Source organism: Serratia sp. NFX21, assembly GCF_048517035.1.
Taxonomy (GTDB): domain Bacteria; phylum Pseudomonadota; class Gammaproteobacteria; order Enterobacterales; family Enterobacteriaceae; genus Serratia; species Serratia quinivorans.
In genome coordinates this window covers 3,488,260-3,603,602 of record NZ_CP183196.1, presented here as the reverse complement: position 1 = coordinate 3,603,602, position 115,343 = coordinate 3,488,260, and the positions used below count along the sequence as shown (strand labels likewise).

Below are 115,343 nucleotides of genomic sequence, written 5' to 3'. Positions count from 1 at the left end.
CGTAACTCACCTCTTACAAGGCGGGGGATCCCCGCCTGAATTTTGCAGCCATTCACGACGAACCGCCGTTAATTAAAATCAATAGTGACCTTGCGCAATTGGGGGACCGGGCTTTAATTAGGCTAACTATTTTCATTTTTTGTTAAAAGCATTAACATGCTGGCCATAACGTTCCAAATGGTTCATACCCTTCGATCCCTTTAACGGCATTTTCCTGATGAAAAGCACTCATAAAAACCGGTTGGCAGTTTCAGCGCTGGTTATTCCAGCCCTACTGCCTGTTTCTGCCAGCTTTGCGCAGGACAAGGATAGCGAACAGACCATGGTGGTCACGGCCAAACGCAGCGGTCTTTCTGAACTCTCAACCCCGGCTGCCGTCAGCGTGGTCACGGGCGATCAAATCCGTGAGGCGAGGCCGCAGATCAACCTGTCGGAAAGCCTGGGCAGCGTGCCGGGTCTGCAAATTCAGAACCGCCAGAACTATGCGCAGGATTTGCAGCTCTCGGTGCGTGGTTTCGGCGCGCGCTCAATGTATGGCGTGCGCGGCGTGCGTATCTATGTCGATGGCATTCCGGCCACCATGCCGGATGGGCAGGGGCAGACCTCGAATATTGACCTTAACTCGGTCGAGAAGGTGGAAGTGTTACGTGGCCCGTTTTCCGCGCTCTACGGTAACGCCTCCGGCGGCATGGTGAATGTGGAAACCGAAACCGGCCAACAGCCGCCCCGCATTGAGGCCGGTTCGTACTTCGGCAGCTACGGCACCTGGCGTTATGGCGTCAAGGCCACCGGGGCGACCGGTGACGGTACCCACGCCGGTGATGTCAACTACACCATTTCCGGTACCCGTTTCACCACTCAGGGGTTCCGTGACCACAGTGGCGCGCGGAAAAATCTTGGTAATGCCAAGCTCGGTGTTCGCATCGACGATGTCAGTACGCTCACGCTGCTGTTCAACAGTGTTGATATCAACGCCAACGATCCGGGCGGCCTGACGAATGCCGAATGGCACGATAATCCGCGCCAGGCGCCGCGAGCCGATCAGTACAATACGCGCAAAACCACTTCACAAACTCAGGCCGGGTTGCACTACCAGCGTGAGATGGGCGTTGATGACGATCTCAGCATCATGATGTATGCCGGTGAGCGTGAAACCACTCAGTACCAGTCGATCCCGGTCGCGGTACAGCAGCGCAGTGCGCAGCATCCGGGCGGGGTGATTGATCTGACGCGCCATTATCAGGGGATTGATACCCGCTGGACGCACCGTGGCGAGCTGGGCGTGCCATATACCCTGACCGGCGGGCTGGATTATGAAACCATGACCGAACAGCGTAAAGGGTATGAAAACTTTACCCAGGTCAACGGCGTCACCGAGTTGGGCACCGAGGGGGCGCTGCGCCGTAACGAACGCAACCTGATGTGGAATGTGGATCCTTATCTGCAAACCTCATGGCAGTTGACGCAACAGCTGACGCTGGATGTTGGTATGCGTTACAGCACCGTTAATTTCGACTCTAACGATCACTACGTTACCGGTGCCAATGGCGATGACAGCGGCAGCGCCAGTTACCATCAGTGGCTGCCTGCCGGTTCCCTCAACTATGCGGTGATGAGCGGCTGGAACCTGTATCTTTCCGCCGGTCGCGGTTTTGAGACGCCGACCATTAACGAACTGTCTTACCGTTCAGGCGATCAGGCCGGGCTGAACTTCGGGCTGAATCCCTCGACCAGCGACACGGTGGAGTTGGGCAGCAAAACCCGCATTGGCAATGGCCTGCTGACCGCCGCCGTTTTCCAGACTGACACCCGCAACGAAATCGTGGTGGATGAAAGCAGCAACGGCCGCACCAGCTACAAAAACGCCGGGCAGACCCGCAGGCGTGGTCTGGAGCTGGCGCTGGATCAGCAATTCGCTTATGACTGGCGGGTACAGCTGGCCTGGACGCTGCTGGATGCACGCTATCGCGATGATGTGTGCGGCGACAGCCAGTGTTCGGCGACCAACATGGTGCCCAGTGGCAACCGCATGCCGGGCATTGCGCGCAATATGGGCTATGCCTCGCTTGCCTGGTCACCGCCGGAAGGTTGGTATGCCGGCGCAGAGGTGCGCTATATGAGTGATATTGAAGTTAACGATGCCAACACGGAGCAGGCCCCGGCTTATACCACCGTTGGTTTGAATACTGGCTACCGCTATCCGCTGGGTAATTGGATGCTTAACGTTTTCGGCCGGGTAGATAATCTGTTTGACCGACAATATGTAGGGTCGGTGATCGTTAATGAAGGTAATGGCCGTTACTACGAACCGGCACCGGGCAGAAACTGGGGCGGCGGATTGAGCGTCTCTTATACCTTCGAGTAACTTCAGGACTTGCCTGTCGGCGTAATCATTCAGCATCAGGGCGGGAGCTTTCCCGCCTTTTTTATTTATAAATTTCGACGGATTGACAGGTTCTGAGTTGGATGAAATTTAATCGGGAAACCAAAATGTCATCGACGCCATTTAATGGTAACTATTTGATATTATGCATGTTAAAAATTTTATTGAATGACGTAATCGGCGTGATATAGTGTTCTTGCGCCGCGTGAAAACAAAAAAGATTAAAATTTTTTACATTTTAGTAACGCGGCAGGGTTGAATGTCATTATACTGTAATCATCTGGCGGTAGTTTTCACAAGGTGCACAGCTCGAAGCTGTAAATAACACTGCGGGGATCGCTAATGGTAAAGTCCTTGGTTGGGCTAGAAAGAAAAAATAACAGACCTTCCCTGATTTCTCGTTGTAACGAGGGCATTCGCTCCGACTCTCTTTTCCTGGCTACTCCGCACTCTCGTCATCACAAATTCTTGTCACTTTTTAATCTGGTTTTAATTACGCAATCGCGTTATCCCGTGAAACATCGGTGTGCCGTCACGCCTGCCGTATATTCACTTTTTCAATTGGCTATTGTTGGCTCGAAAGGAAGCCGAAACCTAATCTGTGTGTGAAACATAATCGCGCGGCCAGGCCGTTGCGGTAGGTGAAACAAACTGTAAGGTGCCACTATGAGACAAAAAGCAGTGATCAAAGCACGTCGTGAAGCGAAACGCGTTATTCGTCGTGACGCTCGTAGTCATCGCCAGCTTGAAGAAGAATCCGTAACCTCGCTGGTACAAATGGGTGGTGTTGAGTCTATCGGCATGGCACGTGACAAGCGCGATAGCTCTCCCATAGAGGCACGAACCGAAGCTCAGGGTCATTACTTAATCGCCATAGATAAGAAGCAGTTGATTTTTGCCACCGGTGAAGCCGGCTGCGGCAAAACTTTCATCAGCGCTGCGAAAGCGGCAGAAGCCCTTATACATAAAGAAGTGGATCGGATTATCGTTACTCGTCCGGTTCTGCAGGCGGATGAAGACCTCGGTTTCTTACCCGGGGATATTTCTGAGAAGTTCGCCCCTTATTTCCGTCCGGTGTATGACATTCTGGTGCGCCGTTTAGGATCGTCCTTTATGCAATACTGCCTGCGTCCGGAAATCGGCAAGGTAGAGATCGCGCCTTTCGCCTACATGCGCGGGCGTACCTTCGAAAATGCGGTCGTTATCCTGGATGAAGCCCAGAACGTAACCGCCAGCCAGATGAAGATGTTCCTGACCCGTTTGGGTGAGAACGTAACGGTAATCGTTAATGGTGACGTCACCCAATGCGACTTGCCACGCGGCGTGAAGTCCGGCCTCAGCGATGCGATGGAACGCTTCGAGGAGGATGAAATGATCGGCATCATCCGCTTTGACAAACAAGACTGCGTCCGCTCCGCCCTGTGCCAGCGTACGCTCAACGCCTACAGTTAAAACCTGCCCGCTAATTGAAGGCCGCCGCTTCGGCGGCCTTTTTACTGCGCTGGAAATGGGGCCGACCGATCATCTCAAAACCAAGGATACTGGCCCATCACGCCAGAGTAAAATAGCATCCGGCCACTCACCGAGGCGCAAAGCAGGGCCAGCATCAGCACGCTGGCGGTTCCTGCTGACAACACCGGTCGGCGATAAAGATAGGTCGCCAGCCCGGTCGCGATAATCAACCCGGCAAAAATCAGCCAGACCATCAGGCCTGAGCCAAAGATGGCGATGGCACTGACCAACATTTTACCCTGTTCACTAAAGCCTGCGCTGTACCCCAGGATCACCGCCAACATCAGTGCCACCGCCAGCAAAATACCGCCCGGCAGTTGGGTGGGAAGCTGTCGTTGATGCTCATCCAGCGTGGCATTGAAGACACTGATCCTCAGACCCAAAGTAGCAAAACCCAACAGCAGCGCCGTGGTAATAAAGCTGAGATGGGTGATGGGCGAGTGCCACAGCGGGTGGCTGCTCATCTGGTAATAAACCTGCGCCGAAACCAGAATGGCGGCCAGCCCGGCCACGGAAGCCAGCAGGCTAACGCCGCGGATCAAGGCATGGTTACGGTTAAAGCGAAACAGGATGGCCGCCCAGCTAAACACCACCGCATTGAGCAAGAAGAAAGCGACGACTTCCCGGCTTAACCAGGAATGACCGATACCCAAAATGGCGCGGTAGGCACCGGTTGGCGAGCCCAGATGCAATAGCGACAGCATCGAACCGAGAATATTGACGGTTAGAATAACCACCGCCATGTTGCGCAGGGCATTAAAGCGTTTTTCTTCCGTCAGCCATATCGGCTGGGCGAGGATTAGTATTGTGATGGCCACAATCGTGCCCACCGCCCACTGACAAAATACGGTAAAAAAGACCAGGGGAAGTTCATATTCAGACATGGCATCTATTCCTTATCACCGGCGGGAATAATCACGATATTGGGATGGCTGATTTGATGGTTCGGCAGTGAGTAACGGGTTTCGATGCGCGTTAAGTCAGCGGAGTACTGCACGCGCAGCACGTCTATATCACCAAACTGCAGCACTCCGGCCGGGCAGGACTCGACACAACGGGGTTGCAACCCCTCATCCAGCCGTTCGGCACACAGGTTGCACTTGCTGGTTTTCCCTTCGACCGGGTCGAATACCGGCGCATTGTAGGGACAAGCCATAATGCACATCCGGCAACCAATGCATTTGTCGTGATCCTGCACCACGATGCCGTCCGGGCGTTTACTGTAGGTATCGGCGGGGCAGACTTCCATACACTGCGGATCGTCACAGTGATTGCAGGACATCGAGATAAACGCCATCGCGTTAGGATCGTCAAAGCTAAATTCCCTGACCCGGCGCCACAGCACGCCCGCCGGAGTGGCATTTTCGGATTTGCAGGCCATTGAGCAGGTTTTACAGCCGTAACAGCCACACATATCAACCAAGAAACCATATTGTCTGACCATGATTATGCCTCCGCTCTAACGTCAACCAGGGTGCTGTTACAACAATGGCCGGTGCCCAGAACCTCCACATGATCGTTAGTCACATGGCTGCTGCTGCCCCCTTGCTGTTCCCACCAACCGTTATCCAGACACACCACGCCGCGTTTGATTTGGCGGGTCACCACTGCCAATGCCCGGTGTTCGCCACGGTGATTGAAAGCAATGGCCCATGCGCCGTTCTGGATATTGCGGCTGGCGGCATCATCCGGGTGGATCATGATATTGGGCTGATTGCGCTGCACCTCGAGGATCCATTCATTCATGCCGTGGCTGGAATGAATACTGCGGGCCAGCTTGCGCTGCACGGCCATTAACGGATATTTTCTCGCCAGTTCGGGAGAGCCTTTGGGCGATTCTTTAACCTGCATATAGGTGACAATCGGCGGGAAGTCCTTCTTCTGCCAGGCTTCAATAAACAGGTGGGCTTTTTTAGTCGGCGTGCGGAAGATGCCATCTTTGAACGGGATCCACGGCACTGGAACCGGCTTGACTGGCCCCTGGCGCAGTTGTTCAATCGTGATGCCGGTACCGGCCAGGCAGTTTTCGATATAGTGTTCAATCGGTTGATTAAACACTTCGCCAAAGCCGAAACGTTCGGCCAGCCGGGCAAAAATCCAGTAATCCGCTTTTGCTTCGCCCACCGGTTCTACCGCTTTTTCCATCAGTTGCACGTAATGGCTGCGAACGCTGGCCATCAGGCTGAGATCTTCAAAGATGGTGGTCACCGGCAGCACCAGGTCTGCATACAAGGCGGTGGAGCTCATCAGGTTATCGGCCACCACCACAAAGGGCACTTTCTTCAATGCCTTCTTGACCATATTGGTATTGGGTAGCTGGGTCAGGGCCCCCAGAGTCATAATCCACCAGAAGTTAATTGGGTGAGGGCGATCGTTGACGATCCATTCACCGGTTTTGGACACCGGTATCGGCGGGATTTTTTCTACCTTGGGTGCCGCTGGCACTGGCGGATTGAACTTCATCATCTGTCTTGCGCCGCCGGCATCACAGACACCGCCACCGGCTTTGCCCATATTGCCGGTCAGCAGCGCCAGATAGAACTGGCTGGCGGCCACATAGGTGCCAAACTCGGTGCGCTGAGCGCCGGACATATTCTGTACGATCATTGAAGGCTTATTGCTGGCATATTCCCGCGCCAAACGCAGCAGCGTGGCCTGCGGAACATCGGTCTCCGCCGTTACTTTTTCAGGACTCCAGGGGGCTGCTTGCTGGCGGATCAATTCAAACACCGTGGTAAAAGTGGCATCAGCAGGCAGTTCTGCCTGTGTCAGTGCAGCAACAATGGCGGGCGTATCGTGACGCACCAGGCGCCGGCTCAGGATGTCGTAGACCAGATAGCTTTCTTGATCCTGTGGGTTTTCCCTAAGTTGTTTTTGCTGGGTATCGACCAGATAAACCGCCCCGGTATGTTGACGCAGAAAGTCGGCATCATAGCGCCGCTCATCGATAATGATTTTAATCATCCCCAGCGCCAACGCGGTGTCCGTGCCAGGCACAATCGGGATCCATTCATCGGCTTTGGCTGCAGTTTCGTTAAATCGAGGATCGATCACTATCAGACGTGCCCCCCGATTCTGCGCCTTAATATATTCTTTAAAATAGGCCTGCATGGTCACCGCCGGGTTATTGCCCCAGCACAGGATATAGCGGCTATCGCTAATGGTGTCGCGCATATCCGCATAGCGCAGGCCAAGCATCGGTATCATGGCGGCGGTGACCGCAGAGCAACACAAAGAGCCTGCACGTTGGGTGGCCCCACCGAGGTAATCAAAAAAGGCCTTGGCCATATCGTTTTTAATCGAATCCATATTGCCGGAGCTGGTTGAAATCAACAGGCCTTTATTCCCGTGGCTGGCAATGGTGTTACGGATATTTAGCTCAATCAGATCCAACGCTTCATCCCAGGATATGGGGTTGAATTTCCCTTCGCCCTTTTCCCCGACCCGAAGCAAAGGCGTTTTAACCCGCAGTGGGTGAGATACCCATTTGGTCCGGCTAATACCGCGCAAGCAGCACTTGACGTTAAAGCCTTTGCTGGCCTCTATTTTCTTGAGTTCACCCTGATAGACGTAAGCCGTCAAATTACAGTGCAGACATTCCATCGCACAGGTTGACTTAAAGGTTTGATAGTCGGTTAGTTTAAGCCGCACTCGGGGTAAGGGTTTGCCATTATCCAGGGCCATGGAAAATATGCAGGGTGAGATGCTGGCCAAGCCAATAACTCCCAGTCCTTTTAACAAGGTTCTGCGATTCAGTCTGATATCTGATATGTTTTTCATGATGTTTCCCGCACGTATTATTTGTTTTTATTATTGTTCGTGGTGTTGTTATTTATTTTAAATAACACCCTGAGTTAAACATGGGGGGATTATGATGCACTGATCGAAATCAAATTATTAATTTATTGTTTTACCGTGACTTACACGTTCCACTTATAGCTTAACGGCAAAGTTAATTTTCGTTTATTGCCTTTGGCGGGCCGCTTTGGTTGGCCTGGTTGGACAGCGCTGAACCGTCAATCTCCGCTTGTTTACCTCTTGTGTAAACTATTGTGGTTTTTTGTATAGATTTTAGTTGGGTTAGCGTTAATGCTTAGTGGTGTTCCAGACGGGCGAAGGGGTTCATCCGCCAAAAGGAAATATCTGGGAGTATGCTGGGTTGGCGTACTGGGCATTGGGATTTTCAAAGCGGTTCAATCATGAAATATATTATTTTATTGCTATTTATTTTGTGCGTTGTGTATGTCCATTACCGTGGCAGGGTGCGTTACACCTTCTGGCGGCAACTTTCCGATCATTCGACCTTCACTGCGCCATTGAACGTTTTTATGTATTTATTCTCACGCGTGCCGACCACGCCTTATCTGCAACCGGAGCAATTTCCAGAACTGCAGGTGCTGCGGGAGAATTGGCAAACCATTCGCGATGAAGGGCAGCAGCTGATGGCGATCCAACAGATCAAAGCCTCGGATCAATTTAATGACGCCGGATTCAATTCGTTTTTCAAAACCGGCTGGAAGCGCTTTTATTTAAAATGGTATGAAGACAGCCACCCGTCGGCGATGAGCCTGTGTCCGCAGACCACGGCTTTGTTACGTAGCCTGCCTTCGGTCAAGGCGGCGATGTTTGCCGAACTGCCGGACGGCAGCCGCCTGCCGCGCCACCGCGACCCTTACGCCGGTTCGCTGCGTTATCACCTGGGGCTGATTACCCCGAATGACGACCGCTGCTTTATCGAAGTGGATGGCGAGCGTTATAGCTGGCGTGATGGTGAGGGGGTGATGTTTGATGAGACCTATCTGCATTTCGCCGAAAACCAAAGTGGGCAAAACCGGCTGATCCTGTTTTGTGATATCGAAAGGCCGATGCGTTTCCGCTGGGCGCAGGGCATCAACCACTGGTTGGGGCGTAACCTGATGAGCGCGGCTACCGCACCCAATGAAGAGGGCGATCGCACCGGTGGCGTCAACAAGCTGTTCAAGTACATTTATGCGGTGCGTAAAGTGGGCAAGCGGCTGAAGGCGTGGAACCGTACCGGGTATTACATCATTAAATGGATTTTGTTTGGTGGCATTGCGGCGGGCATTTTCTTCGCGATTTAAACTTTCGCGCTATAAAGGCGATGGGCGCCAACAGGGCGCCCATCGGTTAATCAGGCAAAGATAGTCATCATATAGGCGGCGAACAGCGCCAGGTGCGCAGTCCCGTTCAGCACGTTGGTTCTGCCGGTAGAGAACGAAAGCTGGCACAGCAGCAACACCGTCAGCATTACCACGATATGTGGCGTCTGCAAACCGAAGATCAACGTCTGACCGGTCAGCGTGGCGATGACGGTGACCGCCGGTACCGTCAGGGAAATGGTCGCCAGCACCGAGCCGAAGAACAGGTTCATGGCGCGCTGTACCTGATTATTCAATACCGCACGCAGTGCCCCCAGACCTTCAGGCGACAGGATCAGCAGAGCGACCAGGAAGCCGGTAAATTGCGCCGGGGCATTTACCTTGGTCAACAAACCTTCCAGCGGATTGGCGTTAAACTTGGTTACCGCGATCACCGCAACCAGATGCACGATCAGCCAAACGGCATGCCAGGCACTGCTGTGCGAGGAAGGCTTGCCATGGTGCGGATCGCCATCGTCATCTTCGTGCTCATAGACGAACAGGCTCTGGTGAGTTTTGGTCTGGATCACCAGGAACACGCCGTACATGGCGGCAGATATCACCGAAACCAGCAGTGCCTGACCGGTAGTGAAGTTACCGCCGGGCAGCGCACTCGGGAACACCAGCACAATCACCGCCAGTGGGAAAATCGCCATCAGATACTGTTTTATGCCGCCCAGGTTTACGTACTGGGTAGCGAATTTACGGCCGCCAAGCAGCAGCGCAACGCCGACCAGCCCCGCGCTGACAATCATAATGATCGAGTAAAGCGTATCGCGCATCAGCGCCGGCGCGGCGTCGCCGGTGGCCATCAGCGCTGAAATCAGGCTGACTTCCAGGATCACCACCGACAGGCTGAGGATCAGCGAGCCATAGGGTTCACCCAGGCGGTGGGCCAGAACGTCGGCGTGGCGCACTACGCTGAACGCGCTGCTGAGAATACCGATCAAGGCAACGATGTTAATGCCGACGATCAGCGGAAAGTTGCTGGTAGTGCCCCACAGATTCAGCACCACCAGGGCGGCGATAGGGAGCAACAGGGAATACTCAGTGTGGCGGGATTTGGATCGGCCAGGATCGTTTTGCGACTTCATTTTGATGGTACTCCTTCTCAAACAGCGTGGTCCCGTCATCGCTGACTGCCGTTAAAGGCAACTCTGCGCATCCAGAATGTAATTATATTTAATAATAATAGGATACACCCGGTGGTGCGTGCCGGGGAATGATGTGATGTTGTTTTACTTGCAAAAGCAAATGCTTGCTTTATGTGACTAGGTTAACAAAAAAACCGCACGGAATGCGGTTTTCTTTACTTTCTTTTACGCAGTAACATGAAATTACTTCATTAACGGCACATAAATTGCAGTTTGAGCGTGTATGACACCGTTAATAAAGGAAAAAATCCACATCAGTCATCAATATTGTCCATAATTTCATGCCGTTTATTATGATAACCCTCTTCGTTTAACCCCTCACGCCAGTAAGGTACGGCATAAAGCCGATTACGCTCACATTGACGATCGCGGCGCAGGAAGCGGCGCAGTTCAACCACCAGACGATCTTCACCGGCCAGCCAGTATTGGGTCGCGGCCTGTGGCTGCGGCAAGGCGCAAAACTGGGTGATCAGCTCGGCGGTTTTCTCGGTGCCGCCAATAATCCAGCTTAGCTCAAGGCCTGCAGGTTTTTTCAGCTCGATCACGTCGGCCGAGCTATCTACACGGATAAAGGCATTGCCTTCGCTGTGTGCCGGTAGCCCTTCCAGCAAAGCAGCCAATGCGGGTAAGGAAGAAGGATCGCCGGCCAGGCAGTAGAAATCGGCCTCTGGCAGCATGGGTTTCGGGCCACCGGGGTTACTTATGCCAATTTTATCGCCGGCTTTTGCCGCGCGCGCAAAGTCAACGGCCGGGCCGCTATGGTCATGAATGGCGAATTCAATGTCGACCTCTGCCAGTTCTGGACGCACCGCACGGATGGAATAGGTGCGAACAATGGGGCGTACCGCGTCAGCTGCCCAGCGCGGGCCATTTTCGGTCAGTGTCGGCAGATCCGGTTGTGTCTGGCCTGCAAGCGGCAGGAAAACCTTAATGTGTGCGGCGGCGGCGTTGGCCGGGTAATAGCGCAGGTCCGGTGCGGTGAAGGTGATACGACGCAGGTGCGGGGTAATATCGCGAATGGCACTGACTGCAATCAGGTAGGGTGCGCGTGAGCGTGGGGCTTCGGTAGTCACGGGTTTCTCCTTATGTTCGTTTGGCGCAGAGTATATCACGCCATTTGATAATGAGAATTGTTTGCTGATGAGGCTGGTGACAACGGCAGCTGCGCAAAAGCAGGCATTCTTTCCGAAGGGATAACCTAATTGGGAGGCATCATCTGGTTATGCTTAGGTGTGGCATTTTACCTTTTGATATTATTGCTGCTGAGTACAAATACTTTTTCACTTTAAATCCCGCGTGAAACTTGATTGCTCCACGAGAAAAGAATAAGGTCATTATTATCGCGGGAAGGGTTATAGAATTAATAAAATTCCGCAGCTAATAAATATACCCTATAGCTTTCAAGTTGCAGCTAGGCGACCCGCTCGCTCATCCCCAGGCGCTTACAAAAGTTAAGTAACTGGGGTGAGCGACAAATCTGTCGGGAACAGATTTGAACGCTGCTTGCAGCGGCCCTGAAAGGGCAAGGCCCATGGATGGGCCTTGTAAGCAGATAACAACGCTGCAACTTGAAAGATGACGGGTATAAGATGAACAGTGGCTAGGGAGTATGAGCAATCTTATTCCCGGGAGGTTGTTAAGGTGTTAACGCGAGATTTTCTGCAAAATGCGGATTGCAAAACAGCATTCGGCACCATTGAGGAGTCGCTGTTACTGACATCAGAGCAGCGTGCGGCCTCACTGGATTGTACTTTATCCCGCCGGCCGGATAACAGCCCGGTGTGGGTTTTCGGCTACGGTTCATTGATGTGGAACCCGGTGTTTGAATCCGAAGAGGTGCGACCGGCCACGCTGCAAGGTTGGCACCGTGCCTTCTGTTTGCGGTTGACTGCCGGACGTGGCACCTTGCATCAGCCGGGGCGTATGCTGGCGCTGAAAGAGGGCGGCCATACCACCGGCCTGGCGTTCCGCCTGCCGGAAGCAAAACTGCGCGAAGAGCTGGAATTGCTGTGGAAACGTGAAATGCTGACCGGCTGCTATTTGCCGACCTGGTGTGACCTCACCCTGGCCGATGGCCAAGTGGTGACCGCGTTGGTGTTTGTGATGAACCCCCAGCACCCGCTGTTTGAAGAAGATACCAGCCACCAGGTGATCGCGCCGTTGATCGCCAGCGCCAGCGGGCCATTGGGCACCAACGCTCAGTACCTGTTCTCACTGGATAACGAGCTGAGAAACCATGGTATGAAAGACGACTGCATCGGTGATTTGGTCAGCTATGTGCAGCAGTGGTTGCAGCAAAATACCTCCGGCCCTGTTGGTGGAGAGGCGACGGCATAATCCCCGCACCGCGCTTTCATAAGGCTCAGCATGCTGAGCCTTTTTTATTTGATATATCTAATACCTATATTTAATAACTTTATTCTGCATGAGTATTTAGTCCATACTTAAATGATGGGTATTTATCTCATTAATATTAAAGGAATTGATTATTTCCTGGCTTATAAACAGTTAATTCACCGCGGTGAAAAAATTCACTTAGCATGAAAATGCATAACTAAAGGTTATTTCTTATTTGTCCCCTTACCCCAGACTCCGTATCACTGTGTTTAACAATATTGTTCGACCGGGGGGAGTGGATGAACTTTCAACAATTAAAAATTATTCGGGAATCGGCGCGCTGCAACTACAACCTGACCGAGGTAGCCAACACTTTATTTACCTCACAATCTGGGGTCAGTCGTCATATTCGGGAACTGGAAGAAGAACTGGGTATTGAGATATTTATCCGCCGTGGCAAACGTTTATTAGGCATGACCGAGCCGGGCAAAGAGCTGCTGGTGGTGGCAGAACGCATCCTGAATGATGCCAATAATATCCGCCGTCTGGCAGACGTATTCAGCAGCAACGACGCCGGTCAGTTGCACATTGCCACTACCCATACCCAGGCGCGCTATAGCCTGCCGGGGGTGATCAAAGAGTTCCGCGCGCTGTATCCACGGGTGAGAGTGGTGCTGAATCAGGGCAGCCCCGAGGAAATCGTTGGCATGCTGGCCTCTGGCGAAGCCGATATCGGCATTGCCAGTGAAAGGCTGATGAGTGATGAGTCTCTGGCGGCCTTTCCCTACTACCGCTGGCACCACACCATACTGGTACCGGAAGGGCATGAACTGACCCGTCAGCCGCAGGTGACGCTGGAAATGCTCAGCACCTTGCCGCTGATCACCTATCGACAGGGTATTACCGGCCGTTCACGGCTGGATAGCGCTTTCAAAGCCGCCGGGCTAACGCCGGATATCGCCTTAAGCGCGCAGGATTCAGATGTGATTAAGACCTATGTCGAACTGGGGTTGGGAGTGGGGGTGTTGGCGGATATGTCTTACGAGAAGGAGCGCGACCATGGGTTGGTCAGCCTTAATGCCGAACATCTGTTCGAACCCAATACCGTTTGGTTAGGTTTGAAACGCAGTCAGTTACAACGTAACTATGCCTGGCGATTTATCCAGCTGTGTAACCCTACGTTGTCGCTGACTGAAATCAAAGACAAAGTATTTTCCTCACAGCTCGATACGGTGATCGATTACCAGATTTAGTTCAGAGGGCGGCGAAAACGCGCCGGGCATAGCGCCCGGCGATAGATAAAGCTAAAGCTGTTTTCTCAACAGTTTTCTCACCAAACGGCGTTTGCTTTTTTGCACTGGACCAATGAGCTCTAATATGGGGACTCCTTCATGAGGCGGTGGATTCTCCATATGCCAGCGAAGATGTTGCTGCAAAATTTCGATTGCGATTTCTTTTTGTTCTTGAATGGTTAGCGTTGGGTCGGTTAGATCCTTCTGTTTCATAGCCTCTTCCTTTTGAGCGTTATTTGTACACATCCTATCATGTGCTGATATTCAATCCTGCGGTCTTTTCAGATCCTCGATGTATTTACTCAATGTAAGAAAGTCAGTTTTGCAGTTCATGGTGCCGGGTATCACGGTGAATGATGCCTGGCGGGTATAGAGCTCGAGCAGACGATTGTTGAGGACGTTACTGATCAGTATGTCGGGAAGCGCTGTAGATATCAGCCCTTGCGTGTGCAGATTCACGCCATAAAAATAGAGGGTGTGCAGGCAGTGTTGCAGCATTTTGCCTCTTAGCGGATGTTTAGCCGCACGTCTGGTAAAGCTCTCCAGTGCGACCAGTTCGATGACGTTATCCACTCGGTGGTAGTAACACAGGCAAAAGCCAACACGAGTCAACGGCGCAGTAATCCACCTGAAAACAAAAGCAAAGCTTCCTGGCCTGAGCGCTGTGCTGTTATAAAATTTCAATAGCGAGCGCCAGTTAAGCGAATGACCATTTTTTCTGCCTTTTTGCCAGCGGCGATCTTGTTCAGTCAATGGGCTAATGAACAGCCCCGATTGGGCCAGCACGGTGTTCATATCTTCAATTGTTTGTTGAACCGCCCGATTATGTGAATCTTTGCCGCCATCCGTTGGCGTGTTTGCTTCCATTCGATAGCCCCCTGTAGCATCAAGTCGCACACTAATTGCTGCTAAGGGATTGCACAAAACGTTGTTTTCTCTAATGCGCAGCGGTACGCAAAAGATGTCACTGGTACTCAGAATTTCCACGGCGATTACGCCGCTGCCCGCAAAACCCCGCCTGCTTAATAATCAAAATCGCAGCTATAGACATAAAAAGAATATCTATAGTTATTTAAGTACCTTCGCCTGCCGATGGCTCTCACATACACTCGCGAAATTACTATAAATTCCATCCGCTTGGAGAGTTTTGATGAAAGCGTTCGTCCCTTCTTTGGTGTTTTTGGCCGTGGCGGCCAGTTTCAGCACGCAGGCAGCAACTCCGGCGAATACGTTGGTCATTGCCCAGTCAATCGATGACGTAGTCAGTTTTGACCCGGCTCAGGGTTTTGAATTAACCACGGTGCAGTCGTTTAACAGCCTGTATCAGCGGCTGATCCAGTCCGATCCAAAAAATCCGATTGAGCTTAAACCGACGTTGGCCAGCGAATGGCAGGCGGGCAGCGATAACCGCAGCCTGACTTTTACCCTGCGACCGGACGCCAAATTTGCCAGCGGCAACCCGCTGCGCCCGGAGGACGTGATCTTCTCGCTGTCGCGGGTGGTGAAGCTGAATCTGGAGCCGTCGTTTATCCTCACCCAACTGGGCTGGAACGCTAAAAATGTCGACCAGTACCTGACCAAGGTTGATGACCATCGGGTAAAAATCAGCTGGAGCGAAAACGTCAGCCCGGCGTTTGTGCTTAGCCTGCTTTCGGCACCGGTGTCTTCCATTGTCGATGCCAAAGAAGCGTTGGCGCATCAGCATGGTGATGACTTTGGCCATCAGTGGCTGAACAGCCATTCCGCAGGTAGCGGCCCGTATAAAATTCGCACCTATGTGCCGCATGAAGTGGTGGTGCTTGACGCCAACCCAGGCTCGCCAGAGGGCGCACCCACGCTGAAAACCATCCTGATCAAGAACGTGCCGGATCCGGCCGCCCGCCGCTTGCTGATCGAACAGGGGGACGCCGATATTGCGCGAAACCTTGGTGCAGACCAGATGGCAGCGCTGAAAGGCAAGCCGGGCGTCAAGCCGCTGGCGATCCCGTATGCCTCACTCTATTTCCTGCAGTTCAACGCCAAGGCGTCACCGGCACTGGGTAACCCGGCATTTTGGGAGGCGGCGCGCTGGCTGTTCGACTATAAAGGCATTGCCGACGATCTGCTGAAAGGGCAATTCCAGACCCATCAGGCGTTCCTGCCGGAGGGTTACCTAGGGGCGTTGAAGGACAAGCCTTACAGCTTTAATCCGACCAAGGCCAAGGAGATTCTGGCCAAGGCCGGTTTGAAAGACGTCAGCTTTAAGCTGGAGGTCAACAACCAGCCGCCGTATCTGGATATCGCACAGGCATTACAGGCCAGTTTCGCGCAGGGCGGGGTGAAGGTGAGTCTGGTGCCGGGCCTCAGTGCGCAGGTCTCCACCAAGGTCAAATCCCTCAACTACGACGCGACCCTGACCTCCTGGGGGCCGGATTATTTTGACCCAAATACCAACGCCGCCGCTTTCGCCTATAACCCGGAAGACGGCAGCAAAACGTTGGCCTGGCGTGCCAACTGGCAGATCCCTGCGTTGAACAAGCTGACGCTGGCGGCCACGGCGGAAAATGACACCGCCAAACGGGTGGCGGATTACCAACAGTTGCAGCAAGCCGTTCAGAAAAGTTCGCCGTTTGTGATAGGTCTGCAGGCACGCAGCCTGATTGCGGTGCGCGACAACCTGAAAGGCTATGAGCAGGGCATCAACCCTGACATGGTGTTCTACAGCAAGGTCAGCAAGTAATGATCAGCCGTTCCTCTTCGGCCGGGTTCGCCCGGCACGGTTGGCGCTGGGGTCGCAGGCTGTTTACCGGCTTGCTGTCGCTGGCGCTGACGCTGCTTGGCCTGCTGCTGTTCACCTTTATGCTCTCGCACCTGGCGCCGATCGATCCTACGTTGCAAATTGCCGGCGATCACGCCAGCGAAGCGACCTATGCTCAGGTGCGCCATGATTTGGGGCTGGATCAGCCGTTGCCGGTGCAGTTCTGGCGTTACCTGGTGCATCTGGCGCACGGGGATATGGGCATCTCGCGCATTACTTCGCAGCCGGTGCTGAGCGATTTGCTTCGTACCTTCCCGGCAACGGTCGAGCTGGCGACCTGCGCGATCATCCTCGGCGCCGTCGGCGGCATTACGCTGGCGTTTCTGGCGGTGATCAAACCGGGCGGCTGGCTGGACAACGTGGCGCGACTACTGTCACTGATCGGCTATTCGGTGCCGATCTTCTGGCTTAGCCTGCTGGGGCTGCTGCTGTTTTACGCCACATTGCATTGGTCGGCGGGGCCGGGGCGGCTGGACGATATCTATCTGTACAGCATGGAGCCGCGCAGCGGATTTATCCTGGTTGACAGTTGGCTGTCCGGCGATCGCGAAATGTTCTACAACGCCATCAGCCACCTGTGGCTGCCGGTGGTGGCGCTGGCGCTGCTGTCGATGGCGGGCATCACCCGTTTACTGCGCGCCGCGATGCTGGAAGAGTGCAATAAAGAGTACGTTACCCTGGCGCGTTCCAAAGGGGCCAGCCGCGCGCGCATTCTGGTGCGTCACGTATTCCCCAACGTGTTGGGCACGTTGATCACCGTACTGTCGCTGTCCTACGCCAGCCTGCTGGAGGGCGCGGTATTGACCGAAACGGTATTTGCCTGGCCCGGTGTTGGGCGTTATCTGACCACCGCGCTGTTTGCCGCCGATACGCCGGCCATTCTGGGTGCCACCTTGCTGATTGGCACCTGTTTTGTGGTGCTTAATGCGCTGGCCGACGCGCTGACCTATTTAGTGGACCCGCGAACCCGATGAGCCAATATCTTTCTGAACATGAACCCCAGAGCGCACCGGCCGCCGTCCACCGCCCACGCGGCCGACTGACCACGCTAACGATTGGCGCAACGCTGGTGGCTATTTTAATCCTCACTGCGCTGTTGGCCCCCTGGCTGGCGCCGTTCGATCCCAATTTGCAACACATCGAGCTGCGGCTGTTGCCGCCTTCTTCCGGCCATTGGCTGGGCACCGACGGCTTTGGTCGTGACCTGTTGTCACGGGTGATTTACGGGGCCAGGCCAACGCTGATCCTGGTGTCATTGATCCTGCTGCTGACCATTCCGATTGGCCTGCTGGTGGGCATTAGCGCCGGTTATCTCGGTGGCTGGGTCGAGCGTATTCTGATGCGCATAACCGATATTTTTCTGTCGTTGCCCAGCCTGGTGATCGCACTGGCGTTTGTTGCTGTGCTGGGGCCGGGGTTGATGAACGGCGCGCTGGCGTTGGCGTTAACCAGTTGGCCTTCTTTCGCCCGGCAGGCGCGGGCAGAAACGCTGGCGCTGCGTCGCAGTGATTATTTGGCGGCGGCGCGGATGCAGGGCATTGGTGGTCTGCGGTTGATGATTGGGCACATTTTGCCGTTATGCCTGCCGAGTGCGGTGGTGCGTGCGGCGCTGAGTCTGGGCGGGATTATCCTGTCTGCCGCCGGTTTGGGCTTTCTCGGCATGGGCGTGGCCCCACCGACTGCCGAATGGGGGTCAATGGTAGCCGAGGGCAGCAAAGTGATTTTTGACCAATGGTGGGTCGCCGCGGTACCGGGCGGGGCGATCCTGTTTGCCAGCCTGGCCTTTAACCTGTTGGGCGACGGCCTGCGCGATAAAATGGATCCTCGTCATGGGCACTGATAACAATTTATTGACCGTTGAACGGCTATCGGTAGCGCTGCCGGGCGCGCAGCCGCTGGTCAAAGGCATTTCTTTCAGCATGGGACAGGAGCGGCTGGCGCTGGTCGGTGAGTCCGGTTCCGGCAAATCCCTGACTGCGCGAGCCTTGATGGGGCTGCTGCCACCGCCGTTACAGCTACAGGCGCAGCGTTTAACCTTGGGTGGGGACGATCTGGCACGCCTGAGCGAGCGTCAGTGGAACCGTCTGCGCGGCAACAAAGTGGCGATGGTGATGCAGGATCCCAAGCATGCGCTGAACCCGACCCAGCCGATTGGCCGTCAGGTGGAGGAGCCGTTGCTGCTGCATACCCGCCTGGGCCGCGCCGAACGGCGAGAGAAGGTGCTGGATATGCTGGCGGCGGTTGGCTTGCCCGACCCTGCCGCGCTGCGTCAACGCTACCCGCACCAGCTGTCTGGCGGCATGGGACAACGGGTGATGCTGGCAATCGCGTTGATTAACGATCCGCAATTACTGATTGCCGACGAACCCACGTCCGCTTTGGATCACCAGATGCGCGATCAGGTATTGCAACTGATTGAGAACCTGGTGGAGCAGCGCAATATGGGGCTGATTTTGATCAGCCACGATTTACAACAGGTGGCGCACTACTGCGAACGGGTGTTGGTGATGTACAAAGGCGAACTGCTGGATCAGTTACCCGCCGATCGTCTGGCCTCGGCCACTCACCCCTATACCCGCACGCTGTGGTCGTGTCGGCCAAGTAAGGAAACCCATGGCAAATCCTTGCCGGTGTTGGATCGCGCGTTGCTGGAGTCGCTGAAATGAGCCTGATAACACTGGACAATCTCAGCGTCAGCCATCGTCAGGGCTATGACGTGCGTACCGTGGTGCATGAGGTCAACCTGTATATTGAAGCGGGCGAATGTTTTGGTTTGGTCGGCCCTTCCGGCTGCGGAAAATCGTCGCTGCTGTGGGTGTTGGCCGGGCTGAATGAAAACTGGAGCGGCGGTTTCCAACTGCTGGGCCGCGATTTGCAGCCGGGTCGCCCGTTCACCGGTACGTTGCGGCGCGAGGTGCAGATGGTGTTTCAGGATCCTTATGCCTCGCTGCACCCCAAACATCGCTTGCTGCGCACGCTGGCGGAGCCGCTGAAATTGCTCAAAGAGAGCGGTATCGAACAAAAGATCAGCGCCGGTTTTCGTCAGGTAGGCTTGGATCCGCGCTTGTTGGACCGTTATCCGCACCAACTTTCCGGCGGTCAACGTCAACGGGTAGCGATAGTGCGCGCACTGCTGTTAAAACCCAAACTGCTGTTGCTCGATGAGCCAACCTCGGCGCTGGATATGTCGGTGCAGGCGGAGATCCTCAACCTGCTCAACGAGCTGAAACAGGCGGGTGACCTGACGATGATCCTGGTCAGTCACGACGCCGATGTGATCGACCACATGTGCGATCGCTCGGTGGCGATGGCGCACGGCCGTCTGGTCAGCTGAATTCTGCCCGCCGTTAGCCCGGCGGGTATTATTTGGAATCAATAGACATCTGCGTAATAAATAAAGCAATTTATAGTCGTTCTTCATCTAAGCCACTGCCCCTACACTCGAAAAATAACGCATCCGCGTAATTCTGGAGAGTGCATCTAATGAAACGGTTAATCCCCACCTTATTGTTCAGCGCCCTGGCGGCGAGCTTTGGCGCACAGGCGGCTACCCCGAAAGACCAGCTAGTAGTGGTCAGTTCGCTGGAAGGCATCATCAGCCTGGATCCGGCGGAAAGTTTCGAAACCGTCAGCTCGGCCAACCTGGTCAATCTGTATCAGCGGTTGCTCACGCCGGACCGTACCACGCCGGAAAAACTGGCGCCGGAGTTGGCCAGCGGTTGGCAGGCGGGGGCAGACGGTCGCAGCCTGATTTTTACCCTGAAGGCAAACCAGCGTTTTGCTTCCGGTAATCCAGTGCGGCCGGAGGATGTGATCTTCTCACTGGTGAGAGCGGTGAAACTGAACAAGGCGCCGTCGTTTATTCTCGGCGAATTTGGCTGGACGCCGGAAAACGTCGAGAGTCAGTTGAAGAAGCTGGGCGATAACCAGGTGCAGTTAAGCTGGTCGGCCAATATCGGCAGTGGGCTGGCATTGCGGCTGTTGACCGCGCCGGTCGCCTCGATCGTCGATGAAAAACTGTTGAGTGAGCACAGCCAACAGGGAGATTTCGGCAACGCCTGGCTGCGTTCCAATTCCGCCGGTGCAGGGCCTTATCGCGTCAGTAACTATGTGCCGCATGAGGCACTGTTATTCAGTCGCAACGACTACGCTCAACCGCAGGCGAAGATAAAAACGGTGCTGCTGAAGAACGTCAGCGATGCCGGAACCCGGCGCCTGTTGCTGCTGAAAGGAGACGCCGACGTGGCTTACGACCTGGGTGCCGATCAGTTCAATTCGCTGCGTAAAGAGCCGGGTGTCAGGATAGAGCAGCAGGACTCGTCCAAAGTCTATTATCTCGGCTTCAACACCGGCAGCAAACAGACGCCGGCGTTGAGCAACCCAGCCCTGTGGCAGGCGGCGCGCTGGCTGGTGGACTATCAATCCATTGCCGACAACCTGTTGAAGGGGCAGTACCGTGTTCACCAGGCGTTTCTGCCGCTGGGGCTGGATGGCGCGATCGACGACCAACCGTTCAAGCTCGACGTAGCCAGGGCCAAACAGATTTTGCATGACGCCGGGATTGCCGAAGGCACGCGCATTGATCTGATCGTCATCAACCAGCCGCCGTATACCGATATTGCCCAGGTGCTGCAGGCCAGCTTTGCCAAGGCCGGTTTGCAACTGGATATCCATCCGGTGGTGGAAAGCGATCTGTGGGGCAAGATGCGCAGTCGTGATTTCCAGGCCATTTTCACCTATTGGGGTGCCGATTATCTGGATCCGAACACTAACGCCAGCGCCTTCGCTTACAATGTGCCCGGCGGGCCGAAAACCCTGGCATGGCGTACCCAGTGGAACATCCCGGCGCTGAGTGCGGAAACCCGCGCAGCGGCGGCGGAAGGTGACGGGGCAAAACGCGCCGCGCACTACGCCAGCTTGCAGCGTGAATTACAGACCAGCTCACCTTACGTGGTGGCATTGCAGGGGCAAACGCTGGTGGCGCTGCGCGACAACGTTAAAGACGCCAAAGTGGATATCGCCAACAGCATGCTGTATCTGGATCGCGTGAGTAAGTAGCCCGCCACGGCACGGCTTTTGCAGGATCGGTTTATTTAGCGAATCGGGGATCCTGTCATGAGCCGCAATCACGTTTTCCCACCCAGCGCCGGCGACTTTTTGCTGGCCTCCAGGCGCTGTGAAATCACCGTATTGCAGCAACTGTTGCAGATGGGGCAACTGGTCGGCCGGGTCAGCCAGTTGATCCACGTGCTCCAACGGGAACGCGGTACCGTCAATATTTACCTGTGTTCACAGGGAGCATTGTTCGGTGAACGCTTGGCCGGAAGGGCGCAGGAAGTGGAACAGGCTGAACTGGCGGTGCAGCGCCAGTTGATGCAGTTGGATGACAACACCGCCCCCCTGGCCAGCGCCAGCCGTCTTTTCAGCCGCATTGCCTGTGCATTGCATAATCTTGCCGGCCTGCCCGCGTTGCGCTGCCAGGTGCAGCAACGTCAAATTTTGCAGCCTGCCGCCATGGGCATCTTTAATGAAGTTATTCATAGCCTGCTGGCGCTGGTGTTCGAAGCGGCGGATGCCTGCGCGGAACCCACCACGGCACGTGCGTTGATCGCCATGTTCAGCTTTATGCAGGGCAAGGAGCTGGCTGGGCAGGAACGGGCGATCGGCGCGGCCGGTTTTGCCTCCATGCATTTCGATGAGTCGGCGCACCAGCAGCTACTGGTGCTTATCGAAGGGCAAGAGCGCTGTTTTGCCACCTTCAGCGAGTTTGCCGATGAGTCTTCGCTGGCCCAGTGGCGGCGAATGCAGCAACAAGATGACCGCGAGTTTGAGCGCCTGCGCCGTATTGCCTGCACCCAATGGCAACTGAGTAACAAAGCCGACACCAGTCTGCGCTGGTTTGAGATCACCAGTGCGCGTATCGATCTGATGAAACAGATTGAGGATCGGCTGGAGGAGGCGCTGATGGCCAGTTGCCGCCACAATCTGACGCAGGCCCGGCACGCAATGGCGGAAGACTGCGCAGATTACTCGCCACAGCCGATGCGAGAAAGTTACGCGGTTTTCGTGGCTGCGCCTTTGGGGGATGCATCGCCGCTGGTGGGGGATGGTATCCACCCGCGCCTGGGGCGCTCGATGCTGGAATTGATTCAGCAGCAGTCACAACGTCTGCATGCGCTGTCGGAAGAACTGGCCACGGCGCGTGCGACCTTGAGTGAGCGCAAGCAGATAGAACGCGCCAAAGCGTTGCTGATCCAGCATCGCGGATTGACCGAGGCGGCGGCCCATCGGCTGTTGTTGAAGATGGCGATGAACCAGAACCAACGGCTGATTGATATCGCCAATGCCATGCTGGCGGTGGCGGATATTCTGCCGCCCAGCGGGAATACTCCCTAAGGGGTATATGCACACAGTCAGTGCAGTTACTGCCTTGCGATCGTGCAAATACCCGTCGCCTTTCAAGTTGCAGCGTTGTTACCTGCACTCAGTTATGTGGCCCGTCCATGGGCCACACCCCTTTGGGGCCGCTGCTGGCAGCGTTCAAATCTGCTCCCGGCAGATTTGTCACCCCAGTTACTTAACTTTTGTAAGCGCCTGGGGATGAGCAAGCTGGGCGCCTAGCCGTGCTGTACAGGGATGTACAAATGCCGCGAGCGCATGGACGCGCTAGAGCGGCCAACTTGAAATTCATAGGGTATAAATTACATAACTATAAATTGGGGTATGTAAAATGACAGATCTGGCACGCAAGCTGCATTACTAAAACGTAGCCCGGCCAATGGCGGTCGGGTTGCCAACAAGATTATGGATAAAGGCGTCCTTTCAGCATGTTCACCCCAACGGTGGAATGTGCTGATGGGACGCCTTTTTTATTTTATCGCCTGATTGAAGGAATTGCCGATGACGCACACCAAACCCTCCGGACTTAGCCTGACGCGCCGCCGTTTTTTGGCCGGTAGTGCGGCGTTGGGCGGCAGCATGATGTTGCCCGGCCTGATGAACGCCGCCTGGGCGGCAGGCTCTGACGCCCCGGAGAAAAAAGAGATCCGCGTGGGCTTTATTCCACTTACCGATTGCGCTTCGGTGGTGATGGCGGCGGTGAAACAGTTCGATCAGAAGTACGGCATCAAAATTATCCCCAGCAAGGAGGCCAGTTGGGCGGCAGTACGCGACAAACTTTTGTCCGGTGAACTGGATGCGGCGCACGTACTGTACGGCATGGTGTATGGCCTGCAGCTTGGCGTCGCCGGACCGCAGCAGGATATGGCGGTGTTGATGACGCTCAACAACAACGGTCAGGCGATTACGCTCTCCAACCAGTTAAAGCAGGCCGGTGTCACCGATGCTGCGAGCTTGAAAAAAACCGTCGATGCCAGCGCCAAAGGCACCTATACCTTCGCCCAAACCTTCCCGACCGGCACCCACGCCATGTGGCTGTATTACTGGCTGGCTAACGCCGGAATTCACCCGTTTGACGACGTACGCAATGTGGTGGTGCCGCCGCCGCAGATGGTGATGAACATGAAAATCGGCAACATGAGCGGCTTTTGCGTGGGTGAGCCGTGGAACCAACGTGCAATTGCGGAAGACATTGGTTTTACCGCCGTGACCAGCCAGGAGATTTGGCCCGATCACCCGGAAAAGGTGCTGGGTACCACCGGCAACTGGGTGACGGCCAACCCCAATAGCGCCCGCGCGCTGACCGCTGCGGTACTGGACGCCGCACGCTGGATCGACAGTTCGGACGCCAACCGACAGGAAACCGCTCAGGTGGTGGCGGGGCGCGCCTATATCAACACCAGGCCGGAAATCATTACCGGCCGCATGCTCGGCCAATACCAGAACGGTCTGGGCAAGTCGTGGCAGGACTCACATGCGATGCGTTTTTTCCACGATGGCGAGGTGAGCTACCCCTACCTGTCCGACGGCATGTGGTTCCTGACCCAGCATCGCCGCTGGGGCTTGTTGAATGCCGAACCGGACTATCTGGCCGTCGCGAAGAAAATCAACCGTATCGAAATCTATAAGCAGGCGGCCAGCGCGGTGGGTGGAGTAAACCTGCCCGGCAGCGATATGCGTACCAGCACGCTGTTAGACGGCAAGCGCTGGGACGGCAGCAATCCGGCGGAATACGCCAACAGTTTCACTTTAAAGCGTTGAGGTCACCAATGAAAAATCTTGCTGAACGGATCGAGATTCCTGCGTCATCGCGGGCAGAAGTCAGTGCGGAAATCGTGCCGCTAAAGCGCCCGGTAATGCCACTGCCGCAGCGCAAAGCCCGCTGGGGTTTGCTGTTACAGCAGAGTTTCCGCCGTGGCGTGCCCGCCGCGTTGGGATTTGTGCTGACCCTGGTGGTCTGGCAGGTTGCGGCGCTTAACAGCAAGGGTTTCCCTACGCCATGGGCCACCTGGCAGGCGGCACTGGTGCTGTTTGCCGACCCATTTTATTCCGCCGGGCCGAACGATCAGGGCATTGGCTGGAACGTACTGGCTTCGCTGCAGCGTGTGGCGACCGGTTTTGGGCTGGCGGCGCTGGTCGGTATTCCGGCCGGTTTTCTGCTGGGGCGCTTTGCGTTTTTGGCCAACATGCTCAACCCGATCATTTCACTGCTGCGCCCGGTCAGTCCGCTGGCCTGGTTGCCGATTGGTCTGCTGCTGTTCCAGCGGGCGGAGCCTGCTTCAACCTGGACCATTTTCATCTGTTCCATCTGGCCGATGATCCTCAACACCGCCGAGGGTGTCACGCGTATTCCGCAGGATTACCTCAACGTGGCGCGGGTGCTCAAGCTGTCGGAGTGGACGGTAATGCGCAAAATCCTGTTCCCGGCAGTGCTGCCTTATGTGCTGACCGGTGTTCGCCTGTCTATCGGCATCGCCTGGCTGGTGATTGTGGCGGCGGAAATGCTGACCGGTGGCGTTGGCATCGGTTTTTGGATCTGGAATGAGTGGAACAACCTCAACGTCGAAAACATCATTATTGCCATCATCGTGATCGGTGTGGTCGGGCTGCTGCTCGAACAGGGACTGATGTTACTGGCAAAACGTTTTAGTTATCCGAACCGCTAGGAGTACGCCATGAAACCGATTATTCAGGTCCAGAACGTCAGCCAGCGTTTTGCCACCCCGCAGGGGGAGTTTATTGCGCTGGAACGGGTGAGTTTTGATATTCAGGCCGGGGAAACGCTCAGCCTGATCGGCCACTCCGGCTGCGGTAAATCAACGCTGCTGAATTTGATCGCCGGGCTGACCTTGCCCAGCGACGGCGTGTTGCTGTGTGACAACCGGCAAATCACCGGGCCTGGCCCGGAGCGCGGGGTGGTGTTCCAGAACCATTCGCTGCTGCCGTGGCTGACAACCTACGAGAATGTGGCGCTGGCGGTGCATCAGGTGTTTCGCCATGAGATGACGCGCAGCGAAATGCGCGACTGGATTGAACACAACCTGGCGCTGGTGCATATGAGCCATGCGCTGGACAAACGGCCGCATGAAATCTCCGGTGGTATGAAGCAGCGCGTTGGCATAGCTCGCGCACTGGCGATGAAACCTAAAGTGCTGTTGATGGATGAACCCTTTGGCGCACTGGATGCGTTAACTCGTGCACATCTGCAAGACGCGGTGATGGAAATTCAGCAGCGGCTGCACACCACCATAGTGCTGATTACCCACGACGTCGACGAAGCGGTGCTGCTGTCTGACCGGGTGTTAATGATGACCAACGGCCCGTCGGCCACCGTCGGCGAAATCCTGCCGGTGGCGCTGCCACGCCCGCGTTCACGAGTCGCGCTGGCGGATGATCCGCAATATCACCATTACCGTCGGCAGGTGCTGAAATTCCTTTACGAGAAGCACGCGAAAGCGGCATGAGAGCCGGACGATGGATAAACCCAGACTGGTGGTGATTGGTAACGGCATGGCCGGTATGCGGCTGGTGGAAACCCTGTGTCGGCTGGCGCCAGAGCGTTATGCCATCACGGTGATTGGCGAAGAGCCGCGGGGCAACTACAACCGCATTCTGCTTTCGCCGGTGTTGGCGGGGGATAAGGCCTTCAGCGACACCCTGCTGCATGACTATGACTGGTATCGGCAGCAGGGAGTGCAACTGCTGGCCGGAGACCCGGTGCTGGCGGTGGATCGGCAGCAAAAGTGGGTGAGTACTGCCCGGCATCGGTTGCATTATGACCTGCTGGTGTTGGCTACCGGTTCGCGCCCCTTGCTGCCACTGCTGCCGGGTGGGGCATTGAACGGTATTTATGGCTTCCGCACTCTGGATGATGTTGAAGCGATGATCGCTCGCTGTCGTCCAGGCCGACCGGCGCTGGTGATGGGCGGCGGCGTTTTGGGGATTGAGGCGGCGGCGGCACTGGCGCAGCGCGGCATGAGCGTCACCGTGGTGCACCGGGGCGAGCACCTGATGGAACGTCAGTTGGATGCCCGTGCGGGGCGGATGCTGCAACATAACCTGTTGCAGCGCGTAATCGAATGCCGGCTGAACTGCGAAGTCAGCCGGTTTCAGGGAAGCGAGCGGGTCAGTTCGGCCAGCCTGAGTAACGGCGAGATAGTGGCCTGCGAACTGGTGGTGATCGCCGTCGGGGTGCAGCCGGAAATTAGCCTGGCGCACTCCGCCGGCCTGGCCTGCCGACGCGGCATCGTGATCGACGACCAGATGCAAACGGCAGATCCGGCGGTGTTCGCCATCGGCGAATGTGCTCAGTTTGGCGAGATCACTTTGGGCCTGGTGGCCCCCTGTTGGCAGCAGGCTGAACTGTTGGCGCGGCGGCTGAGTGGGGAGCCGGTGGCGGGCTACCGGCCAACGCCGTTGCATACCCGCCTGAAGGTCAGCGGCGTCGAGGTGTTCAGTGCCGGTGAGATGGCCACAGACGGGCTCACCGAGGTCCATCACGCCGAAGACCCGCAGGCGCAGCATTACCGCCGCCTGCTGGTGTGCGACGGAAAATTACAGGGCGTGGTGTTGTATGGCGATGCTCAGGACAGCCCTTTTTATCTGCAGCAGCTTGGCCTGCCGGTGCAACACCCGGACGACTTGCTGTTTGGCAGCAGCGAACCCGTGACGCCTGCGGCGTCTGACGAGAGGATATCTGATATGCACAAGCCCGTTTTGGTGGTTGCCGGTCACGGCATGGTCGGCCATCACTTCCTGGAACAACTGGTTACGCGCGAGCTGCATTTGCAGTACCACATTGTGGTGTTTGGTGAAGAGCCGGTGGCGGCTTACGACCGGGTACACCTGTCCGAGTTTTTCTCCGGCCGCAATGCGGACTCGCTGTCGATGGTTGAGGCGGGGTTTTTCGAGCGTAGTGGCATAGAACTGCGGTTGGGGCAGGAGGTGTGCGCTATCGACAGACAACGCAAATGCGTGATTGATGCCGAGGGCCGTGAGACGGCCTATGACCAGTTGGTGCTGGCGACCGGCTCCTATCCGTTTGTACCGCCGATCCCCGGCAACGATCGCCCTGGCTGCCTGGTTTACCGCACGCTCGACGATCTGGCCGCGATCGCAGACTGCGCCAAAACCGCGCGCGTCGGGGTGGTGGTCGGTGGCGGCTTGCTGGGACTGGAGGCTGCCAATGCGTTGCGTCAGCTTGGGCTGAACACCCATGTCGTGGAGTTTGCGCCGCGCCTGATGGGGGTACAGTTGGATGACGGCGGCGCGACCATGTTGCGCAGTAAAATTGAGGCATTGGGCGTCAGTGTGCATACCGGCAAGCAAACTCAGGCGATTATTGAAGGTTCGTTACACTGTCACTGCATGAATTTTGCCGATGGGGAGCAGTTAGAGGCTGATTTAATTCTGTTTTCCGCCGGTATCCGTCCTCGTGATCAGCTTGCCCGTGCTGCCGAACTGGAGGTGGGGGCACGCGGCGGTATTGTGATTGATAGCCAGTGCCGCACCAGCGACGAGGCGATTTATGCCATCGGTGAATGCGCCTTGTGGAACGGGCAAATTTTCGGCCTGGTGGCACCGGGCTACCAAATGGCGCGTATCCTGGCCGATCGACTGGCTGGAGGCGAAAACGTGTTCTGTGGCGCGGACATGAGCACCAAACTGAAACTGTTGGGCGTGGAAGTGGCGTCGATCGGTGATGCCCATGGTCACACCCCCGGCAGCCAGAGCTACACCTGGGTCGACGGCCCGCAGCAAGTGTATAAAAAAGTGGTGATTGACGCGGATGGCAAGCGATTGCTGGGGGCGGTGCTGGTGGGCGACAGTGCTGAATACAGCACGCTGCAACAGATGATGCTTAACTGTCTGCCGTTACCCACCACCCCGGAAAGCCTGATTTTACCCGCAACGGCGGGGGCTGCGCCGAAAGCGCTGGGCGTTTCCGCCTTGCCGGCCACGGCGCAGATCTGTTCTTGCCATAACGTCAGCAAGGGCGATATCAGTGACGCGGTGGAGCAGGGTTGCGGTGATTTGACGGCGGTAAAAGCCTGCACCAAAGCGGGCACCGGCTGTGGCGGCTGTTCGGCGCTGGTAAAGCAGCTGATGGAGCACGAATTGCAGCAGCGTGGCGTGGTGGTGAAGAAAGACATTTGCGAGCATTTCGCCCATTCACGCCAGGAGCTGTATCACCTGGTCCGCGTTGGCAACATCCGCACCTTTGACGAGTTGCTGGCCCGACATGGTCATGGGTATGGCTGTGAGGTGTGCAAACCGCTGGCGGGGTCGATTCTGGCTTCGTGCTGGAACGAATATCTGCTAAAGCCGCAGCATCTGCCGTTGCAGGATACCAACGATCGCTTTTTTGCCAATATCCAGAAAGATGGCACCTATTCGGTGGTACCGCGGGTACCGGCCGGGGAAATTACTCCGCAAGGATTGATCGCCATCGGCCAAATCGCTCTGCGCTATCAGCTCTACACCAAGATTACCGGCGGCCAGCGGGTTGACCTGTTCGGCGCCCGGCTGGAGCAATTGCCGGAGATTTGGCAGCAGCTGGTCGACGCCGGATTTGAAACCGGGCATGCCTACGGCAAGTCACTGCGCACGGTGAAATCTTGCGTCGGCTCCAGTTGGTGTCGCTATGGCGTGCAGGATTCCACCGCGCTGGCTATCGAGCTGGAGCATCGCTACAAGGGGTTGCGGTCGCCGCACAAAATCAAGATGGCGGTTTCCGGCTGCACGCGAGAGTGTGCGGAGGCGCAGAGCAAAGACGTCGGGGTCATTGCCACCGAGAAAGGCTGGAACCTGTACCTGTGCGGCAACGGCGGCATGAAACCGCGCCATGCCGATTTATTTGCCAGCGATCTTGATACCGCCACGCTGATCCGCACGGTCGACCGTTTCCTGATGTTCTACATTCGTACCGCCGATCGCCTGCAGCGCACCAGCACCTGGATGGACAACCTGGAAGGTGGGCTGGACTACCTGCGTGAAGTGGTTTTGCAGGACAGCCTGGGGATCGGTAGCGAATTGGATGCCGAAATGGAAACTGTGGTCAGCCATTACCAATGTGAATGGCAAACCACGCTCGCCAGCCCGGATCGCCTCAAGCTGTTCCGTCCGTTTGTGAACAGCGAACAGCCGGATGAGGCCATAGTCTGGCAGGCGGAGCGCGGACAACGTCGCCCGGCGGCAGGGGTGGAACGTGGGCAGGTGATTGAGGTGCAACCGGCGGTGGCCGCCCGGGAACAGTGGCTGGATGTCTGTGCGCTGGCGGAAATCCCGGTCAACGCCGGCATTGCTGCCCGGCTGGGGCAGCGGCAGATTGCGCTATTCCATCTGGCGGACAAGGGCGTTTATGCGTTGGCCAATCAGGAGCCGGACTGTGACGCCAACGTGCTGGCACGCGGGCTGTTGGGGGACGTAGCCGGTGAGCCGGTGGTGATCTCTCCGCTATACAAACAGCGTTTTCGTTTGAGTGACGGTATCTGTGCAGATAATGCCGGGCGTGCCGTCACCGCCTGGCCGGTGCGGGTAGAAGCAGGCCGTGTGTGGGTATGCAGTACGCCGCTGTCGATACAGGCCAAACTGCCAGAAACGGCGGAAGTGACGTCATGAACGCCGTACATTGCACCACCTGCCCCTACTGTGGCGTGGGCTGCGGGGTCGCCATTGAACAGCGCAGCAACGGTGAACTGACGGTCGGCGGCGACGTTACGCATCCGGCCAATCAGGGACGGCTGTGTGTCAAAGGCAGCGCGCTGGGCGAGACGCTGAGCCTGACGGGCCGCCTGTTACAGCCGCAGGTCGATGGCCTGCCGGTTAGCTGGGATCAGGCGCTTGAGCAGGTGGCACAGCGTTTTAGCCAGATTATTGAGCAATATGGCCCGCAGGCGGTGGCGTTTTATGCTTCCGGTCAGCTGCTGACCGAAGATTATTACGTGGCAAACAAACTGATGAAGGGATTTATTGGTGCGGCCAATATCGACACCAATTCCCGGCTGTGCATGGCGTCGGCGGTAGTCGGCTACAAGCGGGCATTCGGCGCGGATGTGGTGCCTTGTTGTTATGAAGATATCGAACAGGCGGATCTGGTGATATTGACCGGTTCCAACACCGCCTGGGCGCATCCGGTGGTCTATCAACGGTTGGTGAAGGCCCGTAAGCTGCGCCCGCAAATGCGGGTGGTGGTGATTGACCCGCGTGAGACGGCGACCTGCGATATTGCCGACTTGCATTTGCCGCTGCGGCCCGGCAGCGATGCGGCTTTGTTTACCGGAGGGCTGCACTGGCTGGCTGAACAGCAGGCTCTGGATACCGCCTTTTTGCAACGGCATGCCAGCGGCACAGAGGCTACGCTGGCAGCGGCGGCGGATTGGACACCACAGCGGGTGGCCGATTTTTGCGAACTGCCACTGAGTGCCGTGCTGGCGTTTTTCCACCTGCTGACCGCGTCCCGCAACTGGGTCACGCTCTATTCGATGGGCATTAACCAGTCTGCCAGTGGCGCGGATAAATGCAATGCGATTATCAATCTGCACCTGGCGGGAGGGCGCATTGGCCGCGCTGGCAGCGGCCCGTTTTCGATCACCGGTCAACCCAATGCCATGGGCGGGCGGGAAGTTGGTGGATTAGCCAATCAGTTGGCGGCGCATATGACGTTCAACCCCGAAGACACCGACCGGGTACAGCGTTTTTGGCAGTCGCCACGCATCGCCCAACAACCGGGGCTGAATGCGGTGGATTTATTTCAGGCGATCGCCGCCGGGCAGGTAAAGGCGGTGTGGATTATGGGCACCAACCCGGTGGTTTCCCTGCCGGATGCCGATGCAGTCAGGCAGGCGCTAAAAAATTGCCCGCTGGTGGTGGTGTCCGAAGTGATGGCGATGACCGATACCGCCGAACTGGCACATATCCGCCTGCCGGCATTGGCCTGGGGAGAAAAGGAGGGCAGCGTGACCAATTCCGAACGCTGTATTTCACGCCAACGTGCATTTTTGCCGGCGCCGGGGCAAGCCCGTGCCGACTGGTGGATCCTTAGCCAGGTTGCGCAGCGTATGGGGTATGGTACGGCCTTTGGCTATCAACATCCTTCGGAGATATTCAGTGAGCACGCGGCGCTGTCAGGATTTGAAAATAACGGCACGCGCGCGTTCGATATCAGTCAACTGGCGGGATGGGATCTACAGCAATGGTTGCAGATGGCACCGGTACAGTGGCCGGTCAATGCACGGCATCCTGTGGGTTGTCGACGAATGTTTGACGACGGGCGTTTTTTCCATGCCGATGGCAAGGCGCGACTGCTGCCGGTGACGCCACGCTTGCCGCAGAATGCGCTATCACCCGGTTATCCACTGGTGCTGAACACCGGCCGCATCCGCGATCAGTGGCACACTATGACGCGCACCGGCAAGGCCGCGCGGCTGATGCGCCATTTGAGCGAACCCTTCTGCGAAATACACCCGCAGGATGCGGTCGAACTGGGAATTGCCGATAGCAGTCTGGTTCGCCTGAGCTCGCCCCACGGCTGGATGCTGGCGCGTGCACAGTACCATCCGGGGCAGCGGCGCGGTAGCCTGTTTGCGCCGATGCACTGGAACGGTCAATTCACCGCACAGGGTCGGGTCGACAGCCTGATCCCACCGATAGTGGATGCCGACTCCGGCCAGCCGGAAAGCAAGCATGCGCCAGTGCGGGTCAGCCATTGGCCCACGAGCTGGCAGGCGGAGATTTTTATTCGTGCCGAGGTTGCCGCCCCCAAGGGTATCTACTGGAGCCGGGTCGCGCAGGACGGTTTGACTCACTACATTATGGCCGGCCAGCGGCCGGTTGAAGACTGGCAAGCCTGGTTACGGCGCCATTTCTCGCTGGAGGGCATGACGCCGCAAACGGCACAGTTGGCCCAGCGCGGTCTGCACCTGATTGGCTGGCGGCAGGGCGAGGTGCAATTGGCGTTTTATGTTCGCCAGCAGGCCCCGCAGCTGGATCGCCCGGCGATCCTCCGTGCCTTTGAACAGGCTCCCACCGCAGGGGCTGAACGGCTGGCACTGCTGGCGGGGCGTGGTGCGCCAGGCCAGTCAGCGGCTGGTGCCACGATTTGTAGCTGTTTCGGCGTGGGCGAGAATCGCGTCATTGCGGCCATCCAGGCAGGTTGCCACAGCGCAGAGGCATTGGGTGCCCGTCTGCAATGCGGCACCAACTGTGGCTCCTGCCTGCCGGAGCTAAAAAAACTGATTCAACAGCATGCATCCCAACGGGTGGCCTAACGGAGGTGGTGAGATGAGCGCGATTGAGAAACTGATGTTGGCCGGAGATCTGCGCCAGCCGGTACGTAACGGTGAAGTGTGGCTGGTGGGCGCCGGGCCGGGGGATGCGGAGTTACTGACGTTAAAGGCATTACGGGTCATCCGGCAGGCGGACGTGGTGGTGTTCGATCGTCTGGTTTCCCCGGCGGTAATGGCCTTGCTGCCGCCGGAGGCGCTGCGCATTGACGTAGGTAAGTCCATGGGCTGCCACACGCTGTCGCAAAAGCAGATCGATCACCTGTTGGTCGAATTGGCCCTGTCCGGTAATCGGGTGGTACGCCTGAAGGGTGGGGATCCGTTTATTTTTGGTCGCGGCGGGGAAGAGATGGTTGAATTGCAGCGCCATGGCGTGGTCTGCCATGTGGTGCCGGGTATCACTGCCGCCAGCGGTTGTGCGGCGGCGAGTGGTATCCCGCTGACACACCGCGATTACGCGCAATCAGTGCGTTTTGTCACCGGCCATTGCCGTAACGGTGAGGTGAGTCTGGACTGGCACGGCCTGGTCTCTGCGGGGCAGACGCTGGTGTTTTATATGGGGCTGACATTAAGCGAAACCATTGCCACGCAACTGATGCGCCATGGCATGGCCGCACAGACGCCGTTGGCCATTATTGAACGCGGTACATTGCCTCAGCAGCGGGTATTAACCGGTACGCTGTCAGAATTACCGACGTTAATTGCCCGTCAGCGGCCGGTTTCACCCAGCCTGCTGGTGATTGGTGAGGTGGTCAGCCTGTACCGCGCGCCGGCTATTGTCGCTGAGATGCCGACAGAGGCGTTGACCGCCTGAGCCGCTATTGGCCGAAGCGACCGATAATGCCCGCACCGCCCTTGGCGTGGCCCTGTAATTTCTCCAGTAGCTGTTCGCGGGTAAGCCCCGGCCCGAGCGCGTGGGGGGGCAGATCGGTGGCGATCAACACAAAGGTATAGTGGTGAAACCCGGACCCCGCTGGAGGACAGGGACCATGATAAACCGAGGTGCCCGGTGAGTTTTTACCACCGACAAAGCCTTTGCCCTGGGTGAGATCGCCCTCGGCGAAGCCGCTGGCGTTGGCAGGTATGCCATAGGCCACTAAATGGCTAACGCCCAGACCTGCCTTGCCCTCGGGATCGGACAGTAACAGGGCGAAGCTTTTGGTGTCTGCCGGTGGGTTGGCCCAGCTTAGCGGCGGCGAAACATTGTCGCCGGTGCAGCTGGCGTTGCCCGGTGTGGCCCCGGCATATTTCTGCGCCAGCGAGCCACCATCCTGGAATGCCGGTGAGCTGAGGGTAAAGGTGCCGGCGGCCTGTGCCGCGAACGACAGCGAACCGCTGGCTAATGCCGCGCTGAGCGCGATTGCAGATAAACCACGACCTGACATACAACCTCCTGTGTTGATTTGGGTAAACCTCGTTTTGCCTTGGGCAAAGCATAGTGCTGCAGGCGGAGGGGCGCCATAACAGCTACGCCAACAGTAGGCTATAACAGCGACATAACGGCCGGGCCAGTCTGGCATCAGGGTGAAATAAGGTGAAATGCTGTGATTTCTCCGCTGAAAGATGAAGGGCCGCTATCGGCGGTCGCCAACAGAACCAACCAGCCGGAAAGCGCCAGATAAAGGCCAAAGGGCAGCGTATCCTGCCTGCCGGCTTTGCGCAGTAAACGGGCTATTGCCGTAGCGCACAACCCGGCCGCTGCGGCGCCGCTGACCAGTATCGGCAGGGCGGCCCAGCCGGTCCAGGCACCCAGTGCCGCCAACAGTTTAAAATCCCCCTGACCGATACCGTCCGTTTTCCGCCTGCGGCGATAGGCCATATTGAGCAACCACAGCGAAAGATAACCGATGCAGGCCCCGGTCACCGCTTCGGTCAGCGAAACAAAATAGCCTTGCTGATTGACCAACAGCCCGGCCCATAGCAGCGGTTGGGTCAGGCGATCCGGTAATAGTCGCTGTTGCCAGTCAATGAGAGCCAGCGCCAGTAATATTGCCGCTACCGGCAGCAGCAATAGCCGTTGTAGCAGTGGAATATTGAAAGGCAGGGCCGCCAGCCCGGCACTGACGGCAATCAACATTAGCGTGCGTTCCCTCGGTAGCGGGTGTTGCGTCAAGCCTGGTGAGAGGATGCCGATCAGTCTGGTGGCGAGCGCTGCGGGCAGTAACATGGCCGGGATAAACAGGCCGCGAAACCAGAAATCGAGCTGAGGATTATCGAACATAAAAGCTTCCTTACCGGTCTGAAATTAGCGTTCAAAATAGCGGCAAAAAGGGTTTCATGCAGAGCGATTGTTTTATCGATTACCGGTATTGCGCAGGGGGCCGCAATCCACGGTTAAGTGCCAGGTGAAATACACTGAAATTGCGAATTGCTACGCATAATCAATAGATTAATTTCTTGGTGAATTTAAATTTGCGGTTTTTTTCGGCAAAATCAGCGATGAAATAAAGTGAATTCTCGTTTTCAGCCGCAAGAGTTTCAGCGTTTTTCTGGCACTCCATCACCGACTGAAATAATTGAAGGCCATGTGACGTTGTCACTAAATTAAATGAGGTTTATCCGATTGTTTCTGATGATAAAGCCATTAGACTTTAGGGTTCATGATGCAGTTTGGCTCGCAACTGCCCGTTAGGGGCAAAATGCCAGACTGCGCAAAGTTTGGGTGGTCTGTCGTCTGGAGTGATGGCAGCAAGAAAGGGTTTATTTGCCAACCCTCTGGATCAAGGGGTGGCGACTGTGCAATGACAGACGTTATTCATAAAGCGCGTTACCGATTGAAAAAAGTTGTGCCTTTTGCCACGGGGTGTTTACCGGCGATGGGGTTGGCGTGGCTATGCGGCGCGTTGCCCGCCTACGCCGAATCGCCACCCGCACCGGACTCGGTTGTTCAGCAACCGGCCAACGATTTGCCGGAACTGGGCGGCAATGCTTCCAATGACGCCGAGCGTGAAAAAGAGTGGGCCACCATGGCCAAACAGCTGGGCGAACGTAACCTGAATAACGTTTCGAGCCAACAGGTGCGTACCCGTGCCGAGAGTTATGCGGTCGGTCAGGCCAGCAGCGTGCTGCAACAGCAGGCCCAGGAACTGCTTTCACCGTTGGGTAACGCCAAACTGTCGCTGGTGATGTCCGACCAGGGGGATTTTTCCGGCAGTAGCGGCCAGTTGTTCAGCCCGCTGTATGACGTTAACGGCTTGCTGACCTATAGCCAACTCGGCCTGCTGCAGCAAACCGAGGGTTCGCTGGGTAATTTTGGCCTCGGCCAGCGTTGGGTCGCCGGCGATTGGCTGTTGGGGTATAACACGGTGCTCGACAGCGATTTCGAGCGCCATCATAACCGTGCCAGCCTGGGGGCCGAAGCCTGGGGAGATTTCCTGCGTTTTTCCGCCAACTATTACTATCCGCTGTCGGCGCTGGCGCAACAGAGGGATAACGCCCAGTTCCTCAGCCGTCCGGCGAGCGGATATGACATCACCACTCAGGGCTATCTGCCGTTTTACCGCCAGATTGGCGGCTCGCTCAGCTATGAACAGTACTGGGGTGAGAACGTCGATCTGTTTGGCAGCGGCAAAAAGCAAAATGACCCGCGTGCCATGCAACTGGGGGTGAATTATACCCCGGTCCCCCTGGTGACGGTGAAAGCGTTGCACAAGATGGGGGAAGGTGGGGTAAGTCAGGATCAGGTCGAGCTGGCGTTAAATTATCGGCTTGGTGTACCGCTGGTGAAGCAGATTTCGCCGGAATATGTTGCTCAGGCCAAGTCGCTGCGTGGCAGTCGTTATGACAACATCGAACGGAAAAATGTGCCGGTGATGGCGTTTAAACAGCGTAAAACGCTGCAAGTGTTCCTGGCCACGCCGCCCTGGCGCCTGCAACCGGGAGAAACCTTGCCGCTGGTGCTGGAAATCAAAACCACCAACAAAATTACCCGGGTCAGTTGGCAGGGAGATACGCAGGCACTAAGCCTGACGCCGTCGCAAAACGGTAACGATCCACATGGCTGGAGCCTGATTGTGCCGCAATGGGATGACTCACCGGATGCCGCCAACCGCTACCACCTGTCGGTGACGCTGGAAGATGACAAACAGCAATTGGTGACCTCTAACTGGATCCAACTGCAGGTGACGCCGCCTTTGACAGTTTCATCTGAAATAGAGCAGGGGCTGCCACCGGCAAAAGTACTGCAACCACCGACTATCCCGGCAGAAACCGGGCCGTTGAACGGCAGTGATTAACCGTTTTTTCCCTGCAGTACCCAGACGGCGGCTTCAACGCGCGATTTCAGCTTCATTTTTTTCAACAGGTGTTTGACGTGCACCTTGACGGTGCTTTCGGTGATGGTCAGCTTACGGGCGATCATCTTGTTCGGCAGACCCTGGGCGATCAGTTTGAGAATGTCACGCTCACGTGGCGTCAACTGCTGGATATCGCGTTCGGCGCTGGGGCGGTTCTCACGCAGGCTGGCCGCCAGGATCGGCGTCAACGCCTCGCTTAACACCATCTGACCGGCCGCAGCCTGATGCAGGGCTTTCAGCAACTCCTCTGGCTCCATATCCTTCAGCAGATAGCCGTCGGCACCGCGTTTTAGCGCGCTGACTACGTCATCCTCATGATTCGACACGCTAAACACCACAATGCGCCCAGAGAGCGCAGTCATGCGCAGGCGATCCAGCGTCTCCAGGCCATTGATGCCCGGCATGTTCAGGTCGAGCAGGATCAGATCCGGATCATGCTCTTCGGCTAGTGTGACACCCTGTTCGCCGTTGCCGGCTTCAGCGATCACCTGCAGGCGGGAGTCCATGCCGATGAGCTGTTTTACGCCATTGCGCAGCATCGGGTGGTCATCAATCAATAAAATAGTGGCGGCAGTTTCGGTGGTCATGGTTTCTCCCATTAGTCGATGGCGTGGTTGTCCGGTTTAAATACCACCCGGACCTCAGTGCCGCCGCCGCTGCGGGGTAAAATCTCGCAGCGGCCGTGCAGGCTTTTGGCGCGATCGCGCATAATTATCAGGCCGTAGTGATCGGGGCGATCGGTATCTGGCGGCAATCCGCAGCCGTTATCGCAGACGCTCAGTGTGACCTCGCCTCGTTGATTGACTACCTGAATGCTCACCTGGCTGGCCTGAGCATGTTTGTTGATGTTGCTCAACGCTTCGCGGGCAATTTGCAGCAGGTGGATAGCCTGATAAGCGGGCACCGTACGCGGCGTTAACTGATAGTCGAGCTGGATGGAAATGCCGAGCCGTTGGCTAAACTCCTGCACCGTCGACTGCAAGGCCGCCAGCAGTCCTGGCTCTGTCAGCCGCAGGCGGAAGGTGGTCAAGAGTTCACGCAACTGGCGGTAGGCGATGTTTAACTCTTCGCGCATCTGTTGTACCAGCGCCAGGTTGGCGGGTGAAAGTTCGGCCCCCTGCATTTGCAGGCAACTGGTTTGCATCTTCAGGCACGATAATGATTGGGCAATAGAGTCATGCAACTCACGGGCTATCGCCGCGCGTTCTTCCATCAGCATCAACTGCTGTTGATGATCCACCTGGCGTTCAATCGCCAGCACGCTGGTCAACTGTTCGACCAGGGTACTCATCAACTGCCGATCTTCGTCATTCAGCGGGCGTTGTGGCGCATGTTGCGCAACGATCACCCCGTAATCTCCCAGTTTGTCACTCAGGCTCCAGCTCAGCGAAGGATGATCGGCATGTTGCTGATTGTCGTCGCTCAGGCAGGCGCTGCACACCGGATTATTGCAATATTCCGGCCGCAACGGCTGGTTGCCGCACAGCTGTACAAACTGTTCCTGACTGTTGTTTTCGTACAGGCGTACCTGGATGGCGCGCAGTGGCGTCAGGGTTTGCAACTGATTGAGGATCGGTGTCAGGCGGCTGCACAATGGTTCGTTGGCATGCAACTGACGGCTGGCGTGATACAAAAAGCCCAGCACCTGATTCTTTTGCTGCAGATCGGCGGTTTTTTCTGCCACCCGCTGCTCCAGCCCGTTGTACATGGTAGCCAATTCGTCGGACATGGTGTTCAACGCGCCGCCGAGTGAGGCCATTTCATCCTGATGGCCACGCTGGGCAAAACGGCGGCTGAAATCGCCGCGACCCGCTGACAGCGCCATCGCCACCAATTGACGCCACGGATGCAGCAGACGACGGCGCAGGTAACAGATAGTCCCCACCAGCAGCAGCAGCGTCAGCGCGATAAACACCCCCTGTACCAGCGTCACCGTCAGCAGGCGCCGCTCGGTATGGTGGTCAATATCCGAGACCAGCGTATCGAGCAGGGAAACGAAATGTACCACCTGCGGGGTTGCCTCCGCCGGTTGCCGGGCTGCCCGCAACCTTGGCTGCAGGGTTTCTTGCCAGTAATTATTCAGCGCCTGAAACTGTTCGGTCAGTTGCTCTTGCGTCACTGAACGCTGAAGATCGGGACTGTTGGCGTCCTGATCCAGCTCACGGATCAGTGCTTCGCTGTGTGAATTCAGCGGCACCTGAGCCAGCAGACGATAACTTTGCATTCGCAGCGAACCGGCTTTGTTGATGGCATGCGCGTTGCCCTGAATGCTTTGCGACATCCAGGCTGAAATGCTCATACCGGCCACGCCCAGTATCCCCAGCAGCAACATCAGGACGGCCACCTGATTCACGATGGAAAGTGGTGCTAACAGGCGTTTCATAGGTTTTGGGCCCCCGAAGGCAGAGCAAGATACGGCTGGTAACCAGAGGACAAGCGCAGGTGGCATCAGCGGGTGTGGTAACGATTCCGCGTTATTTTTCATCATACCCGGCGATAACCCCATACCTCTAACGAAGTACCCACTAGTTTCCCGTCTGCCTTGCCAGCCGCTGCCAATGGCGTTGAGTAATAGCCAATAGATTGATTTTAAATGTTTTAAATCTATGCGGAGAGTTACTCATAAAGGGATGGCGGGGCTTTTCGGGCGGTTGGCTACCTGCATCCGGGTTGATTTACATCAACTTTGCCGTAGGGGCCGCCGCCTAGGGTGGGCGAAGTTATCATCCTGTGTCTGAGGTTTTTATGTCGCAATCTGCAACGTCATTATCAAAACAAACAGGCGCGGTTATTCAGGACTGGCAGCCTGAGGATGCCGCATTCTGGCAACAACGCGGCCAACGTATCGCCAACCGCAACCTGTGGATTTCCATTCCTTGCCTGTTATTGGCTTTCTGCGTCTGGATGCTGTTTAGCGCGGTGGCGGTCAATTTGAATAAGGTTGGCTTTAATTTCACCACCGATCAGCTGTTTATGCTCACCGCGTTACCTTCCGTTTCTGGCGCTATCCTGCGTGTGCCTTATTCCTTTGTGATCCCGATGTTCGGCGGCCGTCGCTGGACGGCGATCAGCACCTGCCTGCTGCTGGTACCCTGCCTGTGGCTGGGGTTTGCGGTGCAGGACGCGACCACGCCATATAGCGTGTTTGTGATTATCTCTTTACTGTGCGGTTTTGCCGGGGCCAACTTTGCCTCCAGCATGGCCAATATCAGCTTCTTCTTTCCAAAGGCCAGACAGGGCGGCGCACTGGGCCTGAATGGCGGCCTGGGCAACCTGGGCGTTAGCGTGATGCAGTTGGTGGCTCCACTGGCCATCTCTGTTGCCATATTTGGCGCCTTTGGTGGTACCGGTCAGGTACAGGCTGATGGCAGCTCACTGTGGCTGGAGAACGCCGCCTGGATTTGGGTACCTTTCCTGCTGGTCGGTACGCTGGCGGCCTGGTTCGGTATGAACGATCTGGCGGCCTCCAAAGCGTCGCTGCGTCAGCAACTGCCGGTACTCAAACGCGGTCACCTGTGGGTGTTGAGCCTGCTGTACCTCGCCACCTTTGGTTCCTTTATCGGTTTTTCCGCCGGTTTTGCCATGCTGTCCAAAACTCAGTTCCCGGACGTGGTGATTTTGCATTATGCCTTCTTCGGTCCGTTCCTCGGCGCTCTGGCACGGCCGGTGGGCGGGGCGCTGTCGGATCGCTTCGGCGGCATTCGCGTCACGCTGATTAACTTTGTGCTGATGGCCGTGTTTGCTGCCTTGCTGTTCCTGACTTTACCGGGAGCAGGGCATACTGGCTCGTTTATCGCATTTTATAGCGTCTTTATGCTGCTGTTCCTCACTGCGGGATTGGGCAGTGGTTCCACCTTCCAGATGATTGCCGTGATCTTCCGTAAAATTACCGTAGATCGGGTTAAGGCCAGCGGCGGCAGTGACGAAAGCGCTCAACGCGAAGCGGTTACCGATTCCGCGGCCGCCCTGGGCTTCATCTCGGCGATCGGGGCCGCAGGCGGCTTCTTTATCCCAAAAGCCTTTGGCACTTCCCTGGCGTTGACCGGCTCACCGGCAGGGGCGATGAAAATCTTCCTGGTGTTCTACGTGGTCTGTGTGCTGGTCACCTGGGTCGTCTACGGCCGTAAAAAATAGTTCACATATCCCCAGTTCCTCCCCGGCAGGGGAGGAGCTATTTCCCTTCTTTGCCATGTGAAGTTTTACTCCCTCAGTGAAATCCCTGTCGCTCTAGGTAATATTCTTATTACCGCTCACCATTTTTCCCTTTGTTTATAGGCATATCTCTCAAATTGCGTTTTTCACTTTAGATAGACGGTTTTTTTTCTGTTGGTTATTTTTCATTTCCCAGTCGAATTTCTTACTAAAATAAAACACTGTGAATGACCCATAGCATGGTAATAATTTTGTTTTTTTCCGTTATTCGAGAATCATCCCATCAAGTTAACAATAGTCCTTTGTAATTTGGTGCTATATTTTAACCTGGTGCCCTGTGAAGGATTAAATCAGACAACTCTCATTCTGTTTTGACAGGCTTTTTGTAGGCTATCTGGCAATCGGATTAGGTGGAAAAACAGGTGATATTCTTCAAGAGCAGGGTGGGATTTCACAATTTCACTTAGCTAACAAACTGATAACATAATTATATTTTGATTTAAAAACAGCGTGTTGGCTGTATTTTATTGCCGGTAAGCATGATGAGAAACCATGTTGCCAACAGGGAAATAATGACATTCAAACAATCATAACCTCCATTTGAGGAGGGATGTAAAAAATGAAATCAGCAAATTTTTATAAAAATAAATATCTGATGAATGCAACCTGTTGAGTTTACATTTAATTTCTTGAACATTTTTTCATATTTCTATACAAAGTGTGCAGGACAGGCACGCTAAGGAAATTAAAAGTGAATCTTGATAAAAGAATAAAGATTAGGAATCTAGATGTTCTGACACCGTCCAGGGAAAAGTTTCGCCTACGTTGGAAGGAGTATCAGATACTTTCACTTCTTGTCGCCAGATCCCCAGAACTGGTTAGCCGTACGGAAATTATAGAAAACATATGGAAAGGAACTTATTGTTCAGATTCAACGATAAATCAAACAATTAAATCTATTCGTCAAAAAATAGGTGATGCTGAGCATACACTTATCAGAACCATTCCTCGCCTGGGCTATAAGGTGGAAAACAAGGCGGTTTTTCACTTTATTTCTGAGGAGGATGAATACGTCGCCGATGAAATATGGAATATCGAAATCGATGCCAATAAAGATATTCAAGCGGAACTTTCTGAAAGTGACAATAAAGATGATGAAATTCTTACTGAAGAAATAGAACGGCCGGAGGAAGTGGTTGCTCCGGTTTCTTCGTCTGTCACGCCCGCGGCGCTTAAAAATACGGCAATAAGAAACAAAGCTTCGGCCTCAGCGGGTTTTTTCTCAGTTCCTGCCATTCGCGTGGTGAAATACCTGTCGGTATTCGTGTCATTGCTGGTCATTTCACATTTTTCATATGTACTGGGGAACCAAACTCGTCCGCCAATTATCAATGATATTCAAAACAATACCCGCGTGGTACTCACTCTGACGCTGAATAATCCTTTGGCCAAGGGGCCGCAAAGCCTGCTTTGTCTGTATCAGGGTGAAAACCTGGAGCAGGCGACCATTGAGTGCGTTGACCCCAAGCAGGGGAAGTTTAAACAGCCGGTGAAATACGATACTTCAGACGCACAGGGGGTGGGTAAGATTAATCTTATATTGCCGGGTAAAACCATGGAATATCAAGTTGCTTACGATGTTAAAAATTAGCACCAGATGATATTTCACCTTTGTCGATAATTTTACATTCGGCTAATATTTTTATTTCATTATTTGTTATTTGAAAGCCCGCTCTGTTTTGTCCAGTCTGGTTTCCATGTTCTAACGCCAATTAGCGTCCTGCCTCATGGTGCGGTAGGGAATAATGGGAAACCGGATTGAGTGACAAATTATGGATAAGCGTAAAGTAGCTATCATCGGGGGTTCCGGCTTTATCGGGACGCGTTTGGTTAAACGTCTGAGTGCGCGTAACGACCTGCTGTTGACCATCGTGGATAAAAAGCAGAGTGAGCATTTTCCTGAACTCTATCAGTTTGGCGATGTAACCCAGCCCGAAACCCTGCGGCAGGCGCTGGCGGGTTGTGACGCCGTGATTAATCTTGCGGCCGAGCACCAGGATAACGTCGATCCTGTCTCACTGTATTATCAGGTTAACGTTGATGGTGCGCGCAATGTTTGCATGACGGCCTCGGCGCTGAATATCCAACAAATTATCTTTACTTCCTCAGTGGCGGTATACGGCTTCGTGACTCAGGAAACCGGTGAGGAAGGGCTTTTTGAACCCTTTAACCATTACGGCAAATCCAAGCTGGAGGCCGAGTATGTTTACGAAGCCTGGCGCAAAGCCGATGCTGGCAACAAATTAACCATCATCCGCCCAACGGTGGTGTTTGGTGAAAATAATCGTGGCAACGTCTATAACCTGTTCCGGCAAATCGCCAGCGGCCGATTCGTGATGATTGGCAGCGGTAATAATATGAAGTCTATGGCTTACGTGGAAAATATTGCCGCCAGACTGGAGCATGCGCTGGATCAGCAGGCAACCTACCAGGTCAGCAATTATGTTGATAAGCCCGACTTCACCATGAATCAACTGGTCGACGTTATTTCTTCTTCATTAGGAAAAAGTAATAAGACTATTCGCATTCCCTATTTATTTGGTCTCTGTGGCGCAACGGCATTGGATGTGGTGAGCAAAATAAGTCACCGTAAATTCCCAATTAGCCGCGTGCGAGTGCAAAAATTCTGCGCCAGAACGCAATTTAAAAGCAATGTGCAAAATGATTTCGTGGCGCCGGTCGATCTTAATTTGGCAATCGAAAAAACAATTAAACACGAGTTTTCCTAGAGATAACTTTTTCTAAAACCAGGGCTGTTTATTTTTCGTCGATGACAACCGGATAAATCTGTAATTAACAGGATTAACTCATGCTGACTTATATCCTGGCAATATCAATTTTGTTTTTGTTAATAGCGCATTGGGAGCTGTAACTCAAGGGCGGTAGCGTGCTTATTCGCTGGAGGAACCATGTTATATCAACTGAGTGTGATATTTATTTTGGCGCTGATGCTGGTAGTTATTGCCCGCCGCGCTGCGCTGGCGGTGGGGTTAGTGGATAAACCCAATGCCCGTAAGCGCCATCAGGGGCATGTACCGCTGGTCGGTGGCATTGCTATCTACCTGATCATGACGCTGGTGACTTTCTGGCAACCGGACTGGTTGCCGCACAGTACCACCTATTTGTTGTGCGTCACCGCATTAGTGATGCTGGGGGTGCTTGATGACCGTTTTGATCTGCCGGTGGCGCCGCGCGTCATTGTGCAGGGAGGGATCGCGCTGGCGATGATGCTGGCGGCAGGGATGCAACTCTCTTCATTGGGGTTCCTGTGGGGCCACCAGGAGCTGTTGCTGGGTTATGCGGCGTTGCTGATCACCCCGTTGGCGGTATGGGGGGCGATCAACGCCTATAACATGGTTGACGGGATCGACGGCCAGCTTGGCGCACTGTCCTGTGTCACCTTTATGGCGTTGGCCATTTTGTTCGGGCTGGCCGGGCATGAGGCTCAGGCCTTGTGGTGCCTGAGCCTGATAGCGGCCCTGGTGGCCTACCTGCTGTTCAACCTCAGCGTATTCGGTGCGCGCAACAAGATTTTCATGGGTGATGCCGGCAGCATGGTGATTGGTTTCAGCGTGTTGTGGTTGCTGATTGTCGCCACCCAGGGGGCGGACGCGGTCATACGACCGGTGACCGCACTGTGGTTAATCGCCATCCCGCTGATGGATATGGTGACCGTGATGGTACGCCGTTTAATGCGTCGCCAGAGCCCTTTCAAGGCAGGACGCGATCACCTGCATCACATTCTGATGCGCCGCGGCCTCAATGCGCGCCAGGCGCTGGGGATGAGCTGCATGTTGGCGGTCACTCTGGCCTGTGTCGGCATCTGTAGTGAAGTGCTGCAGACACCGGACCACCTGATGCTGCTGGCCTTTGTATTTTGTTTCTTCGGTTATTTTGCCCTGTTGCGCGAACCGCGCCAGGCAAGCATTTTTACTGATAATCCTACCGCCGATCGTTAACCCCCAACGTGGCTCTGACCAAGCCCGTTATTAGGGAGAGCGTGCCGAAGGGGTCGTAGCGGCTTGTCCGCCGGAGCGCCCCTCGGTGCGCTAGGCCCGGGTATCTCAGTTCTTAAAGACAACTTTGTCATTCATCTGACGGGCCGCAATGGTGGCCCGTTTTCTCACGGTACCGTTATGAACCTTCATTTGCCTCATTGGATGCCACTGGTGCTGTCCAGCGTTTTGCTCAGCGGTTGCACTGCCTTTCCGGGGGCGCACCTGCCGACCCATGGCAAAGACGTCGTGACTCAGCAGGACGAAGACTTCGATTTGAACAAGCAGGTCCAGGTGTATCGCGTTACGCCGCTGCTACTGCAGAAAATGCGCCGGGTAGAGCCGGTGGCGCGGCCAAATCTGGCTCTGGACCAGCGTCTGCAAGGTTATCAGTACCGTATTGGTATCGGCGATGTGCTTAACGTTACCGTCTGGGATCACCCCGAATTGACCACCCCGGCGGGGCAGTACCGCAGCGCCAGCGACACCGGCAACTGGGTGCATGCCGACGGTTCAATCTTCTACCCCTATATTGGCCGGGTGAAGGTAGCAGGTAAAACCGTCAGCGAAGTGCGCAACCAGATCGCCGGCCGGTTGGCGACCTATGTGGAAAGTCCACAGGTCGACGTCAGCATTGCCGCCTTCCGCTCGCAGAAAGTCTATGTGACCGGCGAAGTGAAAACCTCCGGGCAGCAGGCGGTGACCAACGTGCCGCTGACCATTCTTGATGCGATCAATGCCGCCGGCGGGCTGACCGATAACGCCGACTGGCGCAACGTGGTGCTGACGCATCAGGGCAAAGAGCAGCCGATTTCCCTGCAGGCGCTGATGCAGCGCGGCGATATCAGCCAGAACCACCTGCTGGAGCCGGGTGACATCCTGTATGTGCCGCGCAACGACGAACTGAAAGTCTTTGTGATGGGTGAGGTCGGCAAGCAGTCGACGCTGAAAATGGACCGCAGTGGAATGACGCTGACCGAGGCACTGGGCAGCTCCGAAGGGATCAGCCAAACGGTGGCCGACGCCACCGGCGTATTCGTGATCCGCCCGAATGGCGGCAAACAGCCGCAGCGGCTGGCGTCGCTGTACCAGTTTGACCTGTCTGATGCCTCCGCGCTGGCGATGGGCACTGAATTCCAGTTGGAACCTTACGACGTGGTGTACGTCACTGCGGCGCCGATCGCGCGCTGGAACCGTTTGATCAGCCAGTTGGCACCGACCATTTCCAGCTTTAACGACCTTAGCGAGGCCACGTTGCGGGTCCGTAATTGGTAAACCCGTAACGGTGACTTAAGGAATACTGATGATGAAGAACAACGCATTGCCGATTGTGATGGCTGAACAGGACGACAAACTGGAGTGGGAGCGCCTGATTGGCCCGCTGTGGGATAACCGCTGGCGCATTCTGCTGGTGACCGGCGTCGCCGGTATTCTGGGCTGCGCTTATGCACTGATGGCGACGCCAATCTATCAGGCCACGGCCCTGGTACAGGTGGAAAAGCAGCTCTCGGGCGATTCATTGCTGCGTGAAACGCTGGACAGCTCTATTGGCGGCTCCATCGGGCAGAACTCGGCGACTCAGGACGAGGTTTCGCTGGCGAAATCGCGCTACGTGATTGGCAAAACCGTCGACGATCTTGGTCTGACTGTGCGTATCAGTCCGGATTACTTCCCGCTGCTTGGCAAGGGCATTGCCCGCCTGAGCGGTGAAACGCCGCCGCTGTTGAACATCTCCGGCATGAAGGTGCCGGCGGTCATGCAGGGCCAGGAACTGACCCTGACCGCAGAAGATCAACAGCGTTATAGCCTGAGCCATGACGGCAAAAAATTGTTCAGCGGCAGCGTGGGGCAAGCCCTGCAGCAGGGCGGTTGGGCAATGAATGTGACCGCACTGGAGGCCTTGCCGGGCACGACTTTCACTATAGTTAACGTGCCGCGCCAGAAAGCGGTGGATGACCTGCGCAATATGCTTGACGTTGCCCCCGGCGGCAAGGAAAGCGGCATCATGACCTTCAGCCTGGCGGGGGAGGATCCGCAGCGTGCAGAGGCGGTGCTCAAAAGCATCACCGACAACTATTTGCAACAGAACGTGGATCGCAAAACCGAGGAGGCGCAGCGCATGCTGGCCTTCCTGCACGAGCAGTTACCTCGTACTCAGAGCTCGCTCAACAACGCCGAAAATCAACTTAATCAGTTCCGTCAGCAAAACGACTCGGTAGATTTGTCACTCGAGGCCAAATCGGTGCTGGATACCCAGGTTCAGCTTGAAGGCCAGTTGAATGAGCTGACCTTCAAAGAGGCGGAAATCTCCAAGCTTTATACCCGCGTGCATCCGGCCTATCGGGCGCTGTTGGAAAAACGCGCCACGCTGGAAGCGGAAAAAGCCCGCCTTGGCAAGCAGGTACAAAGCCTGCCGAAAACCCAGCAGGAAATTCTGCGCTTAACCCGCGACGTGCAGGTGGACCAGCAGGTCTATATGCAACTGATGAACAAACAGCAGGAGTTGAGCATCAGCAAGGCCGGCACGGTGGGCAACATTCGCATTATCGATGAGGCGGAAACCGGTCTGCGCCCGGTGCAACCGCAAAAAGCGATGATCGTTTTGTTCGCTCTGTTGATGGGGGGCGTGCTGTCAGCCTCGGTGGTGGTGTTGCGCGCCGCGCTTCATCGCGGCATTGGTGACACCGATACGCTGGAAAAACGCGGTATCAGCGTGTACGCCACGGTGCCGCTGTCGCCATGGCAGCAAAAGCGCAACCGCGCTCAGCAGCAACTGTTGACTAAACACGGCAGCGGCAAACTGCCGATATTGGCGCAGGAGGAACCGGAAGATTTATCCGTTGAGGCGATCCGCAGCCTGCGCACCAGCCTGCACTTCGCCATGATGGAGGCCAAAAACAACATTCTGATGGTCTCGGGCGCCAGCCCCGCCAGCGGCAAAAGCTTTACCAGTACCAACCTGGCGGTGGTGATCGCTCAGGCCGGTCAGCGGGTGTTGTTGATCGACGCCGATATGCGCAAAGGCTTTTTGCACCGCTGGTTGAACAACAGCGCCAAGGCCGGTCTTTCAGACATGCTTTCCGGGCTGATCGCACCCGACCAGGCGGTGAAGAAAACCGATATCGCCAATCTGGACTTTGTGCCGCGCGGCCAGGTGCCACCGAACCCGTCCGAATTGCTGATGCATCAGCGCTTTGCCGACTTCCTGCGCTGGGCGGGGCAAAATTACGATCTGGTACTGATCGACACGCCGCCGGTACTGGCGGTAACCGACGCCGCCATCGTTGGCCATCATGCCGGTACGGCGCTGATGGTGGTGCGTTTTGAGGTCAACACCGTCAGACAGATTGAAACCAGTATCCGTCGCTTCGAGCAGAACGGCGTGACGATTAAAGGGGTGATCCTCAACGGCATGGTGAAAAAAACCGCCACCGATGCCGGTTACTATGCTTTTGCTTACCCCAGCCACCAGGAAAAGGTTCAGTAACCGCATGAAAGCGATGCTGATGAACTCCCTGTGGTTGATGTTGGAACGGGTATCGCTGAGCCTGTCAGGCATTTTTGTTTCGGTGTACGTGGCGCGCTACCTGGGGCCGGCGCAATACGGGCTGATTAACTACCTGCTGTCGGTGATCGCCATTGCCGTACCGTTGGTGCAGCTCGGGGCCGACGCGGTGTTGTTTAACCGTGTCGCCCGGCACCGGCACAGCGGCATCCGGCTGATGCTGGCCTCGATGCGCCTGCGGCGGCAACTGTTCGCATTGATCGCCATACCGCTGATGGCCTGGGCGTTGCTGACGCAGGATCGTACCAGTCAGATCATGATGGCGTTGATGCTGTTCAGCGCCTATTTCTCGGTGCAGGACGTTTATAAGATTTATTACGACGCCCTGCTGAAATCTAAGTTGAACACGCTGATCAACAATTTGGCGCTGTTACTGTCGATCGTGGTTCGGCTGGCGTTGGTGCATGCCAAACTGCCGCTGGAGTGGTTTGCCGTGCCCTATGTGCTGAGCAGCCTGATCCCCTACGCGGTGCGCTGGCTGCTGTTTCGCCGTGAGCAAGTGGGCATGCGGCCGATCGCCAGGCGTCATCAACGGCGTTACGGCCGTTACCTGCTGAAAGTAGGGTTGCCACTGGCGGTTTCGGGCCTGTCGATTGTCATCTACACCCGTATCGATCAAATCATGATCGGTAACTATCTGGGGGAACATAGCGTCGGGTTGTACAGCGCCGCCATCACCCTGAGTCAGGGCTGGATCTTTGTGCCGATTGCGCTGATCACCTCAATGATGCCCGGGGTGGCGAATGCCCGCACTCTGCTCGAACAGGAAGGGCGTATCCGGCTGCTGTATCTGGTGGTGCTGCTGCTTTCGATGCCGGTGATTTTGCTGCTTTCGCTGTTTCCCGGGCCAATAGTGGCGCTGATGTTTGGCGACAGCTACCGTGAAACCGCCACTATCCTGGCGCTGTGTTCGGTGACTTCGTTGTTCTCGGTGATGGGCACCGTCTCTTATCGGGCGATTGTGCTGTTCGGCGGCTACCGATTTATCGCGATAAAAATGCCGCTGGCCGCCCTGGCCAATGTATTGATGAATCTGGTGTTGATCCCGCGTTACGGCATTGCGGGCGCGGCGGTTGCAACGCTGATCACCGAGTTTATTTCATTTTTTGTACTTAATGGTTTTTTCAGAAGAGGACAAATTACCCGGCTGCAGGTGACCTGCTACCGTTGTTTACCTCAACTAATAGGGAAGGTGCGAGAACTTTATGCTAAATAATCTGGTGGAGGGTTTTTACCGTAATATACCCGATGCACTATATCATCAGTTAAAGTACGCATTATTTTTCCGCAAGATGCCGCATTTGGCCAGACCGGTGGGGTATAGCGAAAAACTGATGCGTAGAAAAGTCTATCCCCTGGCAATGTACACGCAATTATCCGATAAATATCAGGTGCGGGAGTATATTAAAAAACTGTGGGGGGAAGAGTACCTGATTGAACTTTACGCACAGGGAAAAGAACTGACTGAGGAAATGTATGAGGCATTGCCTGATGCATTCGTTATTAAAGCCAACCATGGCAGTGGCTATAACAAACTGGTTTTTGATAAGAGCCAGACCAGTTTTAATGAGCTAAGAGTCCTGACCAATAGTTGGCTGCGGCAGAATTTTTATCAGGTTTACCGCGAGCGCCATTATAAGGATATTCCGCCCTGTGTAATGGTGGAAAAAATGTTGCTGGAAGACGGCAAAACGCCGAATGACATCAAGGTCCACTGCTTTAATCGCGGCGGTGAAGTGCGGTTTTTCATCCAGATTGATTATCAGCGTTTTATTGATCACCGGCGTGACTTTTTTGACGCCGACTGGAACCGTACCGAAATCCGCCTGGGCGTGCCCAACAGCGAAGTGCCGATGGACAAGCCCTGCCGGCTGGAGCTGATGCTGGCGTTGGCACACCAGGTCGCCGAGCAATTCTCTTATGTACGTGTTGATTTTTATCAGGTGCAGCAACGTATCTATTTTGGCGAGCTGACATTCACCCCGGGGGCCGGCCTGCAAAGGCTGACGCCAGAAACCATTGAACAGGAGTGGGGAGGTTATTTCCAGGAGTAGTTGAATAACCGGTAGGCTGCGCGGATTTTACCCGCGTCAGGACGGGGGGTAATAACCGGACAAGGATATTCTGGGATAACAAACTATTCCGTTGGCAATAATGCTGTTTTGCCAAATGATAATATATTGTTGAGGTAATAAATGGACTTATCGATTGTCATGCCCGTTTTTAACAACTCAGCCAGTTTGGCCGCCACATTAGTCAGGATGACTAATGCCTGTCTGGGGTTCGATTATGAAATTATCGTGGTTGATAATGCTTCCGACCAACCAGAGCTGGATAATATGCGCGGCTTATTGGCTGCCAATCGCCGGGCACGGTTACATGAAAATAAAGTTCGCAGTAATACGGCGGTTTCCTGTAATACCGGTTTTCGTCTGGCGCGTGCGGAAGTGGTTTTCTTTCTGGAACCGGAGGACTCCTTTAGTACCAACTATATTATCCGCCGCCTGGAACGCCATCAGGACACCCGGCTGGACATTATTTTTGGTAATTACGCCACGGTGAGTGACAAAAATATTCGCAGCTATCGATTTGATTACAAGGAGGGGGCGGCAGGGGCGGATTTTTTATTTCTCGACATGGGGGATATTCGCACCTCCACCATCAGTCTGCGTAAAAAAGATGACCGACGGTTTTTATTCCCGGAGTTCCTCTACAAGTACCAGGACTGGGGGTTTTTGGTCAATGCCACCAATCTGGGGGCCAAAGTGGCCTTTGACGAAGGGCTAGGGGTGTTCATCCGCTGCGGTGATGCCGATACGGATCGTTGCCGGATGAACCTCGACGACAGCGAACAGTTTATTGATGCCTACCTGAATGCCAGTGGCCGTTACATCAGCGGGTTTGCCTGCAAACACCTGCTGGCCTCGCTGTACAGCGAGAACCTGCAGGCTTTCAACTATTACTCATCGCGCACGGAACGCCAGGCTCTGAGCAGCAAGTTCAGAGCGATCAAACTGTACGGCGACTGCCTGGCCAGGCTAGGGCTGTTTCCGTTGGGGGGGCGTCTGTTACGCAGCGCCCGTGAGGGATTTCGGAGATGACATGCAGCAACGAAAAGTAGCAATCGTGATTGAGAACATCGCCGAAAAAGGCGGTACCGAACGGGTCGCCAGCAGCCTGGCCAATGCGTTGGCTACGCGTTTGGGGCATCAGGTGGAACTGGTGTCGATCAGCGGTGACCGGGCATTTTACCCGCTGGACGCCGCGGTGACCCTGCGCTTTATGCCCGGCAGAACGCTGCTGTGGCCCTGGCGGCTGGCGTGGTTTCTGCGGCGCGGTCGTTATGACGTGATTATCACCGTTTCGATGGGAAAACTCTCGTCGCTGATGGTGCCGTACCTGCGTTTACTGTGTCCGCACAGTCGCCTGTTGCTGAGTGAGCACGTCAGTTTCCATCAATACGCCTGGCCGATGAAATGGCTGAAGGTGCTGGTTTATCGGTTGGGCGACCGCACGGTACTGCTGACGAAAAAAGATCTGGCCACCATCAGCCGCTGGGTGCCTGAACGCAAATGTTTGGTGATCGAAAACGTTTCACCTTTCCCGGTGCAATCGCCGCAGCCGAAGTTGCAACAGCCGGTGGCGCTGGCGGTCGGTCGGCTATGCCATCAGAAAGGGTTTGATCGCCTGATAGCCGCCTGGCAACGGGTGGCACGGCAAACGGCGGGCTGGCAACTGCATATCGTCGGTGATGGCCCGGATCGGGCGGCGTTACAGCAGCAGATTGACGCCGCCGGGTTGGCTGAACAGGTGAAGTTGCTGCCGGCGACCGCGGACATTGCCGGCCACTATCGCCAGGCGGCAATGCTGTTAATGACCTCGCGTTACGAGGGGCTGCCGATGGTGTTGATTGAAGCCATGAGCTTCGGCCTGCCGCTGGTGGCGTTTGACTGCCAGACCGGGCCAGCCGAGCTGATCGATGACGAGGGCAATGGCTATCTGGTGGCGGAGGGCGATATCGAGGCCTTCAGCCGACGCACGCTGGCGCTGATCGACGACGGCCAATTGCGTCAACGTTTTTCCCTGCGCTCGCTGGAGCGGGCGCAACAGTTCATCCCTGAGCGGATTTATCCCCAATGGCAACAGCTTATCGCTGGAGGTTAAGATGGAAAAAGTTTCAGTTATCATGCCGGCTTACAACGCCGCAGGCTTTATCAAACAGTCGATCCTCGGGGTGCTGAACCAGACCTATCAGGATTATCACCTGTATGTGATCGACGATGCCTCCACCGATCAAACCGCTGAGGTGGTGAAACCCTTTATTCACGATCGCCTGACTTACATTCGCAACAACACCAACCAGGGCGTGGCCGAAACCCGCAATATCGCGATAGAAGCGGCGCGTGGCGATTATATTGCCTTCTGCGACAGCGATGATGTCTGGCACCCGAACAAGCTGGCACGCCAGGTCGGCATTCTGAAAACCGACCGCTATGACGTGGTGTGCTCGCACTATTACACCTTTGAAGATGACCCGGCGCGGGTGAAAAACTACCGCGGTTCCGGGGAGATCATCGCCTACCGTGACATGCTGAAAAGCAACTGGATCGGCAATTTGACCGGGATGTATAACCAGCGCCAGGTCGGCAAGGTGTACCAAAGCAAGGTCGGGCACGAGGACTACGTGATGTGGCTGTCGGTGCTGGAAAAAGCGCGTAACCACCTGGCGTATTGCATACCCGAGCCGCTGGCCTTTTATCGCCTTTCTGCACAGTCGTTATCCGGCAATAAAATTCAGGCGGCCGACTGGCAATGGCAGATTTATCGCCGTCATTTGGGGCTTTCCTACCAGAAGTCTTGCTATCTGTTCTTCTCTTATCTGTACAACGCGGTGATGAAACGCCAATGAAACTCAGCAAGCTAACCACCGCCTGCCTGCTGGTAGGCTCCGGGCTGGCCAGTGCCGCCCCCTGCGGTAATAACCTGCTGCAGGATCCCGGGTTCGAGCAGGGGGGCGCGGGCTGGTCACTGGCCTCGGCACAGGTGGTGGCGGGCGGCCACGGTGGCCGGAGCAGCCTGTTCTATCAAAATCACAACCCCGCCAACTACCACAATATGCTGCAGACGCTGGCGGTTAAACCGGGTCAGCAGCTGGTTTTTGGCACCTGGGTGCGCGGTGAGAACCTGAAGGGCAAGGGCGAAAATCAGGGCGCTGGGGTGTTTATCGAAAGTTATGACAGCCAGGGGCGCTTTTTGTCCGGCAGCTATCCGCAGGGCCTGCTGGGCACCAGCGGTTGGCAGCCGGTCACGGGGGATTTTCGGGTGCCGCCGCGCGCGGTGAAGGTAGTACTGGGCGTTTACCTGCGCCAGGGTACCACCGGCAGCGCCTGGTTTGATGACGTCTACGCCTGTCAGCAGCCGGTCGCGCCGGAGCTCTACCAGATGCGCAGTAGCCAGGGGACGGCATCGAGCCTGATCGAAGTGGTTGACCCGCAGCAGGTGCAGGTGGACAGCACGCTGGTTGACGACAAAAACACCGCCGTGAAACACGACAGCCGCCGTTACCGCATTAACGGAAAGCAGCAGGTGGAGTTCCCGCTGCCTGCCGGTCTTGCTGCCGGGGAATATCGCCTGCAGCAGCAGGTGACGGACGTGGCTTCACAGCGCAGCCAGAGTAGCGAAATGCCGATCAGTGTCGGCCGTGAACAGCCCAAAGTGGCGTTGGATGCACAGGGTTATACCCTGAAACAGGGCAAGCGTTTCTTCCCGCTCGGGATTTATATGTACGGCGAGATGGTGACGGATGAGCATCTGGCACGCATCCGCGATGCCGGTTTCAACACCTTACTCAATTATAACTACGGTACCGGACGTGACCCTGATAACTATTTCCGCAAAACCCAGCAGTACGGTTTGCAGGTGATTTTCTCGCTCAAGGACATGTATGCCGGCACCCGCTTCGCGCCGGAAACCAAAATGAGCTATCCGCAACTGACGGCGAGCTATGTGGAAAGGTTTAAACACCAGCCGAACCTGCTGGCCTGGTATATCAACGATGAATTGGGGCCGGAATACGTGCCGCAGATTGAGCAAAAGCATCTGCAGGTAAAACGTCTGGATCCGGATCACCTGACGTTCCAGGTGCTGGACAAGACCGGCACGCTCAACGCCTATTTCAACAGTTCGGACGTGCTGGCCAGCGATCCTTACCCGGTCGGCAGAGACGCCGATCTGACGCGGACGCTGGAGTACAGCCGCATTACCAGCCAGGTCGCGCGGCAGGTCAAAGGGGCCTGGCTGGTGATGCAGATTATGGATCACGCCGCTTATGCGCCGGGGCGTAAACCGCGCCAACCGACGGAGGCGGAGATGCGTAATCAGGCCTGGCTGGGGCTGATTGGCGGCGCTAAAGGCATTCTGTTTTATTCCTATACCGACTTGTTCTACAAGCGCCAACGCGGCGGCTTTAGCCAGCAGGAGTTTGATGCTATCTGGCGGGGTGTGGCCAGCGTGGCGCAGCAGATTGTCAGCTTTAACCCTTACCTGCTTTCCGGCGAAAGCACCCTGCTGCAGGGCAACAATACCGCCATCCCGGCAAGGTTGTTTATCGACGGTGATAAGGGCCTGGTGCTGATCGCCAATCCTTACTACCGGCCGATGTCGGCGCGCTTTGATTTGCCAACGGGCTGGCAGACGCAAGGGCAACGGCAGATTGAGGCTGAGTTGCCGTCGATGGGCAGCCGGGCAGTTTGGGTGCAACTTCAAAAAGAAAAGAAAGGATAACCGATCATGAATATCACTCTGAGCCTGATTATTCCGGTGTATAAGGTCGAGGCTTATATTGAGGCTTGCCTGTGCTCAGTGCTGCAACAACTGCCGGACTGGGCGGAAGTGATCATCGTGGATGACGGCAGCCCGGATGGCGCTATCGGCATTGCCGAAGAGGTGCTGTGCCGCTTTCCGCAGCACAAACTGCGGGTCAGTATTCTGCGTCAGCAAAACCAGGGGCTGAGCGAGGCACGCAACAGCGGCATTGCCCATGCCGAAGGACGCTATATCGGCTTCCTCGATTCCGATGATGTGCTGCTGGAAGGCTATTTCAGCATTTTGGGGCGCCTGCTGGCGGATAACCCTTTGGCAGACATCGTCGCCTTCAATGCCCAGCGTTTTTCGGTTTTCAACAACGGCAAGATCCAGCCGGACGGCACCCTGGCCATCGTACCGGGCAATGCCGCCCCCCAGCAGCGTGATGCCCATATGGCGCTGCTGGCGGACAGCTTCAACCGCAGCCTGTGGTACGCCTGGGCGCGTATTTACCGCAAAACGCTGTTCGAGCAGGCCCGCTTCCCGGCGGGGCGCAATTTCGAAGATATTCAGCTGATCCCGCAACTGTACCTGAAAGCGGAACGTATCGTGTTGTGCGACACGCCGCTGGTGGGTTACCGCGTCAACCCGAATGGCATTACGCGTGCGCCTAAGCGCCGCGATCTGGACGATCTGGATTATGCGCTCGGCGGTGCCGACACGGGACGCCGGGAGGGAGTGGGCCATGGGCTGTACTCGGTACTCTTCGTTACCACGCTGAAGGCGCGTTTGCTGGTCGGGCTGGATTTTTTCGGGCTGCGTGACGCGCTGCGCGAAACCCGCGAGCTGAAACGCCGCTACTCCGGCCTGGGGGCAGAGGAGCGCAAAATGCTGAGCCGCAAGAATCGGCTGTTTTACCGCAGCCCGCTGGCTTACTACCTGATGGCCCGGCTGTATAACCTACGGGTGAAATAAAACTATGAGTATTACCGTCAGCGTCATCATACCCACCTATGGCCGCAGTGAACTGTTGGCACGCGCCATCGACAGCGTGCTGGCGCAAACCCATCGCCCGCTGGAAATTATCGTGGTGGATGACAACCCGCAGGGCGATGCGCATCGCCTGGCGACCCGCGAACGCCTGGCCGACTATATTGAGCGGGGAGAAATTATCTATTACCCGCGTCGCCACAACGGCGGTGGCGCACAGGCACGTAACAGCGGGATCCTGCGTTCGCGCGGCGAGTACATTACCTTTCTGGATGATGACGACTACTACCATCCGCAAAAAATCGCCCGTCAGTTGGCGTTTATGCAGCAGGGCAATTACGACGTCAGCCTGTGCGACATGGATATTCTCAAGGACGGGCAGATCAGCGCCGAGCATTATTACCGGGCGCGTTGCGCAGGGCTGGAAGATTTTATGCTGGCCGGCGTGGCCTACACGCCGATGATCATGATGCGGCGCAGCATGGCGATTGCGGTGCGCGGTTTCTTTAATACCCCGCGCTATCAGGATCATATCTTCCTGTACCGGCTGTTGGCGGCCGGAGCGAACATCGGCACGCTGCATGAACGCCTGGCAGTGCACAACGATCATGATGGTGAACGCATCACCTCCAGCCCGAAAGGCATCCTGGGTTACCGCAATAAAATGCAGTTTGAAAAGCGCTTGATGCCGCAGATCTCGCCCCGGGCGCGCAACATCATGCGTTTGCGCCACACCTGCATTAACTCGCGCATCATTACCGACGGCAAGAGCCGTCTGGCTGGGGTGTTATACGGGCTAAGGGGCATTGTCTACGTCAATAGCGGCCTGATGGCTGGGGTCTATATGAAGAATATCATCCGCAATGTGTTTTTCCGTGGCGTGCCTTTCTGATATTACGAAATTAGTCAGGTAAACGTCACCCTCTCCCAAAGGAGAGGGGACAGTATCGCCTTAACGGATGAGCAATACTCCCAATGAGAGGGAATTATTTAGCCAGAGGATGATTATGCGCTTTGAACGTTCTACGCTGATTGGCAGCGTGCTGCTGCTGACGGTACCGCTGTTTGCCTTGCTGCACAGCATTGGCACCCTGCGGGCGGGAAAGAAAAATACGGTGGCCTATCTGCTGATTGCGCTGTGTTTTTTCTTCTTCTTTATCAAGATCCCGCCATTGGCCGATCTCTACCGCCACTTTGCCAACTATGATGCGATTAACTCGGCCACCAGCCTGGGTGATGTCGTTGAGGGCAAGGTGGACGTGGTGCTGTACGCCAACTTTTATATTTTCAAAACCCTGGGTATCCCTTTTTACGTCATTCCGGGGCTGTACGTTGGCCTGTCGGTTTACTGCTATCTCGCCGCGCTCAATATTGTCATGCTGCACTCCGGCAAGGTGTTTTCAGCCAGGCAGTTTGTATTGCTGCATCTGGCGGTGCTGTTTCTGATCAACCCGTTTATCATCGGCATGGGGCTGCGTTTTGGCTTCTCGATGGCGGTGATGACGCTGGCGATGGTGCTGTTTTGCCATAAACAGAATCGGCCGCTGGCCGCCGGCCTGATGTTATTCGCCATGCTGACCCACTTTTCCAGCATGCTGCTGGTCGGGGTGTTTCTGTGCAGCCGGGTAATGCGGCTAAACCGCCTGCTGACGGTGGTGTTTAGCGCCATTGCGTTGCTGACCGCCAAGTTCGCACTGCCGTTTATTCTTTCTCACATTACGATTTCTGGCATTAACAGTTATTCCGACGTCTATACCTCCGGCATGTATGCCAGCGATTATCTGACCTCCGGCAATGCCAATGGGATGATTAACTTCCTGATTGTGCTGTTCCCGGCGCTGTTTCTCGGGGTTTTCATGCTGGCGAATCCGATGCGTAACCAGGCGGGGGACATCAAAAACACCGCGGCCTGGCTAGTGGTGTTTGTGTTCCTGTGTTCCAGTTCGCTGCAGGCGGCCAGCCGCTATGCCAGCGTGGCGTCGGTATTCCTGCTGTTTTACTACGTGGCTCATCATCGCTCGTTCATGCGCGGCAGGTTTAACTACTTCTTCCTGTGCTTCATGCTGATGGCCACCGGTTATAACCTGATCGAGAATATCTATGTTCCGCGTCGGCCAATCATGCTGGGGCAGATGTGGCAGTCATTTTATAAAACGCCGTTGCTGAACCTGTTCTACGGTGAACAGGAGTATGAGCAGTATCTGCGGGTTATCAACCGTGACAGCGGCGAGTGGATCGGCCATGAGATGGATGCAGGTTAATCAGTTAGCAGACACACAAAGCCTGTTATTAGGGAGAGCGTGCCGTAGGGGTCGTAGCGGCTTGTCCGCCGACCAATTTGCCGGGAGCAAATTGGAACGACGCCCAGTCGGCCCGCAGGGTGGGACACACGGATGTGTCCCATAATGGCCCCTCGGTGCGCTAGGCCCGGGTATCTCAGACGCCCGCCCGCATCCTACCCCCAAATACCCCAACTCACTTCGCAGTACATCCCGCCTAATATCTAAATCATGATTTTTATTCTATTTTCAATTAATTAGCGCCACTGCCTGCCCTGATACTTTAGGGGTAGGCACGCCGTTGCCGCCGTTATTCTCCCTCCGTTCTCTTGATCGCAATCAATTTGCCGCTGCAACCGCATTAGTAGGCTGGCGGCAGATTGAGCAATGTCACTTCATATAACAATGAAAGCCTTCAGGAGAATTCCGGATGAGCAAGTTTCTAGACCGATTCCGCTATTTTAAGCAGTTGGCGGAACCCTTTTCTGGCGAACATGGCCAGACGCTAAACACCAACCGCGACTGGGAAGACGGCTATCGCAGCCGCTGGCAGCACGACAAGATTGTGCGATCCACCCATGGGGTTAACTGCACCGGCTCCTGTAGCTGGAAAATATATGTAAAAAACGGCCTGGTGACTTGGGAAACCCAGCAAACCGATTACCCGCGTACCCGCCCGGACTTGCCCAACCATGAACCTCGCGGTTGCCCACGTGGCGCCAGCTACTCCTGGTATCTGTACAGCGCCAACCGACTGAAATACCCATTGATGCGCAAACGCCTGATCAAACTGTGGCGTGAGGCCAAGGCGCTGCACAGTGACCCGGTCGATGCCTGGGGCTCGATCGTCAGCGATGCCGAAAAATCCAAAAGCTACAAAGTCGCGCGCGGACGCGGTGGTTTTGTCCGCTCCAGCTGGCAGGAAGTGAACGAACTGATCGCCGCTTCCAACGTCTACACCGCCAAAACCTTCGGCCCGGATCGCATTATCGGCTTCTCACCGATCCCGGCGATGTCGATGGTGTCCTACGCCGCCGGCGCCCGCTATCTGTCACTGATTGGCGGCACCTGCCTGAGCTTCTACGACTGGTACTGCGATTTACCCCCGGCCTCGCCAATGACCTGGGGCGAGCAGACCGACGTGCCGGAGTCGGCCGACTGGTACAACTCCTCCTACATCATCGCCTGGGGCTCTAACGTGCCGCAGACGCGTACCCCGGACGCCCACTTCTTCACCGAAGTGCGCTACAAAGGCACCAAAACCGTGGCGGTGACGCCGGACTATGCCGAAGTCGCCAAACTGTGCGACCAGTGGCTCAATCCGAAGCAGGGCACCGACAGCGCCATGGCGCTGGCAATGGGCCACGTGATGCTCAAAGAGTTCCACCTGGATCGTGAGGTGGGCTACTTCCGTGACTACGTGCGTCGCTACACCGATATGCCGATGCTGGTGATGCTCGAGCCGCGCGAAGCAGGCTATTACGCCGCCGGTCGCCTGCTGCGAGCCGCCGATCTGGTGGATGGCCTGGGGCAGGAAAACAACCCAGAGTGGAAAACCGTCGCCATAGATCAGCGCAACGGTGAGCTGGTGGCACCACAGGGGTCGATTGGCTTCCGCTGGGGCGAGCAGGGCAAATGGAACCTGGAACAGCGCGCCGGTGAAGACGGGCAGGAAGTCGAGTTGCAACTCAGCCTGCTGGGCGCACATGACGAAGTGGCCGACGTCGGGTTCCCTTACTTTGGCAGTACCGAAAGTGAACATTTCAACAGCGTGGCGCTGGACGAGATCCTGCTGCACAAACTGCCGGTCAAACGCCTGCGTCTGGCGGACGGCAGCGAAGCCCTGGTGACCAGCGTTTACGATTTGACCCTGGCCAACTACGGCCTCGATCGTGGTCTGAACGACGCCAACTGCGCCACCGACTATGACGACGTCAAAGCCTACACTCCGGCCTGGGCCGAGCAGATCACCGGCGTCTCACGTCACAATATTATCCGCATTGCCCGTGAGTTTGCCGACAACGCCGAGAAAACCCATGGCCGTTCGATGATTATCGTCGGTGCCGGGGTTAACCACTGGTACCACATGGACATGACCTACCGCGGCCTGATCAATATGCTGATCTTCTGCGGCTGCGTTGGCCAGAGCGGCGGCGGCTGGGCGCACTACGTCGGCCAGGAAAAACTGCGACCGCAGACCGGTTGGCTGCCGCTGGCGTTTGGCCTCGACTGGCAACGTCCGCCGCGCCATATGAACAGCACCTCGTTCTTCTATAACCATTCCAGCCAGTGGCGCTATGAAACCGTCGGCACCGAAGAGCTGCTGTCGCCGTTGGCGGACAAGACCCGCTTTGGCGGTAGCCTGATCGACCTAAACGTGCGCGCCGAGCGCATGGGCTGGCTACCGTCGGCACCCCAGTTGGGCACCAACCCGTTGCATCTGGCAGCGCAGGCGAAAGCCGCCGGTCAATCGCCGCTGGACTATACCGTCGAAGGGTTGAAAAAAGGCAGCCTGAACTTTGCCGCCGAACAGCCGGACAACCCGCAGAACTTCCCGCGGAACCTGTTTGTTTGGCGTTCCAACCTGCTGGGCTCATCCGGCAAGGGCCACGAGTACATGCTCAAGTATTTACTGGGCACCGAAAACGGCATTCAGGGCAAGGATCTGGGCCAGCAAGGCGGCGCCAAGCCCGAGGAAGTGGAATGGCTGGATAACGGCGGTGAAGGCAAGCTGGATCTGGTGGTGACGCTTGATTTCCGCATGTCCAGCACCTGTCTCTACTCCGATATCGTGTTGCCGACCGCTACCTGGTACGAAAAAGACGACATGAATACCTCGGATATGCATCCGTTTATTCACCCGCTGTCGGCAGCGGTCGATCCGGCCTGGGATTCGAAAAGCGACTGGGAGATTTATAAGGGCATCGCCAAAGCCTTCTCCGAAGTGTGTGTCGGGCATTTGGGCCAGGAAACCGACGTGGTGACGCTGCCTATTCAGCATGACTCGGCCGCCGAGCTGGCGCAGCCTTATGGCGTCAAAGACTGGAAAAAGGGCGAATGCGATCTGATCCCGGGTATTACCGCGCCGCATATCATGGTGGTAGAGCGTGATTACCCGGCCACCTACGAGCGTTTCACTTCGCTGGGCCCCTTGCTGGATAAGCTGGGCAACGGCGGCAAAGGGATTAGCTGGAATACCCAGACCGAAGTCGACTTCCTGAAAAAACTCAACTACGTGAAGGCCGATGGCCCGGCGGCCGGTCGGCCGAAGATTGAAACCGCCATCGATGCCGCCGAGGTGATCCTGGCGCTGGCACCGGAAACCAACGGACAGGTCGCGGTCAAGGCGTGGGACGCGTTGGGCAAGATGACCGGCCGCGATCACCGCCATCTGGCACTGAACAAAGAAGATGAAAAAATCCGCTTCCGCGATATTCAGGCCCAACCGCGCAAAATCATTTCCAGCCCGACCTGGTCAGGTTTGGAAGACGAACATGTGTCTTACAACGCCTGCTATACCAACGTGCATGAGCTGATCCCATGGCGCACCATCAGCGGCCGTCAGCAGCTGTATCAGGACCATGAGTGGATGCGTGCCTTTGGCGAAAGCCTGCTGGTGTATCGCCCGCCGATCGACACCCGTGCCGCGCAGCCGTTGCTGAACCAGAAGCCGAACGGCAACAAGGAGAAGGCGCTGAACTTCCTAACGCCGCACCAGAAATGGGGCATTCACTCCACCTACAGCGACAACCTGCTGATGCTGACCCTGTCGCGCGGTGGGCCGATCGTCTGGATGAGTGAGGAAGATGCCAAAGATCTGGGGATTGAGGATAACGACTGGATCGAAGCCTTTAACGCCAACGGTGCGCTCACTGCGCGGGCGGTGGTCAGCCAGCGCGTCCCGGCCGGCATGACCATGATGTACCACGCGCAGGAACGCATCGTGAATATTCCCGGTTCGGAAATCACCAGTCAGCGCGGTGGTATTCATAACTCGGTGACCCGCGTCTGCCCGAAACCGACCCATATGATCGGGGGTTATGCGCAGTTGGCCTACGGCTTCAACTATTACGGCACCGTCGGCTCCAACCGCGATGAGTTTGTGGTGGTACGCAAGATGAACCGCATCGACTGGTTAGATGGTGAAGGCAACGACGACTCGCAGGGTAGCCAGCAGGAGAAAGCAAAATGAAAATTCGTTCGCAAGTTGGCATGGTGCTGAACCTGGACAAATGCATCGGTTGCCACACCTGTTCGGTGACCTGTAAAAACGTCTGGACCAGCCGCGAGGGCATGGAATACGCCTGGTTCAATAACGTGGAAAGCAAACCCGGCGTCGGTTATCCGCACGCCTGGGAAGATCAGGAAAAGTGGAAGGGCGGTTGGATCCGTAAAATCAACGGCAAGCTGGAACCACGCATGGGCGGCCGCGTCGGCCTGTTGTCGAAGATATTCGCCAACCCGGACGTTCCGGCGCTGGACGACTATTACGAGCCGTTCGATTACGACTACCAGAACCTGCATACCGCGCCGCAGGGCAAGCATCAACCGATCGCCCGGCCGCGCTCGTTGATCACCGGCCAGCGCATGAAGAAGATTGAAAATGGCCCGAACTGGGAAGAGATCCTCGGTGGTGAATTCTCCAAGCGTTCGAAGGATAAAAACTTCGACAATATGCAAAAGGAGATGTACGGCCAGTTCGAAAACACCTTCATGATGTACCTGCCGCGCCTGTGCGAACACTGCCTTAACCCGGCCTGTGTCGCGACCTGCCCGAGTGGCGCTATCTACAAGCGTGGCGAAGACGGCATTGTGCTGATCGATCAGGATAAATGCCGCGGCTGGCGCATGTGCCTGACCGGCTGCCCGTACAAAAAGATCTATTTCAACTGGAAAAGCGGCAAGTCCGAGAAGTGCATCTTCTGCTATCCGCGTATCGAGTCCGGCCAGCCGACGGTGTGTTCGGAAACCTGCGTGGGTCGTATCCGTTATCTGGGCGTGCTGCTGTATGACGCCGACCGCATCGAACAGGCGGCAGCGGTCGAAAACGACAAGGATCTGTACCAGAGCCAGTTGGATATCTTCCTCGACCCGCACGATCCGGCGGTAATTGCCCAGGCGTTGGCCGACGGCATTCCACAAGGGGTGATCGAATCTGCCCAGCAGTCGCCGGTATACAAAATGGCGATGGACTGGAAGCTGGCGCTGCCACTGCATCCGGAATACCGCACGCTGCCGATGGTGTGGTACGTACCGCCATTGTCACCGATTCAATCCGCAGCCGATGCCGGTGAGCTGGCGCACAGCGGCGTACTGCCGGACGTGGAAAGCCTGCGTATCCCGGTGCAATACCTGGCCAACCTGCTGACCGCCGGCGATACCGCTCCGGTGCTGTTGGCGCTCAAACGCATGCTGGCGATGCGCCACTACAAACGTGCGGAAACCGTTGACGGCGTGCTGGACACCAGCGCACTGGAACAGGTGGGGCTGAGCGAAGCGCAGGCGCAGGAGATGTACCGCTATCTGGCGATCGCCAACTACGAAGACCGCTTCGTGATCCCATCCAGCCATCGTGAACTGGCGCGTGAGGCCTTCCCGGAAAGCAAAGGCTGCGGCTTTAGTTTTGGTGACGGCTGCCACGGTAGCGACGGTAAATTCAACCTGTTCAACAGCCGACGCATTGACGCTATTGATGTAACGAAAAAAACGCCGCGCCAGGAGGATGCCTCATGATCAGCCTGAAAGTGATTGCTCGCCTGCTGGACTACCCGGAGCAGGCGCTGTTTGACCATCAACAGGCGCTGGTGGAGGCGCTGGAACCGGCCAGCGAACTGGATTTGCACCACAGCGCGAAGTTGATCCTGTTTATTCGCCGTTTCTGCGCCCGTCCGTTGCTGGATGTGCAGGCTGAATACTGCGAGCTGTTCGATCGGGGCCGCGCCACCTCGTTGCTGTTGTTTGAGCATGTACATGGCGAGTCGCGCGATCGTGGTCAGGCCATGGTCGATCTGATGGCGCAATACCGCGAAGCCGGGCTGGAGATCGACAGCCGCGAGCTGCCGGACTTCCTGCCGCTGTATCTGGAGTATCTTGCCAGCCGCAGCAAGGAGCAGGCCGCGGAGGGGTTGCAGGACATCGCACCGATCCTGGCGCTGTTGGGCGCCCGGTTACTACAGCGGGAAAGCCCGTATGCGGTGCTGTTTGATCTGCTGCTGGTGCTATCTGGCAGTGACGTTCAGGCACAGGCGCTGACGTCTCAGGTAGCAAAAGAAACCCGCGATGACACGCCGCAGGCGCTGGATGCGGTATGGGAAGAGGAGCAGGTTAAGTTTCTAGGTGAGGAAGGTTGTGCTTCGGCACAGCAGGCGGCGCACCAACGGCGCTTTGCCGGTGCGGTAGCCCCGCAATACCTGGACCTGACGGATGCGCTAACCGGAACCAAAGGACGCTAATCATGCAATTTTTAAATCAGTTCTTCTTCGATATTTACCCCTATCTGGCGGGGGCGATTTTCCTGATCGGCAGTTGGCTGCGTTACGATTACGGCCAATACAGCTGGCGCGCTGGATCCAGCCAGATGCTGGATAAAAAAGGAATGCGTCTGGCCTCCAACCTGTTCCACATCGGCATTTTGGGCATCTTCGCCGGGCACTTCCTCGGTATGCTGACGCCGCACTGGATGTATGAATCCTTCCTGCCGATCGACGTGAAGCAGAAACTGGCGATGATCGCCGGTGGTGCCTGCGGTGTAATGACGTTGATTGGCGGGGCGCTGCTGCTGAAACGCCGGTTGACCAACCCGCGGGTGCGGGCGACCAGCAGTTTTGCCGATATCATGATCCTGACGCTGTTGGTGGTGCAGGTGTGCCTGGGGCTGCTGACCATTCCGTTCTCCGCCCAGCATATGGACGGCAGCGAGATGATGAAGCTGGTGGCCTGGGCACAGGCGGTGGTGACCTTCCACGCCGGGGCGTCACAGCATCTGGTGGGCGTTGCGCCGATTTTTAAACTGCATATGGTGCTGGGCATGACGCTGTTCGTGCTGTTCCCGTTCTGTCGCCTGGTGCATATCTGGAGCGTACCGGTGGAATACCTGACCCGCCGTTACCAACTGGTGCGTAATCGCCGCTAAAGACATTTCCCCCTCTATTACCCTCCATCTGGCGAAACGCGATCCGTCAGATGGGGGCTGTTCGTGATACAAACTTTTTCTTCCCTCAGCCCCAGTTCCGTCGACGCTGGCCAGTTTGCCAGCAAGGCTCTCGCTTGCTGCGGTGCCAGAGCAAATAACTCCACCTCGCTGTGCAACCCCAACTTCTGCATTAAGTGGCGCTTCTGGAAACTGACCGTTTTAACGCTGCGTGCCTGCTGGTGTGCGATGTCCGACACGCTATGGCCATTGAGCAGGGCATTTAGCACCTGTTGCTCGCGCGGCGCCAGTAACTGACGGCGGGCGGTAATATCCACAGATAACGGCGGATTGAGCAACGCCCCCAGCGCATGCAGCATGGCATTGCTGGTCAGGCCGAGCTTGCCCATCGCCCGTTGCTTGTGGCTGCTGATGGTGCGGATATCGCGCTGCAGCTTCCAGGCAATCGCCGTCAAGTCCTGGCCGCTGAGCAGCGCCTGTACAATATGGCGTTCCGTGGGGGTCAACCGTGCAGTCAGATAGGCAGGCAGCAGAGCCTGGCGAGCAGGCTCACCGTCGTGCTGGAGGGGCTGCGGACCAGCGTGCGCGCAACGCGATGCCGCAAAGGGATGAACCGGCGTGAGCTTCAATTGTTGTACCAAATGGTAAAGGTGGCGCTGGCATTGGCACTGCCAGCGGTCACCGTGTCGCTGGTGGCGATGTAGCGTGCGCTGAAGGTCAGAGCATTCACGGTACTATTACCCCCGATGATTGACATCAACGGTGAGCGCGTCCCCGGTGCCAACACTTTTTTTGCACCGTCCAGCAGTTGCACACCGACCCCTTTAGCCACGCTGCTGCCGGTCAGGGCTAATGCACTGTTATCTCCGGTTGCGGCGACGCCATCAAACTGAACCTGTACCTGGCTGACCTCTGCCGGGCAGCTCTTTAGGCGCAATGTGAAGTCTGTATGGGAACCTGTCACGCCCTTGCTGCTTAATATGCTGCGCGACAGGGTGCCCAAGTCCACTGCCAGCGGGTCAACCGTCGGCTCACAAGCTGCCGACAGCACGCGTCCGGTAATATTGACACTGGCATCGTCGGCCCAGACAGCACCACTGCAAAGCATTAGCGTCAGTAGCGCCCGAGCAGTCTTTAAAGCTACCATGTGCATGACAGATTCCTTGTCGTCGCAATGAGTTATTGATAGGTAAAGGACACCACGATATTGCCAATTACCGTGCCGGCGGTGGCAGAGCCTTTCGAATAAATCTGCACCTTCTGGCTAAACACCGCTGTTTTGGAAGTGCTGTTCACGTCTACCTGGCGGGTGGTGTTGGGGGTAATTGTCTTGCTTGCATCATCCTGAACATACAGCGCCAACTGCCCTGCGGTGCCGGTATTGATAAAACTGTCGCTATAGTGAGGGGATACTGTGCCAGTGTAGCTGGCCGTGACCTTGGTGGTCGCAGCCGGACAGTCCTTCAGCTTTAACTCAAAGCTTTTAAACGGGCTGGTATCGCCGGCTTTTTGCAATTTGCTGACCACGATATCGTCCAGTTTAATATCCAGAGAGCTGGCACCATCAATGACACAAGGGGCGGCAATTACATTACCGGTGATATTGAGCGTTACCGCGTCGGCCTGAGCCAAACCGTTGGCGCCTAAACCACTGCACAATATCCATAACGCCGGGTGGCGCATAATCCTCAGCATATTCCTTCTCCTGTTGTGTTTTCCATAAATGACATATTGAGTTACTGATAGGTGATATTCAGCGTGGCGGCAGTATTGGTTTTGCCTATGAGTTATTGATAGGTAAAAGACACCACGATATTGCCAATTACCGTGCCGGCAGTGGCCAAACCTTTCGCATAAATCTGCACCTTTTGACTAAATACCGCTGTTTTGGAAGTGCTGTTCACGTCTACCTGGCGGGTGGTATTAGGAGCGATTTCTTTACTGGCGCTATCTTGAAGGTACAGAACCAGTTGACTTGCCGTACCCGTATTTATAAAGCTGTTTGCGGATAAAGGGGATGCCGTGCCAGTGTAGCTGGCCGTGACCTTGGTGGTCGCAGCTGGGCAGTCCTTCAGCTTTAAATCGAAACTTTTGAAAGGGCCAGTATCGCCGGACTTTTGCAATTTGCTGACCACGATATCATCCAGTTTAATATCCAGAGAGCCGGCACCATCAATGACACAAGGGGCGGCGATCACATTGCTGGTGATATTGACCGTGACTGCGTCGGCCTGAGCCAAACCGTTGGCGCCTAAACCACTGCACAATATCCATAACGCCGGGTGGCGCATAATCCTCAGCATATTCCTTCTCCTGTTGTGTTTTCCATAAATGACATATTGAGTTACTGATAGGTGAAATTCAGCGTGGCGGCAGTATTGGCTTTGCCAACGGTGACGTCCTTTTTGGTTTGGTAGTAACGAGCACTGAACTGCAGGGATTCTTTACCGCCAGCCACCGTTTTAACCAGTAGGTTGGTACCCCGCTTGAGCAATGTCCCATCAGACAATATCTGTACCCCCAGCCCGCTAACCACGCCACTTTGCCCGGCACCGGTCAGCGCCAGGACGCTGGTATCTGTGGTTTCGGTGCTTTGGGTTCCACTCAGGGAAACGCTGACTTTAAGCCCTGGCTCACAGGTTATCCCCACTTTGAAACTCTGTTCACCAAAGGTGGTGCCACTAGCGGTGAGTTTTGTCGCAGATATACTGCCCAAAGGGACATCAATAGCGGTATCGGTCAGGGTGCAGGTGGTTTGAGAAAATGACGCAGGGGTACCGACACGTAGCCTGCCCAATTCCCAGGTACCTCCCCCGGTGGACGGCGTTCTGATATCTATCAAGGTAAATATTGCCAGCGTGGTTCCCGTCGGCAGGTTGCCTTTGTTAAATGGCCCGATTTTTATCAGTTCAAGCTTCCAGGTGTAAGTCGGGATGTTGAGAAGTAAGCCCCCCACGGGGGCCTTCCACTCATCACCGATATACTTTGAATCATAAATCGAAACCCGCACCCCCAGCCCCGGCACCGAAGTACTGGAAATATTATTTGTGACAACCCAACCATTTGCCGCTGAAAGCGCATGTTTAATAGAGTATTGCAACACCCCCAGGCACAATCGTTGGAACCCACCGCTACCCGAGTTATATAGCAATAACTGACTTTCTGGTCCTGCCAGTTGATAGGTAGCCAGTACAGTGCCCGTCGGTGTACTGGACGACAGTTTTATATCCCCAAGGTTAATATCTTGTATTTTGCTGGTTATTTTAGACGCAAGCTGGCACGAAGCGGACATTGCAGGAGCCGATAGACAGAGCAGTCCACCCATTACACATAGCGTTAAAATATAGTGACCGCGCCGCGTACAAGATTTGTCGACCTCATCCGGCCGTGATTTTTTCATGACTGCGATTTTCCTTGTCATTGACATACTCCGTCCATTTGCAGTATTTCTTCCTGCCCGGCAGCCTTGGGCAATTGGTATTCCACCCAGCACTGACCGGCATTGCCGTTCCCCCATAGCACCCTCAGTTTCCCTTGCTCAGCGAGGCCACTCAGGTAGACCTGTCCGGCATCACCGACGATGCTGCCTTGTGCCGCGTTTTGATCGGCTTCGCTCACCGTGGCGCCAAAGGGCACCGGCTTGCCATTGCCTTGCGTTAGTGTCATCAGCACCCTCGCACCCACTTTGGCGCTGAACGTCGCCCTCACCAGCGCTCCGCGCGTGGGTACCACACGGTGGCTGGTTTGCGCCACGTCGGTATCTGCCGATAAGGTTTCTGTCGCCAGCGTGACGTCGGTACTGCGATAGGGGGTCAGGTACGGCACCAACGCATAACCACGCCAGTCAGTGCGCACACCGGTCTGGTTATTGACGCTCACACCGGCTGCGCCGGGCATGGCCACCAGCGCTGCCGTCTCGCCCAGGGGTTGCCCCAGGGTCACGCCACTGGCATGCGCCACCACGCTGCCTTGCAGACCATAATTCAGCCGCTGGCTGTTGCGGTCATAACCGTAGCCCGAGCTAAGCTCGCCGTAAGTCCCCTTATAGTCCAGATTAAGGTTGCCGCCGTAACCTTGCCCTCGGCTGCCATAATTCTGCTGCGCCGCCCAGCTCAGGCTGTTATCCCGTAGCGCCATCCCGCTCAGTCCCAGAGACTGGCTGGTCGCACCGCCCTTGGTATTGTTCAGGTTGTAGTTCACCCAACTGCTGTTGTTGTCCCACAGGTTTAGCGGCATGTTGAGGTTGAAGACGATTTGCTGGTCGTTACTGCGCTGCGGCCCGAAACTATTACGGTTATAACTCCAGTTCACCCCGTAGCTGATCCCTTGCCAACTGTTGCTGTAGCCCAGTCCCAACGAGGCCATGCTGCGATCGCTGTTCCAGTAATCTTCGCGTATCGCACTGAGCGAGAGCGAACCGCCGTCCTGCCATAACTGCTGGCTCATGCTCAGTTCCGCCCGGTTGCGTCGCCGCTCATACGCCCAGTAGGCCATCTCTCCGCTACGCCAGGTGTCCAACACCTCCGACAGGGCATAAAACCCCGCCGTCGAATAGCGATAACCGGCAATGGCGAAGTTGGTGCCGGTCTGCACCATATTTTTGCTGTAACGCATACGCCACGACTGCCCGGTCTGTCTGTCCAGCCCTTTTTGCTGGCCCCGCGACTGGGTCACATCCACCGAGAATGCCCCCCAGTCACCAAGGTTGTTGCCCAACCCCAGTGCGGCAGACTGGTAGCGCTGTGCCATCTGCACGCCACCATACAAGGTACTGTTCCACGGCAGACCATAAATGGCCGTTCCCTGCATCAGGGCGCTTTTATCCACGCTGTGGTCATAACTGCGGTATTGGCCCGCCGTCAGGCTGTATTTGAGCCGTCCTTCACGTTGCAACACGGGCAGGGAGGCGAAGGGCACCACTAGCTGTTGTTCGCTGCCATCGGCTTCTTTGATGGTGACATGCAGGTCGCCGCTGCCGCCGGTGGGGTACATATCGTCAATAACAAATGCCCCCGGCGCTACATAGGTACGGTAAATCTCATAGCCGTTTTGGCGCACCACCACCTGGGCATTGGTTCGGGCAATGCCGCGGACTATCGGCGCATAACCTCGCAGGCTATCCGGTAGCATGTCGTCATCCGAAGCCAGTTGTCCGCCACGGAAGGGCACTGCGTCAAACACCTCACTGGGCGCGTTGCTGTCACCCAATGTCATCTGGCTCTGTAACCCAATCAGGTTACGCTGGGCGTAGGTATAAACCGTATTCCACTTGTCTTGTCCGTCACTGTCGCGACCCCAGGTGGTGTAGTTACGCAACCGCCATGGCCCGAGGTTCGCTCCTGGGCGCAGGTTGGCATACTGATTGTTGCCATTGCTCCCATTCTCATTTCTGGCATAGGTGTTGGCCCCGCTCAGGCTATAGTTAAGTAATAGCGCTGGAACGCCTTCGTCCCATTGTGCCGGGGAAACATAACCGCGCGGCTGCTGTTTAATCGCCGCCTGTGGAATGCTCAGCAGCAACCGCTGCTGGTTAAACTGCAAACGTGATGAAGCCTGCGGTATTGCCGTCAGATCGACACAGGTGCTGTCTGCGGCCCCCAGAGTTGGAAAACGACTCACCTGAACGCCGTAATCGCCCAGTTCCGCCATGCTCAGGCAGGGTTGTAGCCCATCCCCCTTGGGGTCGGCATGAAAAGTCACCGAGCGTGTCGCCACCATTTGCTGATTAAGAAAAATATCGACCCGATAAACGCCGGGTATTTGCCCACCGGCGTTCTCAAATGCCGATAAGTCCACGCCATCCTGTTGGGGTGTCCCAATAGTCAGCAATGCCGGGTTAAAATAATCACGACTATGTGCTGTCGGCTGTAACACCAGTTGCAAGACTATTAGCCCCGCCAGAGGCACTTGGCGATATCGTCGGTCTGTTTCCGTGCTCATTGCCACACTCCCTTGTTTGCCTTTTCACCTCACTGTGAAGAGCCAACATCACCCTGCTAATCTGCCTTGCTGGGTGGCACCGCTACCGCCAAAATCGTTGATAACGATCCAACTCACCGCATTGCCTGCTTTCACTTCTTGCAAAGCAAAATCCGCACTGCTGAATGGCGCTACATAGGTTGCATCCCGCACCTCTTGCCCCTCGATCTTCACACTCTGAAAGTTCATGTAATACGGCGTAGGGTTGTTGACCCGCAATTTTCCGCCTTGCCGTGACCAGCTCAATTGCCCGGCAACCGCCTCCGGCGATTTGTCCTTCAACTGTTCTGGGCGATATATCAGTTTGATGCGGGTGTTCACCGCTATTTGGAGGGTATTGTCTTTATTCTCAGACGAAGGGATGGCTTTCACATTCAACCAGTACAGCGCTTCACGGTCTTTTGGCAAATTACCGCCCAGGCGCACTATTCGCAGTACGTTCTTGTCCCCACCTTCTAAGCGAAACAGCGGGGGGGTCAGGATAAACGGGGCTTTCTCGCTGCCAGCGGTTTGTGGATCAACCCAGGACTGGATCAGGTAAGGGACTTTATCCGGGTTACTGACGCTTAATGAGGATTCCCGCAATCCACCGTCGTACACCACTCGGGTTGCCCCAATTACCACACCAGCCTGTACCAGACTGCTGCTCAATATCAACCCAAGGTACAGCGCGACCTGCCATGCTTTCATGCCCAGTTTCTCCCTGAAAAGGGACGACCCGGCGGGCAGTCCCTGCAAAGTCAAACAGCCTCAAAGAGGCCGCATTCGCGTTTAGTTGTACTTGACGTTGAAAGTAGCGCTGGAGTTAGCTACGCCGGAAGTCACTGTCGCTGACGTGGCAATATAGCGTGCGGTAAAGTCCAGTTTGTTAACGTCTGTCGCACCGGTCTTCAAGTCATAGCTGGCAGAAGGAGTTTTTAATGCCAAAACGGTGTCGCTTTTATCGCTGATTTGGATCCCAACCCCGGTAGCAGCAGGTGCGGCAGTGGTGCCCGCGGTCAGAGCCAGTACTTTTTTGTCGTTGTCTGCCGCAGTGCCGTCAAATTCGACGTTGGCTTTGGTATAGGCCGCCGGGCAATTTTTCAGATTGATGGTGAATTTGCTGGAGGTACCGGTAGAGCCGGCCCCTGAGAAGGCCGTTTTATTCAGCGTTCCCATAGGGACACTGATCGCCGTTGCTCCCGCAGCCAAATCGACCTCACAGGTTGCATCTTTGATATCACCCGTGAAGTTGATGTTACCGTCAGCAGCAAATGCCGAAGCGGTCGAAAATAATGCGATCGTAGCCAATGAAGTGACCAGAAGTGTTTTTTTCATAGATAGGATTCCTTGAGGAGTGCATTCTTGCACAATGTCCATTTAACTCATTGATTGAGTTGTCCTTTTTTTAGCTGACGCTCGTGTTGCCATAGCGATGCAAACGCAACATTTTGAGTCAAACTGTCACATTAGGCAGATAGTTCTACTGGTTGATTGGTTTGGAGTGATGTATGGGATATAACACCATGGATGGTGTTTAAATTGGTGAGTGATGCTGCTTAATTATTCAGTAATGATTCAGGGAGATAAAAGAAATCGGCTGACCGTGTCGAAAAACCTGGAATTGATCGGAATGGTCATGTGAAGACGTTAGTGAGGGATGAATTTATTTTGTTGATATTAATAGAGTTATAGGTAAGGATAAAAAAACCACAAAACAAACATTGACTTTTTTTCAGGATATTCCTAGTTTAGTTGTCAGTTTGACTCAAATTGTTACATTTTCCTCCTCTTTTTCCTCCTTCCACAGGTGTTTAAATCGTCCGGCATTGGCCGCGGTGTACAGCACCGTATGCTGAATATTACGGTGTCCCAGATAGTCCTGGATCACCCGGGTATCGGCGCCATTATCCGCCAGCGCATAGCCACAGGCATGGCGCAACATGTGCGGATGGGCGTCCACATCAAGTCCGGCCTGCTTACCGTAAGCCTGCAACATGCGATAAATGCGCTGGCGCGACAGCCGGTAGCCTTTCTGCGACAGAAACAGCCACTCTTCATCCTCCAGATTGCGACAGGACCGGCGTTTTTCCAGCCAGCGGGTCAGTAGATTTTTCTCGGTGGTTTCCAGCGGATGGATGGTGGATAGCCCGTTTTTAAGGCGGTTCATATAGACGCAACCGCTTTCCATATCCAGGTCCGCCATGCGCAGGCCGTTAAGCTCACTAACGCGGCAGCCGTGAATGAAACCCATCCAGATCAGGCAGCTGTCTCGCTCGGGCGCTCGTCCGGCGGCGGCCTGTTGCAGCAGGCGGGTGACCTCGGTACGGGTCAGGTGCTTGCGGTGGTTGTGAGATTTTTGCATTGCTTCTCCTCGAAAAAAACAAAGGCCGGCAACAGGCCGGCCATTGGCGTCGTCCGTCAATCATTGACGATGCAAGGGGCAGTATAGTGCAGGTTGGGTGCAAAAGTTCGAAAGTCTGTGGGCTGTAAAATCCGATCTTCTTTAATATCTGGCAGCAATAGGCTGACTTTTCATATTTGCCAGTTCGATGAGACGTTTATTTCGCGCAAGTTGCTGAATTTGCGAAGCGTTACGCAGTTCACTAATTGAACAATGATCGCTGGTGAAGTAAGCTTTTCTCCACTAACTGACAGCCACAGGAGGTGGGGTATGCGTAGTTTGCCAATTCGGTTATCAAACGAAATTGATGATAATCTGAACGATATTGCACAGCGGCATGGAATGAAAAAAACGGATGTGATCCGCTTGGCTTTTGCGCTAATCAGCATTGCTGACAAGCAGTGGGTGAAACAAGACGGTTCCTCTCTTGGTATTGTGCGCGAGAACGGTGAGGTGTTGGAGGCGGTAGGTCAGGTGGTGGGGGTTTTCCCATGAGCATCCAAAATCAGAGTGTGAAGGTGGATGTGGAAACACTGTATTTGGATCCGGCATTGGTGTTTGACGAAATGGAGCGATTGCGGCTAGCGCGTCAGGTATTGTGCGGCATCTTCGTTATCAGCGTGGGCGTTTTTGTTGCCCACGCGTATTGGGATCAAAATGAATCCATCAGGCAGGTGTTTGAACTGTTGAAGATTGGCGCACTGCCGTTGGTCACATTGGTGATCTCCTTTTATTTCCCCCATCGTACCGCCAGATAATGCCTGCCGATTTGCGCATTTTTGCTTCCTTGCCGTAAACTTGCTATCTCAGTATTGTTACAATTAATTGTCGGCGGCCGCCGGCTGTTTGCAGTGCATAACAACAATCAATAGCCCAGTTTTGCGGGCACTTTGGGATTTAAAACCGGGGATGGCTCGGTGCTGTCACAGGATAGCGCCGGGAGATCGCTTTATGGATATGCAGGTTAGTTAACAATAATAATGACAACACAAACTTGTTCACCCACGTTGCTGCCGTTGAAAGTCATCGCCACGGGGGCAGCACTGCCACCCAACCGAGTCGACTCCTCCGCGCTCGATAGCCTGCTGTGCAAGCCGACAGGCTACGTCGAGAAACGTTCCGGTATCAGCTACCGTTTTCACGCCAGCGATGATGCCAGCCAGGCTGAACTGGCCGTCGCCGCATTGCAGGATGCCTTAAACCGTTACGGGATCGACGCGCAGTCGATAGATCTGCTGATTTCCGCGTCGGCGATTTCAGTACAGGCCCTGCCATGCACGGCGGCGCATATTCTTAAGGTGGCCGGACTGGCACCGGGCACTGCCGGTTTCGATATCAACAGCAGCTGTGTCAGTTTTATCTCCGCCCTGCAGGTGGCCGCCGGGCTGCTGAATGCCGGTACCTACCGGCGCATTGCTATTGTCTCAGCCGATTTGGCTTCTCGCGGTATTGACTGGGAGCATGAAGAGTCCTCGCTGATTTTTGGCGACGGCGCGGCCTGCGCCATCGTCGAGCGCGGCGACGGCAGCAGCGGTATATTGGCCAGCCTGGTGGAGACCTATCCTGAAGGTAGCGAGCTGTGCGAGATACGTGCCGGGGGGACGCGGCGCAACCCGCGCGCCGGCATGACTAACAGCGATTTCCTGTTCCATATGCAGGGCAAACAGCTGTTCCGCCAGGCGTCGGCACTGATCGAAGATTATCTTGCTCGTTTGCTGGCAGCCAGTGGACTGACACTGGCGCAGATCGCTACGGTGGTGCCGCATCAGGCAAGTCACCTGTCGCTCGAACATATGCGCAAGCGGCTGCATGTTCCCCCTGAAGTACTGGTGGATATTTATCGCTATCACGGCAATCAGGTGGCGGCATCTATCCCCACGGCGTTACACGCTGCGGTTACCGGCGGGCGATTTAACCCAGGTAAGCCGGTGATGCTGATTGGCACCGCCGCCGGGCTGTCGCTGGCCGGCATGGTGCTGCTGCCATGAGGGTGTTGGTCACCGGAGCCACCAGCGGACTGGGGCGTAATGCGGCGCAGTGGCTGTTGGAAGCGGGCCATCAGGTCCATGCCACCGGGCGCGATAGCCGCGCCGGGCAGGAGCTGCGTGAGTTGGGTGCCGAGTTCAGTCCGCTTGATTTGGCGCAGGCCACGGCAGAACAGTGCCGTCAACTAATGACCGGCTGCGATTGGGTCTGGCACTGCGCGGCCAAATCCTCGCCCTGGGGCAGCAAAAGCGAATTCTATCAGGCTAACGAGGCCGCGACCGAAAAACTGGCGCAGGCGGCAGGGGACTGTGGCGTCCGGCGTTTTGTTCACATCTCCACGCCGGCAATCTATTTCGATTTTCGGCCGCACCAGAATATTGACGAAGGCTATCGCGCCAGGCGTTTCGCCAACCATTACGCCGCCAGCAAATATGCCGCCGAGCAGCGGTTGCAGGCACTGGTACCGCGTTACCCGCAAACGACCTATATTATTCTACGGCCCAGAGGGCTGTTCGGCCCACACGACCGGGTGATTGTACCGCGGGTGCTGCAACAGTTGGATCGCGATCGCGGGGTGCTACGGTTGCCTGGCGGTGGCAAAGCGGTATTGGATCTGACCTTTGTACTTAACGTGGTGCATGCGATGGATCTGGCCAGCCGCCAGCACGGGTTGCCATCCGGCGCGGCCTACAACATCACTAATCACCAGCCGCAGCGGCTGGCGGAGATGCTGGATTCGCTGCTGCGTCAGCAATTGGGGCTGCGCTACCGGTTGCAGGCGGTGCCTTATTCCTTGCTGTATGCTCTGGCGGGCGGGCTGGAGTTACTGGCCCGTTTTACCGGCAAAGAACCCATGCTGACGCGCTATAGCGTGGCGGCGGTGCATTTCGATATGACGCTGAGCCAAACCCTTGCCGTGGAACAGTTGGGCTATCGGCCACGCTATTCGATGGAAGAGGGGATCCGCATCACCGGCGAGTGGCTTAAACGGCAAGGAGAGCAGCCCCATGGCTAAGGTCACTGTTTTTGAGGTGGGGTACTGTACCCATATCGGCTGTATGGCGCTGCGCGGTGCGGGATTCCGGGTGTGCAAGTTCCCGGCCCGCGCTTATTTGCTTGAAGTAGGGAACCGTCGTTGGCTGTGGGATACCGGCTATGCGCACTATTTCCAGCAGCAGACGCAGTCCGGCATTTTCCGCATTTACCGCCAAATGACGCCGGTGTATTTCGACCCCCGTGAGTCACTGAGCCAGCAGTTGCTGTCTGCCGGTTACGCCGCTAATGATATTCAGGCGCTGATTATTTCGCACTTTCACGCCGACCATATTGCCGGGCTGCGTGATTTCAAACATCTCGATTTTATCTGCTCTGGCGAAGGCTGGCGGCAAACTCGTACCTTACGGGGCTTCGCGGCATTAAAACGCGCCTTTATCCCCGGTTTGATCCCTGATGATTTTGAGAGTGGCCTGCAGTTTATCGAGGGTTTCCAACAGGTCAGCCTGCCTGCGCTGCTGGCACCCTTTGATCGCGGCTATGCGCTGCCGGGCAGTGAAGGGCAGATCCTGCTGGTCGATCTGCCGGGGCATGCGGCCGGTCATATTGGCGCGTTTATTCTCACCGACGGTGGCTGGACGCTGCTGGCCAGCGACGCGGCCTGGTCACCGCTGAACTATCAGCAATTGCGCGGGCCTTCACGCTTGGCCAATCTGGTGATGGACGACGCCAAGGCTTACTACCGCACGCTGGAGCGACTGAATCAGCTATGGGCGAGCGGCAACGCGAATATTTTACTCTGTCATGAGGGGGATTTATGATCCCACTGATGACGCTGTGGCATTACTTTCGCACCCGACGCTTAACTTTTGCCGACCGCCAGGCGCTGGAGGCATACCAGGCCAAACGGTTAAAGAGTTTTGCGCGCCGGGTGCTGGCGAAGAGTCCTTATTTCAGGCGTTTCAACCGGCAAGATATTGCCACCTGGCCGCTGATGGACAAGGCGCTGATGATGGCGCAGTTTGATCAAATGAACACCGCCGGGCTGCAGCGCGATCAACTGCTGGCCTGCGCGCGGCGCAGCGAGCAGCAGCGAGATTTCAGCCCGAAAATCGGTAAATACAGCGTGGGCCTGTCGTCGGGGACTTCCGGACAGCGCGGTATTTTTGTCGTCAGCCCGGATGAACAAAGCCTTTGGGCCGGTGGCATGCTGGCGAAAATGCTGCCGGACGGCCTGTTTGCCGGCGAGCGCGTGGCGCTGTTTCTGCGGGCGGACAATAACCTGTATCACAGCGTCAACAACCGCTGGCTGAGCCTGGAGTTTTACGATCTTTTCGCCCCCTTTACCGCGCAGTTGGCACGGCTGGAGCAACAGGCGCCCACCATTATTGTCGCGCCGGCTCAGGTACTGCGTGCGCTGGCGCTGGCGGTGCTGGCCAACCAGATTCGGCTCGAGGTCAAAAAGGTGATTTCGGTCGCCGAAGTGTTGGAAGAGCAAGACCGACGGCTGTTGGCGCAGGTGTTCCCGGCGGTGGGTGAGGTCTATCAGGCCACCGAAGGCTTCCTGGCGGCCACTTGCGCGCATGGGACTCTGCACCTGAACGAAGAGTTTTTGCATATAGAACCCCAATGGATTGATGATCAGCGCTTTACGCCGTTAATCACCGACTTCACCCGCAGCACCCAACCGATAGTGCGCTATCGGCTGGATGACGTGCTGGTCAGGCAGACGGAGCCATGCCCCTGTGGACAGGCGTCGATGGCGATTGCCCGTATTGAAGGGCGACGGGACGATCAACTGATGTTGCCGGATGCCCTTGGCCAGCCTCAACTGGTGTTTGCCGATTTATGCAGCCGGGCGATCGCCAATGCGCTGCCGCTGACCAGCGATTACCGGCTAATCCAGAGCGGCGAGCGGCAGTTGCAACTGATTGCCGACTGTAGCGAAGCAGAACTGGCGCACTGCCGGCTGCAGCTGTCTGCCTTGTTTGAACGCCATGGCATCGACAGCGCTGGGCTGGAATGGCAACTGAGCGTGCAGGCGGTGATGCCGCAGTTTGACCGCAAGAGAAGACGGATTACCCGGCAGGTGGCGGCATGATGAAAACGCTACCGTACCGGCTGTGGCAAATGCTGTTGGGTTGGGGATTCGTTGGGGTGATTTATAGCAGTACCGATCGCCTGCAGGGAGTGGGCACGCTGCTTCCCCCTTCGGCGATTGACCGTTGGGTCCCCTTTAGTCCGACGGCCATTTGGCTGTACCTGTCTTTCTTTATCATTATTCCGTTGGGCTACTTGTTGGCACCGATCCCGCGGGTTCGATGGTTGCGTGCCGCGATGCAGCTGACGGCGTTGGGGGCCGGGGCGGTTTACCTGTTGTGGCCGACCACTATGGCTTACCCGCCGGACAGCGGGGTCGGCGTAAGTTCAAAACTGCTGGCGGCGCTAACCCAGGTGGATTCGCTGCAAAACTGCCTGCCCTCACTCCATATGGCGCTGACGGTGCTGGCGGTATGGGCACTGAGCTGCCGGCAGCGTAAAGTGAGAACCGCGCTGTTGATACTGTGGGCGCTGGCGATTGCCTTTTCCATTTTGCAACTGCGCCGCCATCTGCTGGTCGATCTGGTCAGTGGGGCGTTGCTGGCATTTTTGGCCGGCTGGTTGGTTCAGCGCAAACAAAGCTGGCGGCGTAATGCCACCAAAGGAGAGATAGGATGAGCGAACTGGCGATGCCGATCCTGTTCATGCTGTTTGTGGTGATTGGCGAGGCGCTGGTGCTGCAGTATGCACAGCGCCAGCAGGTCAACTGGCACGATCTGGTGTTCAATCTCAACTCCGGCCATATCATGCTGTGGTTGTTCCGCGGGCTGGAAATCACCTGTTACGGCTATGTGGCGGCGCACTTCAGCCTGGATCTGCTGAGTAGTTGGCCACCGGTGCTGATGTGGCTGTTTGCCCTGCTGGCGTGGGACTTCGGCTTTTACTGGTTGCATCGCTTGCATCATCACCTGCGCGTGCTGTGGGCGGTACATGTGGTGCATCATCAGGGTGAGCATTTCAATCTGTCGCTGGGGGTGCGCAATTCCTGGTATTCGTCGTTGACCTCGATCCCGTTTTTTCTGCTGTTGGCGCTGTTGGGCGTGCCGCTGTCGGTGTTTGTCACGGTTTCTATCCTGCACTACAGCATTCAATTGTTTAACCATAATGCGCTGACCCCCAAACTCGGCTGGCTGGAACACATTCTGGTCACTCCGGCGCACCATCGGGTGCATCACGTTAAAGATATGGCCTATTCAAACCAGAACTTTGGCGGCAGTTTTATTTTTTGGGACAAGCTGTTTGGCACTTTTTGCCCGAGCCTGCCGGAAACGCCGTTTGTGTATGGCGTTAGCGGCGATAAACCTTCCGCCAATCCGTTCTGGGCCAGCAATCTGCCATTCTTGCGTTACTTTCGCCTGCGTTGGCGGCCCAGGGCGAGCAACGGCCGATTCCGCTACTCGGCGCTTAGCGTGTTCAGCGGTGCGATGCTGCTGTTTACCCTGGTGATTGGCTATGTTTACCAGTACGGCTATGGCTACAGCGATATCAGTTGGTCGCAGATGGCGCTGCTGGTGTTGCTGGCGTTGGGCTCGATGGCGCTGGGCGGCATGACCGAAGGGCGTCGCTGGGCGGTTGTCGCCTGGTTGATGATTACGCTGAGCCTTCCGCTGCTGTTTATTGGTTACCTCGGATGGTCGCAGCGTTATTGGCATCTCGCGATGGCCTTGATCACATTGCACGGGGTTTGCGTGGCGCTGGGCTGGGGCCGCGTGCGCGCTCTTAAGCCAGTGGAGGAACCCCATGGCTGACACACTGGCACCACTGAAGTTTCCCGCCGACGGTGAGCAGGCGTTTCATCGTGATCTTAAAAGGGCGGCTCATGCCTATCTGGCCGGTGACCATCGCTATGCCGACGGTTGGCGGCTGGCAAAGGCGGCGCTGTTGTTGGCGCTGTGCGTGGGCTTTTATGCGCTGAGTCTGATGCAGCAGCAGGTTTGGGCATTTTTGGCCTGCTATTTTTTGTTCGTGATGATGGGCATGTTACTCAACGTGAATGTGAACCACGATGCCTCGCATAATGCTTTTCTACGCGCCCCCTGGGCCAACCGACTGGCGGGGCGGCTGGTGACGCTGCCGCTGGGGGTAGACCCGGATTATTGGCGGGTGCGGCATGTGGAATATCACCACTTTTATGCCAACGTCGAACACTACGATCTGGATACCGAAGAGAATGGTTTTTTCCGCCAGACGCCGTTCCAGCGCTGGCGCAAACATATGCGTTATCAGCACCTGTACTGGCCGTTGATTGCCGCACTCTCCTTGCCCTATATCGCCTGGATATTTGACTGGTCGGATCGCCTGGGGAAAACCCCGTTGCATGAAAAGAACATTTTACCGGGCCGCAGCGGCTGGGCGGTGTTTATCCTGTGCAAGATTGGCCATCTGTTGTTGGTGCTGGCAATCCCCCTGGTGCTGTGCCAGCAGAACGGTATCGGCTGGCCGTGGGTGCTGCTGGCCTATGCGCTCAGCCAGATGTGCGCCTCGTTGTTGGTGGTGTTTCTATTGTTGGGAACCCATTGGGCGCAGGCCGAATTTTACCCGGTGCCGGAGGGTGAAAGCATGCCACATGGCTGGTATCGCCATAATTTCGCGACCGCCTGTGACTGGCAGACTTCGCCGCGTGGGTTGCAACACTTGACCGGCGGGCTGAATTATCATCTGACCCATCATCTGTTTCCCGGCTGGAATCATCGTCATTATCCGGCGCTGGCCGCCATAGTGGCGCAGTTGGCGGCGCAACACGGTATGGAATACCGCTGCATTGGTTACCGCGAACTGCTGGCGCAGCAACAGCATTTCTTACGTCGGATGGGGCAGCCATGAAGCCGTTACGGCCGTTGGCCTTCAAGCCGGATGATAGCGGGCTGCATCGTGCGCTGATGCAGGCCGCGCAGGGTTATCTGGCCGACAATCGCGACCATCGTTTTGCCGATGGCGGCATGCTGGCGAAGGTGCTTTTCCTGCTGGCGCTATGCGCGCTTTGTTATGGTTTGAGCCTGCAGCAGCAGAGTCTCTGGGCATTTTTTGCCTGCTACTTCGGTTTTATCTTCATCGGCATGTTCCTCACGGTCAACGTGGTGCACGACGCGTCGCACAACGCGTTTTTCAGACGACCCTGGGCCAACCGCTGGCTGAATTGCCTGGTGAGTATCCCGCTCGGGTTAGATCCCGATTGCTGGCGGGTGCGGCACGTTATTTTTCACCACGCCCACAACAACGTCGAACATTACGATCCCGATATCGACGCCAATGGGGTGCTGCGGCAGACGCCGTTCCAGCGTTGGCGGCCCTTTATGCGCGCGCAGCGCTTTTACTGGCCGCTGGTGGCGGCGATGACATTTCCGTATTACATCTGGCTGTTTGACTGGCTGGACCGGGCAGGGCGAACCCGGGTCAGGGCGCGGATGGCGCAACAGGGCCTACGTGGTTGGAGTATTTTTCTGGCGGGCAAAGCGGCGCACTTGCTGTTGGCGCTGGCGATCCCGTGTTATCTGCTGCCGCCGGCAATCGGTGTCGGGCAGATCCTGCTGGTTTATCTGCTAAGCCAGATGTTGTCGTCACTGCTGTTCGTAATGTTGATTATCGGCACCCACTGGGCCAAGGCGCAATTTTATCAGGCACCGACGCAGGGGCCGTTAGCGCACGGCTGGTACCACCATGTGTTTGCCACCACCTTTGACTGGTTCCCGCGGCCGCGCTGGCTGGGCTATTGGTTGGGCGGGGCAAATCTGCACCTGACCCACCACCTGTTCCCGCACTGGAGCCACCGCCATTACCCGGCATTAAGCCGTATCATTGCCGAGGTGGCACCGCGCTTTGGCATCGACTATCGGGTATTGGAACTGGGGGAGTTGCTGCGGCTGCAGCAGCGCTTTCTCAGCGCGATGGGGCGCAAACCGGTTTAGTTATTAGCGTGGGCATTTTACTGCCCACGCTTGCCAGACAGCGCCTGGATTAATGCGATCTCATGCCCGCGGCATTCATCAACAGGCGGAACAGCGAAGCGACCGCGAACAGCCCCAGCACGCTGGCGCTCCAGATCACGACCAGCCAGCCGACGCGTTTCCACCAGGGGGCCGGTACAGGTGCGGTTTTATCCTGCATAGTTTCTTCCCTCATCAGTGATAACCCTGTTCATGGCTGACCTTGCCGCGGAACACGTAGTAGCTCCAGAAGGTGTAAACCAAAATAATTGGAATGATAAACAGCGCGCCAACCAGCATAAAGCCCAGGCTTTGTGGCGGCGCAGCGGCTTGCCACAGCGTGATGGAAGGGGGGATCAACAGCGGCCAAATGCTGATGCCCAACCCGCTCAGGCCGAGGAACACCAGCAGCAGGGTGAGCAAGAACGGCGAGTAGTGCGCCGCATTTTTCACCCCATGCCCAATGCCCCAGGCGCTGAGCAGCACCAGGATCGGCACCGGCAGCAGCACAAATAGATTCGGCAGTGAGAACCAGCGGTTGGCGATCTCCGGGTGAGCAATCGGCGTCCAGATACTGACTACCGCCAACACCAGCAGCAGGGTAGCCAACAGTGGCATTGCCAGCCGGTACATCCGCGCCTGCAGGTCACCGGCGGTTTTCATCACCAGCCAGGTGCAGCCGAGCAACGCATAGGTCACCACCAGCCCCAACCCGCAAAACAGCGCGAACGGGGTCAGCCAGTCGAGGGCGCCACCGGCATAGGTGCGGCCGTTGACCGGGAAACCCTTGATGATGGCACCCACCACCACCCCCTGGCTGAAGGTGGCGAACACTGATCCCCAGATAAACGCCTTATCCCAGATGTGACGTTTTTCCGCGGTGGCCTTAAAGCGAAACTCAAAGGCCACACCGCGGAAGATCAGGCCAAACAACATCAGGGTCAACGGAATGGCCAGCGCGTCGAGGATCACTGCGTAAGCCAGCGGGAAGGCGCCAAACAGTGCCGCTCCGCCCAGAACCAGCCAGGTTTCATTGCCGTCCCACACCGGGGCGACGGTGTTCATCATCACATCACGGTCACCACTGTCCTTAACCCAGGGGAACAGGATGCCGATACCCAAATCAAAGCCGTCCATTACCACGTACATCATGGTGCTGAACACGATGATCACAAACCAAATCAGCGGAAGATCAATGCCCATGCTCAGCTCCTGTCATCCAGAGTTTCTTTCACCGCAGACAGCGGACGTGCCGGTCGGCCTTCGGTGTCATCTTCATGCACTTCATGCTGCTGCGGCCCTTTGCGGATCAGCCGCATCATGTAGGAGTAGCCCACGCCGAACACCGAACAGTAGACGATGATAAACGCCAGCAGGCTGATGCTCATGTGCAGGTCGCCGTGCGCGGAGACCGCATCCCTGGTGCGCAGCAGGCCATACACCACCCACGGCTGACGCCCAATCTCGGTAGTGAACCAACCCGCCAGCAGGGCCAGCAACCCGGAAGGCCCCATCCACAAAATGAAGTAGAGGAACGGCCGGGACTGATATAACCCGCCGCGCCAGCGCAGCCACAGGCTCCAGACCCCGGCGAGGATCATCAGCATGCCCAGCGCCACCATGATGCGGAACGACCAGAACACCACGGTGGAGTTCGGGCGGTCCTCCGGCGGGAAGGATTTCAGCGCCGGTACCTGCTCGGTCAGGCTGTGGGTCAGGATCAGGCTGCCCAGGTAAGGCACTTCAAGCTTGAAGCGGGTTTCCTCGCGTTGCATATCCGGCCAGCCGAACAGGATCAGCGGGGTGGCTTCACCCGGCGGGTTTTCCCAGTGGCCTTCGATGGCTGCGATTTTTGCCGGTTGATACTTCAGCGTATTCAGGCCGTGCGCATCGCCGATCATCGCCTGTATCGGCGCGACAATCAGCGCCATCCACATTGCCATCGACAGCATTTTGCGCATCGCCGGAGTGTCACGCCCGCGCAGCAAATGCCAGGCGGCGGAGGCACTGACAAAGAACGCCGAGGACAGGAAGGCCGCGGTGGACATGTGCAACAGCCGGTACGGGAATGACGGGTTGAAAATCACTTTGAGCCAGTCGACCGGCACCACCTGGCCGTTAATGATTTCGTGGCCCTGTGGGGTCTGCATCCAACTGTTGGACGCCAGGATCCAGAAGGTGGAAATCAGCGTCCCCAGCGCCACCATGCAGGTAGCGAAGAAGTGCAGCCCAGGGCCGACGCGGTTCCAGCCGAACAGCATTACCCCGAGGAAACCGGCCTCCAGGAAGAAGGCGGTCAGCACTTCATAGGTCAGCAACGGACCGGTGATACTGCCGGCAAACTCGGAGAAAAAGCTCCAGTTGGTGCCGAATTGATAGGCCATCACCAGGCCGGACACCACGCCCATGCCGAAGTTGACGGCGAAAATTTTTGACCAGAAATGATAGAGATCGCGGTAGGTTTCATTCCGCGTTTTCAGCCACAACCCTTCCAGCACCGCCAGATAACTGGCCAGACCGATGGTAATTGCAGGGAAAATAATATGGAAAGAAACGGTGAAGGCGAACTGTATTCTGGCAAGTTCCAGTGCATCAAGACCCAGCATGGCGCCTCCTTGGGTTGTACATAAAATGGCCTCTTCAGTATAGCGGTAATTTTTCTATCGAAAGCTTGGCGCCAAGTTAAGCACGGAGTACAGTAACTATAATAGTGACAGTTATTTCACTTTTTCATATAACAGTTAGGGCCTATGACCAGATACGAACAGCTTGCACAACAGATTCGTGAACAGATCCAGAACCGGGTATGGCGGGCGGGGGACAAGCTGCCGTCGCTGCGAGAGAGCGGTAAACGTGCCGGGCTGAGCCTGATGACGGTGGTGCAGTCGTATCAATTGCTGGAGAGTCAGGGTTGGATCGTCGCACGGCCGCAATCCGGTTATTACGTGGCGGCGCGTCCGCAGCCATTGCCGCAGCCGGCGCACGGCGCAAAGCTGTTGCTGAGCGAGCAGGTGGATATCAATACCTTCATTTTTGATGTGCTGCAGGCGTGCCAGGATCCGGATATTGTGCCCTTTGGTTCGGCGTTTCCCGACGCCACCTTATTTGCCCAACCGAAGCTGGCGCGGGCGCTGAGCAGCGTGGCACGCAAGTTTACGCCGCACAGCTCACTGGCCAATCTGCCGCCCGGCAATGAAGCACTGCGCCGCCACATCGCCCAGCGTTATGCGCTGAGCGGCATGCAGGTGGCGCCGGACGAAATCGTGATTACCGCCGGGGCGATGGAATCATTAAGCCTCAGCCTGCAGGCGGTGACCCAGCCGGGGGACTACGTGGCGATTGAATCACCGGCGTTTTATGGCGCGTTGCAGGCACTGGAGCGGCTGCGTCTGAAGGCGGTGGCGATTGCCACTCACCCGCAGGACGGTATTGATCTCGATGCGCTCGAGCAGGCGCTGGAGCAGTATCCGATCAAGGCCTGTTGGCTGATGACCCACTTCCAGAACCCGCTGGGGGCCAGCCTGTCGGACGACAACAAGCAGCGGCTGGTGAGTTTGCTGCGTGAGCGGCAGATTTCCCTGATTGAGGACGACGTTTATGGCGAGCTTTATTTCAGCGCCGAGCGGCCGCAGCCAGCCAAGGCGTGGGACAGCGGCGGGCAAGTCCTGCACTGTTCGTCGTTCTCCAAATGTCTGGCCCCGGGTTTCCGCGTCGGTTGGGTGGCGGCGGGGCGCTACGCGCAGCAGATCCAGCGTTTGCAGCTGATGAGCACGGTGTCCACCAGCGTGCCGACCCAGTTGGCGATAGCCGACTATCTGCTGCACGGCGGCTACGATACTCACCTGCGGCGCCTGCGCCGTTTGCTGGCGCAGCGCCAAAGCATGATGCGCCAGGCGATTGCCCATCATTTTCCGCCTACCGTCAAAGTCAGCCAGCCGGACGGCGGCTATTTCCTGTGGCTGGAACTGGATCCGGCGCTGTCGTCGATGGAACTCTACCAGCGAGCGCTGGCATTGGGAGTGAGTATCGCACCGGGCAGGATGTTCACCACCGGTAACCATTTCAACCACTGCTTCCGCCTGAACGCCTCTTTTGACTGGAACGACAAGCATGAGGCGGCAATCAAAACCTTAGCCAAACTTATCCGGCAGCTCGAACCGGCAGGCTGAACAGCGCCAACGGCGGGGCATCGCAATAGAAAAATTCATAATGCTTTTTTTGGCAATGGAATGCCGGTTTCGTTGTTAGACAGCCCTCCGGCCGCCCATTACTCTGCGATAAATTTTGTCACATTTTATCAACGGGTAGACAAGGGGCAGTGGGTGAGAAAAATAAAAAATAATATAAACAGACTGTTGCAAAAACGACTGGTGCCCCTGGCGCTGGCTGGTGCGATAGGCATTTCATTGGGTGCGCAGGCGGAAACGCTGACGGAAGGGATCACTCCGGCCACCGATGCCAGCCTGGTACCGAATGCCGCCAAGCTGCGTAAAGACACCGTGGTGGCCGGTATTCTCGAGCCACAGGGCAACTTTAACCCTTATCTGTTCACCAACGGTTGGGATGAGAACGTCACCGACGTGATCTTCACCCGGCTGATTGGCCTGGACAGCCAGGGTAAACCCGTCGCACGGCTGGCGGAGTCCTGGCAGGTCAGCCCTGATAACCGGGTGTATACCATCAAGCTGCGCCCGAACCTGCTCTACAGCGACGGCTCGCCAATCAAGGCCGAAGACATCGCCTTTACCCTGACGCTGCTGCATGACCCGGCCTATGATGGGGATACCGACATTGCCCCGGCGCATATTCAGGGTGGTGCGGAATACAAAAACGGCACCGCCCCCAGCATCAGCGGGTTGAAGGTGATTGACGATCGCACCCTGCAGATCACCACCACCCAGCCGGGTGCGACCACGCTGCAACTGATCGGCGGACCGGTATTGTCGAAAGCCTACTATGGCAAGGATTATCAACGCGGCAAGCTGGAAAGCGTGCGCGCGTTGAATGGTAAGCCGTTGGGCAACGGCCCCTATATTTACGACAAATACATTCCGGGGCAGGAAATCCGCTTCCACGCCAACCCGAATTTCTACCTCGGCCAGCCGGCGGTGGCGCGCTTTATTTACCGCGTGACCAACCCGGCCACCAACTTCCAGCTGTTCCAGACCGGTGAAACCGACTATGACGCCTTCACCTCCAAGCCCGATGACATTGAACAGTTGAAACTGTTGGGCTTTGCCAACATCAATTTGTACAGCTCAAGCGACTACAGCCGGGTGGATTTCAACTTTAAGCGCCCGGCGTTGCAGGACGTGCGTGTCCGTCAGGCATTGATCTACGGTTTGGATCGCCAAAAACTGATTACCGTGGTGTATCAGGGATATGGCTCAGTGGCTAACCAGCCGATCTCACCCGTTTCCTGGGCCTATGATCCGCAAGGCATCAATCCATACGCTTATGACGTCAACAAAGCCAAGCAACTGCTCGATCAGGCCGGGTGGAAACCGGGTGCGGACGGCATTCGCCAGAAAGACGGCAAGAAACTGGAGCTGACGCTGCTGGTGACCAAAAAGCTGCTTAACGATGCGCTGGTGCCGATCGCCAAAGACAACTATCGGCAGATAGGCGTGCTGCTCAAACCGCAGGTGTTGGATTTCAACGCGTTGCTGGCGCAGCGCAAGGCCGGGAATTATGACCTGGCGTCGCTCAGCACCAGCGGGTTGAATGACCCGCATGATGGGGTGCGCGATTTCATCAGCCAGGTGAGTGAAACCGGCTATCACAACCCGCAGGCCGACCAACTGATCGGTCAGGCTAACGCCACGCTGGATATCGGGCAGCGCAAACCGCTGTATCACCGGCTGTATCAGGTGCTGGCGGAAGACCCACCGGTGATCCTGCTGGGTAACCGCAAAGTGCTCAGCGCCAGCAGCGCCCGCGTCACCGGCTTTAAACCGGATGTCTACAATGGCCTGACCGGCAGCCTGCCAGACGTCAAACTGGCTCAGTAACGGCAAGGTACCGCCGCGCTCCTCCGTGCGGCGGTAATGGAAAACACCATGAGAAATTTTATCCTGCGCCGCCTGCTGCAAACCCTGCCGATGCTGCTGCTGGCATCACTGCTGATTTTCTTTATCTTCGCGCTGACGCCCGGCGATTTTATTGACGGCAACATTAACCTGACGCCGCAGCGCGCCGCCGAATTACGCGCGCTGTACGGGCTGGACCAGCCACTGCTGATCCGCTATTGGCACTGGCTCGGCCAACTGCTGCAAGGCAATCTCGGTTTTTCGCTGCAGTACCAGATCCCGGTCAGCACCTTGTTGAACCAGTACATCTGGAATTCGTTCCTGCTGGCTTCGGTCGCCCTGGTGCTGTACTGGGGCATTGCGCTGGCGGTTGGCGTGGCTTCGGCGATGAAACCCTATTCGCTGTTCGACCATCTGGTCACGGTGGCGGTGTTCGGCGCCATGTCATTTCCGACCTTTTTCCTTTGCCTGCTGCTGATCAAATGGTTTGCCGTCGATCTGCATTGGCTGCCGGCGGGGGGCATGCTGCGCACCGGCAGCGAAGCGACCGGGCTGGCCTGGGTGGCAGAGGTGGCGGCGCACCTGCTGTTGCCGGTGCTGGCGCTGGTGATGCTGCAGGCTGGTACCCTGACGCGCTATTTCCGCGCCAGCATGCTGGATGTGATCCGCATGGACTACATCCGCACCGCTCGCGCCAAAGGCCTGAAGGAGAAAACGGTGATCGTCAAACACGCGCTGCGTAATGCCTTGCTGCCGATCATCACGCTGCTGGGGTTTGAATTACCGGCGCTGTTTTCCGGCGCGCTGATCACCGAAAAAATCTTCAATTGGCCAGGGGCGGGGCACATCCACATCGACTCGCTGGCCGCCCGTGACTATCCGGTGCTGATGGGCTTCACGCTGTTTCTGGCGGTGCTGACCATTTTGGGCAATCTGCTGGCGGACATTCTGTACGCCTATGCCGACCCACGAATTCGTTTGAGGTGAAGATGTTGTCAACGCTGTTTTTTGGACGCCGTCGCCGCTGGCGGCAGGCGCAACTTCCGGCGCTGGCGCAGCTGTCGCCACCCCCAACCGCACAGGCCTGGCAACGGCTGCGGCGTCACCGGCTGGCGATGGCCTCGCTGCTGTTGCTGCTGATACTGGCGGTGCTGTGCATCTTCGGGCCGATGCTGTCGCCCTGGCAGGACGATGCCGGTGATGCGCTAAACATCAACCAGGCACCCAATGCGGCACACTGGCTCGGCACCGATTTTCTCGGCCGTGATATTTATACGCGCCTGCTGCTGGCGGGGCGTATCTCACTGACCATCGGCCTGGTGTCGATGCTGCTGTCCGTCACGCTCGGCTACCTGCTGGGAGCACTGTCCGGCTATCTGGGCGGCATGGTGGACAAGCTGATCATGCGCTTTGCCGATCTGCTGATGACCATCCCCAGCCTGCCGCTGCTGATCATTATGGGGGCGATGCTGTCCGAGCTGGACGTCTCGCCGGACTACCGTATCTACATGGTGATGATCATGCTCAGCCTGCTGGGCTGGCCGTCATTGGCGCGGCTGGTACGCGGCCAGATCCTGTCGCTGCGCGAGCGCGATTTTATGCTGGCGACCGAAGTGCTCGGGCTGTCTACCCGGCGGCGTTTGTTTGGTCATCTGTTGCCGAACACCATTCCCATCCTGGTGGTGGTGGCGACCATGGGCGTTGCCAACGCCATTCTCAGTGAGTCGGCACTTAGCTACCTGGGGCTGGGCGTGGTACCGCCGACACCGTCGTGGGGCAACATGATGGACGCCGCCAACAGCCTGATCGATTTTCAACGTCGTCCCTGGTTGTGGATGCCACCCGGCCTGGCGATTTTTATCACCGTGGTAGCGATTAATATTCTGGGTGACGGCCTGCGGGACGCGCTCGATCCGAAAATGAACGGAGCAAGACCATGAACCGACCCCTGCTGGCTTTTAATCAACTGTCGGTGGCCTTCAATGGCGAGCAGGGCCGGGTGCAGGCGGTGCAGCAACTGAGTTTTGAACTGCATGCCGGACAGACGCTGGGGGTGGTCGGCGAGTCCGGCTGTGGTAAAAGCGTCACCGCCATGGGGCTGATGGGGCTGTTGCCGCAGCCGCTGGCGCAGATTGACGGCGGCGAAATCCATTTTGACGGGCAAGATTTATTGAAACTGCGACCGCAGCAGATGGCCGATCTGCGCGGTAACCGGCTGGCGATGATTTTCCAGGAACCGATGAGCGCCCTGAACCCGGTGCTGACCATCGGCGAACAGCTGGTGGAACCGCTGATCCGTCATCGCGGTACTTCGCCGAAGGCGGCCTGGCACGAGGCGACGGCGCTGATTACCGAGGTGGGGTTGGCGCGTGCGGAGCAGTTGATGACCAGCTACCCGCACCAGCTCTCCGGCGGCATGTTGCAGCGTATTATGATTGCCATGGCCATCAGCTGCCGTCCGGCCCTGTTGATTGCCGATGAGCCGACCACCGCGCTGGACGTCACCGTACAGGCGCAGATCCTGGCACTGCTGCGTGAACAGACCCGCAAAAATAATATGGCGATGATGCTGATCACCCACGACCTTGGCGTGATTGCCCAGATGGCCGACCGGCTGGTGGTGATGTACGCCGGACGGATAGTTGAGCAGGGGGCAACGCGTGAAGTGCTGGCTAACCCGCTGCACCCTTATACTCAGGGGCTGATGGCTTCGCGACCGGTGGCCGGGCAGCGGCGACGCAGATTGTATTCGATCCCCGGTCAGGTACCTGATTTGGCTAAACTGCCCGACCATTGCGCCTTCGCCGATCGTTGCGCTCAGGCCAGTACGCGCTGTCGCGACGGCATCCCGCCGTTGTATGGCCCATTGCAGCGCCAATCGGCCTGTTTTCTGAATGCCGGAGGGCGCATTCATGTCGGCTGAGTGGTTAGTGGAAGTCAAAGGTTTGAAGAAGCATTTTCCGCTGCGGGAAGGCCTGTTCGGCCGGACTTCCGGGCAGTTGCGAGCGGTGGATGACGTCAGTTTCGGCATTCGAAAAGGCACGATTTTCGGCCTGGTGGGCGAGTCCGGCAGTGGGAAAACCACCGTCGGCCGCACGCTGCTGGGGCTGCATGACAAAACCGCCGGTGAGGTGCTGTTCAAGGGACAGGCGCTGGATGCGCTCAGCCCACGACGGCTGCGTGAGATGCGCCCGAAGATGCAGTTGGTGTTTCAGGATCCCTACAGTTCGCTGAACCCGAGGATGCGCATTGGCGATGCGATTGGTGAAGCCCTATTGCAACATGGGCTGGCGCAGAGAAACGAGCTGCGTGATCGGGTGATCGACACCATGGAGATCTGCGGGCTGTCGGCGCAGCACTACGGCCGTTTTCCGCATGAGTTTTCCGGTGGTCAGCGGCAGCGTATCGGTATTGCCCGCGCGCTGATCCTGCAGCCGGAATTTATTGTCGCGGACGAGCCGATTTCGGCGCTTGACGTCTCAATACAGGCGCAAATCATCAACCTGTTTTCCGATCTTCAGGAGCAGCAGGGGGTGACCTTCCTGTTTATTTCGCACGATCTCGGGGTGGTGGAACACCTGTGTCAGGACGTGGCGGTGATGTATCTCGGCCAGATTGTCGAAAGCGCAGACCGCGACAGCCTGTTTGGCCAACCGCGCCATCCCTATACCCAGGCGTTGCTGGCGGCGGTGCCCAGTCTGGATCCGCAACGCCAGCCGCAGGCGATGGCGCGGGGCGAACTGCCTAACCCGGCGCAACCGCCGCACGGCTGTCGTTTTCACACCCGTTGTCCGCAGGCCACCGCGCAGTGCCGGGAACAGGCCCCGGCATTACGGACGGTGTCAGCAGGGCATCGGGTAGCCTGCCATTATGCCGATTAGCCTAGGCCAGATAATGTTTGAGCGCCCGCCCGGCCTGATGGATGGCGGAATGCACCGCCGGCACATGGGCGATAGGGTTTAGCAGCCCGTAATCGTGGATCAGTCCATTGTAGCGAGTGGAAGTGACCTCTACCCCGGCGGCATTCAGCAGCCGGGCATAGGCTTCACCCTCGTCACGCAGCACGTCCAGTTCGGCGGTCTGCACCAGTGCCGGCGGCAGGCCTTTTAGCTGTTCCAGCGTGGCATTGAGCGGTGAGGCGTAGATCTCCTTACGCTGCGCTTTATCGGTGGTGTAGTTGTCCCAGAACCATTTCATCATGTTGCGGGTCAGGAAGTGGCCTTCGGCGAACTGGTGGTAAGAGTCGGTATCAAAGCTGGCGTGCGTTACCGGCCACAGCAGGATCTGCGTGCGCAGCGCCGGGGTGCCTTTTTCTTTGGCCATCAGGCTGACCACCGCCGCCATATTACCGCCGACGCTGTTGCCGACCACTGCCAGCCGCGAGCCGTCAACGTTGATTTTCTCGCCGTATTCGGCCACCCATTCGGTGGCGGCATAGGCCTGATTGATGGCGGTTGGGTAATGAGCCTCCGGTGACGGGGTATAGTTGACGAACACCGCTGCCGCACCTGAGCTGTAAACCAAATCACGCACCAGCCGCTCATGGGTAGGGAAATCTCCCAGCACCCAGCCGCCGCCGTGGAAGAACATAAATACCGGAAGTGTTTCCTTGACCTTGGCCGGTCGCACAATGTGCAGCAGGATATCCTGCCCCTCGATATGAATGGTTTTCTCGCTGATTTCGACCTCGCGCAGTGGCACTTCGACGCTACGCTGCGCGCCCTCCAGCACTTTGCGCGCCTCTTTCGGTTTCATTTGTTCCATCGGCTTGCCACCGCCGGCATTCAACGCATCCAGAAAGGTGCGGATATCATGCTGTGCGGCCGGTTGGGTGGGATCTACAGTTTTCTTGGACATCAGGGCTCCTCAAGCGTTTTTCGGTCGAGATCACAGTGTAGTTGAATGGCTGCCGTTTGCTGGCCCGACAGCACGTTGAGAAAAGGCGGGCCAAGCCACGCTTTCGGCCACCTGAGTTTGACTTTTCTACGGGGCGAAGATACTTTTTAAACACCAATGGAACACGTGTTCCATTGGTGCCGAACACCGGATAATCCGGTGCCTCTTTTGGGCGCTTAACGCCGTGCGGGAAACTGAACCCTATGATTGTGATTGCAAACTCTGAAGGACATCCGGGCATCGGTCTGTCGGCCGAACGGCTGCAGCAGGGGCACAACGGCCTGCGCGCCATCGTTGAGGGCATCAAGCTGGTGGAGTTGGATCCGAGCGTACGCACCGTGGGTTATGGCGGCTGGCCCAACGTATTGGGTGAGATGGAGCTGGATGCCTCGGTGATGGACGGCGACAGTTTGCGCACCGGCGCGGTAGGGGCATTGCAAGGGTACCTGCATCCGGTGGAGGTGGCGTACCGGGTGATGGAAGACCTTAACCACGAGATCCTGGTTGGTGCCGGGGCGGCACGTTTTGCCGCTGAAATTGGCGCACTGGCCGGTGACAATCTGATTGCCGACTCCAAACGCGTCTGGTGGGAAAAGCTCGAGCAGGCGATGAGTGCCGAACAGCGTCGTGACTGGCCGAATATTCCGCTGGCCGGGCTGTCGAACAACGCTACCGATCCGGAGCGAGTGCGCGATACCACGGTATTTTTAGCGCAAGATAGCGGGGGCACCCTCAGCGCCGCTACCTCTACCTCGGGCTGGGCGTGGAAATACCCTGGGCGGTTGGGAGACAGTCCGATCATCGGCAGCGGCTCCTATGCCGACAGCCGCTATGGCGCCTGCGCCTGCACCCACACCGGGGAAATGACCATCCGCTGCGGCACCAGCCGCGCCGTAGTGCTGTACATGAAAATGGGCATGACGCTGGATCAGGCGGTGTATGAAGCGATCGAGGATTTGAACTACCTGAAGGACGGTTATACCGAAGGGGTGACGATCCATGCCGTCGATAAGCAGGGCAACCACAAGGTGGTCAGCCTCAATTGCCCCGGCCCGATCCAATACTGGCTGTGGCAAACCGGCATGGCAGCACCGGAATTACGCGATGCCGAGATTATCAATACCCGCTGAAAGGCGGGGTTAGCAGGAGGCGCGCACCACCAGTTCGGTGGGGATGGTCACCTGCTGCGGCGCGGCCTGCGGGCTGCTGCTGCGCAGTTCGATCAGTTGCACGATGGCGGCGATCATCGCACTGATATCCCGCCGCACCGAGGTCAATTGGTAGCTCGGCCAGGCGGCCATCGGAATATCGTCGAAGCCGTAGACCGCGACGTCCTGCGGGATGCGCAGCGGCGTATGCAAACGAATATAATCCATCACCCCCATCGCCATGGAATCTGCGGTGCAGAAGATCGCCTGCGGGGCCGGTCGTGCCGCCAGCAGTTGCGGTGCCAGTTTGAAACCGCTCAGGTAGCTGTAGTCACCGCTGAGCTGGGCCACGATCTGCAACTGCTGCTGCGCCGCCTGGGCTAAAAAGGTCTGTTGGCGCAGCTGTTCCCCTTTGGCGCTGCTGCGTCCGCCCAGCACCGCCACCCGTTGTTGCCCCTTTTGCGCCATCAGCGCCGCCAATTGTTGCAGGCTGGGGGCCTCATCGGCGTTGAGCGCATCGCACAGGGCATCGCCTGCCAGGCCGTTGAGCATAATCGGCGTGGCGACGCGAAACAGATCTTTCGCGGCGCGGGCGCTGATATGGTCGGCGAACACCACGGCAGAATCGACGTGATAGGAAATGGTTTGTTTCAGGTAGCCGGCCGGATCTTCGATGCCTTCCAGCCGAATCATCACCGCCTGCCGGTTGCTGTTTTGCAACTGCTCCACCAGACGGTCGAAAAACTCCAGGTCGGACAGGTCATGAAAGTGGTTTACCACCACCGCGACAAAGCCGGTTTTGCCGGTGTGCAGACTCTGGGCGATGGCGTCCGGGGCGTAGCCCAGTTGGCTGGCGACGCGCATCACCAGCTCACGGTTTTTCTGCGATACCCGGCCCTGATTGGAAAAGGCGCGGGAAACCACGGTGCGTGAAACGCCGGCCACGCGGGCGACATCGTGAGAGGTGACTTTTTTAATCGGCATGGTGCGCATACTCAACGGAAAACAGGGCGCTGCGGTAGGGTCGCGCAGCGGGCATAGGGTCTCACAGAATGCCGCTCGGTAACACCGTTTCCCCCTGCGGTGCCAGTCGTTCGCCGGTTTGTGAGTCAAAAAAGTGCAGTGCGCTGGTATCCAGCGTCACCGCCAGCGGTTGCCCCTGTGACTGCTGCAACTGAGAATGCTGTTTCACGATGTATTGCGCGCCGTTGTCGCCTTGCACGAACAGATTGCTTTCGGCCCCCAGATTTTCACTGTATACCAGCGTCCCGGTCAGATGCGGTTCTGCCAGCGGTTCGCTGATACGGCAGGCTTCCGGACGGCAGCCCAGCGTCAGCCAGGCCCCCTGTTGCTGAGCCAACGCCGGGAAATCCGCGGTGGCCAGCGGCAGCACCAGGCCCGAATCGCCCTGCAGCACAATCCTCTCTCCCTGAACCTGGACCTGTACCTCAAACAGATTCATTTGCGGTGAGCCGATAAACTCGGCGACAAAACGATTAACCGGACGGTGGTAGAGATCCAGCGGCGTGCCGATTTGCTGTACTTTGCCCTGGTTCATGATCACCACTTTGTCCGCCATGGTCATTGCTTCCACCTGATCGTGGGTGACGTAGATAATGGTGGCACCAATCGCCTTGTGCAGCGCCGACAGTTCCTGACGCATGCGGTTGCGCAGCTTGGCGTCGAGGTTGGACAGCGGTTCATCAAACAGAAACACCTTCGGCCGCCGGACGATCGCCCGGCCGAGCGCCACCCGTTGGCGTTGGCCACCGGAGAGCTGCCCGGGTTTAACCTGTAGAAACTCGCTCAGGTGCAGCATTTCGGCGACGGCGGCAATCTGGCCGGCGATCTCCGCTTTGGCCATGCCTTTGATTTTCAGCGACAGCGCCATGTTGTCGTACACCGTCATGTGCGGATACAGCGCATAGCTCTGGAACACCATGGCGATATCACGGTATTTGGGCAGTACTTCGTTCATGCGTTCGCCGTCGATGCGTAATTCGCCGGAAGACAGGGTTTCCAGCCCGGCGATCATCCGCAGGGTGGTGGATTTGCCGCAGCCCGATGGGCCGAGCAGCACCACAAATTCGCCTTTTTCCACCTGCAGATTAACGTTGCTGGCGGCCTGATAGCCGTTGTCATAGCGTTTGTTGATATCAAGCAATTCTACGTAAGCCATTAGTGCTCCGTTTCGGCAAGCAGGGAACTCAGCCGTGCCAGCAGCAGCACGCCGAATGAGGACGCGCCGTTGGCATACAGTTTGCGGTGCGGCATATCGGTCGACATGGCGGCGATGTCCAGATGCACCCAGCGTTGACCCGGTTGTACGAATTCGCTGATAAAGGTCGCCGCCACGCACGGGCTGCCGTGTGGATCTTCACCGCCGTGGCGGTAGTCGGCAAATTCAGACTTCAGCACGCCGCGATACCAGCCGCCGTGCGGCATCGGCCACACCGGTTCTGCGCTGACCTGGCCCGCCTGGGTGACCTGCGCCAGAAAAGCTTCGTCGTTGCCCATCATGGCGGCATATTCCTTGCCCAGCGCCACGCCGGCGCCGCCGGTCAGGGTCGCGATATCCAGCAGATAATCCGGCTGGAACCGTTGCTGGGCATAGCTGATCACGTCCGCCAGCACCATGCGGCCTTCGGCGTCGGTGGAAATGATCTCCACCGATTTACCGTTGTGCATAGTGACAACGTCACCGGGGCGTTGGGCGCGGGAGGAGGGCATGTTTTCCACCAGCCCGCACAGGCCAATGACGCGGATGGGTAATTGCAGTGCGTCGATAATGCGCATGGCGCCTACCACCGCGGCGGCACCGCCCATATCGAACTTCATGGTGCTCATGCGTGCCGCGCCTTTGATACTGATGCCGCCGCTGTCGAAGGTAACGCCTTTGCCGACCAGTGCCAGCGTGTGGCGGGCATTGGCCGGGTGGTGATCGAGGATCAGCAACTGCGACGCACGGGCGCTGCCCTGGCCGACCCCGAGCAGGCCGCCAAAGCCCAGCTCCGCCATTTGTTCATCCCCCAATACCTCCTGGCGAAGATGACGGAAGGGCAACTGTGCTACCGCTTCTACAAAGCTCTCCGGATAGAGAATATTGGCCGGTTTATTCATCAGTTCGCGACCGGCGATCACGCCTTCGGCATGCAGATTGGCCCAGTCGCACAGGGCCTGGGTGGCCGCGTCCTGGCTAGCCAGTGGCAGGGTGGGATCGGTGAGCGTCGCGCTGGCGTGATGCTGATAGCGGTAAGCCCCTAAACGCAGGCCGAACAGTAACCAGCGCCAATTCTCGGCATCAGCCGGCAATTCCGGGGCCAGCGTCAGGCGGAGCTGTTGCAGCCCGTAGTCTTTTTGCCCGGCGGCGATCGCCGCACCGGCATCCTGAAGCGCGGCAGGGGTCAGCGGCGTGCCGATGTTGAACGCAAAACGGCTGTCACCCAGTGGATAAAGTACGCCGACGGCCGCCCGTTGCAGACCGGCATTTTGCAATGTGGCAGGCAGTTGGTCTTCTGCGGCGGCAAACAGGATCACTTGTTGACGCTCGCTCGCGCCGTTAGCGCGGTAAATATCGATTGATTGCATAAGTTACCCTTTGACCGCCCCACGGGTGAGGCTTTCCATCATTTGTTTGGACGAGAAGATAAAGGCGATCAACAGCGGCACGATCGCCAGGAAACTGCCGGTCATCACCAGGTTCCACGGCGTGGCAGTGGCGCCGCTCAGGCTGCGCAGCACCAACTGGAGAATTTGTTTGTCCGGCGACTGCAACGCCACCAGCGGCAGCATAAAGTTGTTCCAGGTATCGACCACCACCACGATCGCCACCGTTAGCAGCGCCGGACGCATTAGCGGCAGGCCGATACGCAGGAAGATTTGCAGTTCGTTCAGGCCATCCATGCGCGCACTGTCGAGAATTTCACTGGGCAGTGAGGAGCTGACGTACTGACGTACCAGGAAAATGCCGAAGATGTTGACCCCGGCGGGCAGCCAGACGGCGGCGAACTGATCCAGCAGGCCGACGCTTTTGATCACGAAGAAATAGGGCACCAGGTTGACCACGCTGGGCACCATCATGGTCAGCATCAGGGTAGTGAACAGGACCTTTTTGCCTTTGAACTGATAAACGCTGAAGGCGTAGCCCGCAGCGGCGGAAACCAGCACGCTGGTCAGCGTGGCCATGGCGGTGACATACAGGGTATTGAGCAGCGCATGGGTGAAGGGGACTTGCTGTTCCAGCCCTTGGTAGTTTTCCAGCAGGTGGCTACCGAAGCGCAGCGACATGCCCATGATGCTGCGGGTGTCCTGCGTCGCCAGCAAGGCCGACCAATAGAACGGGAATAATGACAGCGAAGCAAACAGTGAGACCAGCAGGTAAATCACCAGCTTGCCGGTGTCAAAACGGCGGCCGTTAGCGTTCATTATTCAATCCTCCACGCTTGCCAAAGCCCCAGAACACCAGGGCGCTGACCACGGCAATCAACAGGAACAGGATCCAGGAGATCGCCGAAGCGGTACCCATGTCCAGATAGGACCAACCGGTTTTGTACACGTACATCGATACCGTCAGGCCGCTGTTGTCGACGCCGCCGGTGCCTTGCGTGAGGATCATCGGTTCATTGAACAATTGCATATTGCCGATCAGCGTCATCAAGGTGGCGAAGAAGATAAAGGGCGCCAACAGCGGCAGGGCGATATAACGAAATTTTTGCCAGCGGCCGGCACCGTCCAGTTCGATCGCTTCGTACAGGTCCGGTGAGATCGACGCCAGACCGGTCATGTAGATCACCGTATTGATGCCGGTAAACTTCCAGGTCACCTGATTGGCGATGGTGAAGCGGATCCAGTCACTGTCAAAGAAGTTGATGGGCAACGCCGCTGCCAAGGTCGCGAGGTGCAGTTTGGTGGCTAGCCCGCTGAGCAGTTCGTTAACCATGCCGACCGGGGAGAACAGGTTAAACACAATCAGGCTGACGGCGACGGACGAGGTGATGTAGGGCAGGAAGATCGCCGCCTTCAAAAAGCGTCTGCCGCGCACGATGATGTGCAGCAATGAGTAGGCCAGGGTGATGGCGAACAGGTGCTGGCACAGGCCGGACACCAGCGTAATTTTGATGGTGTTGACCAGCGACACCCAGAAGGCATCGTCGGTGAAGGCATAGTAAAAGTTATCCAGTCCGACAAACTTCATCGAACTGAGCCCTTTGACCGGGTTCCACGACTGAAATGACAAAAACGCCGAGAAGAAGATCGGGAAGGCGTTGAACACCGCGAACAGCAGCATAAACGGCAGCAGCAGCAGGTAGGCGGTGCGGTGATCGTGCAGCAGCCCTTTGAAAAATCGCTTACGCATAGACTCCCCGAACCGACGGAAAACGAAACATGGGTGGCCGAAAGGCCTGACTGAATATCGCCTCTTTCTGGAGGAGAGGGGGAAGGTTATTAGTGTTTCCCCCTCACCCTAGCCCTCTCCCAGGGGAGAGGGGATTATAGTGCGCGCATCCGCCGCTCGAGCAGCTTGTTGGCATCGCGCAGGGTGCTGTCGATGTCCTGATGCTGCACCAGGATTTTCTTCGCCGCTTCGTTAAGAATTTCGTTGGCGATATTGTCTTCCGGCGATGAGGCGACCGGTTTCAGATCTGGCACCAGGCTGGCGTAGTAGCGCATCGAATGCTGACCGCCGAGAATGCTGCTCGGTGTGTCAAAGTAGGGCGCGTTATACACGTCGAGACGGGCAGGCAGGGTACCGGCGGTTTTCGCCGCATCGATCACTACGTCACGCTGCATAAAGTACTGAATGAACTGCCAGGCCGCCTGGGCGTTTTTGCTCTGTTTCGGGATCACCAGCGTGGTGCCGCCGGCATTGACCTTGATATTGCCCGGCACGCCGGTCACGCGCCACAGGCCGGCCTTGGCGCCGTCCGGATCCAATTCCTGTTCAATACGGCCTTCGTCCCACGGGCCGTCGATATCGGCGAACAGTTTCCCCTGGCGGTAGAGCTTGATGTATTCCTGCGAGTTGGTTGAGCCGTCGAGTGAGGCCGCCAGCCCTTTGTCATACAGCGTTTTAATCACCGTCATTAGCTGTTTGATCTGCGGTGAATCAAGATTGGGTTTGCCGTCTTTGGTGTATACCGGCTTGCCCGGTTCACTGTTCATGCCCACCACCAGCGGGTTGATCAAACTGGTGGCGGCCGGGAGCAGGTAGGCGCCTTGCTCTTTTTTCAGTTTTTCCCCGAAGGCGATAAAGCTGTCCCAGCTTTGGGTGATGTCTTCAATCTTCATCCCCGCCTTCTGCACCATGTCGTTACGGTAGATCATGACCACCGGCCCGGTGTCGTAGGGCACACCATAGATATTGCCGTCGTTGCCCTTCGCCAGGCTGATCATCGAAGGATCAAACTGCCAGCCCTGGCTATCGATGCTGAACGGTGGGGCGCTCAGGTTGTTCAGGCCACCGGAATTGGCAAAACTGCCCAGCTTGATGGTGCTGACGCTGAAAATATCGGCGGCCCCCTGGCCGACGGCCAGCGCGGTCGTCAGCTTTTGATGGCAGTCGGCGAAGCCGCATTTGATCGACTGCACCTGGATGTCCGGATGTGCCGCCTCAAAGTCTTTAATCACCTTGTTGATGTAATCATTCGGCAAATAGTTGGCGAAGGTAATGCTGGTGTTGGCGCTGGCGGAAACGGGCAGGGCCAACAGCACGGCCAGTGCGGCCCCGGTGATCCTATGGTTAGTACGCAAGCAGAAATGAGCCATGATAACCCCGATGCTGTGCAGTCGATGTGGTGTGTGTTTTTTCATCATGGAACACGTGTTCCATTGAAATTAACCTATTATCGTGTCCCCAGACTGTCAACAAATTGTTCGGTAAGTTAACAAATATGAGATCTGGCGCGGAAGTTGCCCGCAGAGACGCCCGATGATGGTTCACCTGGCGTCACGCAGAGCCTGATCTGACGCGGGTTTGCCCGTGTTTGGTGCGTTCATTGCACCGAAGTGGGGCGAAAGTGTGATCGGGCGCAGATCGGGCCAAATTATTTTTGCGAGCGCGATCAGAATTATTGAAGTTTTTTGTAATTGAATAGGATTTCGCGGCCAACGATGATTTTTAGCCTTATTTTTCCAATTATTCATTACCAATGCATATTTATTGAATAAGTATGCATTGTAAGCCGTTGTTTTAGCGTAAAAAAACGCAAAATCCGCCAAAAATCCCAGTTTGGCACGATAGCTGCTCTACACTCTTTATCAAACGGCATGTATTTTAACTGCTCGTTAACATTTATTCCCCGTTACAGGACCCGATACCCGGCATAAATAGCGAAAAACGCGTTTGATGTAACAGATTTGTTTCTGAATAGACGGTGAAAGGCAGAGTTATCACCGGTCGAAAAGTCGAACCCACGGCGCAGTTTTTGTTGTTTTGTTACGGAACATTCGGGCTGGAGCGGCCCTTACAGTCAAAATTCAGTCTTTGCTGAAGTTATGAGGTCATTATGGAACAGCCAATCGCAGTTACCCGCCAGTCTTTCGACGACTGGATGGTCCCGGTTTACGCCCCCGCTGATTTTATTCTGGTACGGGGAGAAGGTTCGCAGGTCTGGGATCAACAGGGTAAGTCTTACATCGATTTTGCCGGCGGTATCGCGGTCAACGCGTTGGGCCATGCTCACCCGGTGGTGACGGCAGCATTGGTGGAGCAGGCGGGCAAACTGTGGCATCTGGGCAACGGCTACACCAATGAGCCGGTACTGCGTTTGGCCAAACAGCTGATTGACGCCACCTTTGCCGACAAGGTGTTTTTCTGTAACTCCGGGGCGGAAGCCAACGAAGCGGCACTGAAGCTGGCACGTAAACGTGCGCTGGACCAGGGCAACAGCAGCAAGAATCAGATTGTGGCATTTAACAACGCCTTCCACGGCCGCACGCTGTTTACCGTCTCTGCCGGCGGCCAGCCGAAGTACTCCAAAGATTTCGCCCCGTTGCCGGGCGGTATCACCCACACGCCGTTTAACGATCTGGCGGCCGCCGCCGAAGTGATCAACGACCACACCTGCGCAGTGATCGTCGAGCCGATTCAGGGCGAAGGCGGCGTGTTGCCGGCCGATCCGGCCTTCTTGCAGGGGCTGCGTGAGTTGTGTGACCGCCACGACGCCGTGCTGATTTTCGATGAAGTGCAAACCGGCATGGGCCGTACCGGCGAGCTGTACGCCTATACGCAATACGGCGTGGTGCCTGACGTGCTGACTACGGCGAAAGCGCTGGGTTGCGGCTTCCCAATCGGCGCCATGCTGACCACTGACGAACTGGCTAAAACCCTGGGCGTGGGTACCCACGGCACCACCTACGGCGGCAACCCGCTGGCGACGGCGGTAGCGGGGGCGGTGTTCTCAATCATCAACACGCCGGAAGTGCTGGATGGGGTTAAACAACGTCACCAGTGGTTCCTCGACGGCCTGAACAAGATTAACCAGCAATACCCGATTTTCTCTGAAATCCGCGGTGGTGGCCTGTTGATTGGCTGTCAGTTGACCCAGGATTATGCCGGTAAAGCGAAACAGATCACCCAACTGGCCAACGAAGAGGGCGTGATTGCCCTGATCGCCGGCCCGGATGTGGTGCGTTTCACTCCTTCGCTGATCATTCCTGAGCAGGATGTGAAAGAGGGGCTGGCGCGATTCGCGCGAGCCGTGGCGCGGATTTGCAGCTAACACACGGGCTGCGCCTTCACCTGCGCAGCCTGCTTAAGAAGAGGTTCGCATTATGATGATTATTCGCCCTATAGAGCGTCGCGATTTGGCTGATTTACTGACGCTCGCCGGTAAATCCGGCATCGGTCTCACTTCCCTGCCGCAAGACGAAGATACCTTGCTGGCACGCATTGAGCGGGCGTTAAAAACCTGGCAAGGCGAACTTCCGCGTGGTGAGCAGTGTTATCTGTTTGTGCTGGAAGACACGGAGCGCCAACAGGCGGTCGGGGTTTGCGCTATTGAAGTGGCCGTGGGCCTGACCGAACCCTGGTATAGCTTCCGCGTTGGCACCCAGGTGCATGCCTCCAAGCAGTTGAATGTGTATAAATCGGTGCCGACGCTGTTCCTCAGCAACGATCACACCGGCCATTCCGAACTGTGCACGCTGTTCCTCGATCCGGACTACCGTCACGGCGAAAACGGTAAGCTGCTGTCGAAGGTGCGTTTTCTGTTTATTGCCGCTTTCCGTGAGCGTTTCTCTGAGCGTCTGATTGCCGAAATGCGTGGCTTCTCCGATGAAGAGGGTCGTTCCCCATTCTGGGAGAGCGTTGGCAATCATTTCTTTTCCATCGAGTTCGCCAAGGCGGACTACCTGAGCGGCACCGGTCAGAAGGCGTTTATTGCCGAACTGATGCCAAAGCACCCGCTGTATGTCGATTTCCTGGCCGAAGACGCGCAAAAAGTGATTGGCGAAGTGCATCCGCAGACGGTACCGGCGCGCCGGGTACTGGAGTCGGAAGGCCTGCGTTATCAGGGCTATGTCGATATCTTCGACGGTGGCCCGACGCTGGAAGCGGAAATCGATCATATCCGTGCGGTCAAGCAGAGCCGCCTGGTGAAAGTGGTGCTGGATGAAACGCCGATGCGCGCCGATGCGCCGGTTCATCTGGTGGCTAACGATCATTATCAAAATTACCGCGCACTGCTGGTCAATGCCGATCTGTATGACGATCGTCTGCACCTCAATGCGGCCACCGCTGCGGCGCTGGGCGTTGAGCAAGGCAGCCCGGTGCGGGTTATCCCCCTTATTGCACAGGAGAAAGCGTAATGTCACATCCTGCACTGTTTATTAATGGCGCCTGGCAGCAGGGCCGTGGTGCTGAATTCAGCAAAACCGATCCGGTCGACAATCAGCCGCTGTGGCAGGCTAACGCCGCCGACGGCAGCGATGTGGCCGCCGCTTGTGAAGCCGCTCGTGCCGCATTCCCGGCCTGGGCGCGCACGCCGTTTGAACAACGCGAACAGTTGGTAAAACGTTTTGCTGCGCTGTTGGAAGAGCACAAGTCGCATTTGGCGGCCACCATCAGCCGTGAAACCAGCAAACCCCGTTGGGAAACGCTGACCGAAGTCCAGGCGATGATCGGCAAAGTGGCGATTTCCCTGCAGGCTTATCAGGTGCGTACCGGCGTTAGCCAGACCGCGATGGCAGACGGGGCTTCGGTGCTGCGCCACCGGCCACACGGCGTGCTGGCGGTGTTTGGGCCTTACAACTTCCCCGGCCATTTACCCAATGGGCACATCGTACCTGCCTTGCTGGCGGGTAACACGGTGGTATTCAAGCCGAGTGAGCTGACGCCGCAGACTGCCGAGGAAACCCTGAAACTATGGCAGCAGGCCGGTTTGCCTGACGGGGTGATTAATATGGTGCAGGGCGGACGTGAAACCGGCGAGGCGCTGGCCGCCAGCACCGATATCGACGGTCTGCTGTTTACCGGCAGCGCTGGCACCGGTTATCACCTGCATCGTCAGTTGGCGGGGCAGCCTGAGAAAATTCTGGCCTTGGAAATGGGCGGCAACAACGCGCTGATTGTTGACCAGATTGAAGACTGCGATGCGGCGGTCAACCTGGCGATCCAGTCGGCGTTTATTTCCGCCGGGCAGCGCTGCACCTGTTCGCGCCGTATTCTGGTGAAACGCGGCAGCGAGGGCGATGCCTTTATCGAGCGTTTGGTGCAGGTAGCCAGTGCGTTGCGTATTGGGCGTTGGGACGCTGAACCCCAGCCGTTTATGGGCGGGGTGATCTCTTCCGCGGCGGCAGAAAAAATGCTGGCGGCACAACATCACCTGCTGTCGCTGGGCGGCAAAGCCTTGCTGACCATGCAGCGCCTGGAAAGTGGCAGCGCGTTGCTCAGCCCCGGCATTATTGACGTGACTGGCGTGCGTGACGTGCCGGACGAAGAGTACTTTGGCCCACTGACGACCATCATTCGCTATAACGACTTTGATGAAGCCGTGCGTATCGCCAACCAGACGCGCTATGGCCTGTCGGTCGGTCTGGTATCGCCGCAGCGTGAGCGCTTTGACCACCTGTTGCTGGAAGCGCGCGCCGGTATCGTCAACTGGAACAAGCCGTTGACCGGGGCTTCCAGTGCGGCACCGTTCGGCGGTGTGGGGGCCTCCGGCAACCATCGTCCAAGCGCCTACTACGCGGCGGATTATTGCGCCTGGCCAATGGCGTCGCTGGAAAGCGAAAGTTTGACGTTGCCGGCCAGCCTGTCACCAGGACTGTCATTTAATTAAGTTTTAGCCGCCGCTTTTCAAGCCACAGCGTTGTTACTGTAGGGGCGCAGCATGCAGCGCCCCTACAAGATCAGGAGAACAGCATGTCAGGATATGAAGTCAATTTCGATGGTCTGGTGGGCCTGACGCATCACTACGCCGGATTGTCATTTGGTAATGAGGCTTCGACCCAGCACCAAAATAGCGTGTCGAACCCGAAACTGGCGGCCAAGCAAGGCTTGCTGAAGATGAAGGCGTTGGCCGATCTCGGTTTCCAGCAGGGGGTTTTACCGCCGCAGGAACGCCCGCATGTGCCGATGTTACGTAAACTGGGCTTCAGCGGCAGCGATGAAACCGTGTTGGCGCAGGCGATGCAGCAATCCCCGCGCCTGCTGTCCGCGCTCAGTTCGGCTTCCTGCATGTGGACCGCCAATGCGGCCACGGTATCGCCTTCCGCGGACAGTGCTGATGGCAAGGTGCATTTTACTGCCGCCAATCTGAACAATAAATTCCATCGTGCGATTGAGGCTGAAACCACCTCTGGCGTACTGCGAGCGATGTTTAACGATCCCCGCCATTTCGCCCATCATGAGGCTTTGCCGCAGGTGGCGCTGTTTGGTGACGAAGGTGCGGCTAACCACAACCGCCTGGGTGGCGACTACGGCAAGCGCAGCGTACAGATGTTTGTTTACGGCCGTCAGGAGTTTGGTGGCAAAATTGCCCCAACGCGTTATCCGGCGCGCCAGACGCGTGAAGCCGGGGAGGCCATTGCCCGTCTGCACCAGTTGGATGAGCAGCACACGGTGTTTGTGCAGCAGAATCCGGAGGTGATCGATCAGGGCGTGTTCCATAACGACGTAATTGCCGTCAGCAACCAGAACGTGCTGTTCCATCATCAGCAGGCTTTTTATCGGCAGCAACAGGCGCTGGATGAAGTGCGTGGCAAGATGGCGACGCTGGACAGCGAACTGGTGGCGATTGAGGTGCCGACGACGCGGGTTTCCGTGGCGGATGCGGTGGCAACCTACCTGTTTAACAGCCAGATCCTGACCAAGCCAAACGGCAAGATGATGATCGTGGTACCCGAAGAGTCGCGCCAGCACAGCGGCGTCTGGAGTTACCTGAGCGAGATGGTGGCCAGCGGCGGGCCTATTGATGAAATCAAGGTATTCGATCTGCGTGAGAGCATGCGCAACGGTGGCGGGCCTGCCTGTTTGCGGCTGCGTGTGGCACTGAATGAGCAGGAGCTGCGGGCGGTTAATCCGCGCGTGATGATGAACGATAGCCTGTTCGTCACGCTCAATGAATGGGTCGATCGCTATTACCGCGATCGCCTGACGCAAAATGACCTGGCCGACCCGCAACTGTTGCGTGAAGGGCGTGAAGCGCTGGACTCCCTGACAACCATCCTCGGGTTGGGTTCGGTTTATCCTTTCCAACAATAGACGGAGCCACCATGTTTGATTTGTTGGCCCTGACGCTGGCGGGGCAGGTTCCCGCTGAGCAACAGGGCGAAAATGCGAATTTGCACTGGCGTTGGCTGACGGAAGGCCTGCTGGAAATGACCCCGAAGCCAGGTTACCGTCAGGCGGTGGTACTTTCTGCGGGTATCCACGGCAATGAAACCGCCCCTATTGAGCTGTTGAATCAGTTGGTCAAAGACCTGCTCAACGGCGATCGTCCCTTGGCGGTTCGGCTGCTGGTGGTGCTGGGTAATCCGGCGGCGATGCGTGCCGGAAAGCGTTATCTGCACAGTGACATGAACCGGATGTTTGGCGGACGCTACCGCGATTTTGACCACAGCGGTGAAACCGCGCGGGCGCAGCAGCTGGAGCAGGTTATCGCGGAGTTTTTCGCCGATGAGGGCGCTGCACGTTTCCATTATGATCTGCATACGGCAATCCGTGATTCGCGTCTGCCGCGCTTTGGTATTCTGCCTTTCCAGACGCGACCTTACAGTGCAGAGATGCTGGCCTTGCTGGACGCAGCCGATTTGGATGCATTGGTGATCCACAGCGCACCGGGCGGTACCTTCAGCCATTTCACCAGCGAACATGCCGGCGCCGCCAGCTGCACGCTGGAGCTGGGTAAGGCGCGACCGTTCGGCGCGAACGATCTGCAGCAGTTTGCCGCCATTAACCGTGCATTGCAGGCGGCGGTGAGCGGGGAGACTTTGCCGTTGCGGTCAGGAAGTGAACTGCGAATATTCCGCGTTGAACGTTCGCTGATTAAGCGTAGTGAAGAGTTCAGGTTGCATCTCAGTGATGATACCGCCAACTTTACCGAGCTGAAGCAGGGAACGCTGCTGTGTGACCAACCTGGCGAAGAGTACCGGGTTCAGCATGTCAGCGAATGGATATTGTTCCCTAACCCAGGGGTAGCGCTTGGGTTGCGTGCCGGCATGGTGCTGGTTGAAGCGCCGCGCAGCACGCTATATTGAAAGAACGCCTCATAAGGCGGTTTTATTCTTATGCTATTTAAGGTTGTAGCGATGTTGGCTGCAACCTCAAATAACCTCGGTATATAATGCTACTTATTTCTCTTATTTCCTCTGGGTTATATTCTGCGATTTGTTTTTTCCTTTTTTATCCTTGCCTCTCTCCCATTGTAATTTTTGGTGATTTGAATCGAATTAATTATTCGAATCGGTAAAAGCTTGCCTTAAATCGGGGTAACAGCCCTAAATCAGCTCAATGACTTTACTCAGATAAAAATGTGAAATAAGTAACGTTATTCATAACCCTGCTAAGTTTCATGGTATTTATGAATCGAATGGAAAGCATACAAAAAAGAAACCAAGCTGCACCAAATTAGTGCATTGCACCAAATTGGTTATAACTTATGTAGTAAATTTCAATGATAATCAATGGTTTGATTGGCGCGCTGATTGTAATATTTACTTACAAATAAACATGCTTTATCCACGGTGTTTTATGAACTTTTTTATTTGAAGTTGGGATTCATGATGCTAATGTCACATGGCTCCTTAATTAGGGGCGCTCATAAAACACTAAATGATAAAGATCACAGCCCAAACCATAAATTGGGCGTGATGGGCAGGAATTAAAAATTATAATATCTAGGAAAATAAATGATGAAACGCAGTGTATTAGCCTTAGCTATTGCCCTCGGGGCAATCACCTCCTTTGCCAACGCGGCTGAAATTTATAATAAAGATGGCAATAAACTCGACCTCTATGGTCGTGTAGCGGCCAAACATGTTTTCAGCGATGATAAATCCGAAGACGGCGACAAGACTTATGTCCGTTTGGGTTTTAAAGGCGAAACGCAAATCAATGATCAACTGACCGGGTACGGCCAGTGGGAATACAACGTCCAGGCCAACCACGACGAAGGACAGGGTACCGCGGGCACCAAAACCCGTCTGGGCTTTGCCGGTCTGAAGTTTGCTGACTACGGTTCATTCGATTACGGTCGTAACTACGGCGTAGTGTACGACGCAGAAGCTTACACCGACATGCTGCCGGAATTCGGCGGTGACTCCTACAGCTACACCGATAACTACATGACCGCACGTTCCAACGGTCTGGCAACCTACCGTAACCGTGATTTCTTCGGTCTGGTGGAAGGCCTGAACCTGGCGTTGCAGTACCAGGGTAAAAACGATGGTGACGGTCGTGCCGTGAGCAAGCAAAACGGCGACGGTTACGGCATGTCCCTGGATTATCAGGACATCGGCGGTTCCGGCATCGGCGTAGCGGCGGCATTCTCTGACTCCAACCGCACCAGCAAGCAGAAAGAATCCGAGTACGGTAAAGGCGACAGCGCAACAGCCTGGACCACGGCAATTAAGTATGACGCCAACCAGGTTTACCTGGCCGCCATGTACGCCGATACGCGTAACATGACGCCAATCAGCGGCAACGGCATTTCCGGCTTCGCCAACAAAACGCAGAACTTCGAAGTTGTGGCTCAGTACCAGTTTGAAAACGGTCTGCGTCCATCTCTGGCCTACGTGCAGTCCAAAGGCAAGGATATCGAAGGGATTGGCGACGTCGATCTGGTGAAATACGTGGAAGTGGGTGCGACTTACTACTTCAACAAAAACATGTACACCTATGTTGACTATAAAATCAACCAGTTGAACGACGATAACAAGCTGAAACTGAGCACCGACGATATCGTGGCAGTGAACCTGACCTATCGTTTCTAAGTTTCAACGCTATTACCTTCTCCTGTGTCGGGATCAAAGGGTAATGAGGCAGAGCGCTAGCTCTGCCTTTTCTTTTATGGGAGCCACTATCCTCTGGGGGCTTGCCCCATCACTTCAATGGCCGAGCGCAATGTGGCAGAGCGCTGTTGATTGGTCTCATGCTCAATCTCGTTCACCAAATGGGCCAGAATATTATTACCGGAAATTTTTTTATTGAGATTGATCAGCTGGATCACTGCGCCGCCGACCACCAGGCTGACGTCGCGTAGCAGGGCTTCATAATGTTCGTTTGAGAGGGTAGATACGGGCATGACACCGTCTCCATATCGTTCGGGTGAGGCAATTTAGCAAACTGGCGGCATAAAACATCGTCGGTATACCGATTTTCCGATGAATTAGGAAATTCCTCAAAGGAGAATAGCGGAAAAGTTGTCCGACCTCTTACATCGGGGCATATTCGTTGGCAGGTAACCAGAAACCATCGATAAAATCTTCAAACGGAAAACAACCGGCATGGCGCAGGTTCTGTTCTTTCATGCTGATCAGGCACTGGCGTTCATCGCGCAGTACGTCAACCACGATATCGGCGCAGCCACCATCCAGATAACAGACAAACATCACCAAGGCGTACATCGCGTCTCATGTCCTTCATCGACTCTTCCATAACCTTATTGTAGGTAAAGTCGGCGATTGTTTCATCTCGGGCTTGCTGCAACCGGGCCGATTGGCAACCCAGGATGGCACTTTCGGATTACTCTAACCGCTTAATACCTCAGGGCCAATGGAATATCCCTCTTGCAGTGCTAAGCTTAACTAGCCTTAAGTCAATGCAACATTGTAACCATCGAAAGGAGTGAATATGGGTTTGTTTAACTTCGTCAAAGAAGCGGGCGAAAAACTGTGGGACACAGTGACCGGCAATGCCACTGCTGAAGACCAAAGCGCCAAGCTGAAGGATCACCTCAATAAAACCGGTTTGCCGGGTATCGACAAGGTTGATGTGCAGGTGGTTGACGGTAAAGCGGTGGTGACCGGGGACGCAGTCAGCCAGGAGCTGAAAGAGAAAATCCTGGTGGCCGTAGGGAATGTCGCCGGCATCAGCGGTGTGGAAGACAAGGTGTCGGTTGAACAGGCTGCTGCAGAAAGCCGCTTCTATACCGTGAAAAAGGGCGACACCCTGAGCGCAGTTTCGAAAGAAGTGTATGGCAACGCCAATCTGTACAACAAGATTTTCGAAGCGAACAAGCCAATGTTGTCCAGCCCGGACAAAATCTATCCGGGGCAGGTACTGCGTATCCCTGAGTAACAACGACAGCCTATGCCTGGCCCGATCTTTGGTCGGGCTTTTTTATTTTATTTAGTATAACTTAGGCTAATTATCTTCTAGTAGTAATAAGATTTTCGAATGCTATAGGTTCTACGCTATCTCAGTTCTGAGCCAATGTTGACCCTCGGCAGGAAAATTGATAGCGTCTTGCCACTCTTGAGGTCTGAGCGGTATTGGCGCGGAATCTGATAAACCCGCAATGACGGGCTTTTATCAATCACCCCTCACAAAAACGTTAACGCGTGATGAGTTAAGATAGATTCTGTGAAACAACAACGTAATACCTCACAAGATAAAAACTACCGTGAAACTTTGGGAGATGCGCAATTTGCTGTCATTGTGCTGGCGATAGCGTCTTGCTCCCTGATCATCTTTACGCTGTCAGTCACGCTGTGGCTGACATGACGTCTTTCAATACAGGGGATAAAATGGAGCACAATCTCCACGATGAAACCAAACTGTTGGCCGTTATCGGCTTGCTGGTTTCCGTGTTGTTAGTGGTATCAATACTCTTTGGTGTGACTTACTTCTCCGATCTGAAGCATGCGCGCGATGAGGTCGATATAAAGGGTTGCTATATCAAGTCGTCCTAGCGCCAGGGCCTCACAGGTTGCGTTCTGGATGCCGGCTCATGCTAAGCTGGCATCCGGCTACTCACTCACCTGTGTGACGTTCTGGAGGCGTTTTATCATGAGCAATTCCCGCCCAACTCATTCTTCATCTTCCCGTGATTGTCCCGTGGTTGACGGTGTCCGTCAGATCCAACGTATTGCCGTACGCAATGCCGAAGTCGGCGGCATAGGGATTAATCGTGCCTTGCCTACCCGTGAGCGGCGCACCGTGGGTGCCTGGTGCTTTCTCGACCATGCCGGACCCTCGGTTTTCAGCGGTTCTTCGCAGGGGATGGATGTTGGCCCGCACCCGCATATTGGTCTGCAGACCTTTACCTGGATGATTGAAGGGGAAGTGCTGCACCGTGACAGCCTGGGCAGTGAGCAGATTATACGGCCCGGCCAGGTCAATCTAATGACCGCAGGGCAGGGTATCACGCATACCGAGCAATCAACCGGAGAACAGCGGCGTTTGCATGCCGCGCAATTATGGATCGCCTTGCCTGCCGAACATGCCGATTTGGCGCCGCGTTTTGATCATTATCCTGATTTGCCATGTTGGGTCAGTGATGGGGTCAAACAGACTTTGTTGGTGGGGGAGTTTGAACAATATCGCTCTCCGGTGTTTACTCTTTCACCATTAATCGCCATTGATCTGGAATGGCAGGCCGACGGCTATTTGCAGTTGCCCCTGCGTGAAGATTTTGAAATAGGCTTTTTGCCCCTTATTGGTGCATTTGAGCTTAATGATGAAAATTTTTCACCCAATGAGTTTGCCTATTTAGGTAAGAATCTTAACCGTATCGGGTTACATGCCAAGAAAGGAAGCCGGGGGTTATTAATCGGCGGAGTTCCATTAAGCGAAGAGATTCTCATTTGGTGGAATTTTGTTGGGCACAACAAGCAGGAGATTGCCCGTGCGCAGCATGACTGGGAGCAGGGGAATAGGCGTTTTCCCGATGTTGTAGGCTATTCCGGCCCGCGCATGGCCGCGCCCCGCCTGCCCTGGAGCGATGTTTGATATCATCAGGCTATAACAAACTAATGGTTTTATTCATTTCGCTCTATTAACGTTAAAATAATGTGATCGAAATTCCATGTTTGGGCGTAAATATAGTTTATCTGGTAAATAGTGATCTGGCGCAAATAAAAGGTCGGAGCAGTGGATTAAGATAAATCTCAAGAAGTGATGTTGTCCACCGCTAGTCTGAAGCCTGTGAGGTCATTATGAGCCAAGTACTCTATCGTGCAAGATTATCCCATGTTGTTATTGCAACGGCGGCTTTTTGGATCTCGATCGCAGCGATGCTGGTTGTTGTTCTTAACTAACTCTGAATGATTATGCAATAAACCCGCCTTGGCGGGTTTTTTTATGTCTGAATATTCGCAATATTCAGAGTGTGGTTATACTTGTTAAACCTAATACCTGATTAACCCTGCAAAATAAAATGATAATTATTTCTAATATAATAGTGCTGCTAATTGCCGCGATTCATCTGTATATCCTGATCCTGGAAATGTTCCTTTGGCAGAAGCCCACCGGCAGACGAGTGTTCGCCACTACCGCCGAGTTTGCTGCGGCAACGCGGGTGTTGGCGGCCAATCAGGGGCTGTATAACGGCTTTCTGGCGGCAGGACTGGCATGGGGCGTCTGGCGAGACGAGCCTGCGATACAGCTATTTTTCCTTGGTTGTGTGCTGGTGGCGGGTGTGTTTGGCGGGTTGACGGCTAGCCGTAAAATTCTCAGGGTACAGGCGTTGCCCGCGTTGATTGGCCTGGTGGCGGTACTGTGGACGCATTAACCCGCCGCTAGCGGCGGCGGGAAAGTCGGTCAGGCGGTCTTTTGATGAATGACGTGCAGCGGTGGAGCGATATGCAGATCCACGCTTAAATCCTGACGAAAATCATAAGGCGTGATATCGAAGCGCTT

General features: G+C 56.3%; 100 protein-coding genes (2 of these 100 only partly in view). 67 read left to right on the top strand and 33 right to left on the bottom strand.

Annotation, left to right across the window (positions count from 1 at the left end; genetic code table 11):
• From efeB to phoH, 3 genes are all read left to right on the top strand, one after another.
• A protein-coding gene (gene efeB / locus ACNT1W_RS16940; RefSeq protein ID WP_261408796.1) for an iron uptake transporter deferrochelatase/peroxidase subunit crosses the window boundary here: on the top strand, positions 1–5 show its end. The gene continues 1,288 nt to the left of window position 1, outside the view; the window shows 5 of its 1,293 coding nt (coding positions 1,289–1,293); its start codon lies off the left edge, out of view; the stop codon is at positions 3–5.
• Between the two features lie 212 nt (positions 6–217).
• Positions 218–2,365, top strand: a complete 2,148-nt coding sequence (gene pqqU / locus ACNT1W_RS16935; protein WP_012145648.1) for a TonB-dependent receptor PqqU — start codon at positions 218–220, stop codon at positions 2,363–2,365.
• A 684-nt stretch (positions 2,366–3,049) separates the two neighbouring features.
• Positions 3,050–3,835 (top strand): phosphate starvation-inducible protein PhoH, encoded by a 786-nt coding sequence (phoH, locus tag ACNT1W_RS16930; protein WP_004945903.1) that lies wholly within the window; start codon positions 3,050–3,052, stop codon positions 3,833–3,835.
• A gap of 74 nt (positions 3,836–3,909) precedes the next feature.
• On the opposite strand, the gene ACNT1W_RS16925 is transcribed toward phoH, so the two are convergent.
• From ACNT1W_RS16925 to ACNT1W_RS16915, 3 genes are read right to left on the bottom strand one after another with little or no spacing between them, the layout of a single operon-like run.
• Positions 3,910–4,779 carry a dimethyl sulfoxide reductase anchor subunit family protein gene (locus tag ACNT1W_RS16925; RefSeq protein ID WP_419245892.1) on the bottom strand — a complete coding sequence of 290 codons (870 nt, stop codon included), beginning with the start codon at positions 4,777–4,779 and terminating at the stop codon, positions 3,910–3,912.
• A gap of 5 nt (positions 4,780–4,784) precedes the next feature.
• Entirely contained in the window at positions 4,785–5,339 is a 555-nt protein-coding gene (locus ACNT1W_RS16920; protein WP_419245891.1) for a 4Fe-4S dicluster domain-containing protein, read from the bottom strand.
• Positions 5,340–5,341: 2 nt separating this feature from the next.
• Positions 5,342–7,675 (bottom strand): molybdopterin-containing oxidoreductase family protein, encoded by a 2,334-nt coding sequence (locus ACNT1W_RS16915; protein ID WP_419245890.1) that lies wholly within the window; start codon positions 7,673–7,675, stop codon positions 5,342–5,344.
• Positions 7,676–8,094: 419 nt separating this feature from the next.
• On the opposite strand from ACNT1W_RS16915, the gene lpxO reads away from it, so the two are divergent.
• Complete coding sequence (lpxO, locus tag ACNT1W_RS16910) at positions 8,095–8,997, top strand: lipid A hydroxylase LpxO (RefSeq protein ID WP_135316993.1); 903 nt, start codon at positions 8,095–8,097, stop codon at positions 8,995–8,997.
• A gap of 50 nt (positions 8,998–9,047) precedes the next feature.
• Here lpxO and chaA read toward each other — a convergent pair whose 3' ends face one another.
• Both chaA and ACNT1W_RS16900 read right to left on the bottom strand, forming a co-directional pair.
• On the bottom strand, positions 9,048–10,148 hold the full coding sequence (gene chaA, locus ACNT1W_RS16905; RefSeq protein ID WP_012145643.1) for a sodium-potassium/proton antiporter ChaA: 1,101 nt from the start codon (positions 10,146–10,148) through the stop codon (positions 9,048–9,050).
• 314 nt (positions 10,149–10,462) lie between these two features.
• A complete protein-coding gene (locus ACNT1W_RS16900) occupies positions 10,463–11,281 on the bottom strand; it encodes a siderophore-interacting protein (protein ID WP_012145642.1) in 819 nt (272 codons plus the stop codon).
• Positions 11,282–11,849: 568 nt separating this feature from the next.
• Here ACNT1W_RS16900 and ACNT1W_RS16895 point away from each other — a divergent pair.
• Positions 11,850–12,545 carry a gamma-glutamylcyclotransferase gene (locus ACNT1W_RS16895; RefSeq protein WP_017893197.1) on the top strand — a complete coding sequence of 232 codons (696 nt, stop codon included), beginning with the start codon at positions 11,850–11,852 and terminating at the stop codon, positions 12,543–12,545.
• Between the two features lie 299 nt (positions 12,546–12,844).
• Positions 12,845–13,798: an HTH-type transcriptional regulator Cbl gene (gene cbl, locus ACNT1W_RS16890; protein WP_012145640.1), complete on the top strand. Its 954-nt coding sequence runs from the start codon at positions 12,845–12,847 to the stop codon at positions 13,796–13,798.
• A gap of 51 nt (positions 13,799–13,849) precedes the next feature.
• On the opposite strand, the gene ACNT1W_RS16885 is transcribed toward cbl, so the two are convergent.
• Together ACNT1W_RS16885 and ACNT1W_RS16880 are read right to left on the bottom strand one after the other, a co-directional pair.
• Positions 13,850–14,050: a hypothetical protein gene (locus ACNT1W_RS16885; protein WP_419245889.1), complete on the bottom strand. Its 201-nt coding sequence runs from the start codon at positions 14,048–14,050 to the stop codon at positions 13,850–13,852.
• A 51-nt stretch (positions 14,051–14,101) separates the two neighbouring features.
• Positions 14,102–14,704 carry a hypothetical protein gene (locus tag ACNT1W_RS16880; protein WP_112364276.1) on the bottom strand — a complete coding sequence of 201 codons (603 nt, stop codon included), beginning with the start codon at positions 14,702–14,704 and terminating at the stop codon, positions 14,102–14,104.
• A 283-nt stretch (positions 14,705–14,987) separates the two neighbouring features.
• On the opposite strand from ACNT1W_RS16880, the gene ACNT1W_RS16875 reads away from it, so the two are divergent.
• From ACNT1W_RS16875 to cobA, 13 genes are all read left to right on the top strand, one after another.
• Positions 14,988–16,556 carry an ABC transporter substrate-binding protein gene (locus tag ACNT1W_RS16875; RefSeq protein ID WP_419245888.1) on the top strand — a complete coding sequence of 523 codons (1,569 nt, stop codon included), beginning with the start codon at positions 14,988–14,990 and terminating at the stop codon, positions 16,554–16,556.
• On the top strand, positions 16,556–17,608 hold the full coding sequence (locus tag ACNT1W_RS16870) for an ABC transporter permease (protein WP_261137016.1): 1,053 nt from the start codon (positions 16,556–16,558) through the stop codon (positions 17,606–17,608). Before ACNT1W_RS16875 ends, ACNT1W_RS16870 begins: the two co-directional genes overlap by 1 nt.
• A complete protein-coding gene (locus tag ACNT1W_RS16865; RefSeq protein WP_419245887.1) occupies positions 17,605–18,474 on the top strand; it encodes an ABC transporter permease in 870 nt (289 codons plus the stop codon). Before ACNT1W_RS16870 ends, ACNT1W_RS16865 begins: the two co-directional genes overlap by 4 nt.
• A complete protein-coding gene (locus ACNT1W_RS16860; RefSeq protein ID WP_012145636.1) occupies positions 18,464–19,300 on the top strand; it encodes an ABC transporter ATP-binding protein in 837 nt (278 codons plus the stop codon). The genes ACNT1W_RS16865 and ACNT1W_RS16860 overlap by 11 nt, the downstream gene beginning before the upstream one ends.
• A complete protein-coding gene (locus ACNT1W_RS16855; protein WP_419245886.1) occupies positions 19,297–19,968 on the top strand; it encodes an ABC transporter ATP-binding protein in 672 nt (223 codons plus the stop codon). The genes ACNT1W_RS16860 and ACNT1W_RS16855 overlap by 4 nt, the downstream gene beginning before the upstream one ends.
• Before the next feature lie 149 nt (positions 19,969–20,117).
• Positions 20,118–21,692, top strand: a complete 1,575-nt coding sequence (locus ACNT1W_RS16850; protein WP_375190380.1) for an ABC transporter substrate-binding protein — start codon at positions 20,118–20,120, stop codon at positions 21,690–21,692.
• A gap of 57 nt (positions 21,693–21,749) precedes the next feature.
• Positions 21,750–23,030 carry a nitrate- and nitrite sensing domain-containing protein gene (locus tag ACNT1W_RS16845; RefSeq protein ID WP_419245885.1) on the top strand — a complete coding sequence of 427 codons (1,281 nt, stop codon included), beginning with the start codon at positions 21,750–21,752 and terminating at the stop codon, positions 23,028–23,030.
• A 504-nt stretch (positions 23,031–23,534) separates the two neighbouring features.
• A complete protein-coding gene (locus ACNT1W_RS16840; protein WP_261128510.1) occupies positions 23,535–24,794 on the top strand; it encodes a CmpA/NrtA family ABC transporter substrate-binding protein in 1,260 nt (419 codons plus the stop codon).
• Positions 24,795–24,802: 8 nt separating this feature from the next.
• Complete coding sequence (gene ntrB, locus ACNT1W_RS16835) at positions 24,803–25,699, top strand: nitrate ABC transporter permease (RefSeq protein ID WP_261137021.1); 897 nt, start codon at positions 24,803–24,805, stop codon at positions 25,697–25,699.
• Between the two features lie 9 nt (positions 25,700–25,708).
• Complete coding sequence (locus ACNT1W_RS16830) at positions 25,709–26,497, top strand: ABC transporter ATP-binding protein (RefSeq protein ID WP_419245884.1); 789 nt, start codon at positions 25,709–25,711, stop codon at positions 26,495–26,497.
• Positions 26,498–26,507: 10 nt separating this feature from the next.
• Positions 26,508–30,653 carry a nitrite reductase large subunit NirB gene (nirB, locus tag ACNT1W_RS16825; RefSeq protein ID WP_419245883.1) on the top strand — a complete coding sequence of 1,382 codons (4,146 nt, stop codon included), beginning with the start codon at positions 26,508–26,510 and terminating at the stop codon, positions 30,651–30,653.
• Positions 30,650–33,301 (top strand): molybdopterin-dependent oxidoreductase, encoded by a 2,652-nt coding sequence (locus ACNT1W_RS16820; RefSeq protein WP_419245882.1) that lies wholly within the window; start codon positions 30,650–30,652, stop codon positions 33,299–33,301. Before nirB ends, ACNT1W_RS16820 begins: the two co-directional genes overlap by 4 nt.
• A gap of 13 nt (positions 33,302–33,314) precedes the next feature.
• Positions 33,315–34,130 carry a uroporphyrinogen-III C-methyltransferase gene (cobA, locus tag ACNT1W_RS16815; protein ID WP_419245881.1) on the top strand — a complete coding sequence of 272 codons (816 nt, stop codon included), beginning with the start codon at positions 33,315–33,317 and terminating at the stop codon, positions 34,128–34,130.
• Between the two features lie 4 nt (positions 34,131–34,134).
• On the opposite strand, the gene ACNT1W_RS16810 is transcribed toward cobA, so the two are convergent.
• Together ACNT1W_RS16810 and ACNT1W_RS16805 are read right to left on the bottom strand one after the other, a co-directional pair.
• Positions 34,135–34,701 (bottom strand): YbhB/YbcL family Raf kinase inhibitor-like protein, encoded by a 567-nt coding sequence (locus tag ACNT1W_RS16810; RefSeq protein WP_419245880.1) that lies wholly within the window; start codon positions 34,699–34,701, stop codon positions 34,135–34,137.
• 134 nt (positions 34,702–34,835) lie between these two features.
• Complete coding sequence (locus ACNT1W_RS16805) at positions 34,836–35,537, bottom strand: prepilin peptidase (protein ID WP_419245879.1); 702 nt, start codon at positions 35,535–35,537, stop codon at positions 34,836–34,838.
• A gap of 520 nt (positions 35,538–36,057) precedes the next feature.
• Between ACNT1W_RS16805 and ACNT1W_RS16800 the strand changes: the two genes are divergently transcribed.
• Positions 36,058–37,551 carry a YchO/YchP family invasin gene (locus ACNT1W_RS16800; RefSeq protein ID WP_112364062.1) on the top strand — a complete coding sequence of 498 codons (1,494 nt, stop codon included), beginning with the start codon at positions 36,058–36,060 and terminating at the stop codon, positions 37,549–37,551.
• Here the strand turns inward: ACNT1W_RS16800 and narL are convergent.
• Complete coding sequence (narL, locus tag ACNT1W_RS16795; RefSeq protein WP_153860001.1) at positions 37,548–38,198, bottom strand: two-component system response regulator NarL; 651 nt, start codon at positions 38,196–38,198, stop codon at positions 37,548–37,550. The two genes, ACNT1W_RS16800 and narL, sit on opposite strands and share 4 nt — an antisense overlap.
• 11 nt (positions 38,199–38,209) lie before the next feature.
• Positions 38,210–39,994: a nitrate/nitrite two-component system sensor histidine kinase NarX gene (gene narX / locus ACNT1W_RS16790; protein WP_419245878.1), complete on the bottom strand. Its 1,785-nt coding sequence runs from the start codon at positions 39,992–39,994 to the stop codon at positions 38,210–38,212.
• Positions 39,995–40,356: 362 nt separating this feature from the next.
• Between narX and ACNT1W_RS16785 the strand changes: the two genes are divergently transcribed.
• The 19 genes from ACNT1W_RS16785 (at position 40,357) to narI (ending at position 66,588) form a co-directional block, all read left to right on the top strand.
• Positions 40,357–41,745, top strand: a complete 1,389-nt coding sequence (locus ACNT1W_RS16785; protein ID WP_112364060.1) for a NarK family nitrate/nitrite MFS transporter — start codon at positions 40,357–40,359, stop codon at positions 41,743–41,745.
• 769 nt (positions 41,746–42,514) lie between these two features.
• The gene (locus ACNT1W_RS16780) at positions 42,515–43,414 is read left to right on the top strand and encodes a winged helix-turn-helix domain-containing protein (protein ID WP_419245877.1); all 900 of its coding nucleotides are present in this window, start codon (positions 42,515–42,517) and stop codon (positions 43,412–43,414) included.
• Positions 43,415–43,595: 181 nt separating this feature from the next.
• The gene (locus ACNT1W_RS16775; RefSeq protein WP_012145619.1) at positions 43,596–44,552 is read left to right on the top strand and encodes an NAD-dependent epimerase/dehydratase family protein; all 957 of its coding nucleotides are present in this window, start codon (positions 43,596–43,598) and stop codon (positions 44,550–44,552) included.
• Between the two features lie 180 nt (positions 44,553–44,732).
• Positions 44,733–45,782: a UDP-N-acetylglucosamine--undecaprenyl-phosphate N-acetylglucosaminephosphotransferase gene (wecA, locus tag ACNT1W_RS16770; protein ID WP_012145618.1), complete on the top strand. Its 1,050-nt coding sequence runs from the start codon at positions 44,733–44,735 to the stop codon at positions 45,780–45,782.
• 177 nt (positions 45,783–45,959) lie between these two features.
• Positions 45,960–47,093, top strand: a complete 1,134-nt coding sequence (locus ACNT1W_RS16765; protein WP_419245876.1) for a polysaccharide export protein — start codon at positions 45,960–45,962, stop codon at positions 47,091–47,093.
• 28 nt (positions 47,094–47,121) lie between these two features.
• Positions 47,122–49,305 (top strand): polysaccharide biosynthesis tyrosine autokinase, encoded by a 2,184-nt coding sequence (locus ACNT1W_RS16760; protein WP_012145616.1) that lies wholly within the window; start codon positions 47,122–47,124, stop codon positions 49,303–49,305.
• Positions 49,306–49,309: 4 nt separating this feature from the next.
• On the top strand, positions 49,310–50,599 hold the full coding sequence (locus ACNT1W_RS16755) for a flippase (RefSeq protein ID WP_012145615.1): 1,290 nt from the start codon (positions 49,310–49,312) through the stop codon (positions 50,597–50,599).
• Positions 50,589–51,437: an ATP-grasp fold amidoligase family protein gene (locus ACNT1W_RS16750; RefSeq protein WP_012145614.1), complete on the top strand. Its 849-nt coding sequence runs from the start codon at positions 50,589–50,591 to the stop codon at positions 51,435–51,437. Before ACNT1W_RS16755 ends, ACNT1W_RS16750 begins: the two co-directional genes overlap by 11 nt.
• A gap of 141 nt (positions 51,438–51,578) precedes the next feature.
• Positions 51,579–52,484, top strand: a complete 906-nt coding sequence (locus ACNT1W_RS16745) for a glycosyltransferase family 2 protein (protein WP_026142416.1) — start codon at positions 51,579–51,581, stop codon at positions 52,482–52,484.
• Between the two features lies 1 nt (position 52,485).
• On the top strand, positions 52,486–53,547 hold the full coding sequence (locus tag ACNT1W_RS16740) for a glycosyltransferase family 4 protein (protein ID WP_419245875.1): 1,062 nt from the start codon (positions 52,486–52,488) through the stop codon (positions 53,545–53,547).
• A 1-nt stretch (position 53,548) separates the two neighbouring features.
• Positions 53,549–54,292: a glycosyltransferase family 2 protein gene (locus ACNT1W_RS16735; RefSeq protein WP_012145611.1), complete on the top strand. Its 744-nt coding sequence runs from the start codon at positions 53,549–53,551 to the stop codon at positions 54,290–54,292.
• Positions 54,289–56,166: a carbohydrate-binding protein CenC gene (locus ACNT1W_RS16730; RefSeq protein ID WP_419245874.1), complete on the top strand. Its 1,878-nt coding sequence runs from the start codon at positions 54,289–54,291 to the stop codon at positions 56,164–56,166. The genes ACNT1W_RS16735 and ACNT1W_RS16730 overlap by 4 nt, the downstream gene beginning before the upstream one ends.
• A gap of 6 nt (positions 56,167–56,172) precedes the next feature.
• Positions 56,173–57,162: a glycosyltransferase family 2 protein gene (locus ACNT1W_RS16725; protein WP_419245873.1), complete on the top strand. Its 990-nt coding sequence runs from the start codon at positions 56,173–56,175 to the stop codon at positions 57,160–57,162.
• A gap of 4 nt (positions 57,163–57,166) precedes the next feature.
• Complete coding sequence (locus ACNT1W_RS16720) at positions 57,167–58,069, top strand: glycosyltransferase family 2 protein (RefSeq protein WP_112364443.1); 903 nt, start codon at positions 57,167–57,169, stop codon at positions 58,067–58,069.
• 115 nt (positions 58,070–58,184) lie between these two features.
• Entirely contained in the window at positions 58,185–59,438 is a 1,254-nt protein-coding gene (locus ACNT1W_RS16715; protein WP_419245872.1) for a hypothetical protein, read from the top strand.
• Between the two features lie 448 nt (positions 59,439–59,886).
• Positions 59,887–63,648 (top strand): nitrate reductase subunit alpha, encoded by a 3,762-nt coding sequence (locus ACNT1W_RS16710; protein ID WP_261137037.1) that lies wholly within the window; start codon positions 59,887–59,889, stop codon positions 63,646–63,648.
• Positions 63,645–65,189, top strand: a complete 1,545-nt coding sequence (gene narH / locus ACNT1W_RS16705) for a nitrate reductase subunit beta (protein WP_085117243.1) — start codon at positions 63,645–63,647, stop codon at positions 65,187–65,189. Before ACNT1W_RS16710 ends, narH begins: the two co-directional genes overlap by 4 nt.
• Complete coding sequence (gene narJ, locus ACNT1W_RS16700) at positions 65,186–65,908, top strand: nitrate reductase molybdenum cofactor assembly chaperone (protein WP_112364446.1); 723 nt, start codon at positions 65,186–65,188, stop codon at positions 65,906–65,908. Before narH ends, narJ begins: the two co-directional genes overlap by 4 nt.
• Positions 65,909–65,910: 2 nt before the next feature.
• Positions 65,911–66,588 (top strand): respiratory nitrate reductase subunit gamma, encoded by a 678-nt coding sequence (narI, locus tag ACNT1W_RS16695; RefSeq protein ID WP_112364447.1) that lies wholly within the window; start codon positions 65,911–65,913, stop codon positions 66,586–66,588.
• Positions 66,589–66,605: 17 nt separating this feature from the next.
• On the opposite strand, the gene ACNT1W_RS16690 is transcribed toward narI, so the two are convergent.
• The 9 genes from ACNT1W_RS16690 to ACNT1W_RS16650 all read right to left on the bottom strand — a co-directional run bounded on the left by ACNT1W_RS16690 (position 66,606) and on the right by ACNT1W_RS16650 (position 74,929).
• On the bottom strand, positions 66,606–67,235 hold the full coding sequence (locus ACNT1W_RS16690; RefSeq protein ID WP_419245871.1) for a LuxR C-terminal-related transcriptional regulator: 630 nt from the start codon (positions 67,233–67,235) through the stop codon (positions 66,606–66,608).
• The gene (locus tag ACNT1W_RS16685; RefSeq protein ID WP_261098137.1) at positions 67,232–67,759 is read right to left on the bottom strand and encodes a fimbrial protein; all 528 of its coding nucleotides are present in this window, start codon (positions 67,757–67,759) and stop codon (positions 67,232–67,234) included. Before ACNT1W_RS16685 ends, ACNT1W_RS16690 begins: the two co-directional genes overlap by 4 nt.
• Before the next feature lie 26 nt (positions 67,760–67,785).
• Complete coding sequence (locus tag ACNT1W_RS16680; RefSeq protein ID WP_012145600.1) at positions 67,786–68,301, bottom strand: fimbrial protein; 516 nt, start codon at positions 68,299–68,301, stop codon at positions 67,786–67,788.
• 92 nt (positions 68,302–68,393) lie between these two features.
• On the bottom strand, positions 68,394–68,909 hold the full coding sequence (locus ACNT1W_RS16675; RefSeq protein WP_012145599.1) for a fimbrial protein: 516 nt from the start codon (positions 68,907–68,909) through the stop codon (positions 68,394–68,396).
• A gap of 41 nt (positions 68,910–68,950) precedes the next feature.
• Positions 68,951–70,006 carry a fimbrial protein gene (locus ACNT1W_RS16670; RefSeq protein ID WP_419245870.1) on the bottom strand — a complete coding sequence of 352 codons (1,056 nt, stop codon included), beginning with the start codon at positions 70,004–70,006 and terminating at the stop codon, positions 68,951–68,953.
• A 17-nt stretch (positions 70,007–70,023) separates the two neighbouring features.
• Complete coding sequence (locus ACNT1W_RS16665; RefSeq protein ID WP_419245869.1) at positions 70,024–72,546, bottom strand: fimbria/pilus outer membrane usher protein; 2,523 nt, start codon at positions 72,544–72,546, stop codon at positions 70,024–70,026.
• Between the two features lie 48 nt (positions 72,547–72,594).
• Complete coding sequence (locus ACNT1W_RS16660) at positions 72,595–73,275, bottom strand: molecular chaperone (RefSeq protein WP_375190356.1); 681 nt, start codon at positions 73,273–73,275, stop codon at positions 72,595–72,597.
• A gap of 81 nt (positions 73,276–73,356) precedes the next feature.
• On the bottom strand, positions 73,357–73,902 hold the full coding sequence (locus ACNT1W_RS16655) for a fimbrial protein (RefSeq protein ID WP_115184436.1): 546 nt from the start codon (positions 73,900–73,902) through the stop codon (positions 73,357–73,359).
• Positions 73,903–74,332: 430 nt separating this feature from the next.
• On the bottom strand, positions 74,333–74,929 hold the full coding sequence (locus ACNT1W_RS16650) for a tyrosine-type DNA invertase (protein WP_012145594.1): 597 nt from the start codon (positions 74,927–74,929) through the stop codon (positions 74,333–74,335).
• Positions 74,930–75,238: 309 nt separating this feature from the next.
• On the opposite strand from ACNT1W_RS16650, the gene ACNT1W_RS16645 reads away from it, so the two are divergent.
• The 10 genes from ACNT1W_RS16645 to ACNT1W_RS16600 all read left to right on the top strand — a co-directional run bounded on the left by ACNT1W_RS16645 (position 75,239) and on the right by ACNT1W_RS16600 (position 83,952).
• Complete coding sequence (locus tag ACNT1W_RS16645) at positions 75,239–75,463, top strand: hypothetical protein (protein ID WP_135316955.1); 225 nt, start codon at positions 75,239–75,241, stop codon at positions 75,461–75,463.
• Entirely contained in the window at positions 75,460–75,726 is a 267-nt protein-coding gene (locus tag ACNT1W_RS16640; RefSeq protein ID WP_419245868.1) for a hypothetical protein, read from the top strand. The genes ACNT1W_RS16645 and ACNT1W_RS16640 overlap by 4 nt, the downstream gene beginning before the upstream one ends.
• Positions 75,727–75,948: 222 nt before the next feature.
• Positions 75,949–76,956 carry a 3-oxoacyl-[acyl-carrier-protein] synthase III C-terminal domain-containing protein gene (locus ACNT1W_RS16635; protein ID WP_419245867.1) on the top strand — a complete coding sequence of 336 codons (1,008 nt, stop codon included), beginning with the start codon at positions 75,949–75,951 and terminating at the stop codon, positions 76,954–76,956.
• Positions 76,953–77,969, top strand: coding sequence for an NAD-dependent epimerase/dehydratase family protein (locus ACNT1W_RS16630; protein ID WP_419245866.1), 1,017 nt, complete (start codon positions 76,953–76,955; stop codon positions 77,967–77,969). Before ACNT1W_RS16635 ends, ACNT1W_RS16630 begins: the two co-directional genes overlap by 4 nt.
• Positions 77,962–78,768, top strand: coding sequence for an MBL fold metallo-hydrolase (locus ACNT1W_RS16625; RefSeq protein WP_419245865.1), 807 nt, complete (start codon positions 77,962–77,964; stop codon positions 78,766–78,768). The genes ACNT1W_RS16630 and ACNT1W_RS16625 overlap by 8 nt, the downstream gene beginning before the upstream one ends.
• On the top strand, positions 78,765–80,048 hold the full coding sequence (locus ACNT1W_RS16620) for a F390 synthetase-related protein (protein ID WP_419245864.1): 1,284 nt from the start codon (positions 78,765–78,767) through the stop codon (positions 80,046–80,048). Before ACNT1W_RS16625 ends, ACNT1W_RS16620 begins: the two co-directional genes overlap by 4 nt.
• Entirely contained in the window at positions 80,048–80,665 is a 618-nt protein-coding gene (locus ACNT1W_RS16615) for a phosphatase PAP2 family protein (RefSeq protein ID WP_261413867.1), read from the top strand. Before ACNT1W_RS16620 ends, ACNT1W_RS16615 begins: the two co-directional genes overlap by 1 nt.
• Positions 80,662–81,795, top strand: a complete 1,134-nt coding sequence (locus ACNT1W_RS16610; protein WP_419245863.1) for a sterol desaturase family protein — start codon at positions 80,662–80,664, stop codon at positions 81,793–81,795. The genes ACNT1W_RS16615 and ACNT1W_RS16610 overlap by 4 nt, the downstream gene beginning before the upstream one ends.
• On the top strand, positions 81,788–82,870 hold the full coding sequence (locus ACNT1W_RS16605) for a fatty acid desaturase family protein (protein WP_419245862.1): 1,083 nt from the start codon (positions 81,788–81,790) through the stop codon (positions 82,868–82,870). The genes ACNT1W_RS16610 and ACNT1W_RS16605 overlap by 8 nt, the downstream gene beginning before the upstream one ends.
• A complete protein-coding gene (locus ACNT1W_RS16600) occupies positions 82,867–83,952 on the top strand; it encodes a fatty acid desaturase family protein (RefSeq protein WP_419245861.1) in 1,086 nt (361 codons plus the stop codon). Before ACNT1W_RS16605 ends, ACNT1W_RS16600 begins: the two co-directional genes overlap by 4 nt.
• Before the next feature lie 49 nt (positions 83,953–84,001).
• On the opposite strand, the gene ACNT1W_RS16595 is transcribed toward ACNT1W_RS16600, so the two are convergent.
• From ACNT1W_RS16595 to ACNT1W_RS16585, 3 genes are read right to left on the bottom strand one after another with little or no spacing between them, the layout of a single operon-like run.
• Positions 84,002–84,151 (bottom strand): DUF2474 domain-containing protein, encoded by a 150-nt coding sequence (locus ACNT1W_RS16595; protein WP_071593056.1) that lies wholly within the window; start codon positions 84,149–84,151, stop codon positions 84,002–84,004.
• 14 nt (positions 84,152–84,165) lie between these two features.
• Positions 84,166–85,173, bottom strand: coding sequence for a cytochrome d ubiquinol oxidase subunit II (cydB, locus tag ACNT1W_RS16590; protein ID WP_012145583.1), 1,008 nt, complete (start codon positions 85,171–85,173; stop codon positions 84,166–84,168).
• A gap of 2 nt (positions 85,174–85,175) precedes the next feature.
• Positions 85,176–86,576 carry a cytochrome ubiquinol oxidase subunit I gene (locus ACNT1W_RS16585; protein WP_012145582.1) on the bottom strand — a complete coding sequence of 467 codons (1,401 nt, stop codon included), beginning with the start codon at positions 86,574–86,576 and terminating at the stop codon, positions 85,176–85,178.
• A gap of 144 nt (positions 86,577–86,720) precedes the next feature.
• Between ACNT1W_RS16585 and ACNT1W_RS16580 the strand changes: the two genes are divergently transcribed.
• The 6 genes from ACNT1W_RS16580 to ACNT1W_RS16555 all read left to right on the top strand — a co-directional run bounded on the left by ACNT1W_RS16580 (position 86,721) and on the right by ACNT1W_RS16555 (position 93,880).
• Positions 86,721–88,139 (top strand): PLP-dependent aminotransferase family protein, encoded by a 1,419-nt coding sequence (locus ACNT1W_RS16580; protein ID WP_012145581.1) that lies wholly within the window; start codon positions 86,721–86,723, stop codon positions 88,137–88,139.
• A 153-nt stretch (positions 88,140–88,292) separates the two neighbouring features.
• Positions 88,293–89,981, top strand: a complete 1,689-nt coding sequence (locus ACNT1W_RS16575; protein WP_329906830.1) for an ABC transporter substrate-binding protein — start codon at positions 88,293–88,295, stop codon at positions 89,979–89,981.
• A 48-nt stretch (positions 89,982–90,029) separates the two neighbouring features.
• The gene (locus ACNT1W_RS16570) at positions 90,030–90,986 is read left to right on the top strand and encodes an ABC transporter permease (protein WP_017893140.1); all 957 of its coding nucleotides are present in this window, start codon (positions 90,030–90,032) and stop codon (positions 90,984–90,986) included.
• A gap of 2 nt (positions 90,987–90,988) precedes the next feature.
• The gene (gene opp4C / locus ACNT1W_RS16565; protein ID WP_012145578.1) at positions 90,989–91,939 is read left to right on the top strand and encodes an oligopeptide ABC transporter permease; all 951 of its coding nucleotides are present in this window, start codon (positions 90,989–90,991) and stop codon (positions 91,937–91,939) included.
• On the top strand, positions 91,936–92,922 hold the full coding sequence (locus tag ACNT1W_RS16560) for an ABC transporter ATP-binding protein (protein ID WP_419245860.1): 987 nt from the start codon (positions 91,936–91,938) through the stop codon (positions 92,920–92,922). The genes opp4C and ACNT1W_RS16560 overlap by 4 nt, the downstream gene beginning before the upstream one ends.
• Positions 92,912–93,880, top strand: coding sequence for an ABC transporter ATP-binding protein (locus tag ACNT1W_RS16555; protein WP_419245859.1), 969 nt, complete (start codon positions 92,912–92,914; stop codon positions 93,878–93,880). The genes ACNT1W_RS16560 and ACNT1W_RS16555 overlap by 11 nt, the downstream gene beginning before the upstream one ends.
• A 1-nt stretch (position 93,881) precedes the next feature.
• Here ACNT1W_RS16555 and ACNT1W_RS16550 read toward each other — a convergent pair whose 3' ends face one another.
• On the bottom strand, positions 93,882–94,856 hold the full coding sequence (locus ACNT1W_RS16550) for an alpha/beta hydrolase (protein ID WP_419245858.1): 975 nt from the start codon (positions 94,854–94,856) through the stop codon (positions 93,882–93,884).
• Positions 94,857–95,098: 242 nt separating this feature from the next.
• On the opposite strand from ACNT1W_RS16550, the gene ACNT1W_RS16545 reads away from it, so the two are divergent.
• Positions 95,099–96,025: a N(4)-(beta-N-acetylglucosaminyl)-L-asparaginase gene (locus ACNT1W_RS16545; protein ID WP_419245857.1), complete on the top strand. Its 927-nt coding sequence runs from the start codon at positions 95,099–95,101 to the stop codon at positions 96,023–96,025.
• A gap of 9 nt (positions 96,026–96,034) precedes the next feature.
• Here the strand turns inward: ACNT1W_RS16545 and ACNT1W_RS16540 are convergent, their stop codons facing one another.
• The 6 genes from ACNT1W_RS16540 to ACNT1W_RS16515 form a co-directional block, all read right to left on the bottom strand.
• Positions 96,035–97,027, bottom strand: coding sequence for a LacI family DNA-binding transcriptional regulator (locus ACNT1W_RS16540; protein WP_261408837.1), 993 nt, complete (start codon positions 97,025–97,027; stop codon positions 96,035–96,037).
• Positions 97,028–97,088: 61 nt separating this feature from the next.
• Positions 97,089–98,222, bottom strand: coding sequence for an ABC transporter ATP-binding protein (locus ACNT1W_RS16535; RefSeq protein WP_017893134.1), 1,134 nt, complete (start codon positions 98,220–98,222; stop codon positions 97,089–97,091).
• On the bottom strand, positions 98,222–99,631 hold the full coding sequence (locus ACNT1W_RS16530; protein WP_419245856.1) for a leucyl aminopeptidase family protein: 1,410 nt from the start codon (positions 99,629–99,631) through the stop codon (positions 98,222–98,224). The genes ACNT1W_RS16535 and ACNT1W_RS16530 overlap by 1 nt, the downstream gene beginning before the upstream one ends.
• A gap of 3 nt (positions 99,632–99,634) precedes the next feature.
• Positions 99,635–100,468, bottom strand: a complete 834-nt coding sequence (locus ACNT1W_RS16525) for a carbohydrate ABC transporter permease (protein ID WP_012145570.1) — start codon at positions 100,466–100,468, stop codon at positions 99,635–99,637.
• Complete coding sequence (locus tag ACNT1W_RS16520) at positions 100,458–101,399, bottom strand: carbohydrate ABC transporter permease (RefSeq protein WP_017893132.1); 942 nt, start codon at positions 101,397–101,399, stop codon at positions 100,458–100,460. Before ACNT1W_RS16520 ends, ACNT1W_RS16525 begins: the two co-directional genes overlap by 11 nt.
• Before the next feature lie 134 nt (positions 101,400–101,533).
• On the bottom strand, positions 101,534–102,856 hold the full coding sequence (locus ACNT1W_RS16515) for an ABC transporter substrate-binding protein (protein WP_112364475.1): 1,323 nt from the start codon (positions 102,854–102,856) through the stop codon (positions 101,534–101,536).
• A 692-nt stretch (positions 102,857–103,548) separates the two neighbouring features.
• Here ACNT1W_RS16515 and ACNT1W_RS16510 point away from each other — a divergent pair.
• From ACNT1W_RS16510 to ompC, 6 genes are all read left to right on the top strand, one after another.
• Positions 103,549–104,763, top strand: coding sequence for an aspartate aminotransferase family protein (locus tag ACNT1W_RS16510; RefSeq protein WP_012145567.1), 1,215 nt, complete (start codon positions 103,549–103,551; stop codon positions 104,761–104,763).
• Between the two features lie 52 nt (positions 104,764–104,815).
• Entirely contained in the window at positions 104,816–105,850 is a 1,035-nt protein-coding gene (astA, locus tag ACNT1W_RS16505; RefSeq protein WP_012145566.1) for an arginine N-succinyltransferase, read from the top strand.
• Positions 105,850–107,322, top strand: coding sequence for a succinylglutamate-semialdehyde dehydrogenase (gene astD, locus ACNT1W_RS16500; RefSeq protein WP_012145565.1), 1,473 nt, complete (start codon positions 105,850–105,852; stop codon positions 107,320–107,322). The genes astA and astD overlap by 1 nt, the downstream gene beginning before the upstream one ends.
• Positions 107,323–107,405: 83 nt before the next feature.
• A complete protein-coding gene (astB, locus tag ACNT1W_RS16495) occupies positions 107,406–108,746 on the top strand; it encodes an N-succinylarginine dihydrolase (RefSeq protein ID WP_419245855.1) in 1,341 nt (446 codons plus the stop codon).
• Between the two features lie 11 nt (positions 108,747–108,757).
• Positions 108,758–109,741: a succinylglutamate desuccinylase gene (astE, locus tag ACNT1W_RS16490; RefSeq protein ID WP_419245854.1), complete on the top strand. Its 984-nt coding sequence runs from the start codon at positions 108,758–108,760 to the stop codon at positions 109,739–109,741.
• Positions 109,742–110,392: 651 nt separating this feature from the next.
• On the top strand, positions 110,393–111,475 hold the full coding sequence (gene ompC / locus ACNT1W_RS16485; RefSeq protein WP_012145562.1) for a porin OmpC: 1,083 nt from the start codon (positions 110,393–110,395) through the stop codon (positions 111,473–111,475).
• 86 nt (positions 111,476–111,561) lie between these two features.
• Here ompC and ACNT1W_RS16480 read toward each other — a convergent pair whose 3' ends face one another.
• Together ACNT1W_RS16480 and ACNT1W_RS16475 are read right to left on the bottom strand one after the other, a co-directional pair.
• On the bottom strand, positions 111,562–111,786 hold the full coding sequence (locus ACNT1W_RS16480) for a biofilm development regulator YmgB/AriR family protein (protein ID WP_112362316.1): 225 nt from the start codon (positions 111,784–111,786) through the stop codon (positions 111,562–111,564).
• Positions 111,787–111,916: 130 nt separating this feature from the next.
• A complete protein-coding gene (locus tag ACNT1W_RS16475) occupies positions 111,917–112,108 on the bottom strand; it encodes a YebW family protein (RefSeq protein WP_012145560.1) in 192 nt (63 codons plus the stop codon).
• 226 nt (positions 112,109–112,334) lie between these two features.
• Here ACNT1W_RS16475 and lysM point away from each other — a divergent pair, with 226 nt between their 5' ends.
• The 5 genes from lysM to ACNT1W_RS16450 all read left to right on the top strand — a co-directional run bounded on the left by lysM (position 112,335) and on the right by ACNT1W_RS16450 (position 115,215).
• The gene (gene lysM / locus ACNT1W_RS16470; RefSeq protein WP_012145559.1) at positions 112,335–112,781 is read left to right on the top strand and encodes a peptidoglycan-binding protein LysM; all 447 of its coding nucleotides are present in this window, start codon (positions 112,335–112,337) and stop codon (positions 112,779–112,781) included.
• 285 nt (positions 112,782–113,066) lie between these two features.
• On the top strand, positions 113,067–113,207 hold the full coding sequence (locus ACNT1W_RS16465; protein WP_165366775.1) for a hypothetical protein: 141 nt from the start codon (positions 113,067–113,069) through the stop codon (positions 113,205–113,207).
• Between the two features lie 23 nt (positions 113,208–113,230).
• A complete protein-coding gene (locus ACNT1W_RS16460; protein ID WP_017893125.1) occupies positions 113,231–113,395 on the top strand; it encodes a hypothetical protein in 165 nt (54 codons plus the stop codon).
• A gap of 97 nt (positions 113,396–113,492) precedes the next feature.
• Positions 113,493–114,434, top strand: coding sequence for a pirin family protein (locus ACNT1W_RS16455; protein ID WP_419246875.1), 942 nt, complete (start codon positions 113,493–113,495; stop codon positions 114,432–114,434).
• A 427-nt stretch (positions 114,435–114,861) separates the two neighbouring features.
• Positions 114,862–115,215: a DUF1304 domain-containing protein gene (locus ACNT1W_RS16450; protein WP_112362314.1), complete on the top strand. Its 354-nt coding sequence runs from the start codon at positions 114,862–114,864 to the stop codon at positions 115,213–115,215.
• 29 nt (positions 115,216–115,244) lie between these two features.
• On the opposite strand, the gene ACNT1W_RS16445 is transcribed toward ACNT1W_RS16450, so the two are convergent.
• On the bottom strand, positions 115,245–115,343 hold the 3' end of the coding sequence (locus tag ACNT1W_RS16445; RefSeq protein WP_012145556.1) for a helix-turn-helix domain-containing protein. It continues 288 nt past the right edge of the window; 99 of the gene's 387 nt are visible here — the last part of the coding sequence; its start codon lies beyond the right edge, outside the window — the gene reads right to left on this strand; the stop codon is at positions 115,245–115,247.

Bases quoted from the DNA above. Each gene is read 5' to 3' on its own strand.
- pqqU (WP_012145648.1), top strand. From the start codon at position 218: ATGAAAAGCACTCATAAAAACCGGTTGGCAGTTTCAGCGCTGGTTATT.
- phoH (WP_004945903.1), top strand. From the start codon at position 3,050: ATGAGACAAAAAGCAGTGATCAAAGCACGTCGTGAAGCGAAACGCGTT.
- ACNT1W_RS16925 (WP_419245892.1), bottom strand. From the start codon at position 4,779: ATGTCTGAATATGAACTTCCCCTGGTCTTTTTTACCGTATTTTGTCAG.
- ACNT1W_RS16920 (WP_419245891.1), bottom strand. From the start codon at position 5,339: ATGGTCAGACAATATGGTTTCTTGGTTGATATGTGTGGCTGTTACGGC.
- ACNT1W_RS16915 (WP_419245890.1), bottom strand. From the start codon at position 7,675: ATGAAAAACATATCAGATATCAGACTGAATCGCAGAACCTTGTTAAAA.
- lpxO (WP_135316993.1), top strand. From the start codon at position 8,095: ATGAAATATATTATTTTATTGCTATTTATTTTGTGCGTTGTGTATGTC.
- chaA (WP_012145643.1), bottom strand. From the start codon at position 10,148: ATGAAGTCGCAAAACGATCCTGGCCGATCCAAATCCCGCCACACTGAG.
- cbl (WP_012145640.1), top strand. From the start codon at position 12,845: ATGAACTTTCAACAATTAAAAATTATTCGGGAATCGGCGCGCTGCAAC.
- ACNT1W_RS16885 (WP_419245889.1), bottom strand. From the start codon at position 14,050: ATGAAACAGAAGGATCTAACCGACCCAACGCTAACCATTCAAGAACAA.
- ACNT1W_RS16880 (WP_112364276.1), bottom strand. From the start codon at position 14,704: ATGGAAGCAAACACGCCAACGGATGGCGGCAAAGATTCACATAATCGG.
- ACNT1W_RS16875 (WP_419245888.1), top strand. From the start codon at position 14,988: ATGAAAGCGTTCGTCCCTTCTTTGGTGTTTTTGGCCGTGGCGGCCAGT.
- ACNT1W_RS16870 (WP_261137016.1), top strand. From the start codon at position 16,556: ATGATCAGCCGTTCCTCTTCGGCCGGGTTCGCCCGGCACGGTTGGCGC.
- ACNT1W_RS16865 (WP_419245887.1), top strand. From the start codon at position 17,605: ATGAGCCAATATCTTTCTGAACATGAACCCCAGAGCGCACCGGCCGCC.
- ACNT1W_RS16860 (WP_012145636.1), top strand. From the start codon at position 18,464: ATGGGCACTGATAACAATTTATTGACCGTTGAACGGCTATCGGTAGCG.
- ACNT1W_RS16855 (WP_419245886.1), top strand. From the start codon at position 19,297: ATGAGCCTGATAACACTGGACAATCTCAGCGTCAGCCATCGTCAGGGC.
- ACNT1W_RS16850 (WP_375190380.1), top strand. From the start codon at position 20,118: ATGAAACGGTTAATCCCCACCTTATTGTTCAGCGCCCTGGCGGCGAGC.
- ACNT1W_RS16845 (WP_419245885.1), top strand. From the start codon at position 21,750: ATGAGCCGCAATCACGTTTTCCCACCCAGCGCCGGCGACTTTTTGCTG.
- ACNT1W_RS16840 (WP_261128510.1), top strand. From the start codon at position 23,535: ATGACGCACACCAAACCCTCCGGACTTAGCCTGACGCGCCGCCGTTTT.
- ntrB (WP_261137021.1), top strand. From the start codon at position 24,803: ATGAAAAATCTTGCTGAACGGATCGAGATTCCTGCGTCATCGCGGGCA.
- ACNT1W_RS16830 (WP_419245884.1), top strand. From the start codon at position 25,709: ATGAAACCGATTATTCAGGTCCAGAACGTCAGCCAGCGTTTTGCCACC.
- nirB (WP_419245883.1), top strand. From the start codon at position 26,508: ATGGATAAACCCAGACTGGTGGTGATTGGTAACGGCATGGCCGGTATG.
- ACNT1W_RS16820 (WP_419245882.1), top strand. From the start codon at position 30,650: ATGAACGCCGTACATTGCACCACCTGCCCCTACTGTGGCGTGGGCTGC.
- cobA (WP_419245881.1), top strand. From the start codon at position 33,315: ATGAGCGCGATTGAGAAACTGATGTTGGCCGGAGATCTGCGCCAGCCG.
- ACNT1W_RS16810 (WP_419245880.1), bottom strand. From the start codon at position 34,701: ATGTCAGGTCGTGGTTTATCTGCAATCGCGCTCAGCGCGGCATTAGCC.
- ACNT1W_RS16805 (WP_419245879.1), bottom strand. From the start codon at position 35,537: ATGTTCGATAATCCTCAGCTCGATTTCTGGTTTCGCGGCCTGTTTATC.
- ACNT1W_RS16800 (WP_112364062.1), top strand. From the start codon at position 36,058: ATGACAGACGTTATTCATAAAGCGCGTTACCGATTGAAAAAAGTTGTG.
- narL (WP_153860001.1), bottom strand. From the start codon at position 38,198: ATGACCACCGAAACTGCCGCCACTATTTTATTGATTGATGACCACCCG.
- narX (WP_419245878.1), bottom strand. From the start codon at position 39,994: ATGAAACGCCTGTTAGCACCACTTTCCATCGTGAATCAGGTGGCCGTC.
- ACNT1W_RS16785 (WP_112364060.1), top strand. From the start codon at position 40,357: ATGTCGCAATCTGCAACGTCATTATCAAAACAAACAGGCGCGGTTATT.
- ACNT1W_RS16775 (WP_012145619.1), top strand. From the start codon at position 43,596: ATGGATAAGCGTAAAGTAGCTATCATCGGGGGTTCCGGCTTTATCGGG.
- wecA (WP_012145618.1), top strand. From the start codon at position 44,733: ATGTTATATCAACTGAGTGTGATATTTATTTTGGCGCTGATGCTGGTA.
- ACNT1W_RS16765 (WP_419245876.1), top strand. From the start codon at position 45,960: ATGAACCTTCATTTGCCTCATTGGATGCCACTGGTGCTGTCCAGCGTT.
- ACNT1W_RS16760 (WP_012145616.1), top strand. From the start codon at position 47,122: ATGATGAAGAACAACGCATTGCCGATTGTGATGGCTGAACAGGACGAC.
- ACNT1W_RS16755 (WP_012145615.1), top strand. From the start codon at position 49,310: ATGAAAGCGATGCTGATGAACTCCCTGTGGTTGATGTTGGAACGGGTA.
- ACNT1W_RS16750 (WP_012145614.1), top strand. From the start codon at position 50,589: ATGCTAAATAATCTGGTGGAGGGTTTTTACCGTAATATACCCGATGCA.
- ACNT1W_RS16745 (WP_026142416.1), top strand. From the start codon at position 51,579: ATGGACTTATCGATTGTCATGCCCGTTTTTAACAACTCAGCCAGTTTG.
- ACNT1W_RS16740 (WP_419245875.1), top strand. From the start codon at position 52,486: ATGCAGCAACGAAAAGTAGCAATCGTGATTGAGAACATCGCCGAAAAA.
- ACNT1W_RS16735 (WP_012145611.1), top strand. From the start codon at position 53,549: ATGGAAAAAGTTTCAGTTATCATGCCGGCTTACAACGCCGCAGGCTTT.
- ACNT1W_RS16730 (WP_419245874.1), top strand. From the start codon at position 54,289: ATGAAACTCAGCAAGCTAACCACCGCCTGCCTGCTGGTAGGCTCCGGG.
- ACNT1W_RS16725 (WP_419245873.1), top strand. From the start codon at position 56,173: ATGAATATCACTCTGAGCCTGATTATTCCGGTGTATAAGGTCGAGGCT.
- ACNT1W_RS16720 (WP_112364443.1), top strand. From the start codon at position 57,167: ATGAGTATTACCGTCAGCGTCATCATACCCACCTATGGCCGCAGTGAA.
- ACNT1W_RS16715 (WP_419245872.1), top strand. From the start codon at position 58,185: ATGCGCTTTGAACGTTCTACGCTGATTGGCAGCGTGCTGCTGCTGACG.
- ACNT1W_RS16710 (WP_261137037.1), top strand. From the start codon at position 59,887: ATGAGCAAGTTTCTAGACCGATTCCGCTATTTTAAGCAGTTGGCGGAA.
- narH (WP_085117243.1), top strand. From the start codon at position 63,645: ATGAAAATTCGTTCGCAAGTTGGCATGGTGCTGAACCTGGACAAATGC.
- narJ (WP_112364446.1), top strand. From the start codon at position 65,186: ATGATCAGCCTGAAAGTGATTGCTCGCCTGCTGGACTACCCGGAGCAG.
- narI (WP_112364447.1), top strand. From the start codon at position 65,911: ATGCAATTTTTAAATCAGTTCTTCTTCGATATTTACCCCTATCTGGCG.
- ACNT1W_RS16685 (WP_261098137.1), bottom strand. From the start codon at position 67,759: ATGCACATGGTAGCTTTAAAGACTGCTCGGGCGCTACTGACGCTAATG.
- ACNT1W_RS16680 (WP_012145600.1), bottom strand. From the start codon at position 68,301: ATGCTGAGGATTATGCGCCACCCGGCGTTATGGATATTGTGCAGTGGT.
- ACNT1W_RS16675 (WP_012145599.1), bottom strand. From the start codon at position 68,909: ATGCTGAGGATTATGCGCCACCCGGCGTTATGGATATTGTGCAGTGGT.
- ACNT1W_RS16670 (WP_419245870.1), bottom strand. From the start codon at position 70,006: ATGAAAAAATCACGGCCGGATGAGGTCGACAAATCTTGTACGCGGCGC.
- ACNT1W_RS16665 (WP_419245869.1), bottom strand. From the start codon at position 72,546: ATGAGCACGGAAACAGACCGACGATATCGCCAAGTGCCTCTGGCGGGG.
- ACNT1W_RS16660 (WP_375190356.1), bottom strand. From the start codon at position 73,275: ATGAAAGCATGGCAGGTCGCGCTGTACCTTGGGTTGATATTGAGCAGC.
- ACNT1W_RS16655 (WP_115184436.1), bottom strand. From the start codon at position 73,902: ATGAAAAAAACACTTCTGGTCACTTCATTGGCTACGATCGCATTATTT.
- ACNT1W_RS16650 (WP_012145594.1), bottom strand. From the start codon at position 74,929: ATGCAAAAATCTCACAACCACCGCAAGCACCTGACCCGTACCGAGGTC.
- ACNT1W_RS16645 (WP_135316955.1), top strand. From the start codon at position 75,239: ATGCGTAGTTTGCCAATTCGGTTATCAAACGAAATTGATGATAATCTG.
- ACNT1W_RS16640 (WP_419245868.1), top strand. From the start codon at position 75,460: ATGAGCATCCAAAATCAGAGTGTGAAGGTGGATGTGGAAACACTGTAT.
- ACNT1W_RS16635 (WP_419245867.1), top strand. From the start codon at position 75,949: ATGACAACACAAACTTGTTCACCCACGTTGCTGCCGTTGAAAGTCATC.
- ACNT1W_RS16630 (WP_419245866.1), top strand. From the start codon at position 76,953: ATGAGGGTGTTGGTCACCGGAGCCACCAGCGGACTGGGGCGTAATGCG.
- ACNT1W_RS16625 (WP_419245865.1), top strand. From the start codon at position 77,962: ATGGCTAAGGTCACTGTTTTTGAGGTGGGGTACTGTACCCATATCGGC.
- ACNT1W_RS16620 (WP_419245864.1), top strand. From the start codon at position 78,765: ATGATCCCACTGATGACGCTGTGGCATTACTTTCGCACCCGACGCTTA.
- ACNT1W_RS16615 (WP_261413867.1), top strand. From the start codon at position 80,048: ATGAAAACGCTACCGTACCGGCTGTGGCAAATGCTGTTGGGTTGGGGA.
- ACNT1W_RS16610 (WP_419245863.1), top strand. From the start codon at position 80,662: ATGAGCGAACTGGCGATGCCGATCCTGTTCATGCTGTTTGTGGTGATT.
- ACNT1W_RS16605 (WP_419245862.1), top strand. From the start codon at position 81,788: ATGGCTGACACACTGGCACCACTGAAGTTTCCCGCCGACGGTGAGCAG.
- ACNT1W_RS16600 (WP_419245861.1), top strand. From the start codon at position 82,867: ATGAAGCCGTTACGGCCGTTGGCCTTCAAGCCGGATGATAGCGGGCTG.
- ACNT1W_RS16595 (WP_071593056.1), bottom strand. From the start codon at position 84,151: ATGCAGGATAAAACCGCACCTGTACCGGCCCCCTGGTGGAAACGCGTC.
- cydB (WP_012145583.1), bottom strand. From the start codon at position 85,173: ATGGGCATTGATCTTCCGCTGATTTGGTTTGTGATCATCGTGTTCAGC.
- ACNT1W_RS16585 (WP_012145582.1), bottom strand. From the start codon at position 86,576: ATGCTGGGTCTTGATGCACTGGAACTTGCCAGAATACAGTTCGCCTTC.
- ACNT1W_RS16580 (WP_012145581.1), top strand. From the start codon at position 86,721: ATGACCAGATACGAACAGCTTGCACAACAGATTCGTGAACAGATCCAG.
- ACNT1W_RS16570 (WP_017893140.1), top strand. From the start codon at position 90,030: ATGAGAAATTTTATCCTGCGCCGCCTGCTGCAAACCCTGCCGATGCTG.
- opp4C (WP_012145578.1), top strand. From the start codon at position 90,989: ATGTTGTCAACGCTGTTTTTTGGACGCCGTCGCCGCTGGCGGCAGGCG.
- ACNT1W_RS16560 (WP_419245860.1), top strand. From the start codon at position 91,936: ATGAACCGACCCCTGCTGGCTTTTAATCAACTGTCGGTGGCCTTCAAT.
- ACNT1W_RS16555 (WP_419245859.1), top strand. From the start codon at position 92,912: ATGTCGGCTGAGTGGTTAGTGGAAGTCAAAGGTTTGAAGAAGCATTTT.
- ACNT1W_RS16550 (WP_419245858.1), bottom strand. From the start codon at position 94,856: ATGTCCAAGAAAACTGTAGATCCCACCCAACCGGCCGCACAGCATGAT.
- ACNT1W_RS16545 (WP_419245857.1), top strand. From the start codon at position 95,099: ATGATTGTGATTGCAAACTCTGAAGGACATCCGGGCATCGGTCTGTCG.
- ACNT1W_RS16540 (WP_261408837.1), bottom strand. From the start codon at position 97,027: ATGCCGATTAAAAAAGTCACCTCTCACGATGTCGCCCGCGTGGCCGGC.
- ACNT1W_RS16535 (WP_017893134.1), bottom strand. From the start codon at position 98,222: ATGGCTTACGTAGAATTGCTTGATATCAACAAACGCTATGACAACGGC.
- ACNT1W_RS16530 (WP_419245856.1), bottom strand. From the start codon at position 99,631: ATGCAATCAATCGATATTTACCGCGCTAACGGCGCGAGCGAGCGTCAA.
- ACNT1W_RS16525 (WP_012145570.1), bottom strand. From the start codon at position 100,468: ATGAACGCTAACGGCCGCCGTTTTGACACCGGCAAGCTGGTGATTTAC.
- ACNT1W_RS16520 (WP_017893132.1), bottom strand. From the start codon at position 101,399: ATGCGTAAGCGATTTTTCAAAGGGCTGCTGCACGATCACCGCACCGCC.
- ACNT1W_RS16515 (WP_112364475.1), bottom strand. From the start codon at position 102,856: ATGATGAAAAAACACACACCACATCGACTGCACAGCATCGGGGTTATC.
- ACNT1W_RS16510 (WP_012145567.1), top strand. From the start codon at position 103,549: ATGGAACAGCCAATCGCAGTTACCCGCCAGTCTTTCGACGACTGGATG.
- astA (WP_012145566.1), top strand. From the start codon at position 104,816: ATGATGATTATTCGCCCTATAGAGCGTCGCGATTTGGCTGATTTACTG.
- astD (WP_012145565.1), top strand. From the start codon at position 105,850: ATGTCACATCCTGCACTGTTTATTAATGGCGCCTGGCAGCAGGGCCGT.
- astB (WP_419245855.1), top strand. From the start codon at position 107,406: ATGTCAGGATATGAAGTCAATTTCGATGGTCTGGTGGGCCTGACGCAT.
- astE (WP_419245854.1), top strand. From the start codon at position 108,758: ATGTTTGATTTGTTGGCCCTGACGCTGGCGGGGCAGGTTCCCGCTGAG.
- ompC (WP_012145562.1), top strand. From the start codon at position 110,393: ATGATGAAACGCAGTGTATTAGCCTTAGCTATTGCCCTCGGGGCAATC.
- ACNT1W_RS16480 (WP_112362316.1), bottom strand. From the start codon at position 111,786: ATGCCCGTATCTACCCTCTCAAACGAACATTATGAAGCCCTGCTACGC.
- ACNT1W_RS16475 (WP_012145560.1), bottom strand. From the start codon at position 112,108: ATGTACGCCTTGGTGATGTTTGTCTGTTATCTGGATGGTGGCTGCGCC.
- lysM (WP_012145559.1), top strand. From the start codon at position 112,335: ATGGGTTTGTTTAACTTCGTCAAAGAAGCGGGCGAAAAACTGTGGGAC.
- ACNT1W_RS16460 (WP_017893125.1), top strand. From the start codon at position 113,231: ATGGAGCACAATCTCCACGATGAAACCAAACTGTTGGCCGTTATCGGC.
- ACNT1W_RS16455 (WP_419246875.1), top strand. From the start codon at position 113,493: ATGAGCAATTCCCGCCCAACTCATTCTTCATCTTCCCGTGATTGTCCC.
- ACNT1W_RS16450 (WP_112362314.1), top strand. From the start codon at position 114,862: ATGATAATTATTTCTAATATAATAGTGCTGCTAATTGCCGCGATTCAT.